Source organism: Rufibacter ruber (assembly GCF_014138425.1).
GTDB classification, from domain to species: domain Bacteria; phylum Bacteroidota; class Bacteroidia; order Cytophagales; family Hymenobacteraceae; genus Nibribacter; species Nibribacter ruber_C.
Genome location: NZ_JACJIQ010000007.1, coordinates 172,549 through 271,320 on the forward strand (window position 1 = coordinate 172,549; position 98,772 = coordinate 271,320).

At 53.0% G+C, this 98,772-nt stretch carries 90 protein-coding genes and 3 tRNA genes (1 of these 93 only partly in view); 46 read left to right on the forward strand and 47 right to left on the reverse strand.

Going from position 1 to position 98,772, the window contains the following annotated elements; all coding sequences use genetic code 11:
• From kdpB to FHS90_RS10270, 5 genes are all read right to left on the reverse strand, one after another.
• A protein-coding gene (kdpB, locus tag FHS90_RS10250; RefSeq protein WP_220483037.1) for a potassium-transporting ATPase subunit KdpB crosses the window boundary here: on the reverse strand, positions 1–943 show its 5' portion. It extends 1,115 nt beyond the left edge of the window; only the first 943 of its 2,058 coding nucleotides appear in the window; the start codon lies at positions 941–943; the stop codon falls past the left edge of the window.
• A gap of 112 nt (positions 944–1,055) precedes the next feature.
• The gene (gene kdpA / locus FHS90_RS10255; protein ID WP_182512978.1) at positions 1,056–2,771 is read right to left on the reverse strand and encodes a potassium-transporting ATPase subunit KdpA; all 1,716 of its coding nucleotides are present in this window, start codon (positions 2,769–2,771) and stop codon (positions 1,056–1,058) included.
• 49 nt (positions 2,772–2,820) lie between these two features.
• The gene (gene kdpF / locus FHS90_RS22865) at positions 2,821–2,901 is read right to left on the reverse strand and encodes a K(+)-transporting ATPase subunit F (RefSeq protein WP_182513048.1); all 81 of its coding nucleotides are present in this window, start codon (positions 2,899–2,901) and stop codon (positions 2,821–2,823) included.
• Positions 2,902–2,928: 27 nt separating this feature from the next.
• Complete coding sequence (locus tag FHS90_RS10265) at positions 2,929–3,306, reverse strand: DUF7674 family protein (RefSeq protein WP_182512979.1); 378 nt, start codon at positions 3,304–3,306, stop codon at positions 2,929–2,931.
• A 994-nt stretch (positions 3,307–4,300) separates the two neighbouring features.
• Positions 4,301–5,668 carry a sigma-54-dependent transcriptional regulator gene (locus FHS90_RS10270; RefSeq protein WP_182512980.1) on the reverse strand — a complete coding sequence of 456 codons (1,368 nt, stop codon included), beginning with the start codon at positions 5,666–5,668 and terminating at the stop codon, positions 4,301–4,303.
• Positions 5,669–5,925: 257 nt separating this feature from the next.
• Here FHS90_RS10270 and FHS90_RS10275 point away from each other — a divergent pair, with 257 nt between their 5' ends.
• Positions 5,926–6,729: a hypothetical protein gene (locus FHS90_RS10275; RefSeq protein WP_182512981.1), complete on the forward strand. Its 804-nt coding sequence runs from the start codon at positions 5,926–5,928 to the stop codon at positions 6,727–6,729.
• A gap of 123 nt (positions 6,730–6,852) precedes the next feature.
• Here FHS90_RS10275 and FHS90_RS10280 read toward each other — a convergent pair whose 3' ends face one another.
• Positions 6,853–7,845: a hypothetical protein gene (locus FHS90_RS10280; protein WP_182512982.1), complete on the reverse strand. Its 993-nt coding sequence runs from the start codon at positions 7,843–7,845 to the stop codon at positions 6,853–6,855.
• 109 nt (positions 7,846–7,954) lie between these two features.
• Here FHS90_RS10280 and FHS90_RS10285 point away from each other — a divergent pair, with 109 nt between their 5' ends.
• The 6 genes from FHS90_RS10285 to FHS90_RS10310 all read left to right on the forward strand — a co-directional run bounded on the left by FHS90_RS10285 (position 7,955) and on the right by FHS90_RS10310 (position 13,314).
• A complete protein-coding gene (locus FHS90_RS10285; protein ID WP_182512983.1) occupies positions 7,955–8,728 on the forward strand; it encodes a hypothetical protein in 774 nt (257 codons plus the stop codon).
• A gap of 718 nt (positions 8,729–9,446) precedes the next feature.
• On the forward strand, positions 9,447–9,863 hold the full coding sequence (locus FHS90_RS10290) for a hypothetical protein (protein ID WP_182512984.1): 417 nt from the start codon (positions 9,447–9,449) through the stop codon (positions 9,861–9,863).
• Between the two features lie 54 nt (positions 9,864–9,917).
• Positions 9,918–10,589, forward strand: a complete 672-nt coding sequence (locus FHS90_RS10295; protein ID WP_182512985.1) for a hypothetical protein — start codon at positions 9,918–9,920, stop codon at positions 10,587–10,589.
• Between the two features lie 4 nt (positions 10,590–10,593).
• Positions 10,594–11,379, forward strand: coding sequence for a sensor histidine kinase (locus FHS90_RS10300; RefSeq protein ID WP_182512986.1), 786 nt, complete (start codon positions 10,594–10,596; stop codon positions 11,377–11,379).
• 5 nt (positions 11,380–11,384) lie between these two features.
• Positions 11,385–12,035 carry a response regulator transcription factor gene (locus tag FHS90_RS10305; protein ID WP_066835871.1) on the forward strand — a complete coding sequence of 217 codons (651 nt, stop codon included), beginning with the start codon at positions 11,385–11,387 and terminating at the stop codon, positions 12,033–12,035.
• Between the two features lie 907 nt (positions 12,036–12,942).
• Complete coding sequence (locus FHS90_RS10310) at positions 12,943–13,314, forward strand: lipoprotein TP_1001-related protein (RefSeq protein ID WP_066835873.1); 372 nt, start codon at positions 12,943–12,945, stop codon at positions 13,312–13,314.
• Between the two features lie 193 nt (positions 13,315–13,507).
• Here FHS90_RS10310 and FHS90_RS10315 read toward each other — a convergent pair whose 3' ends face one another.
• Both FHS90_RS10315 and FHS90_RS10320 read right to left on the reverse strand, forming a co-directional pair.
• Positions 13,508–13,891, reverse strand: a complete 384-nt coding sequence (locus FHS90_RS10315; protein ID WP_066837955.1) for a DUF3037 domain-containing protein — start codon at positions 13,889–13,891, stop codon at positions 13,508–13,510.
• Positions 13,869–14,669 carry a HipA family kinase gene (locus FHS90_RS10320; protein ID WP_182512987.1) on the reverse strand — a complete coding sequence of 267 codons (801 nt, stop codon included), beginning with the start codon at positions 14,667–14,669 and terminating at the stop codon, positions 13,869–13,871. Before FHS90_RS10320 ends, FHS90_RS10315 begins: the two co-directional genes overlap by 23 nt.
• Before the next feature lie 202 nt (positions 14,670–14,871).
• Here FHS90_RS10320 and FHS90_RS10325 point away from each other — a divergent pair, with 202 nt between their 5' ends.
• Both FHS90_RS10325 and smc read left to right on the forward strand, forming a co-directional pair.
• Entirely contained in the window at positions 14,872–15,264 is a 393-nt protein-coding gene (locus FHS90_RS10325; RefSeq protein ID WP_281367893.1) for an SDR family oxidoreductase, read from the forward strand.
• Positions 15,265–15,440: 176 nt separating this feature from the next.
• Positions 15,441–19,001, forward strand: coding sequence for a chromosome segregation protein SMC (gene smc / locus FHS90_RS10330; RefSeq protein ID WP_182512989.1), 3,561 nt, complete (start codon positions 15,441–15,443; stop codon positions 18,999–19,001).
• Positions 19,002–19,193: 192 nt separating this feature from the next.
• Here the strand turns inward: smc and FHS90_RS10335 are convergent, their stop codons facing one another.
• The 5 genes from FHS90_RS10335 to FHS90_RS10355 form a co-directional block, all read right to left on the reverse strand.
• Complete coding sequence (locus FHS90_RS10335; protein WP_066837961.1) at positions 19,194–19,742, reverse strand: lysophospholipid acyltransferase family protein; 549 nt, start codon at positions 19,740–19,742, stop codon at positions 19,194–19,196.
• Positions 19,743–19,820: 78 nt separating this feature from the next.
• Complete coding sequence (locus FHS90_RS10340) at positions 19,821–20,390, reverse strand: hypothetical protein (RefSeq protein ID WP_161947791.1); 570 nt, start codon at positions 20,388–20,390, stop codon at positions 19,821–19,823.
• A gap of 166 nt (positions 20,391–20,556) precedes the next feature.
• Entirely contained in the window at positions 20,557–21,318 is a 762-nt protein-coding gene (locus FHS90_RS10345) for a patatin-like phospholipase family protein (protein WP_182512990.1), read from the reverse strand.
• Positions 21,319–21,321: 3 nt separating this feature from the next.
• Positions 21,322–22,167, reverse strand: coding sequence for an MBL fold metallo-hydrolase (locus FHS90_RS10350; RefSeq protein WP_182512991.1), 846 nt, complete (start codon positions 22,165–22,167; stop codon positions 21,322–21,324).
• A 49-nt stretch (positions 22,168–22,216) separates the two neighbouring features.
• Positions 22,217–23,164 (reverse strand): acetyl-CoA carboxylase carboxyltransferase subunit alpha, encoded by a 948-nt coding sequence (locus FHS90_RS10355; RefSeq protein ID WP_066837973.1) that lies wholly within the window; start codon positions 23,162–23,164, stop codon positions 22,217–22,219.
• A 235-nt stretch (positions 23,165–23,399) separates the two neighbouring features.
• Here FHS90_RS10355 and FHS90_RS10360 point away from each other — a divergent pair.
• Positions 23,400–23,473 (forward strand) — tRNA-Asp (locus tag FHS90_RS10360).
• An 876-nt stretch (positions 23,474–24,349) separates the two neighbouring features.
• Positions 24,350–24,423, forward strand: a tRNA-Asp gene (locus FHS90_RS10365).
• A gap of 627 nt (positions 24,424–25,050) precedes the next feature.
• Here FHS90_RS10365 and FHS90_RS10370 read toward each other — a convergent pair.
• Together FHS90_RS10370 and FHS90_RS10375 are read right to left on the reverse strand one after the other, a co-directional pair.
• Positions 25,051–25,491, reverse strand: a complete 441-nt coding sequence (locus tag FHS90_RS10370) for a helix-turn-helix domain-containing protein (RefSeq protein ID WP_182512992.1) — start codon at positions 25,489–25,491, stop codon at positions 25,051–25,053.
• Between the two features lie 669 nt (positions 25,492–26,160).
• Complete coding sequence (locus FHS90_RS10375) at positions 26,161–27,852, reverse strand: L,D-transpeptidase family protein (protein WP_246386872.1); 1,692 nt, start codon at positions 27,850–27,852, stop codon at positions 26,161–26,163.
• Positions 27,853–28,107: 255 nt separating this feature from the next.
• Between FHS90_RS10375 and FHS90_RS10380 the strand changes: the two genes are divergently transcribed.
• Complete coding sequence (locus tag FHS90_RS10380; RefSeq protein ID WP_182512993.1) at positions 28,108–29,901, forward strand: M1 family metallopeptidase; 1,794 nt, start codon at positions 28,108–28,110, stop codon at positions 29,899–29,901.
• 110 nt (positions 29,902–30,011) lie between these two features.
• Here FHS90_RS10380 and FHS90_RS10385 read toward each other — a convergent pair whose 3' ends face one another.
• Positions 30,012–30,506 (reverse strand): YciE/YciF ferroxidase family protein, encoded by a 495-nt coding sequence (locus tag FHS90_RS10385; protein ID WP_066837979.1) that lies wholly within the window; start codon positions 30,504–30,506, stop codon positions 30,012–30,014.
• A 162-nt stretch (positions 30,507–30,668) separates the two neighbouring features.
• On the opposite strand from FHS90_RS10385, the gene FHS90_RS10390 reads away from it, so the two are divergent.
• The 4 genes from FHS90_RS10390 (at position 30,669) to FHS90_RS10405 (ending at position 34,915) form a co-directional block, all read left to right on the forward strand.
• Positions 30,669–31,538, forward strand: coding sequence for a cyanophycinase (locus FHS90_RS10390; protein WP_182512994.1), 870 nt, complete (start codon positions 30,669–30,671; stop codon positions 31,536–31,538).
• Positions 31,539–31,675: 137 nt separating this feature from the next.
• Positions 31,676–32,770 (forward strand): aminotransferase class I/II-fold pyridoxal phosphate-dependent enzyme, encoded by a 1,095-nt coding sequence (locus tag FHS90_RS10395; protein ID WP_182512995.1) that lies wholly within the window; start codon positions 31,676–31,678, stop codon positions 32,768–32,770.
• 178 nt (positions 32,771–32,948) lie between these two features.
• Positions 32,949–34,286 (forward strand): MATE family efflux transporter, encoded by a 1,338-nt coding sequence (locus FHS90_RS10400; protein ID WP_343049662.1) that lies wholly within the window; start codon positions 32,949–32,951, stop codon positions 34,284–34,286.
• Positions 34,287–34,348: 62 nt separating this feature from the next.
• Positions 34,349–34,915, forward strand: coding sequence for a DUF922 domain-containing protein (locus FHS90_RS10405; RefSeq protein WP_182512996.1), 567 nt, complete (start codon positions 34,349–34,351; stop codon positions 34,913–34,915).
• A gap of 88 nt (positions 34,916–35,003) precedes the next feature.
• Here FHS90_RS10405 and FHS90_RS10410 read toward each other — a convergent pair whose 3' ends face one another.
• Positions 35,004–36,542 carry an FAD-dependent oxidoreductase gene (locus FHS90_RS10410; RefSeq protein ID WP_182512997.1) on the reverse strand — a complete coding sequence of 513 codons (1,539 nt, stop codon included), beginning with the start codon at positions 36,540–36,542 and terminating at the stop codon, positions 35,004–35,006.
• Between the two features lie 130 nt (positions 36,543–36,672).
• Between FHS90_RS10410 and FHS90_RS10415 the strand changes: the two genes are divergently transcribed.
• Entirely contained in the window at positions 36,673–37,011 is a 339-nt protein-coding gene (locus tag FHS90_RS10415; RefSeq protein WP_182512998.1) for a tRNA-binding protein, read from the forward strand.
• Positions 37,012–37,024: 13 nt separating this feature from the next.
• Here the strand turns inward: FHS90_RS10415 and FHS90_RS10420 are convergent, their stop codons facing one another.
• Positions 37,025–37,405: a DUF4296 domain-containing protein gene (locus FHS90_RS10420; RefSeq protein ID WP_182512999.1), complete on the reverse strand. Its 381-nt coding sequence runs from the start codon at positions 37,403–37,405 to the stop codon at positions 37,025–37,027.
• 54 nt (positions 37,406–37,459) lie between these two features.
• Here FHS90_RS10420 and FHS90_RS10425 point away from each other — a divergent pair, with 54 nt between their 5' ends.
• The 5 genes from FHS90_RS10425 to FHS90_RS10445 all read left to right on the forward strand — a co-directional run bounded on the left by FHS90_RS10425 (position 37,460) and on the right by FHS90_RS10445 (position 41,528).
• A complete protein-coding gene (locus tag FHS90_RS10425) occupies positions 37,460–38,341 on the forward strand; it encodes a DUF58 domain-containing protein (RefSeq protein WP_066837997.1) in 882 nt (293 codons plus the stop codon).
• Between the two features lie 118 nt (positions 38,342–38,459).
• Positions 38,460–39,383: a hypothetical protein gene (locus FHS90_RS10430; RefSeq protein WP_182513000.1), complete on the forward strand. Its 924-nt coding sequence runs from the start codon at positions 38,460–38,462 to the stop codon at positions 39,381–39,383.
• Positions 39,364–40,413 carry a vWA domain-containing protein gene (locus tag FHS90_RS10435; RefSeq protein WP_182513001.1) on the forward strand — a complete coding sequence of 350 codons (1,050 nt, stop codon included), beginning with the start codon at positions 39,364–39,366 and terminating at the stop codon, positions 40,411–40,413. The genes FHS90_RS10430 and FHS90_RS10435 overlap by 20 nt, the downstream gene beginning before the upstream one ends.
• Positions 40,414–40,451: 38 nt before the next feature.
• Positions 40,452–41,141 (forward strand): YggS family pyridoxal phosphate-dependent enzyme, encoded by a 690-nt coding sequence (locus FHS90_RS10440; RefSeq protein WP_182513002.1) that lies wholly within the window; start codon positions 40,452–40,454, stop codon positions 41,139–41,141.
• 9 nt (positions 41,142–41,150) lie between these two features.
• Positions 41,151–41,528, forward strand: coding sequence for a DUF423 domain-containing protein (locus FHS90_RS10445; protein ID WP_066838026.1), 378 nt, complete (start codon positions 41,151–41,153; stop codon positions 41,526–41,528).
• A 94-nt stretch (positions 41,529–41,622) separates the two neighbouring features.
• Here FHS90_RS10445 and FHS90_RS10450 read toward each other — a convergent pair whose 3' ends face one another.
• The 3 genes from FHS90_RS10450 to FHS90_RS10460 form a co-directional block, all read right to left on the reverse strand.
• A complete protein-coding gene (locus FHS90_RS10450; protein WP_246386874.1) occupies positions 41,623–42,075 on the reverse strand; it encodes a DUF1573 domain-containing protein in 453 nt (150 codons plus the stop codon).
• Between the two features lie 170 nt (positions 42,076–42,245).
• On the reverse strand, positions 42,246–43,673 hold the full coding sequence (locus tag FHS90_RS10455; protein ID WP_182513003.1) for an ATP-dependent DNA helicase: 1,428 nt from the start codon (positions 43,671–43,673) through the stop codon (positions 42,246–42,248).
• A gap of 9 nt (positions 43,674–43,682) precedes the next feature.
• Positions 43,683–44,132: a PaaI family thioesterase gene (locus FHS90_RS10460; RefSeq protein ID WP_066838007.1), complete on the reverse strand. Its 450-nt coding sequence runs from the start codon at positions 44,130–44,132 to the stop codon at positions 43,683–43,685.
• 38 nt (positions 44,133–44,170) lie between these two features.
• Between FHS90_RS10460 and FHS90_RS10465 the strand changes: the two genes are divergently transcribed.
• Both FHS90_RS10465 and FHS90_RS10470 read left to right on the forward strand, forming a co-directional pair.
• Positions 44,171–44,656 (forward strand): NUDIX domain-containing protein, encoded by a 486-nt coding sequence (locus FHS90_RS10465; protein ID WP_182513004.1) that lies wholly within the window; start codon positions 44,171–44,173, stop codon positions 44,654–44,656.
• 544 nt (positions 44,657–45,200) lie between these two features.
• Positions 45,201–46,088 carry a DUF3822 family protein gene (locus FHS90_RS10470; RefSeq protein ID WP_182513005.1) on the forward strand — a complete coding sequence of 296 codons (888 nt, stop codon included), beginning with the start codon at positions 45,201–45,203 and terminating at the stop codon, positions 46,086–46,088.
• Between the two features lie 377 nt (positions 46,089–46,465).
• Here FHS90_RS10470 and FHS90_RS10475 read toward each other — a convergent pair whose 3' ends face one another.
• The 3 genes from FHS90_RS10475 to FHS90_RS10485 all read right to left on the reverse strand — a co-directional run bounded on the left by FHS90_RS10475 (position 46,466) and on the right by FHS90_RS10485 (position 47,861).
• Positions 46,466–47,098 (reverse strand): cytochrome c oxidase subunit 3, encoded by a 633-nt coding sequence (locus tag FHS90_RS10475; protein WP_182513006.1) that lies wholly within the window; start codon positions 47,096–47,098, stop codon positions 46,466–46,468.
• A gap of 206 nt (positions 47,099–47,304) precedes the next feature.
• A complete protein-coding gene (locus FHS90_RS10480; protein ID WP_182513007.1) occupies positions 47,305–47,652 on the reverse strand; it encodes a hypothetical protein in 348 nt (115 codons plus the stop codon).
• Positions 47,653–47,654: 2 nt separating this feature from the next.
• On the reverse strand, positions 47,655–47,861 hold the full coding sequence (locus FHS90_RS10485; RefSeq protein ID WP_066839116.1) for a hypothetical protein: 207 nt from the start codon (positions 47,859–47,861) through the stop codon (positions 47,655–47,657).
• Positions 47,862–48,006: 145 nt separating this feature from the next.
• Between FHS90_RS10485 and FHS90_RS10490 the strand changes: the two genes are divergently transcribed.
• Positions 48,007–48,738: a TapB family protein gene (locus FHS90_RS10490; protein WP_182513008.1), complete on the forward strand. Its 732-nt coding sequence runs from the start codon at positions 48,007–48,009 to the stop codon at positions 48,736–48,738.
• 325 nt (positions 48,739–49,063) lie between these two features.
• Entirely contained in the window at positions 49,064–49,780 is a 717-nt protein-coding gene (locus tag FHS90_RS10495; RefSeq protein ID WP_066839121.1) for a 3-ketoacyl-ACP reductase, read from the forward strand.
• Between the two features lie 88 nt (positions 49,781–49,868).
• Here FHS90_RS10495 and FHS90_RS10500 read toward each other — a convergent pair whose 3' ends face one another.
• Both FHS90_RS10500 and gndA read right to left on the reverse strand, forming a co-directional pair.
• Positions 49,869–51,014 (reverse strand): DEAD/DEAH box helicase, encoded by a 1,146-nt coding sequence (locus tag FHS90_RS10500; protein ID WP_066839125.1) that lies wholly within the window; start codon positions 51,012–51,014, stop codon positions 49,869–49,871.
• 577 nt (positions 51,015–51,591) lie between these two features.
• The gene (gndA, locus tag FHS90_RS10505) at positions 51,592–53,514 is read right to left on the reverse strand and encodes an NADP-dependent phosphogluconate dehydrogenase (protein ID WP_182513009.1); all 1,923 of its coding nucleotides are present in this window, start codon (positions 53,512–53,514) and stop codon (positions 51,592–51,594) included.
• A gap of 391 nt (positions 53,515–53,905) precedes the next feature.
• Here gndA and ligA point away from each other — a divergent pair, with 391 nt between their 5' ends.
• A complete protein-coding gene (gene ligA, locus FHS90_RS10510) occupies positions 53,906–55,957 on the forward strand; it encodes an NAD-dependent DNA ligase LigA (RefSeq protein WP_182513010.1) in 2,052 nt (683 codons plus the stop codon).
• 497 nt (positions 55,958–56,454) lie between these two features.
• Here the strand turns inward: ligA and FHS90_RS10515 are convergent, their stop codons facing one another.
• Genes FHS90_RS10515 through FHS90_RS10525 form a run of 3 tightly spaced genes read right to left on the reverse strand, consistent with a single transcriptional unit; the run spans position 56,455 to position 58,499 of the window.
• A complete protein-coding gene (locus FHS90_RS10515) occupies positions 56,455–56,649 on the reverse strand; it encodes a hypothetical protein (protein ID WP_182513011.1) in 195 nt (64 codons plus the stop codon).
• A gap of 41 nt (positions 56,650–56,690) precedes the next feature.
• A complete protein-coding gene (locus FHS90_RS10520; RefSeq protein WP_182513012.1) occupies positions 56,691–57,467 on the reverse strand; it encodes an ABC transporter permease in 777 nt (258 codons plus the stop codon).
• A gap of 3 nt (positions 57,468–57,470) precedes the next feature.
• Positions 57,471–58,499 (reverse strand): ABC transporter ATP-binding protein, encoded by a 1,029-nt coding sequence (locus FHS90_RS10525; protein WP_246386876.1) that lies wholly within the window; start codon positions 58,497–58,499, stop codon positions 57,471–57,473.
• A 133-nt stretch (positions 58,500–58,632) separates the two neighbouring features.
• Between FHS90_RS10525 and FHS90_RS10530 the strand changes: the two genes are divergently transcribed.
• The 4 genes from FHS90_RS10530 (at position 58,633) to FHS90_RS10545 (ending at position 62,460) form a co-directional block, all read left to right on the forward strand.
• Positions 58,633–59,682, forward strand: a complete 1,050-nt coding sequence (locus tag FHS90_RS10530) for a sensor histidine kinase (RefSeq protein WP_182513013.1) — start codon at positions 58,633–58,635, stop codon at positions 59,680–59,682.
• A gap of 14 nt (positions 59,683–59,696) precedes the next feature.
• Positions 59,697–60,428, forward strand: coding sequence for a LytR/AlgR family response regulator transcription factor (locus FHS90_RS10535; protein ID WP_182513014.1), 732 nt, complete (start codon positions 59,697–59,699; stop codon positions 60,426–60,428).
• Between the two features lie 158 nt (positions 60,429–60,586).
• Positions 60,587–61,465 (forward strand): 4-hydroxy-tetrahydrodipicolinate synthase, encoded by an 879-nt coding sequence (gene dapA / locus FHS90_RS10540; protein WP_182513015.1) that lies wholly within the window; start codon positions 60,587–60,589, stop codon positions 61,463–61,465.
• 38 nt (positions 61,466–61,503) lie between these two features.
• Positions 61,504–62,460, forward strand: coding sequence for an alpha/beta hydrolase (locus FHS90_RS10545; protein ID WP_182513016.1), 957 nt, complete (start codon positions 61,504–61,506; stop codon positions 62,458–62,460).
• 106 nt (positions 62,461–62,566) lie between these two features.
• Here the strand turns inward: FHS90_RS10545 and FHS90_RS10550 are convergent, their stop codons facing one another.
• Positions 62,567–63,304: a (Fe-S)-binding protein gene (locus FHS90_RS10550; RefSeq protein ID WP_182513017.1), complete on the reverse strand. Its 738-nt coding sequence runs from the start codon at positions 63,302–63,304 to the stop codon at positions 62,567–62,569.
• 4 nt (positions 63,305–63,308) lie between these two features.
• Positions 63,309–64,160: a hydroxymethylglutaryl-CoA lyase gene (locus FHS90_RS10555; RefSeq protein ID WP_182513018.1), complete on the reverse strand. Its 852-nt coding sequence runs from the start codon at positions 64,158–64,160 to the stop codon at positions 63,309–63,311.
• Positions 64,161–64,283: 123 nt separating this feature from the next.
• Between FHS90_RS10555 and FHS90_RS10560 the strand changes: the two genes are divergently transcribed.
• Complete coding sequence (locus FHS90_RS10560) at positions 64,284–64,892, forward strand: DNA-3-methyladenine glycosylase family protein (protein WP_182513019.1); 609 nt, start codon at positions 64,284–64,286, stop codon at positions 64,890–64,892.
• Positions 64,893–65,457: 565 nt separating this feature from the next.
• On the opposite strand, the gene FHS90_RS10565 is transcribed toward FHS90_RS10560, so the two are convergent.
• Positions 65,458–66,393 carry an isoaspartyl peptidase/L-asparaginase family protein gene (locus FHS90_RS10565; RefSeq protein ID WP_182513020.1) on the reverse strand — a complete coding sequence of 312 codons (936 nt, stop codon included), beginning with the start codon at positions 66,391–66,393 and terminating at the stop codon, positions 65,458–65,460.
• Between the two features lie 189 nt (positions 66,394–66,582).
• On the opposite strand from FHS90_RS10565, the gene FHS90_RS10570 reads away from it, so the two are divergent.
• The 3 genes from FHS90_RS10570 to FHS90_RS10580 all read left to right on the forward strand — a co-directional run bounded on the left by FHS90_RS10570 (position 66,583) and on the right by FHS90_RS10580 (position 68,586).
• Entirely contained in the window at positions 66,583–66,963 is a 381-nt protein-coding gene (locus tag FHS90_RS10570) for a DUF3127 domain-containing protein (protein WP_066836654.1), read from the forward strand.
• A gap of 131 nt (positions 66,964–67,094) precedes the next feature.
• Positions 67,095–67,949, forward strand: a complete 855-nt coding sequence (locus FHS90_RS10575) for an SDR family oxidoreductase (RefSeq protein WP_182513021.1) — start codon at positions 67,095–67,097, stop codon at positions 67,947–67,949.
• Positions 67,950–67,962: 13 nt separating this feature from the next.
• The gene (locus FHS90_RS10580) at positions 67,963–68,586 is read left to right on the forward strand and encodes an AlbA family DNA-binding domain-containing protein (RefSeq protein ID WP_182513022.1); all 624 of its coding nucleotides are present in this window, start codon (positions 67,963–67,965) and stop codon (positions 68,584–68,586) included.
• Positions 68,587–68,654: 68 nt separating this feature from the next.
• Here the strand turns inward: FHS90_RS10580 and FHS90_RS10585 are convergent, their stop codons facing one another.
• The gene (locus FHS90_RS10585) at positions 68,655–69,143 is read right to left on the reverse strand and encodes a toxin-antitoxin system YwqK family antitoxin (protein ID WP_182513023.1); all 489 of its coding nucleotides are present in this window, start codon (positions 69,141–69,143) and stop codon (positions 68,655–68,657) included.
• A gap of 233 nt (positions 69,144–69,376) precedes the next feature.
• Between FHS90_RS10585 and FHS90_RS10590 the strand changes: the two genes are divergently transcribed.
• Entirely contained in the window at positions 69,377–70,753 is a 1,377-nt protein-coding gene (locus tag FHS90_RS10590) for a PhoH family protein (protein ID WP_182513024.1), read from the forward strand.
• Positions 70,754–70,874: 121 nt separating this feature from the next.
• Here FHS90_RS10590 and FHS90_RS10595 read toward each other — a convergent pair whose 3' ends face one another.
• The 4 genes from FHS90_RS10595 to FHS90_RS10610 all read right to left on the reverse strand — a co-directional run bounded on the left by FHS90_RS10595 (position 70,875) and on the right by FHS90_RS10610 (position 75,074).
• A complete protein-coding gene (locus FHS90_RS10595) occupies positions 70,875–71,399 on the reverse strand; it encodes a DinB family protein (RefSeq protein WP_066836662.1) in 525 nt (174 codons plus the stop codon).
• A 70-nt stretch (positions 71,400–71,469) separates the two neighbouring features.
• Positions 71,470–72,699, reverse strand: a complete 1,230-nt coding sequence (locus FHS90_RS10600) for a hypothetical protein (RefSeq protein WP_153042788.1) — start codon at positions 72,697–72,699, stop codon at positions 71,470–71,472.
• Between the two features lie 309 nt (positions 72,700–73,008).
• A complete protein-coding gene (locus FHS90_RS10605; RefSeq protein WP_182513025.1) occupies positions 73,009–74,394 on the reverse strand; it encodes a HAMP domain-containing sensor histidine kinase in 1,386 nt (461 codons plus the stop codon).
• Entirely contained in the window at positions 74,391–75,074 is a 684-nt protein-coding gene (locus tag FHS90_RS10610; RefSeq protein WP_066836668.1) for a response regulator, read from the reverse strand. The genes FHS90_RS10605 and FHS90_RS10610 overlap by 4 nt, the downstream gene beginning before the upstream one ends.
• 312 nt (positions 75,075–75,386) lie before the next feature.
• On the opposite strand from FHS90_RS10610, the gene FHS90_RS10615 reads away from it, so the two are divergent.
• The 4 genes from FHS90_RS10615 (at position 75,387) to xrtN (ending at position 80,321) form a co-directional block, all read left to right on the forward strand.
• Positions 75,387–76,016, forward strand: coding sequence for a hypothetical protein (locus tag FHS90_RS10615; protein ID WP_182513026.1), 630 nt, complete (start codon positions 75,387–75,389; stop codon positions 76,014–76,016).
• A gap of 68 nt (positions 76,017–76,084) precedes the next feature.
• Complete coding sequence (locus FHS90_RS10620) at positions 76,085–76,333, forward strand: winged helix-turn-helix domain-containing protein (protein WP_220483045.1); 249 nt, start codon at positions 76,085–76,087, stop codon at positions 76,331–76,333.
• A gap of 14 nt (positions 76,334–76,347) precedes the next feature.
• Complete coding sequence (locus FHS90_RS10625; RefSeq protein WP_182513028.1) at positions 76,348–78,906, forward strand: XrtN-dependent VIT domain-containing protein; 2,559 nt, start codon at positions 76,348–76,350, stop codon at positions 78,904–78,906.
• The gene (gene xrtN / locus FHS90_RS10630) at positions 78,903–80,321 is read left to right on the forward strand and encodes an exosortase N (protein ID WP_182513029.1); all 1,419 of its coding nucleotides are present in this window, start codon (positions 78,903–78,905) and stop codon (positions 80,319–80,321) included. Before FHS90_RS10625 ends, xrtN begins: the two co-directional genes overlap by 4 nt.
• Positions 80,322–80,463: 142 nt before the next feature.
• Here the strand turns inward: xrtN and FHS90_RS10635 are convergent, their stop codons facing one another.
• Positions 80,464–81,678, reverse strand: coding sequence for a multidrug effflux MFS transporter (locus FHS90_RS10635; RefSeq protein ID WP_182513030.1), 1,215 nt, complete (start codon positions 81,676–81,678; stop codon positions 80,464–80,466).
• Between the two features lie 803 nt (positions 81,679–82,481).
• Complete coding sequence (gene glgP / locus FHS90_RS10640; RefSeq protein ID WP_343049665.1) at positions 82,482–84,230, reverse strand: alpha-glucan family phosphorylase; 1,749 nt, start codon at positions 84,228–84,230, stop codon at positions 82,482–82,484.
• A gap of 226 nt (positions 84,231–84,456) precedes the next feature.
• On the opposite strand from glgP, the gene FHS90_RS10645 reads away from it, so the two are divergent.
• Both FHS90_RS10645 and FHS90_RS10650 read left to right on the forward strand, forming a co-directional pair.
• Complete coding sequence (locus FHS90_RS10645) at positions 84,457–85,338, forward strand: universal stress protein (RefSeq protein WP_182513031.1); 882 nt, start codon at positions 84,457–84,459, stop codon at positions 85,336–85,338.
• Between the two features lie 48 nt (positions 85,339–85,386).
• Positions 85,387–86,382 carry a 2-hydroxyacid dehydrogenase gene (locus FHS90_RS10650; protein WP_182513032.1) on the forward strand — a complete coding sequence of 332 codons (996 nt, stop codon included), beginning with the start codon at positions 85,387–85,389 and terminating at the stop codon, positions 86,380–86,382.
• Between the two features lie 87 nt (positions 86,383–86,469).
• Here FHS90_RS10650 and FHS90_RS10655 read toward each other — a convergent pair whose 3' ends face one another.
• The 4 genes from FHS90_RS10655 to FHS90_RS10670 form a co-directional block, all read right to left on the reverse strand.
• The gene (locus FHS90_RS10655; protein ID WP_066836688.1) at positions 86,470–86,973 is read right to left on the reverse strand and encodes a cupin domain-containing protein; all 504 of its coding nucleotides are present in this window, start codon (positions 86,971–86,973) and stop codon (positions 86,470–86,472) included.
• A 207-nt stretch (positions 86,974–87,180) separates the two neighbouring features.
• Complete coding sequence (locus FHS90_RS10660) at positions 87,181–87,495, reverse strand: hypothetical protein (RefSeq protein WP_182513033.1); 315 nt, start codon at positions 87,493–87,495, stop codon at positions 87,181–87,183.
• A gap of 274 nt (positions 87,496–87,769) precedes the next feature.
• Positions 87,770–88,891, reverse strand: coding sequence for a site-2 protease family protein (locus FHS90_RS10665; protein ID WP_182513034.1), 1,122 nt, complete (start codon positions 88,889–88,891; stop codon positions 87,770–87,772).
• Entirely contained in the window at positions 88,884–89,528 is a 645-nt protein-coding gene (locus tag FHS90_RS10670) for an HAD family hydrolase (protein ID WP_066836694.1), read from the reverse strand. Before FHS90_RS10670 ends, FHS90_RS10665 begins: the two co-directional genes overlap by 8 nt.
• Before the next feature lie 77 nt (positions 89,529–89,605).
• Here FHS90_RS10670 and FHS90_RS10675 point away from each other — a divergent pair.
• The 3 genes from FHS90_RS10675 to FHS90_RS10685 all read left to right on the forward strand — a co-directional run bounded on the left by FHS90_RS10675 (position 89,606) and on the right by FHS90_RS10685 (position 91,120).
• Positions 89,606–89,679: transfer RNA gene (locus FHS90_RS10675), tRNA-Ile, on the forward strand.
• Positions 89,680–90,199: 520 nt separating this feature from the next.
• Complete coding sequence (locus tag FHS90_RS10680; protein ID WP_182513035.1) at positions 90,200–90,625, forward strand: hypothetical protein; 426 nt, start codon at positions 90,200–90,202, stop codon at positions 90,623–90,625.
• 48 nt (positions 90,626–90,673) lie between these two features.
• Positions 90,674–91,120, forward strand: coding sequence for a GNAT family N-acetyltransferase (locus FHS90_RS10685; protein WP_182513036.1), 447 nt, complete (start codon positions 90,674–90,676; stop codon positions 91,118–91,120).
• A 144-nt stretch (positions 91,121–91,264) separates the two neighbouring features.
• Here FHS90_RS10685 and FHS90_RS10690 read toward each other — a convergent pair whose 3' ends face one another.
• The 4 genes from FHS90_RS10690 to FHS90_RS10705 form a co-directional block, all read right to left on the reverse strand.
• The gene (locus FHS90_RS10690) at positions 91,265–91,573 is read right to left on the reverse strand and encodes a rhodanese-like domain-containing protein (RefSeq protein WP_182513037.1); all 309 of its coding nucleotides are present in this window, start codon (positions 91,571–91,573) and stop codon (positions 91,265–91,267) included.
• Complete coding sequence (locus FHS90_RS10695) at positions 91,570–93,294, reverse strand: T9SS type A sorting domain-containing protein (protein ID WP_182513038.1); 1,725 nt, start codon at positions 93,292–93,294, stop codon at positions 91,570–91,572. Before FHS90_RS10695 ends, FHS90_RS10690 begins: the two co-directional genes overlap by 4 nt.
• Before the next feature lie 115 nt (positions 93,295–93,409).
• Positions 93,410–94,198, reverse strand: coding sequence for a PASTA domain-containing protein (locus FHS90_RS10700; protein WP_066836702.1), 789 nt, complete (start codon positions 94,196–94,198; stop codon positions 93,410–93,412).
• Positions 94,199–94,205: 7 nt separating this feature from the next.
• The gene (locus tag FHS90_RS10705; protein WP_182513039.1) at positions 94,206–96,905 is read right to left on the reverse strand and encodes a D-alanine--D-alanine ligase family protein; all 2,700 of its coding nucleotides are present in this window, start codon (positions 96,903–96,905) and stop codon (positions 94,206–94,208) included.
• A gap of 424 nt (positions 96,906–97,329) precedes the next feature.
• On the opposite strand from FHS90_RS10705, the gene FHS90_RS10710 reads away from it, so the two are divergent.
• Positions 97,330–98,139, forward strand: a complete 810-nt coding sequence (locus FHS90_RS10710) for a hypothetical protein (protein WP_182513040.1) — start codon at positions 97,330–97,332, stop codon at positions 98,137–98,139.
• Positions 98,140–98,772 lie beyond the last annotated feature (633 nt).

Consider the following 98,772-nt stretch of genomic DNA (forward strand, 5'->3'; position numbering starts at 1 on the left):
CCGTTTTGTCCAGCAAAAGCGTGTCAATGTCACCGGCGGTTTCCACGGCCTTCCCCGATTTGGTAATCACGTTCGCCCGCAGGGCCCGGTCCATACCCGCAATCCCGATGGCTGAGAGCAAGCCCCCGATGGTGGTGGGAATCAGGCACACGAACAGCGCAATCAGCGAGGCGATAGTAATGGGCGTGTTGGCGTACTCCGCGAAGGGCTGCAAGGTCACGCATACAATGATGAACACCAGCGTAAAGCCCGCCAGCAGAATGGTGAGGGCAATCTCGTTGGGCGTTTTTTGGCGACTCGCGCCTTCCACCAGCGCAATCATTTTGTCCAGGAACGACTCGCCGGGGGCGGTGGTCACGCGCACCAAAATGCGGTGTGAGAGCACCTTGGTCCCACCCGTCACCGACGATTTATCGCCGCCCGCCTCTCTGATTACCGGCGCGGATTCACCCGTGATGGCCGACTCGTCAATGGAGGCCAGGCCTTCTATGATTTCACCATCCGTAGGAATGATATCGCCGGGCTCGGCCAGGAAAAAATCGCCTTTCTGGAGCGCGGCCGAACTGACGGTTTCAATGACCTCAGATTGGTCTCCGCCGCTTTTGGTGAGTTTTTTGGCGGGCGTGTCCTGGCGCGTTTTCCGCAGCGATTCGGCCTGGGCCTTGCCCCGCGCCTCGGCGATGGCTTCGGCGAAGTTGGCGAACAGCAGCGTGAGCAGCAGAATGAGAAACACCAGGAAATTGTAGCCCAGACTGCCCTGGTTCTGACTGCCCATGGCCACGCTCACCGTCACCAGCAGCATGATTACGGTGCCAATCTCCACGGTGAACATCACCGGGTTCTTGATGAGGTAGCGGGGATTGAGTTTTATCACCGACTGCTTGAGCGCCTCGCGTACCAGCGGACCTTCCAGCAGCCCCATTTGTCTTTTTTGCACAGACATGTTTTCTAGGATTGAATAAGTGAAGAGGATGCCTGCCCGGGAGTTTGCGTTTTTGGCCTGTTTAGGGAAAAAGAGCCGCTAAACGCAAACCTCCGCCGGGGCACCGAAGGGTTTAGTAAATAGTGAAGTATTCGGCCAACGGTCCCAGCACCAGGGCGGGGAAAAACGCCAGCGCGGCGATGATGAGAATAACCGCCAACGTCATAAACCCGAAGGTCGCGGTATCGGTGCGCAGCGTACCCGCTGATTCCGGCACGTAGCATTTGCGCGCCAGCAGACCCGCAATGGCCACCGGCCCGATGATGGGCAGAAAGCGCCCCAGCAGCAGCACAAAGCCCGTGCTCACGTTCCAGAACACGTTGTTGTCGCCCAGCCCCTCAAAGCCGGAACCGTTGTTGGCCGCCGAGGACGTGAACTCATACAGCATCTCGGAGAAGCCGTGGAAACCCGGGTTGTTGAGCCAAGCCGATGGTTTGACGGCCCAATCGGCCTCTGGATAACTGGTGAGCGTGAAGCAGGCCAGCGCGGTGCCCGCCAGAATGAGCAGCGGGTGCAGCAGCGCAATAATGGTCGCGATTTTCATTTCGCGGGCCTCCACTTTCTTGCCCAGGAATTCGGGCGTGCGGCCCACCATTAAGCCCGAGATGAACACGGCAATGACGAGGAAGATGAAGTAGTTGAGGATGCCCACGCCGCAGCCGCCGTAGAAGCAGTTGATAAACATGCCCAGCAGTTGCATGGCCCCGCTCAGCGGCATGGTGCTGTCATGCATGGCGTTCACCGAGCCCGTGGAGATGATGGTAGTCACCGTACTCCAGTACGCCGAGATGGCCGGCCCGAACCGCACTTCCTTGCCTTCCATGGCACCCGTGGGTTGCAGCAGGTGCAGCTGGGCCAGGGTGGGACTGCCGCCCGTTTCGCTCAACAGCATGGGCACCAGCAGAAGCAGCATGCCCACCGTCATCACCCCGAAGATGGTCCAGGCCAGTTTCTTTCGCCGGATGTACACGCCAAAGGCTATAACCAGGGCAATGGGAATGAGCACCTGCGCCACCAGTTCGGTCATGTTGGTGAGGTAATTGGGGTTTTCCAGCGGGTGCGCAGAGTTCACCCCGAACCAGCCGCCGCCGTTGGTGCCCAAATGCTTGATGGCAATCATGCCCGCCGCCGGACCTCTGGACACCTGCACCGAGTCGCCTTGCAGCGTCACGATCTCGGCTTTGCCGTCAAAATTGGTGGGCGTGCCGTTGAAGGCCAGAATAGCGGCAATGACCAAACAAATGGGAAGCAGAATGCGGGTGCAGCTCAAGACCAGGTACCGGAAGAAGTTGCCCAGTTTCTCGGAGCTTTTCTCCTTAAAGGCGTTGAACAGCACCACCACGGCCGCCATGCCCGTCGCCGCCGACACGAACTGCAGGAACGTGATGACGGTAAGCTGGGAAAAGTACGTGAGGCCAGACTCGCCGGAGTAGTGCTGTAAATTGCAGTTCACCAGAAAGGAAATGGCGGTGTTGAAGGCCAAATCTGGGGACATGGAAGGATTGCCGTCGGGGTTGAGCGGCAGGCTGCCTTGCGTGAGCAGAATCACAAACGCGATGAAAAACCACACCAGGTTGATGGTGAGCAAAGCCAGCAGGTGCTGTTTCCAGTTCATTTCGCGGTTGGGGTCAATGCCCGAGATACGGTACAGCAGGCGCTCCAGCGGCGCCAGAAAGTCCAGCAGGGTTTTCTGGCCCTGGTACACGCGGGCAATGTATTTCCCCAGCGGAATGGCCAGCGCCAGGGTGAGCAGGTACGTCACCAGGACGCCTAGTAGTTCAGTTGACATGAATTGATTTGTCTTTTTATTTCAGTGGATAAGGAAAGGACCAGTACGGTTAGAATTTCTCTGGCCGCAGGAGCACGTAGCACAGATACCCGAAGGTGGCCAGGCTCAAAAGGATAAGAAGGAGCATCATAGCGTTGAATTAGATAGATAGAAATGGTTAAGGCAGCTGGGCATAGGTAAGCTGCTGGGCACAACGCGTTAAGGCCGGCCCCAGCAAAATCCTGAGCTGCATGGAAAGTTGGCTATTCTGGTACATGTGCAGCGCGAAGAGGTAGCTGTTCTGCAAAGCGGCCTGCACTCGCTGGTCGCCGTGTTGCCACAGGTGGTTGGCATGCTGGAAACACCGCCGCACCTGCGCCAGGTCCTGTTGGTCAATAAACCGGTTGGTGAACCGCGCGAAGCAGGACAGTTGCCGGTACATGTTGCGTTTGCATTGGGTGTCTTCCAGCTCCGGCGTGAGCTCAGGGAACTCCCGCTCCAGCTCGGCCAGTACTTGGTAATGCTCAATCATGGCCGCCGGATTAGACGTGGTCAAAAAAGTCAACCGCCCTGAAGAAGAGCCAGAAGCACAGCAGCCCGGAGGCCAGCAAAAGAGAGATAAGCAGTAAAGGGTCCATAGAAATTTTTAAATGGTTCTGCTCCCCTATTGCCAAGCCGTGTGCCAAAACCAACTGTTGCACTGGTATTCTCTGTAAGCCCTTGATTTACAATCCTGTTTTTAGCCTGATTTCCAAAAAGGAGCCGCAAAACGGCAAGGGCACCCTACCAAAATGGTAGGGTGCCCTTGCCGTTTTGAAAAGAAATGGTGCGGTTGAGGATGATTTCAGATTAAGGATGGAACGCAGCGGAACCCACCCCTACCCCTCCCAGGAGGGGAGTTATAAGTTAAAGAAGGAAACGTTGCATTCTTTTAAAGGAGCATACTCATTCTTTTGCACGCATTCCGTCCCCCTTTGAAGGGGGTAGGGGATGATGACAAAGGCAGTTGAAATTAGAACTGCTTCAGCTATATAAAATGAAAAGATGATTCTCGGGAATGCGTAATTCTGAATGCGTACTCTGCACGAGTCATCATCCCCCCCCCCCCTTCAAAGGGGGACGGAATGCGTATCACTCGGCTGTTCGGGATTTGCAATTCCGAACTTCAGTATCTGGGGATTTGTAATCCCCGATGTAGTTCAAACAGTCCCGAATCGGGGATTACAAATCCCCGATTCATTTGCTTCCGGATTGCAAATCCGGAAGAGCTTGCTTTTTGGTAAGCTTACCAGACTTGCCTTCCAAGGGGGACGGAATGCGTGATTAAAACTGGACATTGCTTCCTTCTGCCAACTTTCCCTTTTCTGCTACCGATGCCGGAAACTCCCCTCCTGGGAGGGGTAGGGGTGGGTTAATCGGCATTAGACTTGTACCGCAAGCGTGGAAGAAATCAAAGACGAATCATTTTACTGTTTTTGCCCTGATTTCAGAAAAACAGCCGCTAAACGGAAGCCCCTACAGATACTAGCACCAAATACACCAAGCGAGTTTTAGTGAACCTCTCCCAAGCCGTACTCCTGAATCTTGCGGTATAGGGTGGTGAGGCCGATGTGGAGCAGGCGAGCGGTCTCGGTTTTGTTGCCGCCGGTCTGGGCCAGGATCTTGCGGATGTGGTTTTTCTCAACCGTGCTCAGGGCGGTGTCGCTCTCCACTGTGCCTGCAGCGGTGTTCAAGGACCAGAACTCAGAGGGCAGGAAGTCGGGGGTGAGGGTATCGCCCTCGGCGAGGATGACGGCGCGCTCCAGCACGTTCTTCAGTTCCCGGATGTTGCCTTTCCAGGGATAGGCCTGCAGCTTCTGCACGAACTCGGGACTGAGGTGCTGCAGCCGTGGGTTGAGCTTGGCGGCGAAAACTTGCAGGAAATATTTGGCCAGCGTGGGAATGTCTTCTTTGCGTTCGCGCAGCGTGGGCACCCGCACCTTGAACACCGAGAGGCGGTAGTACAAATCCGGACGAAAATGCCCGGCCTCGGCTTCGGCGGCCATGTCGCGGTTGGTGGCGGCTACCAGCCGGAAGTTGACCTGGATGGGTTTGGTGTCGCCAAGTTTGGTGAAAGTCTGGGTTTCCAGCACGCGCAGGAATTTGGCCTGCAGTTCGGCGGGCATTTCGCCTACCTCGTCCAGAAACAGGGTGCCGGTGTGGGCTTCCTCCAGCAGGCCTTTTTTATCTTGCATGGCTCCCGTGAATGCACCTTTCTTGTACCCGAATAGCTCCGATTCCAGCAAATCTTTGGGAAAAGCGCTACAGTTAAGCGCCATAAACGGTTTGCCGCGCCGGCTGCTGGCCTGGTGAATGGCCTGCGCGAAGAGTTCCTTGCCCGTGCCCGTCTCCCCTTCCAGCAATACCGTGGAATCTGTAGGTGCTACTTTTGCCGTCAAGTCCTTGGCCTGCCGCAACGCGGGCGAGGTACCCAAAATACTATCCAGGCTGTACTTCACGCCCACCTGTTTCTCCAGCTCCCGGATGCGCCGCTGCAAGCTGGCTTTCTCCATGGCCCGTTCCACCACCACCAGCAGTTGGTCGTCTGAGTCGCCTTTGGTGAGGTAGTCAAACGCGCCCATCTTCATGGCCGTCACCCCGTCCTGGATGGTGCCGTAGGCGGTCATGAGAATCACCTCGGCTTGCGGGTACTTCTGCTTTACTTTCTGGAGTACGTTGAGGCCGTGGTCATCGGGGAGCTTCACATCAGAGAGCACCACCCATACATCTTGGGCGTGCTGTTGCAGCATTTCCAGCGCTGCGTGGGCCGTGGCCGCTTGCCGCACGTGGTAGCCTTCCAGTTCCAGCACCCGCCCCAACACGTGGCGCAGGCGCTCTTCATCGTCAATCAGCAATAGTTCTCCCGGGTATTTTGCCATGAGCATGGGTTTGTGGGTGCGAAGCTAAGGAGTTGGAGGGAGAAAAGGAGAAGTTGAAGAATACTATTTACCCCAACATCAATAGGAGCACAAAAATAGGCCCCAAGATTCCTGTTCAATTTCAGATCTATTTATAGTTTTCAATTAGCTTTGAAATTCAAAAGTTTATTTGATGCGTCTCGGCAAAATGGCAGTAAAATTCTATATATTAATTTCTTAACTTGCCCTTTATATAGTATTGATTAATCCGCTGTCTTATGAAATTAAAACTCTACCTGTTCAGATTACTTCCATTTATGCTGTTCAGTTGCGATAAGGAAGAGGAGGTAGCCCCTTCCCCAATTATTGACAGCTATGAAAGAAGTTTTATGGTATCTTCTAATGGAGATGGTCAGGACCAAATTTATCATTCTTACTCTCTCCAACATGATAATAGCGGTAGGGTAACCCGGCGCGGCTGGAAGATCAGATGCCAATTAAGTGTATGCGACCCCTATGAGTCTGGCATTTATGATACGATAGTATACCATGGCAACACCGTTAGACTGACAAGCTTAAGCCGCCACCCTGAACTTACTGTAAGAGAAACTGAAACTCTAATAAAACTTAACAAGGCAAACCAACCAGATTATAAAGTACTGTGGGTACAAGACATAGACCGTATAGATTCTGTGAGGTATTTCTACAGTGGTAAAGGTCAATTAGACAGTTTAACCCAATATGTGGTCTTTTCTTCAGGCAATTACCGCAAAGAAAATACTAAGAAGTTCACCTTTGACGCCCAGGGGAACCTTTCTGAGATAGAAACCAGAAATTACCGCAGCAACGGCAAAATTGCCTCCATTTACACAAATATATTCGGGGACTATGACACGACACCCAACCCGCTTCGGCAGTTATATATGTTTGATGACACCTTTTACCGCTCCCTTTCTAAAAATAATTTCCGCAGTCATCAAACCAAACTATTAGATGTAGATGATAATACCACCTATCTCTCTCACAAGAACACGTGGCAGCTTAAATATGATGAGAGAGGGATACCACTGTTTAAACGCTAATTTCATTAATTTCTAAACTTAATTAGGCGCATTTCTTCTGGTCACCTCCTCGAGTTATATCAAAAGATACAGTTTAAAGAAAGACAATCTAAATCTCCTTAAAATTCCTATCCTCCTTTTAAACTACCCCACTTTCCGCACCAGATACAACCCATTATTCTCACTGGCTTGTTCATTTGAGGGGAAGCTGTATTTCAGGAAGCTGACGTGCGTGCGCGGCAGAAATTCCCGGGGCACCGAGTACCAGCGGAGAAACGTGTCTACGTCATTGAACAGGCCCAACTTCTTGATTCCCCCGCACCTGAATTTGAGTTCCTCTCCACCAATTGTAAGACTGTTTCCCACCTCGCAAGTCCAGGCAATGGGAATGGGCGTATAAGCTAACTCTGAATAAACGCGCTGCTTCTCATAAGACAATATCTTGATGTTCCGGTCAGTGGGATACGCTACCTGTTTCTCCTTCAGAGTAATATCTTGGTACGTCTGCAGGTAGCGGTCGCTGGTGCCCTCAAAATCTGAATACGCTTGCGTTTGGGTGTCTTTGAGCAGGGAGAGGTGGTTGTGCTTGGCGGGGTAGCCCTCAAACCGGATTCCAGCGCGGTATTCTATCTCCTGCAGGCGCGTTTCCTGCGGGGTGGTTATCAAAAGAACCCATTCCCCGTTTATCCGCAGAAAGATAGGGTCATCTTCATGGTAGAGATCAGTGTAGCCGCCAAAGAGAACCACATCGGCATGTTGGTACAGGTCATCAAAGGTTTTCTGCCACTCCTCCTTGTCCAGGCTCTGGTCCAGGTTCAGGACTCGGTTAAAAAGCTGCTTCTCTATTTTCTGCGATGAGAAATCGTAGACCCCGGTGCTGTCAAACACGTATGAGGTGAACCGCGGCAGGTACATCTGGGAGTTTTCCAGCTGGAAGACCTCGTTACCGGCCGCGTCTAGTTTCCTGATGGTAAAATTATCTATGATGAGAAAATAGTTGCCCACGGGATCATAGGTGATGTTGGCGTAGGCTTCTTTGCTTATGCGTTTGATTTCATAGTTTCTTGAACGGACATCATCCTTTAAACTGGGTAAATCTTTCAGTCCAGATTCCTTAAATGTAGAAAGAACATTCATGCTGGTACATTTATCTAAGAACAGAATGAAAAACAGTACAGTCAAACCCAAGATGACAAGGCGTTTCATAGGCGGTAGCAATGGTTTCAGAAACAGGCAGTTCCCCCTGATGAACTCTATATACTCCAATCAGGCGGTAAAGATATTCCTGGTGGCGGCTGGCCTTACGTTCACCGCTGCCTGCACCAGCCAGGAAAGCCAGGAGACGGCAAGCCAGGCCCCCCAGGAAGCAGCCAGCACCCAAGACCAACCGGCCGCTACCTCTCCTCCTTCCGCCGAAAAATATGTAACCAGCTGCGCCGCCACAGAGCCGCTTCTGTACCAAACCGACACCTTCAGTTCGTTCACCGAGGATAAAATGCGCGGCGCAGGCGTGGTTTCCATTCAGCTGGACCTCAACGACCGCCTGGACATTTATTATCTGGATGACGCCCCCTATACCAACCTGGTCTATAACGAAGACAACACCTTCTACACCACAGATCTGCCCCGGAAGGTGGTGGCCCGCGGCCTGGTGCCCGAGGCAGATGTCGCCCAGTTTGACTTTGACGCCGAAGCCCCCAGCACTGACCCGGAGTACCTGATCATTTACCTAAACAAAGAGAAACGGAAAGTGGCCAAGGCCGACGTTAAGTACACCTTCTCCACCTGGGAAAAATATCTCAAAAATCAGAACATCCGGCTCAAAGACTGCAACCTGCTGCCCCACGCCCCCCAGAGCAAAAACCAGGTGTTTGAGGTAACCGCCATCAAAAACGACAGCATCCAAATCAAGTCCTCCAAAGACTGCCAGGGCGACCTAGCTGATTATAAACCCTTTGAAGGTTGGGTGCAATGGAAAAAGGCCGATGTGCTGACCGTGGAGTTTGCGCCATGTAGCTAGAACAAGCTTGTACCGAAAGACAGCATAACTGTTGGGTTGAATATTGATTTTTGCAGGAGATCACGCGTCTGTTTATATCTTCAGGATAAGAAAACGTCTGTTTTCGGGCTGTTTTTGGGAAAGTAGCCCCAAAACACGCTGGCACCATGACATGGCCAGACACAGTCCAGCACATTTGAGGAAGGGAAAACGCTAAACCGTTTCATGCTCTAAGCACGCCCTCATGATAGCTTCTCCCTCTAATGAACTGCGTATTTCCCAACACCTTCTCTTTCTTCATCCCTGGAAAACACTAGCTGGAAAGCAGGCCTTTGATTAGCTGTTGTGTCGGCAGTCTGCGATTGACGGTTTGGTATATTCTCAGCAGATTCCCGTTTTCGGCCTGTTTTCCGGAAAACAGGCCGAAAACGGGAATTCCTCCGCAGGCTATCCCCACCGCCCCATGGCTTTGAAGGGGGACGTGCGGCAACGAATTAACGTATTGCGTTCACCTGCCAAAGCCCTCACGTTTAGTATGTGATTTTTCACAAATCATGTAAAAAAATAATTCGGCTTCCTATCTTCACACACCCCTAAGGAAGGTGGTTGTCAACTTCGTTCGGCGCAAAGCTGTTCACTGTATTTCTTTATTCTATTTTCCTTAAAAAAACGCCACCTGAAAGAATACTATAGATTCTTTTCTTCTGTAAAGCATACTAATCCCAATCTATCTAAACCCATGCCCAAATTATTAACGGCCAGCGCCACAGAGACTCAGTCCCCACTTTGCCAGTTCACGCAGCCAACCCAAAATGAGTCAGAGGGACAGCAGGTCCCGGTAGCGGAACTCAAGGCCAGATGTGACCGCTATTACCACTACCTGGCAGCCTTACAGCCGCCTCAGGAGAACACCATGCTGCGGGCAGCCAATTTCACGGTAGCCTCTATTCTGGAAATGCTTCAGGAGAGCCCGCAAAGCAACTTTATCAGGGTGTACTACGGGATTAAAGAAAACGGGGAGCATGAGCTCTTTATGGCACCCATCACGGCAGACGGTACCCCAGACACCTCAGAAGAGGCCGTGTACGCAGATGACTGCTGCGCCTGCCCTCCTATGTCAAACTGCTCCAATGACGAGTTCCTGTCTACTCTTTAACCCCTTCTCCTCTGGCGGCACGGGTCTGTTGACCGTGCCGCCAGACATTTTTTTATGTGGTCTGTTTATATCTATTTTGCTTTCTTAGCCCTGAGCGTTGTGGTATGGGGCCTCCGGTTCAAGCACCTGGACACCCCGCAGAAGATCTTGGGTCTCTGCCTGGCCATCACGCTGTTGGTAGAGGCCTATGCCGCGCACCTGATGTTTCAAAAAATCAACAATTCCTTTCTCTATCACCTGCTCATCCCGTTGCAGTACCTGTTTCTTTCCGGGGTTTTCTACGTGGCCCTAAGTGGGAAAAGAATCCGCAGGGCTATTCTTCTCACGTTGCCCGTGTATGTGGTGGCGGTGTTGATCTTCTTCCTAACGGTGCAGACAATTCTGGAATACAACTCTTACGCCCGTGTCCTGAAGAATGTGCTGGTGGTGGCCTGGGTGCTCTTCTACTACAGAGAAGTCTTTATTGGGGTAAAAGTCTCTAGTCTGGAACGGGAACCCATGTTCTGGATCAGTACGGGTCTGCTGTTCTATTCCCTGGGCAACGTGTTTGTAGACGGGCTCATGTATTACCTCATCCATCAGTCCTATAGTTGGGCACGTCCTATTTATTTGATCAATGTCTTCCTCGGGATTTTATTGAATCTCACTTTCTTGATATCTTTCCTGGTGAAGAGAGAGCCCCCTAAGGTGGCCACCCCGCTAAAACCGTACCCCAGACCTTTGTAACGGCATGCCCGATGTAGTTTTAATTGTAGCCGTAGGCACCGCCCTGTTTGTGCTGCTGGCTTTGTTTATTGCGTTCATGGTCTTCTATTACCAGAAGAGAAGGCTGGAATACCAGGACGAGGTGAAGGGCTTAGCGGAAACCTACCAGAAAGAGATATTGAAGGCGCAGCTGGAGATGCAGGAGCAGACCTTCCATTCTATTGCGCAGGAAATCCATGACAACGTGGGGCAGATCCTCTCCCTGGCCCGGCTCAACATGAATTCGCTGGAGAACGCCCTGCAGGACCACCACCGGCAGAAAATCACCACCAGCAAAGAACTGGTAGACCAGGCCCTCAGTGATTTACGGGACCTCTCCAAGCGCCTCAACAGCAAATATGCGTCGCAGCAGCCGTTGGCCTCACTCCTTAAAACCCAGCTAGATCTAATCAAAAAGACGGGGGCCGTTGAGACTTCGTTTGACATAATTGGCCAGGAGGCCGGGCTGCTCCCCGAGAAGAAGCTCATCCTTTTCAGGATTGCCCAGGAAGCCCTGAACAACAGCCTCAAACACGCAGACGCCTCTTGCATCTCGGCCCAGCTGGAATTCACCCCCCGGCAAATGACCTTGCGCGTGCTGGATGATGGAAGAGGTCTGGCAAAAAACACGGAGGGTTCTCCTGAGCCGCCTCTCAACGGCACCGGGCTTCAGAACATGAATTTCAGGGCGGGCCTGATTGGCGCTTCCTTTTCCATTACGGGCCAAACAGGCTCCGGCACGCTGGTACAAATAGACTTACCTTTAGAATAGAACGCATGCACGCTCCCCAAACCACCAAAGTGGCCCTGGTAGATGACCACCAACTCTTCCGGAAAGGAATGGCCGAAATCATCAACGGATTCAGTGGCTATTCCATAACGCTGGAGGCCGAGAACGGCAAAGACTTCATTCAGAAGCTCTCCCCAGACAACCTGCCGTCTATTGCAGTGCTGGATATCAGCATGCCCGTGATGGATGGTTTTGAAACCGCCCGCTGGCTCCAGGAGCACTACCCGGACATGAAAATACTGGCGCTCTCCATGAGCAACGAGGAGGAGACCGTACTCAGGATGCTCAAGTGCGGCGTAGATGGGTACGTCCTGAAGAATGCAGATACGTCAGAGCTGCGCATGGCCCTGGAGGCGCTGGAGGGCAACGGGAGCTACTACTCCAACAGCGTCACTGAGATCCTGAAACAGGGGCTTACCTCAAATACCCCGTCTGAACCGGAGCTCTCTGAACGGGAAATAGGATTTCTGAAACTGGCGTGCACTGAACTCCCGTACAAATCCTTTGCACCGCTCCTGAACGTAACCCCCAGAGCGGTAGAGGCTTTACGGGAAACGCTGTTCAAAAAGCTGGAGGTTGCCTCAAGGGTGGGGCTGGCCATGTACGCCATCAAGAAAGGCTATTTCAAGGTAGTTTAACTTTTTGCTTCAACGTCTAACTTAGCAAAGAGTACGTTCATCTAACGGTGGTGGAAACGAGTGCGCAAGTGCCCTAAGCTATAACCCCTTTTCTCTCTGTTTTCGGCCTGATTTTCAAAAAACAGCCCGGAAACAGAAACCTCTTCTCCTCTCCCAATCACAGCTTGTCAAAGCGTACGTTTCCCCCTCTCTGGAAAATTCACACGCACCTTATGTGATTTTTCACACCCTCAGTTAATAGCTCGTTGCCACTGCTTGCGGTACCTTTACCACATCAAACAGACACAGCAACTTCTCTCTCTGAAAGTTCCTGTGAAGAATGACCCTCTTTCTTTTAGCCGAAAGCTGAAAGTGCACCAGCGTTGAAATTATACTAAAACCCATTAAAATATTTCTGCCTGAATGGCCCCAAGAAAATAAACTCCCTTCCCGTCAATATCTGGCACTAGGTACGCTGCCATATTGAACAAGTCCGGGCATTTGCTCCTGAACAGCAAATCCGGTCCTTACAGGCCCCTGGTTGTATCTACTATCTCTCAAACAAATCACAAATTCTATCTTCAAATTTCATTCAACACTACACCTCCCGTTGGCCAGGAGACTTCTCGCAATAGGCGGGTCTTCTAAACCAACCCAAGATACCACCAGGGGCCTTTTACCTAAGCTTTATTACTGGAAATGAATATGACACCGACTCTCATATATTGCAAAATCTAACAAGTACTGCCACAGCCCCAGGCGTCTTCTTTTAACCCGCCCCGGAGAGAGAAAAACCTACAGACAAGAACAGCACTTGGCACGTGTGGGCTTGGCAGTTCTGTTTTCGGCTTACTTTCTTAAAAACAGCCCGAAAACAGAATTCCCCTTCAGTGAGAACCCGTGACTTACCGTTTAACAGCTCTACCCCATGAAATTGAACCTGATCAGAATACACGAAGGAGATGGTCAACACCCCAACAGTGAATACATTTTTCTGCAGGCGCTCACAGCCGGGAACCTGAAAAATTTGGCATTTCACGTTTCCTCTGCGCACAGCGCTTACTTTCCTTTCCCTTCGTTACCAGAGGTTGAAGTGGAAAAAGGAGACTATCTGGTGCTGTACACGGGCTCAGGCAAATATGTGCGGGCTTTTATCAACACGGGGGAACCCCTGCACAAGGTATTTCTAGGAAAGACGGATTGCCTCTGGACCAACCGTGGTATTTCACCGCAGCAGCTGTGCCTCCTGCCCTTAGAAGGGGTTATGGCCTCATCCAGATCGCATAATCAATTGGGTTGAAAGAAAGGGCAGGAACCATACAACGAACCAATTGTTGCTCCTTACATGCGTTTTCGGCCTGTTTTTCCCAAAACAGGCCGAAAACGCATGTAAGTTATAAGTGGCTACAGGATATAATGGCCAGTCTCTCAGATACAGCCCCGTAAGCTCCCCAAATTAGCACGTTCAGGTGTCTGTTAAGGAACGCAGCCAACTACCGCACCAGCTGGGAGAACAACCGCTGCAGGGTTGCCTGAGGATCTTCACACAGCCCCGGGTGAATGGCGGAAAGCTGCACCACTGTACTGCGCGCCGAGGTCAGCCACCGGAACCTGGAGGCAATGGCCTGTTGCCCAATCACCCCGCCCTCTCTCCTGCCGGCGCAAATTTTCACAAACGCCTGTAACCGCTGCTCCAGCTCCTGCACATCCAATTCTCCGGAGAAGACCCGCAGTCTCTCCTCGTTCAGTTTATAGGCCGTCTGCAGGAAGCCCTGTGATGCGCAGAACAGAATCACCCCTACATTGAGAAATTCCTCGCGCGCCACACACGGCACCACCCGTATTACGGCATACTCAAATAAGTGCTTTTCTTGCATGTTGCGCGGCGTTAATAAATACCTCTGAATGAGCCAGTCTGGTCTCCAGAAAAGTGACGTAAGCAGCCCGGTTTTCCTCTGGCGTAGTGAACGGGGAGTCTTCCCCCGCCAGCCATTCATCTGGCACCAGCGCCACAATGGCTTGGAGCCGCTCAGGGGTCAGGATCTGTTTGAATGCCTGGTCTACCGCCTCCAGCTCACTGGCTTTGGGAAGGAGCACATGGTCTTTGATCTGCACAAATGGCTTTTTGGCCTGCTCTTCCACGTTTGGCCAGGAGTGGTGAAAATAAAAGGCGGCCCCGTGGTCAATCAGCCACAGTTCTTTGTGCCACATGAGCATATTGGTGTTGCGGGCGGTTCGGTCTACATTGACCACCAGACAGTCAAGCCAGACTATCTGTGAGGCCAGCAGCGGGGTCACAGTATTCACCAGGGCGTCATAGGTGATGGCCCCGGAGAGATAGTGGAGGCCCAGGTTAAGCCCCTCGCTAAACCGGAGCAGGTCCTGAATCTCCTCATCTGGCTCGGTGCGGCCAAAAGCCTCATCCAGGTGGGCAAACACCAGTTCAGGCACGCGCAACCCCAGCAGGCGGGCTATCTCGCCAGAGATCAGCTCCGCTATCAGAGCTTTGATCCCCTGCCCGGCGCCTCTGAATTTGAGCACGTAGAGAAAGTCATCATCTGCCTCAACAATGGCGGGCAGGGAGCCGCCCTCCCGCAGCGGGGTGACGTAGCGGGTCACCTGCACGGTCCTAATTTCCGGTGGAGAATCTTTCATAGGCTTGGTCTGTTGGCGGCACCCAATGAAGGAGCCGCCTGCAAAGGTGCCTATTTTCCGCAGAACTTTCAGCTATCTGACATAACCAATCCAGAGACAAACGCCATCCTCATTTAAAAATGCACTACTGCCCTCTTCATCATTAGAGAGGTAAGCGTTATTGTTTAGGTCTTCCCTATCCCATCAGCCTCGTTTGCCGTTTTTGGCCTGTTTTCTTAAAAACAGGCCAAAAACATACTTCCAAAAAAATAGCCTTTCTGTCTCATCTACAGCTGTATCTGTTTTATCTCAACACATGGCAGTTGGGCAAACCAATTACTCCGCGGCCAAAGCGGGTATTCAAACTTTTACCAGTTCGCTGGAGTTGGCCAAGTACGGCATCATGGTGAACACTATCTTGCCGGGCTATATTGAACCCGAAATGGTCACGGCCGTTCCGCAGAACATACGGGAGCAGATTGTGGCGCAATTTCCGGTGGGCCGGTTGGGGTATATTGAGGAAGTGGCCAAAGCCGTGACTTACCTCATCTCAGACAAATCTGGGTTCATTACGGGTTCTAACCTCAGCATAAACGGCGGACAGCACATGAATTAAAGTAAAGCTGCGGCTCTTTGTAAATTGGTTTTCCGTTTTCGGCCTGTTTTTGGAAAAACAGGCCGAAAACAGCCGGCTTTTTTACTTTTACCCACAATTGAATTTTCCATTCGGCCACACTACCTGCACTTTTTTTGTAAATTTGAGGTTAGAGCCAAATACCTTGGCCGAGAAGCATGGAATTAGCAAGATTAGAGATTAAAGGCTTTAAGAGCTTCGGCGATAAAGTCACCATCAATTTTGACAGCGGCATTACGGGCATTGTGGGGCCCAACGGCTGCGGGAAGTCTAACATTGTAGACGCCATCAGGTGGGTGCTGGGCGAGCAGAAAACCCGCAACCTGCGCTCTGACAAGATGGAGAGCGTGATTTTCAACGGCACCAAAAACCGGAAGCCCCAGCAGCTGGCTGAGGTGAGCCTCACCTTCAACAACAACAAAGGCATTCTGCCCACTGAGTATTCGCAGGTGACCATCACCCGCCGCTATTACCGTTCCGGCGAGAGCGAATACCTGCTCAACAACGTCACCTGCCGCCTCAAAGACATCAATGACCTGTTCCTGGACACGGGTATCGGGTCAGATTCCTACGCCATCATTGAGCTCAAGATGGTGGATGATATCCTCACCGACAAGGACAACTCCCGCCGGAACCTGTTTGAGGAAGCCGCCGGTATCTCCAAGTTCAAGGTGCGCAAGAAGCAGACCCTCCGTAAGTTAGAGGAAACGGATGCCGATTTGGAGCGCGTGGAAGACGTCTTATTTGAGATTGGAAAGAATTTAAAAAGCCTGGAACGCCAAGCCAAAACTGCCGAGCGATACATTGGGCTGAAAGACGAATACAAGAAACTGAGTTTGGAGTACGCCCGCCGCAACATTGGCCACCATCAGGAGGCGTTGGAGCGGCTGGAAAACGAACTCAAAAAAGAAACCGACCGCAAGGGCGAATATTCTGAGGAACTGGCCGCGCTGGAAGATGCCGTGCAGGAGCAGAAAACGCTGGTAGACCGTACCCAACTGCAACTCCAGAACACCCAGAAAGAGGTACACGAGCATACCAGCCAGCTAAGGCAGTTAGAAAATGAGATTAAGCTGAAGAGCGAGCGGAATCTTTATTTGAAAGAGCGTGCCCGCACCTTGCACCAGCAGATTAACCAGGACACCGCCAATATCGGGCAGACCGAGGCCAGTTTGGGCCAGCTGCAGAATGATTTGGAGCAGGTGCAGGAGGAATTGCTCATTTCTGAGGAGCAGCTGAACATGACCAAGAAGGAACTGGAGCATGTGAACCAGCAGAAAAATGACCTTCAGAAGGAAATGCAGGAGAAAACCCTGGCCCAGCGCCAACTGCAGAACGAGGTCTTCTCTCTGAACAAAAGCATAGAGATTACGCAGGTCCAAATCCAGACGCACCGCGCCGAACTGGAGCGCATGCAGCAGATGGAAGGCTCTGAAAATCAGCTGGCCGAGCAATACCAATCGGCGCTCGCCGAAACCCAGGAGCAGTTGGAGGAAGCGCAAGCGAAGCTGACAGCCTTGCAGGAAGCCGAGCGGCAGTTGCAGGAGGAAATGACCAAGACGGAGACAACGCTGCAGGAATACCGCCAGCAACTGATTGACATCAACCGTCAGCTGGACTCCAAGAAAAACCAGTACACGCTTACCAAATCTCTGGTTGACAACCTGGAAGGCTTCCCAGATGCCATCAAGTTCCTGTACAAGTCCAAGACCTGGCAGAAGCCGGCCCCGCTCCTCTCAGACATCATCTCCTGCGACCAGGAATACAAGGCGGTGATTGAGACGTACCTGGAGCCGTACATGAACTTCTTCGTGGTAGACACGCCCACAGATGCGGTAGAAGCCATTCACCTGCTCAACAACCAGAACAAGGGCCGCGCCAACTTCATCATTCTTTCTGAGGTGGAAGACCTGGAAATGCCCGCCACCTTGAGCACGCCCAAGTACAAAGCCGCGCTGGAAGTGGTGCAGGCCGAGGAAAAATACCACTCGCTGCTGCGCTACATGCTCAACGAGGTCTACATCAGCAGCACTTCTGATACGGAGTTGTTCCTGAGCGACGGACGCACGTACATTTTGAAAGACGGCTCGGTGATTAAAAAGCCGTTGAGTTTATCGGGCGGTTCGGTGGGCCTGTTTGACGGCAACCGGTTGGGCCGAAAACAAAATCTGGAGAAGCTGGCCGAAGAACTGGAGGCGCTGAAAGAAGAGCAGGAGCTGATGAAAAGCAAAATCAGCACGCTGCAGCACGTCTTGCAAAACCAGAAAGAATCTACCCAGGCCGAAGCCATACGTTTGCAGGAGCGCGAAATCAATGCGCTGCAACAGGAACTGGTGAGCCACAAGGTACGGTATGAGCAGTTCCAGCTCAACCTGCAGAACCAGGCCAGCAAAAAAGACGAGCTCTTCGAGAAAATCCAGGAGCTGGGCGAAACCCTGGCGGACCTCCTCCCCGACTCTGAAAGCAAGAACCTCACCCTGAAAGGCTATGAAAATGAGCTGCAGGGGCTGGCGCAGTTGCTTGAGAAGCAGAATGAAATCATCACGGAGGTTGGCGGCATCTTTAACCAGGAGAACATCAAGTTCCACCAGTTGAAGAACCGCCTGCAAAGCATTCAGCAGGAACTGGCCTACAAGCAGAAAACGGTGATGAACCACCAGGAGCGCCTGGTGCAGCTGCAAGATGAACTGGCCAAAGCCGAAGATGAAACCGTGGCCCTGGAGCAGTTCGTGGAAGATCAGACCGCCCTCTTAGAGGAAGGCATGGTGGCTCGCAAAGACATGGCCCGCGAACTGGACGAGGTGGAGAAAGCCTATTTCCAGCTGCGCGGTGAGGTAGATGAGAAAGAGAAAACCATACGCGAGCTGCAGCGCAAGAAGCAGAACACAGATGAGGTGTTCCAGAGCATGAACCAAGCCATCACCGACACCCGCATCAAGCTGGTGGCCGTGATTGAGCGCCTCTCGGCGGAATTCAACATGAGCCCGGAAGAACTGGCCGAGGCCCCGTCAGAGAAGCTGGACATCAGCAACGAGGAACTGAGCCAGCAGGTAAGCACCATCAAGCAGAAGCTGGACAACGTGGGCCCGGTGAACCCCATGGCCGCCGAGGCGTACCAGGAGATTGAAACCCGCCACCAGTTCATCTTGTCTCAGAAGAATGACCTGGTAGATGCCAAGCAGCAGCTGCTGGATACCATTGCCGAGATTGACACCGTGGCCAAGGAGAAGTACCTGACCGCCTTTGACCAGATCAAGGAGAATTTCATCCGGGTGTTCCGCTCGCTGTTCACCGAGGAAGATACCTGTGATTTGTACATCGCAGACCCTAGCAACCCGCTGGAATCAAAGATTGAAATCATGGCCCGCCCGAAGGGCAAACGTCCGTTGACCATTAACCAGCTGTCTGGCGGTGAGAAAACCTTGACGGCCATCTCCCTGCTGTTTGCTATCTATCTCTTGAAACCGGCTCCTTTCTGTATCTTTGATGAGGTAGACGCGCCCCTAGATGATGCCAACATTGACAAGTTCAACAACATTGTCAAGAAGTTCTCTGGTGAATCTCAGTTCATTGTGGTGACCCATAACAAACGCACCATGGTGTCTACTGATGTGATTTACGGCATTACCATGCTGGAGGCAGGTGTGTCACGGGTGATCCCAGTAGATTTACGTGAACTAGCCCCAGAACCAGACCAGGTTGAGGCAATGTCGGCGTAAATTTTTGGCGTTTCCGGGCTGTTTTTCTTAAAACAGCCCGGAAACGCATTCAATTCCTAATCACGCAAATGAGAATTGAGTATGAAACGAGGCGGTGCCTAGTCTCTACATCTTCTAAAATAAAAGAGCGTTTTTGGCCTGCTTTTCTGAAAACAGGTCAAAAACGCTCTTTTTGTTTACTATAATACTTTCTTAGCGTACGCCTTGCGCCGGGTACTTAGGGGTAACGGTGCGGTAGAAAGCTTTGATTTTCTCCAGGTCAGCCTCATAATCGCCGGTAGGGTAAATGATAGGACCTATCCCTGCCTCTTTTTTAGCATAGTCCAGAAATCCCAGAACAATAGGCACCCCGGCTCCCATGGCGGCATGATAAAACCCTTTTTTCCAGCGGGGCTGGTATTTACGGGTCCCTTCGGGGGTTACCATCATGATCATCTGCTCATGGTCTTTGAACAGGTCTACCATGAAACTGACCAGGTTGTTGTTCTTCTTCCGGTCAACGGGAATGGCACCCATAGAACTGATCAGGTTCCCAATAGGGAAGAAAAACGCCTCTTTCTTGATGGTCATCCTCACGGGAATATCCATCAGGTAAAAAGCGGCTCTGGAGTATACAAAATCCCAGTTGCTGGTATGGGGTGCCGCAATCATAACGGCTTTTTTAAGGTCAGGGGGAATGTTGCCTTTTAGCTTCCAGCCGGCAACTTTAAATATGATCTTGGATAACAGTTTCCCGAACATTTTCTTTTAATAGCAGAACAGGCTACAATATTACGAAAAAAACCAGCCGGTTTGGCTGGTTTTCTTTAAGAAGCCCTACTATCTGAGCAGCGCCAGTTTGCGCTCCCTGAAAAGATAAATTTGCAGGCCCAGGTTCAGCGACGGGCCAAACTTGGTGAGGTAGCTGTTCTCTCCTCCAGACGCTCGCTTCTCTTTATACCGGGCCACCATGATGGCCGGTTCAATGGCCACCTTCGGGTTAATAAACATGGCATACCCTATCCCTCCCTTCAGTTCTGAGATATTGGTTTTACGTGAGTTAGCCTCGTTGTTTTTTCCAACAGAATAACTGGCTTCCCCAAAAATACCATTGTTCAGGTAATACCGCACAAACGGGCCTACCAGCAGATACGTCTGGCGCGTGTCACTGCCGCCGTCTGTAGAAGTGCGGGTATGGTTGAGGGTGGCTCGCCCCCCTATGGCCACATCATGCAGAATGAAATAGCCCGCCTTTACATCAAAGTCAAACTGCTGCTCTGAGCTGGAGATTTCCTGACTGCCAAAGTTGTTGTTTACATCCCGGTAGGCACCGGTTATGCTCCCGCCTACCATGACAGATCGTTGAATGATCTTAGCGGGAATTAAGGTACCTCTGTTTTCTTGCGCCATAGCCTTTGAAAAACTCAGAAGTACCAGGAGAGAGTATATTGCTTTTTTCATATAACCAATGTTAAGATGACCCTGATCTTTTTTTTGGTTTATACGAAGCAACACTTCTAATATTTATACCTTATTCAAAGTATATAATAGCACTATATCTTGATTTTAATCTTTATTACTCTTCCTTTACCAGCGCTTGAATCTCTTTGTAAAGCAACAGGGTGTACTCATACCCAATCTCAAAAATCTCCTGTGCTTTGTTAAGGGCGTAGATGTGGTACTCCTTCAGTTTAGGCGGCTCCAGAAAAAGATCACAGTAAGCAATGCGGGGCCTGACATTGGCATTTAGGGCGAGGTGGAAAATGCGCTCTGTCACCTGCCGTATGCCGGGTATTTCTGAATTATGGGGTGTGGGGTTGGCATGTACCCCTATAATTTTGTCACATTCACCCGTAAGGCATTCCACGGGCAGGTTGTTGGCTATACCGCCGTCTACCAGCTGCTTCCCTTGCCAGGAGACTGGTTTAAACAACACCGGCACCGCCGAAGACGCCATTAATGCCTGCACCAAAGACCCCTCTGTGAAATAGACGGTGGTGCCCTCCACCAGGTCTAACGCTGATACAATGACTTTGCAGGAAAGGTCAGCGAAGGTTTTGCCTTGCAGGTGCTGTTCAAAGATTTTCTGCAGGGCCAGGTTGTGCAGCACACCCTTGTTCAGGGCTGGCTTGATCAGTTTAGGGACATTCAGCTCCTGTACCAGCCGCAGCACCTCCTCCGGGGAGTACCCCGCCGAAAGGAAAACAGCGGTAATGGCCCCTGAACTCACCCCAGAGATGACATTGATGGGAACATTTAATTCCCGCAGCGCTTTCATCACCCCCAAATGAACCACCCCGCGGGCAGCGCCACCAGAGAGACACAGCCCCAACCGCATAGGTTACAGCTCTGAGAACTTAAAGATCTGGTCTACCCGCACCCCCTTCTCTGTATGCTTTACGGTACAGCACTCATTGGAGGCATCATGCTCAAAGAACAGCACCCACTGCTCATCGGCGGCCTTGTTCAGAAAGATCTCCTTCTCCCGGAGGGTGAGCAACGGACGGGTATCATACCCCATCACGTACGGCAACGGCAGGTGCCCCACTGAAGGCAGCAGATCAGCCATGTAGCAAAGTGTATGTCCTTTGTACTGAAGCCGCGGCACCATCATCTTATCTGTGTGCCCATCTACGTACGTTAACCCGAAGCCTGGCAAAAACTCCTCCTGCCCTACCGGTATAAACTTGAGTTGCCCGCTCTCCTGCATTGGAAGAATATTCTCTTTGAGGAAACTGGCCTTCTCCCGCGGGTTAGGCTGGGTGGCCCACTGCCAATGGTCTTCATTGGTCCAGTAGGTGGCGTTTGGGAAAACCGTTTCCAGTTTTCCGCCGGCACCATATTTCACGGAACCGCCGCAATGGTCAAAGTGCAGGTGGGTGAGAAACACATCGGTGATATCGGCAAAGCCGAAACCTGCCTGCCGGAGAGATTTCTCCAGGGAGGCATCACCGTGCAGGTAGTAGTGGCTGAAGAATTTGGCGTCTTGCTTGTCACCAATGCCGTTGTCAATGAGCACCAGCCGGTCCTGGGTTTGGACCAGCAGGCAGCGCATGGCCCAGGTGCAGAGGTTGTTCTCATCTGCGGGGTTGGTACGCTGCCAGATGGTTTTGGGCACCACCCCAAACATGGCACCCCCATCCAGTTTAAAATTTCCGGTTTCTATTGGGTAAAGCGTGAACGACATAGGCTTGCGTTTTGCGTCTGTTTTAAGAAAAAGAGGCCAAAAACAGAAACTACTCTGTCACCACCCCCATCTCACTGAATTTCTCAATGCGGGACATGATACGGTCTTCTGGCGACTGGGCCTCTAACTCAGCAATGGTCTCCAGAATCTTTTTCTTGAGGGTTTTCACCATTTTCTCCGGGTTAACGTGCGCCCCCCCCAGCGGCTCTTTGATGATGCCATCTACCAGCTTGTTGCCTAACATGTCTTTGGCGGTGAGTTTGAGGGCCTCAGCCGACTGCTCTTTGTAGTTCCAGCTTCGCCAAAGGATAGTGGAGCAGTTCTCTGGCGAGATAACTGAATACCAGGAGTTCTCCAGCATGTACACGCGGTCGCCAATGCCAATACCCAACGCTCCACCGGAGGCGCCTTCCCCAATAATGATACAGATTACCGGCACCTTGAGCATGAACATCTCCTTGAGGTTGCGGGCAATGGCCTCGCCCTGGCCGCGCTCTTCGGCCTCCAGCCCCGGGAACGCGCCGGGGGTGTCAATGAGGGTCACAATGGGCTTGTTGAACTTCTCAGCCAGCTTCATGAGGCGCAACGCCTTGCGGTACCCCTCAGGGTTGGCCATCCCGAAGTTGCGGTACTGGCGCTCCTTGGTGTTGCGGCCTTTCTGCTGACCAATGAACATGATGGTCTTGCCGTCTACTTCGCCAAAACCGCCTACCATGGCTTTGTCATCCCGCACGTTGCGGTCGCCGTGCAGCTCTATAAAAGAAGTGGTGAGCTGGTTGATATAGTCTAACGTATAGGGGCGCTCCACGTGGCGGGAGAGCTGCACCCGCTGCCAACGGGTGAGGTTGGCGTAGGTTTCCTTCTTGAGTATCTTGATCTTTTCTTCTAACGCCTGCACCGCCTCGGTTACGTCTACCTGACTTTCAGCGGCCAATTTCTTCATCTCAGCTAGCTTTCCTTCTAACGAGGCGATAGGTTGTTCAAAATCTAACAGCATAGTGTTGCGTCTTGAGTCTTGCTTTTGTGTGACTACAAAGGTAAACGAAACTTACGATCTTTAGTACAAGGTATTTTAAGGGGACAGACGCAAATTTTTTCGGTTTGAAAATGAACAGGTTAGTCCTGTTTCAGTTTTTCTTTCACACTTTTTCGCCCCTTGTTGTTGCGTGGTAATATTTCACCCGCCATATTTGCACCATCAAAACGGAGATAGTTGGTCTCCGGAAGATGTTGGTCCGGTAGTTCAGTTGGTTAGAATGCCGCCCTGTCACGGCGGAGGTCGCGGGTTCGAGTCCCGTCCGGACCGCTAGAAGCCCCTCAGGAAATTGAGGGGCTTTTTTTACGCCCTCCTTTCCCTGCGTTTCCCTTACCTGCCCCGTGCTCATTGTTCCTGGCACTGTGTATTTATAAGCTGTTATCAATTTCTTTTTGGTTTCAATTTAACTGGCTCTTACTCGCATCCCTCCTGCATCAGTTTTTTTTATTACCCGCCATCCTGAATTAATTCAGGGGTAAGCCCCACCTATGACATCGTTTTGGGGCTGTTTTCAGAAAATCAGCACCAAAAAAGAAGCTGATTTCTTTGACAGGCACAGCCTGTGATTTGTAGCCCCATTGACGAAAAAAAATACGGTAGCCCGTTTGAGTTTACCCACCTCTGCTTTGAGGCTTTCTCCTCTATGGCTGATCCAGGTTGAGGTTTTGCACAGTTAGGAGTTGCTTCTGTTTTTGGCCTGTTTTCCTGAAAGTAGGCCAAAAACAGAACAGAATATCAGTGATTCTTTACAGGCAACAGCTTAATAGAGGCTATTTCCTAAGGGCGTGCCAGAACCTGATCAGAGTACCTCCTCTTGCTCTCAGAAAGGGTCAGCATGACACAACCAGTTACTTTCACCAGACAAGACGCTTTAATGGAAGAAAAAAAAATCAACCAGCTTCTGAGTTAGAAGCAATCCCCTGCTACTTTGTCCCATTGGCAAAACAGGCTTGTAACTTACTAATTATTACCCTACTAGTGCTTGTAGCTGTTTTAGGGCTGTTTTACAGAAAAGAGTTCTAAAACAGAAATGAGTGCTGGCGCTGCATTTTTTTTCTCTTTTAACTCCCCTGCTCTTGCATCATAATATTAAACTCCCCATATTTGCACCATCAAAACGGAGATAGTTGGTCTCCGGAAGATGTTGGTCCGGTAGTTCAGTTGGTTAGAATGCCGCCCTGTCACGGCGGAGGTCGCGGGTTCGAGTCCCGTCCGGACCGCTAGAAGCCCCTCAAGAAATCGAGGGGCTTTTTTATGCCCTCCTTTCCGCATCACGCCTTTTCTCATTAGAGAAAAGGCCAAAGAAACTCCAGCCCCAGGAGCTTCTATCTACGGTCCATCACTGTTCCAGAAGAAACCACGGCATTAAAAACCTCTTGTACCCACCCAAGCCATGCGTGCTGTATTCAAGCCTGAAAGCCGCCACTCCCATGCCACCTGGCCAAGCAGAATCACTGTTTCCAGGCTTCGCCTTACTGAATGCTCCTATTACTTTAGAAAGGGTTAGTAGCCATACAGGTTTTAACTTCAGAGTTGGCGGGAAAAAGCAAGGTTCTGCTTAAGCTAAATGGTAGTAGCTTTCACACCCTACCTATGACAAATTTCAGCCACTCCTCATGAACAGGAAACAGCTTCTGCAAGGCAAGCGGATAGGTTAAATTGTGAGGTAGAAACTAGTAAGCAGCAACAGGGGAGTTCCTGAAAAGACCAGCCCTAATACCCAACAATGATGTTTGATTCTTTTAAAATACTCCTATTTTCAGGCGCAAAGCCAGGTAATACTTGGGACCTGACCATCCAGCCGCAGCCTGCTCCTTCCAGAAAGGCCCACCTAAGATATATTCAAATTATAGTTGGTTGAAAGTTTCAAACGTGCCGTCAGAGAAGCATACAATGACTTTCACAGGAACCCTCCCGTTACCCGCAGGCCCAGATGACACTTGTGCTTGTGACTCTTCTCCCCCTTGTACTTTTTCCTGTAGCTCTACCTTTTTCTGAAGATGTGGGGCTGAGTCTTCCGGAGAAAGCGCAGCAGGAATTTGCTGCTGGATCAAAGAGGGCTTAGCTACTTCTCTTAGCATTTCGCCATTTCCTAACAGGAGCCACAAGGGGTTCACTTCCTCAAAGCGGGCCAGCAATTTTTGCACAACCTCCAGACTCACCTTATTCCGGGCAGAGAGTATGTGGCTCATTACCGGGCGCGCCACTCCTATTTCATCGGCAAAGGCGGCGGGGCCCAACCTGCTCCAGTCCATTAACTCCTTTATCTTAGGTAAGAGATCACTCATGTGTACATTGTATTACAACTGTGGCAAAAGAGATGGCCTAAACTCCGCTAAAACAATAAACGGTTGGTCCTTCTGTTGACAAGTAGCTTATTTCACCCAAACGGCAGGCTGAAGACAAACCACATATTTACCTTATTTACAGATTAATATAACAGACATCACCTCTCTGATTTATGGGAGCAGTATTTACTGTTTACATAAACAAGAGACTGTTTACAAATGTAAAACATTTGTAAACAGGTTTTCCTATTCACTTTGAATTACTTTTAAGAGACATAGGTAAAGTATATTCCATTGAAATCCGGATTTGATATATCAGGAAGCATACTGAAGATGAGGCTGAGGTGTGGTGACACAATGACACTGGTCTCAACTATTCCTTTTTCAAGGGAGAAGGAAGGCGCAAGTGCTTGTCATTTTCAAAATGGGTGGGCAGAAGCTTCAGCTTCTTTCCTTCCGCAGATTAGCCAGAGTTGTAGATGGAAATGAGGTTCAACAGCTTTGGCCTAAGGAGAACCTTTTTTAGGCAGAGGCCGGCATTTTGTACACTTCCGCTGCTTATCAAATTTCACCTACAAAAAAGAGACCGTAAGAATGCTGCTCAAAACATGAGCAGCATTCTTACGGTCTCTTTTTCAAGAAGACCTTCTAGCTGGAGAGATCTTAGAATTATTTAAAATAAGCCAATTCCAGATCCCGGTCATGGCCATACAGGTCATCCCGGAAATGGATAGCACCGTTGTCATCTACCCAAGAGGTAAAGTACACAATGTATACCGGCACCTTAGCAGATAGATTCACGTATTTTTCTTCCCCCCCGTGCATGGCGGCATTGATGGCAGAAGACGTCCATTTCTTCTGGTCTTTGAGCAGGTACTGGGCCAGTTCAAAAGGTTTTTCAATTCTGATACAGCCGTGGCTAAACCCTCTCTCTGTCTGGTTGAACAAGTGGTCTGACGGGGTATCATGCAGGTACACGTTGTGCTCATTGGGGAAGATGAACTTAACAAACCCCAGCGGGTTCTTTTTTCCTGGCCGCTGCCGTACGCGGTATTTGAAATTCTCATCTACGGTAGTCCAGTCAACAGAAGAGGCAGGCAAAACCTCCACCTGGTTATTACCAATATCTTTCACCAGCTCCATATCATTGCTGGCTAAATAATTGGGGTTACGCGCCTGGGCGGGGGCAATCTCCTCACGCAAGATCTGTGGGGTGATGTTCCAGAATGGGTAGAACACTATATACTCCAGTTTATCACTAAAGACAGGGGTGGCATGCATTTCTTTCCCTACCACCACTTTCATGGTCAGCACCTCCTTGCCCTTCTCCCGCACATGCAGGGCATACTCCGGTATGTTTACTAAGATATATTTGTCTTCAAACCGCTTGGGTACCCAACGCCAGCGCTCCATGTTAATAATAATCTGGTCAATACGTTCCTCAATGGGCACGTTCATAACCCGCAGGGTCTCCCCGCCCACAACGCCGTCTGGTTTCAGGCCGTGGCGTATCTGGAAGTGTTTGACCGCGTCGGCCAGCTCTTTGTCATAAAGGGTAGATTTATTGGCTTGGGCAGCGGCTTTCCCCAAAATGCGGTGCCGCAGTGCCAGCACCGCTTGTGAAGAGTCATTTGGCTTGAGCGTTTTAGCAATGCCCTCAATTTTAGGCCATCCGCCCTCCTGCTTGGCCAGACGGTAGTTCTTCAGGGCTTCCCGTAGTCTGATGTACCCGGGGTGCAACGCCTCAAACTCATAGTAGGGATAGCGGCTCTCCCGCTCCTTCAGAATGGTTTGCAGGGCCTTGTGCAGCTTGATCTTGTTCTTCTTCACCTCCCACTCAATGTTGTCCATGCTTCTGGGGTCAACCGTTCCGCGGTAAAAATCAGAGGCATAGTTAAAATAGGAGGCCGTGAGTGCCACGTCAATCTCCTCCTGGAGCTTATGGCGGCTGGAGTCATTCTTGGCCTGCTCCAGTGACTGGAACATGGCTGGCAAGTCTTTCACCAGATAATCACGGGGGTTAAGCCCTTCTTTATGTGACTGCTTAATGACCTCCACAAATTTAAAGGCCTGCGGCACCAGCGCACCTTCCTTAAACCAGGCAAACTTATAGCCCCGTTCCCGGTAGAACAGTTTCATCAGAGACAGGTGTTCTTTAAACTCAGGCTCCTGCTTCACATAGTTCACTACAAACACACTGTCTGTGGCTTGCGGAAAATTCTGGGCGGCGGCCCGGGCAATCTTCTTCTGTTGTTTTTCCCCAGATTTGGCACAGGCGCTTAGCAGCAGCAGTACCATGGTCAACATCAGCAGAACTCTCGTATAGGGTGTATTTGCATTCATATAGGTGGTAGCATTCATATAGATAGGGGTTTATACTGATTCACAGAAATTAAGTTAGGCGCAAAACCTATCAAAAATTAGACAAAACAAATAAGCTTATATCCAGATATAGCGTAATTAAAATAAAGCAACCCAAAGGCGCTATCTCTATGACATTCAATTTCCATGCCTTTCTTTTTACACCATCCGGTATATTGCATGTAAAATCTACAACTAAACACATACCCATCTGCTCAGATGTGATAGCACACTTCATGCTTAACATAAAAAAGAATGGACTTAACCAATATACCCCACCCCATAGACCCCCACAGCTTTTCCCAACCGGCTCAGGCCCGCATCACCCACGTTGACTGGGAGTTAACCGTTGATTTTGACAATCAGAAGATTACGGGAAAAGGAAACTACACCCTCGCCCACCATGCTGCCTCAGAAGTAATTCTAGACGTGCACGGGCTAACGGTGCAGAAAGTGGTTACTAGTGCCGGGCAGGAGGTGGTGTTCACCCTCACCCCTGCAAAACCTTTTCTGGGCCAGGGACTGGTGATACCGTTACCGGAAAACACCTGCCGCCTCACCATCTTCTTTGAGACCACCCCGGCCTCAGCGGCGCTGCAATGGCTGGCGCCCAGCCAGACTGCCGGCAAGCTGCACCCGTTCCTGTTCACCCAGTCGCAGGCGATTCTGGCCAGAACCTGGCTGCCCTGCCAGGACAGCCCCAGCGTCCGGTTCACTTACACCGCGCGGGTGAAAGTACCGGTGCACCTGCTGCCCCTGATGAGTGCCGAGAATCCGGAGCAGAAAAACGCCACGGGGGAGTATTTCTTCCAGATGGAGCAGCCCATTCCCTCGTATTTGCTGTCATTAGCCGTGGGTGATCTGGCGTTTGCCCCGGTGGGGGAAAGATGCGGCGTATACGCCGAACCCGTCTCCTTACCCCAGGCGGCCCATGAATTTGCCCAGGCGGAAGAAATGCTCCTGGCCGCCGAAGCCTTGTACGGCCCCTACCTCTGGGGCAGGTACGACCTGCTGGTGCTGCCGCCCAGCTTTCCGTTTGGCGGTATGGAGAACCCCCGGCTCACCTTTGTCACCCCTACCATCATAGCCGGCGACCGCTCCCTCACCAGCCTCATTGCCCATGAACTGGCCCACTCCTGGTCCGGGAACCTGGTGACCAACGCCACCTGGAATGATTTCTGGCTCAATGAAGGGTTTACGGTCTACTTTGAACGCCGCATCATGGAGAAACTGGAGGGACCGGCTTACGCTGAAATGCTGCACACGCTGGGCTATCAGGACCTGCTGCACACATTTGAGGAAATGAAGGGCACCCCCGGTGATACCCGTCTCCGGCTGTCTCTGGAAAACCGTGACCCGGACGAAGGCTTAACCGAGATTGCCTATGAAAAGGGAAACCTGTTCCTCTGCCACCTGGAGCAGCTGGTGGGCCGGAAGAAGTTTGACGCCTTTGTGTCCTACTACTTCCGTACGTTCCAGTTCCAATCTATGGATACCGCGCGTTTTGTCCTGTTTTTGGAAAAGGAGCTCCTAAACGGAAACCAAGAGCTGCAGGAGAAGGCGAATACCCAGGCCTGGATCTACCAGCCCGGCCTGCCACCCGGCGCCCCTGCCCCGCGCGCGGCCCTGTTTGAGAAAGTGGAGGCGCAGCTCCGGCTTTGGCAGGCGGGCACCCCCACCGCTGAACTGCAGACCGGCACCTGGAGCAGCCATGAGTGGCTCCATTTCCTTCGGGCTTTGCCCGAAAACATTTCTGCGAACCAACTGGAGGCGCTGGACCAGGCATGTGGGTTCACTGAATCTGGCAATGCTGAACTGTTGGCGCAGTGGCTCCTGCTGGCTGTGAAAGCAGATTACCCGCCTGCCGCCCCCGCCCTGGAGGAATTCCTTACCCACGTGGGTAGACGCAAGTTCCTGGTGCCGCTGTACACGGCGCTGCTCCAGACCCCTGCCGGGACTCAGAAAGCCCAACAGATTTTCCAGCGTGCCCGCCCCAACTACCATGCCGTTACAGCGGGCACGCTTGCCGGCCTGCTGAAAGGCCGCTAATTGGCGTTTTTCTGTTTTGGGGCTGTTTTGGCCAAATCAGCCCCAAAACAGAAAACAAAAAGGCCGATGTCTCCATCGGCCTTTTTTTATAGGTGGGCAGGGCCCGGTTATTATTCTGCCTTCTTGTTGATGGTAGACTCAGCCAGGAACGTCAGTTTCTCGTCGGTCTTCTTTTCCTCGCTCAGGGTCTCCTGCAGCAGGTTCAGCACTTCGGTCTCCCCTAAGAACTTGGCGTAGGTGCAAACGGTACCGTACCCGGCAATCTCATAGTGCTCCACACGCTGGGCGCAGGCAATGAGACCGGCATCCATCACAGAGGCCTCTGCGTCTTCTTCCATAAAGGAGTTGGCCTCTTTGATCAGGCCCTCCATGGCTTTGCATTTCTCGCCACCGGCTTTCTCTCCCAGAATTTCAAAGCATTTGTCCAGACGCTGGATCTGCTCTTCGGTTTCTTTGATATGTGCCTTGAAGGCGGCTTTTAATTTTGAGTCAGAGGCTTTCTCCATCACCAGTGGCAGCGCTTTCTCCAATTGTTTCTCAGCGCTGTACAGGTCCTGGAGTTCGTGAATAAACAGGTCTTTTAATGATGATAATTTACTAGCCATAGTTTTATGTGTTATCTGGTTTAGTTTAGAAGTCTATACGCAGGCCGGGCCTGGTAGTTTGAAGAAAATCCAAAGGAGCATATTAATTTTGGGTAAACTTTTAGCCGCCAGACCGGGTACATGTACCCGCAGCAGCCACTGTTTCACCCTTACCCTAAACGCATGGCTACACCCGAAATCGCTCCCAAAGGAACCCTCATCGCAATAGGCGGAAGCGAAGACAAAGGCACTTTCCCAAGGTCTAAGAAACGTTTTCACCTGAATTTTTTTGAACTGGGAATCCTGAAGCGGGTGATTGATGCCATGGGGGGCGTGCAGGCCAGGATAGAGGTCATCACCACCGCCTCTATGATCCCAGAGGAGGTGGGGGCCATGTACCTGAGCGCCTTTGGGGTGCTGGGCTGCCAGCAGGTAAACGTGCTGGACATACGGGAAGAGGAAGACGCCTTGAAACCCGAAAACCTGGAGCGGCTCCGGCAGGCCAGCGGCGTCATGTTCTCGGGCGGCGACCAGTCCCGCCTGTCCCGCATCTTCAACGGCAATGCCTTTCACCAGATTCTGCTGGACCGCTACAAACAGGAGCCGGGGTTTGTGATTGCCGGCACCAGCGCCGGGGCCATGGCCATGTCTGACATCATGATCAAGGGCGGCAGCAGCACCCGCTCCTTATTAAAGGGTGCCGTGAAGCTGGACCGGGGCCTGGGGTTTCAGCAGAACGTGATCTTTGACTCGCACTTTGTCAAGCGCGGCAGGTTTGGCAGGCTCATGGAGGCGGTGGCCACCCATCCGTTTAAAATAGGCATAGGCCTGGGCGAAGACACCGGCGTCCTGATCAGAGAGGGCAACATCATTGAAACCATTGGCTCCAATCTGGTCATTGTGGTTGACGGGCACCACATCAGGCACAACAACACCTCATACGCCTCTGTTGGCACGCCGCTCTCCATTGAGAACCTGCTGGTACACGTGCTGGCCTACGGCAATTACTATAACATAAAAGAGCGCAAGTTCTGTCATAAAAACCAGGAGTAAACCACGCACTCAGCCTTAGCTTTCTGTTTTGGGCCTGTTTTTGGGAAAACAGCCCCAAAACGCATTCCCCGGGTTGGTGTTCTTGTTTGGAAAAGACCGGCGCTTGTCTCATCTTGTCTGGTCAACTGCCCAAATATATGGAGGTACTTTCACTGCACTTAGGGGTCTCCCATTTCGCAACGCCCCCGGCGGCCACCCAGGCCCTGCAGGCGGCCCTGTCACAGCCCAACCAATACGGACCCACAGAGGGCATTGCCGCCTTGCGGGAAGCCATAGCCCAACGGTATCAGGAAGATGAAGGCATTTCTGTTACGGCAGAGCAGATTCTCATCACCCACGGCACCAAACACGCCCTGCACCTGTACCTCAGCTGCCTGCTCACCCCCGGGGCCGAAGTCATTGCCCCCGCCCCCTACTGGTTTGCTTTTCCGGAGATTGTGCGGTTGGCGGGCGGACAGCTGGTCTCCCTCCCGGCCAACCCGGCAAAGCATTATGCGCTGGACGTGCAGGCGCTACGGGAGAGAATTACACCCCAGACCCGCCTGCTCCTTCTCACCAACCCCGGCAACCCCACCGGCAAAGTCTATTCCCCAGAAGAGCTACACGCGGTGGCGCAGCTGCTGGAGGAGTACCCGCAGCTGCACGTGCTTTCAGACGAAATTTATGACGGGCTGGTGTTCCCGCCTGCTAAGATGCGGAGCCTTTTACAGTTTGAGCCCCTGCGCAACAGGATAGCGGTGGTCAACGGGTTCTCCAAATCGTTTGCCATGGCGAACTGGCGCGTGGGTTACCTCATTGCCCCCGCCCCCCTCCTGCAACAGTCAACGCACCTGCAGCACCAGCTGATTGGGGGCGTCTCCCCCCTGAACCAGCTGGGGGCGGCCGCGGCCATGCACAACCGGCACGCCCTCTGGCAGAGTTACCGGCAGGACCTGCTCCCAAAGCGGCAGAAGGTTTTAGAGGCGATTGGGCAGCTACCCAACCTGCGGGCCAACGTGCCAGATGCCGGCTATTATGTTACCTTAGAGATAGAGAACTGCCTACAGGCGGCCAACCCCCGCTCCCCGTTTCAGTTGGTGGAAGAATGGGCCGCCGCCCTGAAAGACCAGCAGGGGCTGGAGGTACTGCCTGCCACCAACATGGGCATGCCTTCCGCCGTGCGTATGTCCTATGCCCTCCCTGCCCCTGAATTAGACGAGGCGCTGTCGCGGCTCAGAGCGTTTGTCTCCTAACCCATACTTTCTGTTTTAGGGCTGATTTTCTGAAAACAGCCCCAAAACAGAAAAACACTCCTCTCCTGCCTATCACGCCCCACTTCTTCCGGCAAATGCTGTTCTTTGTTTCCCAGGACAAATGTCTGCGGGAAGAGCGGGAAAATACCCGTAGCTTTGCGGCCTTATTTCTAAAGCTGTGATTTTCTCTCCTCTTTACCGTAAAGAATATAAAAGTATTTTCTGGCTCGCCTACCCCGTGGTGCTGAGCCAGCTGGGCCACATTCTGGTGAGCGTGGCAGACAGCGTCATGGCCGGCCGTATTGGAACGGTACAGTTGGCGGCGGCGTCACTGGGGAACAGCATCTTCACCATTGTGCTGGTGTTTGGGCTGGGTATTTCCTTCAGCATCACCCCGCTGGTGGCCCGCGCCGATGGCCGTAAAAACCACACCCGCATTGCCCTGGTGCTCCTGAACGGCATCTTCCTGAACACCCTGGTGGGCATTGTACTGTTCCTCGCTTTCTGGGCGCTCTCCCCGTACATTGCCTACCTGAACCAGCCGGAGGCGGTGGTGCGGCTGGCCATCCCGTACGTGAACGTGCTGTTCTTCTCAATGGTGCCGCTCATGGTATTCCAGGCGTTTAAACAGTTTGCAGAGGGTCTCTCCCTGACCAAGCAGTCTATGTTCATCTCCATCTTTGCCAACGTGCTGAACGTGGGGCTGAACTATGTGCTCATTTATGGCAAATTAGGGCTGCCGGCCATGGGGCTGCTGGGCGCGGCCTGGGCCACCTTTATCTCCCGCGTCCTGATGGCGCTGATGATGGGCGGCTATGTATTGCTTTTCCCCAGGTTTGCCCGCTACCTGCATTTCATGCGGCGGCAGAACCTCTCCTGGGCGCACATGTTCACCATGGTGAAACTGGGGCTGCCCATCTCCCTGCAGATGATCTTTGAAATGGGGGCGTTCAGTTTTTCGGCGGTGATGATTGGCTGGATTGGCGCCCGTGACCTGGCCTCCCACCAGATTGCGTTGAACGTGGCCTCGGTAACCTACATGATGGCCAGCGGTATTTCAGCGGCGGCAACTATTAGGGTGGGAAAACTACGGGGAGCCGGAGATATGAAAGGGGTACACGTGGCCGGGTACAGCAGCCTGGTCATGGGTGCCCTGTTCATGGCCGCCAGTGCTACGCTCATCATTCTCTGCAAAGACCTTATTCCGCTGTTCTATGTGAAAGATGATGCGGCGGTGCACGCGCTGGCGGCCCAGCTTCTCATCATAGCGGCTATTTTTCAGCTCTCAGACGGTGTGCAGGTGGTAGGGCTGGGGGCGCTGCGGGGCCTGGAAGACGTGAAAGTTCCCAGCATGATCTCGCTGTTCTCCTACTGGCTCATTGCCCTGCCGCTGGGCTATGGCCTGGGCTTCTGGCTTGATTTAGGGGCGAAGGGGATTTGGCTGGGGCTGTTTACCGGGCTCACGTTTGCGGCAGTCTTACTTTTCTTCCGGTTCAGGCGGTTCAGCCCAAGATAATTTTGTAACTTAGGGATAATCAGGAAACTCATTTTAAGTTTGATTGTGTTACCGAGGCAGCTATGTCATTATCCTTTATTTCGCTGTGGCTAAGCACGCTGCTGTTTAGTCCTTCGCCCGCCGCTAAACCCGAACCTAAACCCGCCGCTGTGGAGGCCTCTGTGAGCATGATTCCCTGGTCTGGCCAGAAGCGCCTGACCTGGGATGATTTTGCCGGAAGCCCCGCCTCTGAGAACCAGCACCATGCCCTCACCTCTACCAACATGGAAATGAAGGTAAAGTGTGAAAAAAATCAGTTGAAGTTCAGGGTGGAGGCCGTGTTCAACCCGCGGGAGTCCTGGACCAAGAACCGGAAATCTGCGGCCTTACTGGCCCATGAGCAGCTGCACTTTGACCTGACTGAACTGCATGCCCGTATGCTGCGCAAGCGCCTGGCAGAGCTGCCCAATGCCTGCTCCCGCGGCGCCGCAGACTTGAACCGCTACGCCAACGAAGCCTTCACCAACTGGCATAAGGAACAGGATCTTTATGATTCACAGTGCCACCACGGGCTGGACAAAGCCAGGCAGCAGGAATGGGTGGAGAATGTGGCGGCCCGCCTGCTTGAGCTGGAGCAGTACGCCAGTTAAACCGCCTGCCCCACTACAAATACACCAATGCGTTTTGGGGCTGTTTTTGTAAAAACAGCCCCAAAACGCATTTCCCATCTATTCTGCCTTACAGTTTCTCCAGATCTTTTGACGCTGGGCCTGCCACCACTTTCCCAAAAGGATCAAACCGGGAGCCGTGGCAAGGGCAGTCCCAGGAGTTCTCGGCATGGTTCCACTGCACCACGCACCCTAAGTGGGTGCAGGTAGCAGAGCATTCATGACGAGCACCCTGGGCGTCACAGTACACCGCTACCTTTGCCAGCCCGCGTTGTACAATGGCCCCAGTTCCCGGGGCAATCACCTCTTCTTCTTTGCCAGCTGGTTTCACCCAATCCAGGTATTGCCCGGCCACATTGAGGTTTTCCTTTAAAAATTCTTTGGCTGAGTCTGCTGATAAAGTAACCCTGCCCGGATCATAGAGGGCTTCCCAGGGGTTTGTGCGCTCGCAGATTAAATCAGTGATCAGGATACCGGCAATGGTGCCGTGGGTCATCCCGTGCCCAGAATCGCCGGTGGCGATGTAGACATTTTTGCTGTCACCGGGGTTGCGGCCAATGTAGCCCAGATAGTCCACCGGTTCCATCACCTGCCCAGACCATTGAAAGGCTACCTCCTGGGTCATGGGGAACCGTTCCCGGGTCCATTCCTCCAGACAGGCAAACCGCTCTGTTTCCTCGCCGGTGGCCTGGCCTGTTTTATGGTCTTCTCCCCCCACAATCAGGATCTCTGAATCAAATTCCTCCTCGCCGGCCACTGTTCCCAGCCGTACGTAATGGTAAGGGTCTGAGTCATCCCAGTACAAGGCGGTAGGAATACTTCCCTTGGGCACCCTCACCCCAACCACATAGGTGCGGTAAGGGGCTTGTTTGGTATGCATGGTCAAAAAATCATTCACCGGGGTATTAGTACACACCACCAGCTGGTTGGCCGTTACCCTGAACCCGGCGTCTGTGACGGCGTGGTTGACCAAACCGGTGGTGAACTCGTTGACGTGGCTGTTGGTGTAAATCTGCCCCCCGTGGTCCAGAATATACCGCGTGAGAGCCGCTAAATACTTGATGGGGTGAAACTGCCCCTGGTCTGGGAACACCAGGCAGGGCCCCTTACTCACGCTTTCTACAGGGAGGTGCTTTAATTTCACTACCTCCTGCAACCCAAGCGCATGGCAGGCCGCCAGCTCCTCGTCCAGCTGGTCTTCTGTATCAGTGGCGCCTAGAAAGAGATACCCCGGGAGCCGCTGGAAATCACAGTCAATTTTCTCGTCGCTGATGATCTTTTCAATGCGGTTAATGGCCTCCCGGTGGCTGTGATAGGCCAGCAGCGTCTGGGCCTTGCCGTACATTTTGATCAGCTTGCTGAACCGGTCATCCAGCGCCCAGGAAAGGTGGGCGGTGGTACGGCTCGTTTCTCCGCCGCAGACCTCCCCCGCCTCCAGCACCACTACCTTTTTGCCTTCCCTGGTTAAAAGATATGCCGTTGTTAAGCCAGCTATTCCAGCCCCTACCACACAGACATCGGTTGTGAGGTTATCTGAGAGCGTGGGGGTGGCAGGCATGGCAATACCTGACTGCCAAAGAGAAAGGGTGGTTCCAGTGTTGTTTTTCATAGCTTCAGGAAGTACGTTGCTTGATACGAAGGGTACCTACAGCCCTTTGTTACGAAGACATGAATGGTGGGTTGTGCTTCCCCAGATTTGTCTGGTACCGCTCCAACCTCTAACTTGGGCGCCAAAAACCATGGAGAATACCATTACGTGGCAACAATTTGAAGCCGTAGACCTGCGGGTTGGCACCATTGTACAGGCAGAACCGTTTCCTGAGGCGCGCAAACCTGCCTATAAGCTTTGGGTTGACCTGGGGGAACTGGGCATTAAAAAATCCAGTGCGCAGATCACCAAGAGGTACCAATTAGAAGAACTGGTGGGGCAACAGGTTATCTGTGTCACCAACTTCCCGCCCAAGAAGATTGGGCCCTGGCGGTCAGAGATTCTGGTAACCGGCTTTGAAGACGAAGAGAAGAATATTGTGTTAGCCCAGCCGCAGGCAGCGGTGCCCAACGGGAAAAAGCTAATCTAGCCCTGTACCCGGGTCAGATGGCAGTTACCGGCTCAACTTTAAGGGGTTTCCCTTGCGGGGTGAGTTTGGCCTCCCGGGCACTCAAGCTGTCAATTACCTTCTCATACAATTTATCCATGGCTGCCGGGTTAGTAAGATAAAAGTCATAGCTGTGCTTAAAGGCGCTGTCAGAGACGCCGTGCTTTTTAAGAATTCCCTTTTTCAGGAGCTTAAAGACTTTGCGGGCGGTGTCTGGATGGTGCACCTGGTTGTTTACCCGCGCCTCTGCCAGATGAATGTCAATCATCACGCTGGTCATCTTCTCTTCTGGAAGCATGTCAGCGGGCTTCTCTGGCGAAGGGGTACACCCCAGCAGGAAAATGGAAAGCAAAAAGACACTAAGACGTTTTTTCACGCGGTTGTCGGTAAGATTAGGTAATTTTAGACGCTGCACAAAACTTCGCAAAGCATGAAAGACTTGGTCAGGAAGCTACGAAAATACGAGATACAGATCAGAAAGGCAATTGACTCCCAGATGCAGGGAGACTTCAAATCTGTGTTCAAGAGCTCCGGCCTGGAATTTGATGACGTTCGGGCGTACCAGTACGGGGATGACGTGCGCTCCATTGACTGGAACGTGACGGCCAAGGGCCATGGCACCTTTGTGAAGACCTACCGCGAAGAAAAAGAGCAGAACGTGTTCCTGCTGCTGGACGTGAGCGGCTCGCAGGCCCTGGGCATTCCCGGCGGACAGAAGATTGACATTGGCAAAGAGATCAGCGGCATTCTGGCTCTGGCGGCCCTCAAGCAGGGAAGCCAGCTGGGCATGATCTGCTTCAGTGATGTGAAAGAGCGGTACATTAAACCCGGCAAAGGCAATGAACATGCGTACTCGCTCATCAAAGCCCTGGCCGAACTGCAGCCCCAGTCTACCAAAACAGACATAGGGGCGGGCATTAGGCTGGCGTTAAACGTTGTCAAGCGCAAGAGCATCATCATTCTGATCTCAGATTTCATAGACAACAACTATGACCGCGAATTGACCATGCTGGCCAAAAAACACGACCTGGTGGTGCTGCAACTCATGGACAAGCGCGAAACCTCTTTCCCCGGCCTGGGCATTGTGCCCCTACTGGACAAGGAAACCGGCAAAACCATCTGGATCAATACCTCCTCCAAAGCGTTCCGGGAAAAATACCTGGTGCCGTACGCCCAAAACCAGGAGAAACTGGCCAGGCTCTGCCGCCAGTACCAGGCAGACTTTCTCCCCATTTATGTAGACCAGGAGTATACCCTGCAGCTTGTACAGCTGTTCAGGGCCAGAAACAAGATTATGAAACGAAGTGCCTAAAACATTTTAATGCAGGTAGATTTTTCTGTTTTCGGCCTGTTTTTTGAAAAACAGGCCGAAAACAGCCGACAATAATTAGGGGTGGCGTCTGAACCAGTAGTGAAAGGAACAACCATTGTTGACCAAAAATAAACATTACATATTTCTTCTTCTCTTCCTCCTGCCTTTGATCAGTCAGGCGCAGCTGCCCAGAATCAACGTAGAGGGGTTCTTTCTGCGGGATTCAGTGGAGCTGGGCAAGACGCTCAAATACATCCTGCTCTCAAAGCATGACCCGCAGGCCGAGGTGGTGTTTCCAGACTCCACGTTCACGTTCACGCCCTTTGAACTGGTCAGGAAGGAATTCTACCCCACCAGAACCGTCAACGGCCGCAGCACAGACAGCACCGTGTATGTGCTGCGCACCTTTCAGTTGCAGCCCGTGCAGCGGTTGCAGCTGCAGGCCCGGCTTTTCTTTCAGGGAGACACCTTGCTCCTTACCGCCCACGCTGACTCGGTATTTCTCATCCAGCACGTAAAATCATTACCTGAGCCGCTCCCCCTGCGGTCTGCAACCCAACTGCTGCCCGTTGCCGAAGAATTCAACTACCTGTATTGGGGGCTGGGGCTGGTAGCGGCCGGCGTGTTGTTTGGCGGAATCTGGGGCCTCTTTGGGAAGAGCATCAGGACCAGGTACAGATTATATGTGCTTCAGAAAGACCAGAGCCAATTCCAGTACCGGTTCCAGACTGCCACAGACCGCTTCAAGAGACTTAAAACCCTAGAACCGCTGGAGCGGGCTATCACCCTATGGAAGAACTACTTAACCAAGCTGGAAGACGAGGAAATCAGCTCTTTCACCACCAAAGAGATCACTACCTTCTACGCCGATGATGAACGGGTGGCCAATACCTTGAAGGTCTGTGACCGGGCCATATACGGGAACATTATTTCTGATGACGAGTCAGAGGTGGTCAATGCCCTCTCCCAGCTGGCCGCCTTTGCCGCCTACCGTTACGTAACCATTAGAGACTCCATTAGAAATGTGGCAAACACCCGCTGATTTTTCCTGGCTCAGCCCCGGCTGGTTTGCCTGGGGCGCCTGGCAGGCTTATGACTGGGCCAACCCTGTCTACCTGTATGCCCTGCCGGCTGTACCCCTACTGTTTCTGATGCGGTGGCTGCTGCACCTGAGGTTCAGGAAAAAACTGGACGTAGCCCTTTTTGAAGGCAAAGCCACGTGGCACTGGACTAGTACCCTGCGCTACATCCCAGACCTTATCTTCGGGCTTTTCCTGGTGCTGATTCTGGTGGCGCTGGCCCGTCCACAGAAATCAGATGAGACAGTAGAACTTACCTCTGAGGGCATTGACATCATGCTGGTGCTGGACGTCTCCGGCTCCATGGAACTGACAGACTTCTCCCCCAACCGGCTAGAGTCGGCTAAGGAGGTGGCGCTGCAGTTTGTCAACGGCCGCGTGCAGGACAGAATTGGGATTGTGGTCTTTGCCGGCAGGGCCTATTCCCTGGTACCATTGACCACTGACTACGGCCTGGTGAAAGAGAGTATCAAAGACATCAAACTGAACATGATCTCAGAAGACGGAACCGCCATTGGCAGTGCGCTGGCCGTGGCTATTAACCGGCTGCGGGAGTCAACAGCCAAATCAAAGGTCTGCATCCTGATCAGTGACGGCGAAAACACCGCGGGCAGCCTTGACCCGGAACTGGCGGCGCAGCTGGCGCATGCGTATCAACTGAAGCTCTACACGGTGGGCATTGGCCGCGACGGCTCCGTGCAGATGGGCACAGATTCCACAGGAGCCCCTATCACTGTGCATACCGGGCTGGAAGAGAAAACGCTTCGGCAGCTGGCCTCTCTGGCAGAGGGGCAGTTCTTCAGGGCTCAGGATGCCAACGCCCTTTCAAAGATCTTCCAGAGAATTAACGCTTTAGAAAAAACAGAGGTAAAAGAAACCCGCTACCGTGACACCCGTGACTATTATCAAATATATTTGCGCTGGGCCATTCTGCTGCTTTTGCTGTGGCTTCTGCTCAAGAACACCTTCCTGACCAACGCGTTGGAAGACTAATTTTGATTTGCCCATTGTTCATTGCTGATTGTTGTTACATGTCTATAAAAGAGAACCTACTTGATTTCCAGGAAAAGCTGAAAGGTAGCCATTGCCAGCTCATTGCCGTCTCCAAAACCCACCCGGTGGAGCTGATAAAGGAGGCGTACGAGGCGGGGCAGCGTGCCTTTGGCGAAAACAAAGCGCAGGAGATGAAGGCCAAGCAGCCTGAGCTTCCGGCAGATGTGGAATGGCACATGATTGGGCACCTGCAAACCAACAAGGTGAAATATATTGCCCCTTATGTGCATCTCATACAGTCAGTTGACAGCCTGAAGCTCCTGCAGGAGATTAACCGGCAGGCCCAGAAACATGACCGGGTTATCAATTGCCTGCTACAGTTTTTCATTGCCGAAGAGGAAAGCAAATTTGGGCTGGATGTACAGGAGGCACAGGCACTGCTGCGGTCAGACGAGTATCAGGCTCTGGCCCATGTCAGGATCTGCGGCGTGATGGGTGTGGCCACCAATACCCAGGACCAGGCACAGCTTCAGCGAGAGTTCAAATCATTGAAAAACATTTTTGAGACACTTAAGCAGGAATTCTTTCCCCAGGCCCACCACTTCAGGGAGATTTCAATGGGCATGAGCTCAGATTACCAACTGGCTATTGCCGAAGGCAGCACCATGATCAGAGTAGGTAGCGCCATCTTTGGGTACAGAGAGTATTCAGCAACCGTAACTTTATAACGCATGAGCATCAAAACCATCTTACTTCTTGGCGCCCTCATCAGCGGATTGGGTGTAATGATTGGCGCCTTTGGGGCGCACGGCCTGGCCAAAATGCTAACAGAAAGCGGCCGTACCGCCACGTTTGAAACCGCGGTCAAATACCAGATGTACCACGCCCTGGGCCTGTTGCTGGTAGGCATACTGATGACGCAGTTCCCTGGAGCCACAGGGTTAAAGTTATCGGGCCTCTGCTTTTTAATCGGGATCCTGATATTCTCAGGTTCGCTTTATATTCTCTGCCTCACGGGCATAAAATGGATGGGGGCCATCACCCCTATTGGCGGCCTGTTCATGATTGGTGGCTGGCTCAACCTGGTATGGGTCCTGGCGAAGAATCTGCCGTAATTGAAGTTGCGCCTTTCCAAACACCAAAAACGCCTCTCCTGCTTTGGCAAGAGGGGCGTTTTTGGCTTGTTTTCAAAAAAACAGCCCAGAAACGCTAATTTGCGGCGGTTACTTTGGTAATGATCAGCACCTGGGTAGATCCTTGCAAAGCGTTAGAATCAATGGTAATGACTTTGTTCTGCTGCCCGCGTTTACCGGCACTGTTGAACCTGGCGGTGATGGAGGCCGTTTCTCCCGGCATCACCGGCTTCTTAGGGTAATCAGTGGCGGTGCAGCCGCAGGTGGTACGTACGTTTGAAATGACCAGGGGCTGGCTCCCGTTGTTGGTGAACCTGAAGGTATGCTGCACCACCTCGCCCTGCCTGATGTCTCCAAAGTCAAATTTCTGTTCCTCAAAGACAATGGAAGGTCCGGCGGGAACCACGGGCGTGGAAACGGTGGAGCTGTCTGAGCGACTGGGCACGGCGGCTGACGGCGGGGGGGTGCTTTGCGCCATCGTGCTCCCGGCCCCAAACAAAAACAAGGCGGCACCAATGAACTTTTTCATCTTTCTTTTCTTGAACTGGTAAGCATATCTGTAAGAGACTGCACTCTATTTCATTTCATCAAAACGGGAAGACACTCAGTAAAGTATTTCCAGGTTTTGCGTTTATGACCTGTTTTTCAGAAAACAGACCTAAAACAAGCTTCTTTCATTGAACTGGAAGCTATCCCTGTTTACTCCTCCTCTACGGCCACCACATCTTCCAGCAGCTTCTTGTTGAAATTCACCAGAAACAGCTGGTCTGAGGCGCGGGTGGCGGCGGTGTACAGCCAACGGGCAAACTCCTGGTTGGTGGTATCATCTTTCAGGAAGCCATGGTCTACAAAAACCGCCTGCCATTGGCCGCCCTGCGCTTTGTGGCAGGTAAGGGCGTAGGCGAATTTCACCTGCAGGGCGTTCAGGTATTTGTCTTGCCGCATCTCCAGGGTGCGCTGCCGTTTGCTGGTGATGTGCTGGTAATCCTGCAGCACCTGCTGGTACAGCTCCTTGTTCTTGTCTGCGGGCAGGGCGGGCGCCTCTGAGTAAAGGGTGTCCAGCATGATCTTAGTCTCCAGCTCCTCCTCGTCTGGGTAGTCAACAAACCGTATCCTCACATCTGCGAAGCGCAGGCCGTACATCTCTTCAAACCTGATGATCTTGGTGATTTCCACAAAGTCGCCGTTGGCCATGAACCCTATGCTGCTTTCTTTGGGCAGCCACATGTAGTTGTTGCGCACAATCATGAGGTAGTCGCCCACGCCAATCTCATCTTCGGCGAAGAAGATCTGACGCCTGATGTGCTGGTTATACAGGTTGGCGTTCTTGTTGGAGCGGCAGATGACGGTGGTGTTCTCAATCCCGAACTTGTCATAGGCATACCGCAGCCCGTCTTCCAGCTTGTCCCCTTTCATGTGGAAGATGTCTTTGAAGCCGCGGGTTCTGAAGGCCGGTTCCGGCTGCTCCTTCACCAGCTCGTTACGCAGGCGGGTGGCGTTCATAAGAATACCAGATTCCTCGGCTTGCCGCATAACCTGCCGCATCTCCATCTGGTGCACCTGGCACTTGAAGTTGCTGGCCATGTAGGCGGCATCTAACGAGGGGCTGAGGGTTTGGTTGACCGGGGGCAGCTGGGCCGTGTCTCCAATTAACAGCAATTTATTGCTGGCATTCTCAAAGATGTAGTTGATGAGATCCTGCAACAGCCCGTTATCGCCAAAGGCTTTGTCATCTGAGATCATAGACGCCTCATCTACAATATAGACCACGTTCTCCTGCTTGTTGGGCTGGCGGGCAAAAGACAACCCCTCTGCGTACGGATTGGCCGTTTGCTTGTAAATCTTCTTATGAATGGTAGAGGCCGGCTTCTTAGAATACGTTGACATGACCTTGGCGGCCCGCCCGGTGGGGGCCAGCAGCACATACTTGTACCCAAACCGGTTCAGGATCTTCACCAGCGCACTTACCACCGTGGTTTTACCGGTACCGGCAAACCCCTTGAGCAGGAAAACCTCTTTCAGACCGGTTTTACGTAGAATGAACTGCTCCAGCTTATGAAAAAGCTGGCTCTGGTCTGCGGTGGGTTCAAACGGGAAATTGGCTTTAAGCGCTTCGGCTGGACTCATGGGTTTGTGCTATGCGGGCTGGGAAGACGGCTCTATGGTGGCCATGGTGGCAGACGCCTTGGCAATGAGGGTTTCCTGCCCCTGCCCATCTATACTAAAGATTTCTGCCTCACAAAAGTTCAACTTTCTGCCCTGTTTCAAGACCCAGCCTTTGGCTACCAGCTCCTCTCCCACGCCCGGGTTCAGGTAAGAGACGCGCAAATCAGCGGTGACCACGTGGTAATCTGCGGGCACCAGGCTCACGGCGGCAAAGCCCATCACAATATCAGCCAGCGTGGCCGTAACCCCGCCGTGCACAAAGCCTTTGTGCTGTTTATGCTTTTCCTCAAGCCGTAAACGGCCTTCAATTCTGCCTACTTCTATGGTTTCTATTTCAAAACCCAGCAATTGCATGTAAAATTGTCGCCGGAGTTTCTCTTTTATCGTATTCGAGAACTCAGGATTATACGTTTTAAGCATGTGGCAAAAGTACGGCGCGGCCGTCTGCCTTACAACTTATGGAGAACCTACATCCGTTTGCGGAAGCTTATTCTTTTAAAACCAGAATCAGGGTCTGCGGACTCTTAGTAGTTGAAGATAAATTACTGTTGGCCCGTCACAAGGCCGCCTTTGGCGATGGTGTCTTCTGGATTCCGCCGGGCGGCGGCTTGGAATACGGGGAAAAGGTGAAAGACTGCCTGATCAGGGAGTTCAGGGAGGAGACCGGCCTGGAGGTGGAAGTTGGCCGTTTCCTGTACCTCAATGAGTTCCTGAAGCCCCCGCTGCACGCCATGGAGCTCTTTTTTGAGGTGAAACTGGTGCAGGGGGAACTGGCCCTGGGTACTGACCCGGAGCTGGCGTTAGATGCGCAGTTGCTCCAGGAGGTGCGGCTCCTCACCATCAGGGAGATGTTCCAGTTGCAGCGCGAGGAGCTGCACCCCCTCCTGCACGCCCTGGTCAACCTGGATGACCTGTTTATCCCCAGGCACTCGTTCCTGAATTGATGCAACGGCTGTTTTCGGGCTGTTTTCTGAAAAACAGCCCCAAAACAGGATTTCTTAAGGCAGGGGGGCCTGAAAGATGTTCTTTAGCTGCCACCCGTATTCAGTGCGCTCAAACTCTACCTCAAAGTCTCCCATTCTGGACTCAGGGGTGTAGCCTAGGTCAATGTCTACCTAAATGCCATCATTGTCAAAGGTGGCTTTTTTTATCTGGCCCATGTCGGCGTCTAAGGGAAGCTCCTCTTTGAGCGCCTCAAGTTTATCTGATAGTTTCATGATGGTGCGTACGCAGTTGCCGGCAGATTTGATGCACACGGCTGGCAACGTACCTCCCCGCTGCGGCCGGGCCGAAATTTGCCCCAGACATTGAATTCAAATTTCAGCTTCACGCGCTTCATTTCCAGAGGCTTTGCCCGGTAGTTAACCGCAACCGGGTAAGAAAACAGCGGGAAAAGACGTGGGCGGTAGGTCAAAAATCTGTATTATTGCAGATGTTGGGCGGTTTCCTGCCCCCTTTTCCTTTGTACCACCAGATGATCCCCAGCTATTGGACACGCACGTCTCGGCCTTTAAACAGACCCAACGCGTAGTAGATGACGCCTTTGATGCCTCCGCAAGTGCGGGAGCCCACTTATACCTGTGCTTTGGAGCGCACAGGATAAGGATAGGCGTGCTAGATGCCCAACGCAACAAGTTTGTGGCGCTGGAAGACTATGAGCCGTCCGGTTTAACAACGGTTGACGCCGCCATAGCCACCCTGCAGGAATTAAGCACCACCCACCCCCTTCTGCAGCAGCCCCACTGGAAACAGGTGCGCCTCTGCATCAAAAACCAGCAGTTCACCCTGATTCCGGAGACCCTCTTTGAATTAAAGGCCCGGGAGGAGTATTTGCAGCTAAATGCGGTGGTAGAGCTGGAGCAGGAAGTGGTGCATCATTATGACCACCAGCGGCTGGAACTGGTAAACGTGTTTACGGTACCGGCCAAGCTGGAGGCGTGGGCCAGAAGTCATTTCAAAGGTTCAGCGGTGGAATATGTACACCAGACCTCTGCCCTGATGGAGGGCTTCCTGCACATGGCCGAACGAACCACCCGCCCCGTGCTGTACATATATGTTGACCGGAATTATGTGACGCTGGTGGTGTTACAGGGCATGCGGCTGGAGTTCTGCAACTCCTTTTACTTTGCCTCTTATGAGGACTTCATTTACTTTGTGCTCTTTGTACTGGAAGAGAAAAAAATGAACCCAGACCAGGACCAGGTGGTGGTCTGGGGGGAGCTTCTCCTGAACTCAGAGCTGCACGACGTACTCCGGAAGTACATCAGGAATGTGCAGTTCGGTAAAAAGCCTAACGGGGTTGGCTACAGCTACCGCTTTGACACCCTTTTTGCCCACCGCAACTTTGACCTCTACAGCCTCCATTTCTGCGAGTAAGGCGGCACCCATACCAAGAGCCTCCTGCTGTCTGTTTTTGGCCTGTTTTTCAAAAAACAAGCCAAAAACAGACAGCAGGAGGTTCGCTAATCAGAAGCTATAACTGATTGTTTAGGAAAGGATTGAAGGTTGGGCCGCTATAAACGGCTCCTCCTTTACCTCAGGGTCAGGTACTTGCGCCCGCTACCATGTACTTGATTCTTTCTACCAGTCTGCCTCTCCCAGCCGTAACTTTTATTCCAGACAGAATCACAGACATAATCCCAAGCGCGAGACGAAAGTCTTTTACCATAAGATGATGCACGCCTTCAGACTAGACACGAGGGATAGCCCCAGGTTTAGAAACATCTTACCAGAAATTAAAACCGGTTCTTCCGTTAAATGGCGAATAGGAAGGTGAAGAACAAAGCCACCCAAACCACATCCAGAAAATGCCAATAGCTGCGCAGCATCTCCAGCTGCATACGTCTATACGGATCTCTGATGAACACCAGGGTTCTAATAGGATCTGCAGACGCGCGGCTGGTCTTAATAAATAGAAACGCAGAAAATGCCAGGCCACCCGCTATGTGTAGCAGGTGTAACGCAGAGAGCAGGTACAGAAACGTACCGGTGGTGTGGCCGTTGAACAGAACATTTTTTGAATCCAGCTCAAACCAAGCCACCACCTGGGCAGTGGCAAACACAAAACCCAATACTAAAGCCCAGCCCAGCTGTCGCTTCAGCTGCACCAGGTTATCCTGTTGATACTGGTCAGGCACCTGTTGCATGAAGAAACTGCTCACCAAAATCACCACGGTACTCACCGTGAATAGTTTGGGTAACAGGATTTCTTTCTGGTTGGTCACCTGCCCTGCTTTCATTAGAAAGATGACGGTCAGGATGAAGAACAGCACGCCCATACCGGCCATACTCACATACAAGATCATTTTGAGAGGCGGCACCTTCTCAATTTGTTCAAAGCTGGGGAGTTTGCCAGCGCCTATTTTGTTTTGGTTCTCAGATTTCATGTCTGTTAATACGTTCAACCCACCGTGCCTGCCTTCTGTTCAGACGGCGCATTCATACTGTAATACCATGTCAATCAGCAGAATGTTTGCCAGTTAATGCTAAAAAGATGCTTTTCTTTCCAAAGGGGTTGCACCTGCTTTCCTTAAATTGTATAGCGGCGGCAACTCTTGGCTTAAGCACCTCCCGCCTCTTAGAAAACCACTGCTTACCCCCGTTTAAACCAGGAGCCCACTTTGCCAATGACGGCATTGGCGGTGATCTTAGGTGAAGCCGAGGTACCAAACTCTATATAGGTTTTATTGTTCACCCGCACGTCTACCACCAGCCCGGCCGCTAAGAGTTTTGCGTTCAGATCCCGCGCCTTGTCCAGGCTGCCGCTAATGCCGCCCCCGCCTTTTCCAGAAGAGGGCGGTAAAATATTCTGCATCACCCGTTCCAGGGCCGCGTGGTCCTGAAAATTCACAATAATGTAGTTTTCCTCAGCCACCAGAAACACATGGTCCTCTTGCACCGTGAACACCACCTGGGCAGAAATATCAAAGGGGAATTCCATTCCTATGCTCCTTTCTGCCCGTTTGACTTGCTGGTCAAGGAGACTTTCCCGTTCAGTCGCCACTGCCCCGGCTGCCCCTGCGGACCCGGCCCCTGTAGCTGAACGTCATCAAACTCTAAAGTGATATCTGTCTGGGTGGCTTTTAATTTCTGGAGCAGGACCTCTGCCAGTTCTGAAAGCTGCTGAATGGGGTGGGTTGAATTTTCCATAAGGCATACGTTAATCAGACGTAAATACGGGTAGAGGGGGCATCAGTTTTCAATTCTTACAGGAGTACAACTTCTGCACATCCCGCCTCCGTAGTTTTACGTATACCCCTCAACCTCATTTGTGGCTTGCCAGCCCTTCTTTTATATGAAAACAATTACTAAACTAGTCATTCTTACCTTGCTCGCCTTCTTGCCTGAGTACCTCTTCGCCCAGGACTGCACGCAACCGCTGGGCTTATCTAAAAATACTGAATTCATCTACCAGGTCACAGACAAAGGCCGGGAAAACGGGATTCTGCACAACAAGGTGGTGCAGCAGATGAACAACCAGGACGGCGTCTTTACCACCACCTTCAAGAGCGCGCGCATGGACAAGAACAAACGCACCAAAACCATAGAAGAATTCCGGATCAGGTGCAACGGGGACAGTATTTACCTGGATGCCAAGCTTCTGCTGCGTGAACAGGCCCTCAAAGCCTTTGACGGCAAAGACTTTGACTTCACCCCCAAAGACATAGCCTACCCTAAGGTGCTGGCGGTGGGGCAACAGCTCCCCACCGGAAAGCTGGGGGTGCGGGTACGCTCTTCCAATGTAGACATCAGCACCATTAGCATGGTGGCCAGCAACAGAAAGGTAGTGGCCCAGGAGAAACTCACCACCCCGGCCGGCACCTTTGACTGCTTCAAGATCACCTACCAGTATGAAGTGGAGCTAGACGCCAGAGGCATTGCCCTGCGGGATGTTTACCAGGTTGAGGAGTTTTTCTCGCCTGAGCACGGGATCATCAAATGCCAGTTCACGAACAAACGCGGCAAAAAAGCCAAAGGCCTGGAGCTGATCTCCAAGCGCGCCCCGGTACAGGCGTTGCAGAACTAACAAGGTGCTACTACAGCTGGGGTGGCACCAGTCTGGGCAGCCTCAGGGCCTCCTCTGGGTAAATATGCACAACTGTTTCCTATTTTTCCCCGGTTCGGTTGTGTTCCGCCTGCCTGTTAATTTTTGAGTGGCTTTCTGACCAAACGGAAAGAACGTGTGGGTAAAAAAAGTACCGGCGGCAACAGACCTTAACACACCACTTAACACACTAAAAGAATTTCCGTTAGTAAAAGAGACTGAAGCATGTATCCTGTAGGATACCGTGGCTGGCTATTCTAGAGAAGCCTGCATGTGCTAGTTTTGATCTAAAACAGACTGACAAACTATGGAATCACTGAAAGGGAAAACCGCTCTGGTTACCGGAGCCGGAAAAGGAATAGGAAGAGCCGTGGCCATTGCCCTCGCAAAACAAGGTGTAAACGTGGGGCTCCTGGCGCGCACTGAAAAAGACCTGCAGAAAGTTGCCGCCGAACTGGAGGAACTGGGGGTGGAAACCTCTGTGGTTACTGCTGATGTGGCCAATATTCACAGCGTGAACGAAGCAGTTGAACAGGTGCAGCAGGAATTGGGGTTCATTGACATCCTGATCAACAATGCCGGTACCGCCTCGTTTGGCAAGTTCATGGATCTGGAGCCCGAGCAGTGGGAGCAGATCATCAAAGTAAACCTGCTGGGGGCCTATTATGTGACCAGAGCCGTACTCCCGGCCATGATCTCCAACAAAACCGGTGACATTGTAAACATCTCCTCTACCGCCGGCCAGCGCGGCGCGGCGGTCACCAGTGCCTACAGTGCCTCCAAGTTCGGGTTGATTGGCATGAGCGAGTCCCTGATGCAGGAGGTAAGAAAGCACAACATCAGGGTCACCACCCTCACCCCCAGCACCGTGGCCACAGATCTGGCCGTTGAACTGAAACTCACAGACGGGAACCCTGACAAAGTCATGCAACCCGAGGATTTCGCCGAGTTTCTGGTGTGCCAGCTCACCCTCAACCGCAGGGTCTTCATCAAGGAAGCGGGCATCTGGTCTACCAATCCATAGTCGGCGGTGCCGAAAAATAAAAAATGCGTTTTAGGGCTGTTTTCAGAAAAACAGCCCTAAAACGCATTTGTCTTTCTAACTACTCAGATTAGAAGCCCTTCAGGTCAATCTCGGTTGTCTCTTGCGCAGGAATGATGCGTTTGGTTTGTTTCTGCACAATTTTAAAGTGGTGGGCATCTTCTGGGGTCACCAGGGTAATGGCCTCACCGGTGGCGGCGGCCCTGCCGGTACGGCCAATGCGGTGGATATAATCTTTGGAGGAGCGGGGCAGGTCATAGTTGATCACGTGCGGAAGAGACACAATGTCAATGCCGCGGGCCGCCAGGTCTGTGGCCACCAGTACCGGCACCTTTCCTTTCCTGAACAAGTCCAGCGCTTCTGTGCGGGCTCCCTGGCTTTTACCGCTGTGCAGCGCCACTGCTTTAATGCCGTTGTTGCTCAATTTGGTCACCAGGTGATCTGCCCGCTTGGTTGCTGACACAAATACCAGTACCTGCTGCATCTTCTGCTCCTTGATAAGATAGCGCAGAAAAGGGCCCTTCCGCTCGGTGTCCACCAGATAGGCGATCTCTTTGATAGCCGCCGGTACCAGACGTTGCTCGTCCTTTACCTCCACCACCTCTGGGGCATGAAGCAGTGTCTCCTGAATGGCCCGCACCTGGTTGTCCAGGGTGGCAGAAAAAAGCAGGTTCTGCCGCTTTTTGGGCAACAGCGCCAGGATCTGCCGCATCTCCTCTTCAAAGCCCAGGTTCAGCATTTTATCAGCCTCATCCAGCACCAGCGTCTCCACATCTGCCAGGTGTACCGCTTTTGACTCAACCAGGTCCAGCAGTCTCCCCGGGGTTGCCACCAGAATGTCGGTGCCTGACAGCCGCTTCATCTGCGGATTGATGGACACGCCCCCAAACACGGCTAACGTCTTGATCTGAATTGGTATATGGCGGCTGAACGAAAGAAACACTTCACCCACCTGCAGCGCCAGCTCCCGGGTAGGCACCAGCACCAGCACCTTCACATACCGGTTTCTGAACGCACGGTTGGTCTGTGCCCGGTCCAGCAGCGGCAAGGCATACGCGGCGGTTTTCCCGGAACCCGTCTGCGCAATGCCCAGCACATCCTTCCCTTTGAGCACCGCCGGAATGGCGCCCATCTGTACGGGGGTGGGTTGATCATACTGCTGGGCCGCCGCGGCGTTCACCAGGGGCTTTGTTAAACCTAATTCTGCAAAAGACATAGTGACATGTATGGAAAGTCACAAAGATACAGGTCTTTCCCGCAGGAAGATGTCAAAAGTTGGAGGTGAGGTTCTTTTCGGGATAAGATGTTTTCTGAAGAACCTGTTCAGACTTTCTTCTTCTTCTTTCTGAATAGTTTTACCCATGCCGCAAGGTCTGCTTGTGCCGCCGTTTTAGGGCTACTTTTCAGAAAATAGCCCTGAAACAGGAAGCTCTTCCACGCTAGCCCTAAATACACTAGCGCACACTTTCGCCTTTGATACTCCAGAAACCCTTAACCCCTTAAACAACAACATGCAAACGCAATTCCCATGGCAAGCCACTGCAGAAGCCTATGCCACTTAAGATTACAGGACAATTTCTAAAACAGAGGTAAAGCGGGTGCTCTCTTCAGATATTAACCACTTGGTCAATTACCTTTAAAACACCTCCTGCAGTCGCTCAAACTATTATAAGGCAGAACCCACTCCTGTTTTGGCCTGTTTTTAGAAAATCAGCCCAAAAACAGGAATTCTTGTGAGCAGCCTCTAACCAATCCTGCCAAGAAATTCAGGTTGAGAACTTCCGCTTCAATTGTTACCAAGCCACGTGAAAATACTGGTCTAAAGGCTGATCAACTCTTCTAAAGGTGTGGGCTCCAAAGTAATCACGTTGCGCTTGAATGAGGTTGGCGGGTGATTGCTGGCTCACGTACCCCAAAACGTAATTCAAAGCAGATGAGAAGACGGGCAAAGCCGCGTTGGCTTTCAAACCAGAGGCCACTACGTCTTTCCAGGAAGGCAGTAGCGTCGTCATTTTCTCTACCACCCGCGCCTGCTGGAGAAGGGGGCCTTCTGTTTTTAAAACATCTGCCAGCTCCTCCATGAGGAGGGAACGAATAATGCAGCCGTTGGTCCAGATGCGGGCAATGCTGCTCAAGTCCAGCTGCCAGTGGTACTCTTCAGATGCCCGCCGCATCAGTTCAAAACCAACGGCATGGTTCACCAGCCGCACCGCCTCATAGGCGCTTTTCACCTGTTGCACCAGCAGCAGCGGCACGCCCACCAGCTGTTCCGGCTCTACGGCATACACCTTTGCCGCCTGCACCCGCTGCGCCTTCTGCGCCGAAAGGTATCTGGCCATCACCGCCGCCGCAATGGGGTCTAGGGAAGCACCCACCTCCAGGGCGGCAGTTGTGCTCCAGCCGCCCGTTCCTTTTTGTTCGGCGGCGTCTAAAATTTTATCCAGCAGCGGTTCCCCGTCTTCCTGCTTCTGCAAAATGGCCACGGTGATCTCCAGCAGGTAACTGTCTAAACCGCTGTTTTGCCAGTTCTGGAATTCTTCGGCCACGGCCGATGGGGAAAAGCCCAGGTGAAACCGCATGAGTTGGTACGCCTCTGCCAGCGCCTGCATTTCAGCGTATTCAATGCCGTTGTGAACCATCTTCACAAAATGCCCGGCGCCCTCGGGGCCTATGTACGCGCAGCAGGCATTGCCTTTCCTGTCTTTGGCTGCCAGCCGCTCCAGCAGGTGAGCCACGCTGTCATAGCCCGCCCGTTCGCCGCCCGGCATCAGAGACGGCCCTTTCAACGCGCCTTCTTCGCCCCCAGAAATGCCCACGCCCAGAAAATGGAGATGCAGGCTTTTCATTTCCTGGGTCCGGCGGCGGGTGTCCAGGTAGTGGGAGTTTCCTCCGTCCATGACCAGATCCCCTTCTTGCAGCAACGGCCTGAGCTCTTTCAGGACGGCATCTACGGCCCCGCCTGCTTTCACCATCACCAGAATTCTTCTTGGCCGCTCCAGCGACTGCACAAAGGCCTCCATCTTAGAAAACGGCTGCAGGGGCTGGTCAGGGTGGGCCTGCACAAAATCCTCAGCCACCCGTTCTTCCACCCCTGCCACCGTACGGTTGTACACGGCCACCGGCACCCCTTTGCCCGCAAGGTTGAGGGCAAGGCTTTTGCCCATCACCCCCATGCCAATCACCCCAAATTGTGCCAGCGTTTTATCAGAGTTTTCTTCAGTGGCGGCCATAACGTGATAATGGTTTATGATTTGTTGTACAAGCAGCGCAGGTGAATGCACAATGTGAAGGTGCAAGGCAGTTTGCGGCACCTCCAGGGTCTCCAGCTGCGACTCCAGCAGAATCCTGGGCATGAAATGACCCGCCCGGTTGCCAATGCGCTCCTGCAGCACCTCCCTCTCCCCGTGCAGGTAGATCACCTTCAACGGGGAGGCCAGATCCTGCTGCAGCGCCTGACGGTACTGTTCTTTTAAAGCCGAACAAGCCATGACTAGCTCCTGCCCCGCCTTTTCAGCTTCCCGCAGCAGCTGGTTCAGCCGCAGGAGCCAGTCCTTCCGGTCATCATCTGTCAGCGGAATGCCCTTGCTCATTTTCTGCACACTCGCTGGCAGATGGTAGTCATCGGCATCAATAAAGTGAAGATGCAGCTGCTGGGCCAACAGATAGCCCACGGTGCTTTTGCCACTCCCTGACACACCCATTACAAGGTAAGACATAGGGTAAGGTTTGGATTCTTACCAGGAGGTACGCATAGATGTAGTTTCCGTTCCCTTGTACCTGATTTTTCCCTTTAAGGTCATGGCAAGTAGAGAGGGCACAAAAAGAGGTTCATGCCAATTGTTTACTAAATGGACGCCCTCCCCACCTGGGCTCATAATCTAGCCTATCTAAAGGAATAGAGAGACTACGTTATGGTTTTTCCTTGTTTTCGGCCTGTTTTCTCAAAAAGAGGCCAAAAACAAACGCCTGCTGTAAATCAAGTGCTTGCTATAACAAAGGGATTTCTTTTTTGCCGGGGCAGGAGTCCCCCTCTAATTTAGGAGAGGCTGGGGGTGGTGAAACCTCCTTTTCCCTATCTTTACCGGGTAAACTTTACCACCACCCGCCATGCCTGAGCAGAACCCGCAAGCCCGTATTCTGGAGCTGACCAACCGTCTGAACTACCTCAACTACCAGTACTACCAGAACAGTGTCTCAGAAGTGTCTGATTACGAGTTTGACCAGATGTTGAAAGAGCTACAGGAGCTGGAAGAGGCGCATCCGCAGTATAGGTCAGACAACTCCCCCACCCAACGCGTTGGCGGTACCATCACCAAGAATTTCCCTACGGTGAAGCACAAGTACCCTATGCTTTCCCTGGGCAATACCTACTCTGAGGCAGAGGTGCGGGAATTTGACAAGCGGGTACGCAAAGTGACCGGCGACGAGGTGGAGTATGTCTGCGAGCTTAAATTTGACGGTGTGGCCCTCAGCCTCACCTACACCAATGGCGCCCTCAGCCTGGGCGTGACCCGCGGTGACGGTACCCGTGGCGATGACATCACCCCCAACGTGCGCACCATTAGAACCATTCCGCTGCACCTGCACGGCGAAGATGTACCGGCAGAGGTAGAAGTGCGGGGCGAGGTCTTTATGCCGTTCAACGTGTTTGAGGAACTGAACAAGGAGCGCGAGGAGATAGGCGAAGCCTTGATGGCCAACCCGCGTAACGCCACGTCTGGAACCCTGAAACTGCAGGACTCCAAAGAAGTGGCCCGCCGCCGGTTGAGCATGTTCGCTTACGGTTTGTTGAGTACGCCAACTTTATTTGACAGCCATTCTCAAAGTCTGGAGGCGCTGCAGCGGTGGGGGCTGAATGTGTCGCCTACCTGGCGCGTGTGCCAGAACATTGACCAGGTGCTGGACTTCATACACGAATGGGAAACCAAACGGTTTGAGCTGCCCATAGCCACAGACGGCATTGTGGTGAAAGTGAATTCCTACGCGCAGCAGGAGGAACTTGGGTACACCGCCAAAAGTCCCAGATGGGCCATGGCATACAAGTACAAAGCCATGGAAGCCGTGACCGAGCTGCTGGAGATTGAATACAACGTGGGCAGAACCGGCGCCGTGACCCCGGTGGCCATCATGAAACCGGTGCTGCTGGCGGGTACCACGGTGAAGCGGGCCTCGCTGCACAACGCCAATGAGATAGAGCGCCTGGGGCTCATGCTGCACGACCAGGTAATGGTGGAGAAAGGCGGCGAGATCATACCCAAGGTAACGGCCGTAAAAACAGAACTCAGGCCAGAAAACGCAGAACCCATTGTCTACCCCACCACCTGCCCCGCCTGCAACACCCCCCTTATTCGTACCGAAGGGGAAGCCAACCACTACTGCCCCAATGAGAAAGGCTGTCCGCCGCAGGTGAAGGGCAAGCTGGAACACTTCATCAGCCGAAAAGCCATGAACATCATGAGCCTGGGCGAAGGCAAAATAGAACTCCTCGCCGAGCGCGGCCTGGTCACCAGCCCAGAGCACCTCTATGATCTCACCTATGACACGCTTTTTGGGCTGGAGAAAGTGTACCAAGACGAGGAAACCGGCAAAACCCGCACCGTCAAGTTCCAGAAGAAGACAGTAGACAACATCTTGAGCGCCATAGAGAAATCAAAAGAGGTGCCGTTTGACCGGGTGCTGTTTGCGTTGGGCATCCGGTTTGTAGGTGCCACTGTGGCACAAAAGCTGGCCCAGCATTTCCGGAACATAGATGCCCTGCGGGCCGCCTCTGAGGAGGAACTCATTGCCGTGCCGGAGATTGGGGGACGCATTGCCGCCTCAGTGCGCGAATATTTTCAGGACCTGGCCCATGTGCACGTGGTGGAGCGCCTGAAGGAGCACGGCCTGCTGCTGGACCTGGGCGAACTGGAAGTAGTAGCGCCTCAGAGCAACAAGCTGGAAGGGCTCACGTTTGTGGTCTCCGGTGTCTTCTCCGGCTATTCCCGTGATGCACTGCAAGAGACCATTGCCGCCCACGGCGGAAAAGTGGTCAGCTCCATCTCCAAAAAACTTTCTTTTTTAGTGGCCGGTGATAAAATGGGGCCCAGCAAATTAGAGAAAGCCACCGCACTGGGGGTGAAAATTGTGAGCGAAGAGGAGTTCAACCAGATGATTTCCTAATCATTCCAGCCCCCTGGCACAGGATAAGTGGACCGGCACCCCACTGCCTTGCCTGGCAGCCAGCCGCCTGCTTTTCTGTTTTCGGGCTGTTTTCCCAAAAACAGCCCGAAAACAGAAAAGCGGCAGGAACCCCGGCCGCTTTTCTACCACTTATTACAACTAAAACAATCTTACTCTTTAACAACTACAGACAAAACCAACTTCTAAGGAAAAGGTTTACCACCAGAGAACATTCTCCCTTATTACCTTACATTTCATAGTTACAAGCGCACAAATCTGCTATTTCCCTGCCACCCAGCTTTCCGCCTGGCGGTAGGGTCAACCCCGACCTTTCTTTTGGCAGCCCTCCCTACATGGCCGTTGACCGCTCCCTCACCAGCCTTGTCATAAAGGGCCCGGGGTGAATTTCTGTTTTCGGCCTGTTTTTCAGAAAACAGCTCCAAAACGCAAGAGCAGACACTTTCTGGAAGTCTTTAACTAGAACTGGGGAAGCAGGGTTACCGCCACCGCAAAAGCTCTGAGGGGAACTGGAGCTTCTCCTCCACCTCGCCCACTGCTGCTTTGAAGACAGTGTCTTTTTTCATTTCCAGTTGTTGCTGGTACTGCTCCAGGGCCAGTTGCCCCTGTACGTCCCACTGCGCATTTACCCAGCCCAGGGCGGCACCAACTACTAAAGTGAAGAGAATTTTCATGGTTTCTGTTTATGACCTGTTTTAGTGAAAAGAGGGGAAAACTAAAGAATCTGTCTTCGGGCCGAAGCCCAGAGGGCCAGCAGCAGCAAACTGAGGCTGGCCAAAACACTGTACCACATCTGCGGCACAAACACCCCGGCGCCTTTGGTAAAGAAACCCATTGCTGAAAAATAGGGCCAGCTGTACGGGTAATAGCCAATGTGCTCCCACCGTGACCCAATCAGGAATGCCAGTGTGAACAGAATGCCCAAACCTATGCTCATGGCAATGCTCTTATACCTATAACTGATGCAGAACTGCAAGGTGAAGATGAACAGCGAGCCAATGAAGATCCGGAAGGCCCCCAAACTGATGCTTCCCACGTGGTGGTAGTGCTGAAATCCTAGTTCCGGCCGCAGCCATCCCAGCACATAGCCCGCCGCCAGCATTGCAGCCAGAAATGTAAAGTAGGTGGCCAACACCAGACCCAATTGAAGGAGGTATTTGTTCAAGAAAACGCTCCATTTAGGCACTGGCAAGGCGTACAGCTGCTTCCACCCGTGGGAGGTATGCTCGGTGCCGTTCACCAGTGCGGTGATAAGCGCCAGGTACATGGGCACCAGCAGTTGGGCGGTGGCATTGAGGTTATTACCCGCCCAGAGAAACCAAGGATCCTCGCCCGGCTTGATTAATTTTTCGCCTCTAAAGAAGAAGACTAGAAACGTCATGCTCACCACAGCTAGTGGAGCCAGCAGCGCCAGCCAGAAGGCCCAGGTGCGTTTAATTTTCAACGCTTCGGCCGAAAGGCCACGGCGGAGATAGATGCCAATTGCTTCCATGGCTTAAACGAGGGCTAGAGGTTGGGGAATAGAGGTTTCAACAGAAGGAACCTCAGTCATGGAGAGGAACAGCTCCTCCAGGCTTTGCTGCGCGAAGACCAGTCCGGTGACCGGCACCCCCTGCTCCACCAGCAGTTGGTTCAGAACGGCAGCTTCGGCTTTCTCCTGCACGGCCACCCGCAGCCAGTTCCCGCCCATGGTTTCTACCGCCAGGCCGTGCGCCAGCAATACATCTCTGGCCAGCAGGGTATTGGCCACCTCCAGCTCCAACACGTTGGCTTGTATGGCTACCTGCTGAAGCTCCTGCACGCTGCCTTCAAAAGAGAGTTTCCCCTGATGCAGAATAGACAGGTGCGTCACCGTTTTCTCTATCTCACTGAGCAGGTGGCTGGAGACGAAAATGGTTTTGCCGTGCTGCTGGTTCAGGTCTTTGAGCAGTTGCCGCATTTCCCTGATGCCGCTGGGGTCAAGCCCGTTGGTGGGTTCATCCAGGACCAGCAGTTCAGGGTCTGAGAGCAGGGCCAGGGCAATTCCCAGCCGCTGGCACATACCCAGTGAGTACTGCCTGACGGGCCGGTGGGCATCTGCCGAAAGACGTACCATTTCCAGCACCGCAGCAACCCGTTTCTTCTCCACCCCCAGGAGGCGGCGCATCACCTCCAGATTTTCGGTACCGGTGAGGTGCCTGTAGAGGCTGGGCGTTTCAATGAGCGCGCCCACCTTCTGCAGCACCTCTGCTCTATGCTGCCTCAGTTCGCGCCCAAAAAGCTGTACTTCTCCTGCTGTTGGGTGCAGTAGGCCCAGCAGCAACCGGATGGTGGTGGTCTTTCCTGCACCGTTGGGTCCCAGAAAACCATAGATGCTCCCTTTGGGAATGTGCAGATCCAGCCCTTTCAATATATTCTGGCGGCCATAGCGGTAGCAGAGGTTCTGGGTGTGAATGAGCAGGTCTTTCATGGCGTGGTGACGAAGTGATGTCCAAAAGAAGTCCATTACCCAGCCGTCTGCAACTAAACTATACCAACCCGCCATTCCTTTAGACGAATCACCGGTTCATCCCCTTCAACCTGTTCATCTATACATTTGGGGCGTTGGTCTAAATGTCCCTCCATCTTAACGCAAACCTGTTTTGAATGTGTAGTTTTGGATAGCTTTACCAAGAGAAATGAAGAAACACATTCCGCTGCTGTTGCATGTGCTGCTCTGGGTGACCCTGCTGGCATTGACCCTGTTGGTGCACTTCAACATGGGCGAACCCAACTGGATTCCCATACCCTGGCTGGCGCTGGACGTGACGCAGACCATTCTTTTTCACCTGTTGCTGTTTTACTTCAACTGGTTTGTGCTGGTGCCCAAGATCCTGGCCAAAGACCGGGTGGTATGGTACGCCCTGGCGGTTATTGCCACGCTGGCGGTTTACGCGGCGGTGCGGGCGCCCATTGAGATCTGGGAGAAAAAAGCCATAGCCCAGGAAGTAGCCAGAATGGCCCAACAACTACAGAAACACCCTTCCCTCCTGAATTTTGGGCACAACATGCTCCAGATTGCCGTGACGGGGGTGATGAGCATCTTCCTGAGTTCGGCTTTAAAAGTAACGGGGGACTTTCTGCGCAACGAGCGCCGCCGGAAGGAACTGGAGCTTCAGCACACCCATACAGAACTGGAATTGCTCAAGTCACAGGTGAACCCGCATTTCCTGTTCAACACGCTCAATAATATCTATTCGCTCGCCTACCAGAACGCCCCCAGTACGCCAGATGCCATCATGAAGCTCTCGCTGCTGCTGCGGTACCAGCTCTATGAAACCCAGACGGCGCAGGTTCCCCTGGAAAAAGAGCTGGAGCACCTGCAGCACCTGCTGGACCTGCACCGCCTGCGCCTGCCCAACCCGGCGCTCCTGACCCTGGAGGTGTACGGTGATGTCTCCCGCGTGCAGTTGCCGCCCATGCTCCTCATGCCCCTGGTGGAAAACCTCTTCAAGCACGGCCTCACCACCGCCCCCATGCAACTGAGGCTGGCAGTGGAGCAACATAGACTGACTTTCACCACAGACAACACCCTCAAGCCCAACGCCCCCAAAGACGCCTACGGCGGAATTGGTCTACAAAACCTGCGCCGCCGGCTTGAATTGCTGTACCCCAGCTCCTTCTCCCTTCAAGCAGAGGCGCAAGGGTCTCAATTTGAAACCACCCTGGTGCTCACCCTGCTATCCTAACCGTACCTTGTTCTATGCAACTCACCTGTCTTGCCGTTGATGATGAGCCCCTTGCGCTGGATCTGATGCGCTCCTACATCAGCAAAATCCCGTTCCTGCAACTGGTGCAATCCTGTTCCAGCGCCCTGGAAGCCATGGCAGTGATGCAGCAACAGCCCATTGACCTGCTTTTTCTGGACATAGAAATGCCAGAACTGACGGGCGTGCAGTTTGTACAGTCACTCTCCCACCGCCCCGCCGTCATTTTCACCACCGCCTATCCGCAGTACGCCCTGGAGGGGTTCAGCTTAGACGCGGTAGACTACCTGCTCAAGCCCATTCCGTTTGACCGTTTCCTGCGGGCCGTGAACAAAGTGCATGAGCGGGCGCAGCTGCAGCAGCAACTTGTAGCCCCGGCCCCGGTTATGCCTTCGGCCCCGGCCGAAAACGAGGATTTCATTTTTGTAAAGGCTGACTACAAGACGCTGCGGGTGAACCTGAAAGACATTTTATTCATTGAAGGCCTGAAGGACTACGTGATCCTGCACACCATAAACCGCAAGATTATCACGCTGTTATCAATGAACAAGCTCATGGAGAAACTGCCGGAACATGACTTCGCGCGGGTGCACCGGTCATACATTGTCTCCCTCCCGCACATTGAGGCCATAGAGAAAAGCCGCATTAAAATAAAAGAGCAGGAGATCCCTATTGGAGACAGCTACCGCGAGGAGTTTATGCGCTGGGTGGAGAGTAAGAATCTTTAGCTCCTCTCAAACCTGATTTTCTGTTTTGGGGCTGTTTTCTGAAAATCAGCCCCAAAACAGAACTGAGGCAAAGGGCTTTCCAAAACAAGCGTTAGTAACGTTTCACATATTACCTTGTGAATCATTATCTTTGACCACACAACCCATAGAAAACAAACATGCAAGCATTAAGAGGAACGGGCGTGGCGCTGGTAACTCCCTTCAACCAAGACCTGAGCGTTGATTTTGAAGGATTTGGCCGCCTGATTGACTATACCATAGAGAACGGCGTAGATTACCTGATTGTGAACGGCACCACCGGCGAGTCTGTGACCACCACCCCCGCTGAGAGAAAAGAGCTGCTGGCCTTTGCCAAAGAGCGCATTGCCGGCCGCAAGCCCTTGGTGTACGGCCTAGGGGCCAATGATACCCACTATGTACTGGACCTGATCAAAGGCCTTGACTTTGAAGGCATTGCCGCCATCCTTTCAGTATGCCCCTACTACAACAAGCCCTCACAGGAGGGCGTCTTTCTGCACTATACCGCCATTGCTGACGCTTCTCCGGTGCCGGTGCTGCTGTACAACGTGCCGGGCAGGACAGGCATTAACATGAGTGCCGCCACTACGCTCAGGCTGGCCCAGCACCCCAACATCATTGGCACCAAAGACGCCTGCGGAAACCTGGAGCAGTACATGGCCATTATTGAAGGAAAACCGGAAGGCTTTCTGGTGATCAGCGGTGATGACATGACCACCGTTCCCCTTATCTCAGTGGGTGGAGACGGCATTATTACCGTTCTGGGCAATGCCTTTCCGGAGAAGTTCAGCCGGATGACGCGCCTGGCGCTGGAAGGGAATTTTACCGAAGCCGGCCCGCTGCAACGTTCCTTCGGGAAGATCAACCCGCTGATGTATGAAGAAGCCAACCCCGTGGGTATAAAGCTGGTGCTGCAGCAGGCGGGCATCTGTGAGCCGTACGTTCGCCTTCCGCTGGCGCCGGCTTCAGAGAGCCTGAAACAGCGCATCAAAGAAGCCGCCGCTCCTTTACTGGCCTAGCCTTCTCGGGCGTTTATCGGCTCTTTTTCTGAAAACAGATGAAAAACAGATTATTCCCTCTCCTCCTGCTTGTGTTGGCAGTGTGCACCCGCGTTCTTGGGCAAGGCAGTTCTGCTGCCGGAGAACCCGTTGAACTGGCTACGCCGAAGGGCATGGTAAAAGGGACCCTGCTGGTGCCGGTGTCTTCTAAACCCCTGCCGGTGGTGCTGATCATTGCCGGCTCCGGCCCCACAGACCGCAACGGGAACAGCGTAGCCACCCAGAACAACAGCCTGAAATTGCTGGCTGAAGGGCTGCATCAGCAGGGTATTGCCACCCTGCGCTATGACAAACGCGGCTCAGGGGAGAGTATCTCCGCCTTAGGCGAAGAAAAAGACCTCCGGTTTGATGACTACGTGACCGATGCCACCCATTGGGTGCAGAAGCTGAAGAAGGACAAGCGTTTCAACCGGGTGGTGGTCATGGGGCACAGTGAAGGCTCTTTGATTGGCATGCTGGCCACCCAGCAAGCCAAAGCAGACGCCTTTGTTTCCCTTGCTGGCCCGGGCCAACCGGCAGATAAAATCATCAGGAACCAGTTGCTGTTGCAGCCTAAAGCGGTGACAGACATCGCCTATCCGGCCTTAGACTCTCTGAAGCTGGGCAAAACCGTGGCCAATGTCAATCCTATGCTGGGCGCCCTTCTCCGCCCCAGCGTGCAACCGTACCTCATCTCCTGGTTCAAATATGACCCGCAGGTTGAGTTGAAGAAGTTGACAGTACCCGTTCTGCTGGTACAGGGTGATCAGGACTTGCAGGTACCCAAAAAAGAGGCCGACCTGTTGCTGGCAGCGGCGCCTAAAAGTAAGCTGGTGGTCCTCTCAGGCATGAACCACGTCTTGAAAGAGGTAGGGACAGACTATAATGCCAATGTTGCTTCCTATAAGAATCCAGAACTTCCCTTAGCGTCTTCTTTGGTACCAGAGGTAAGTGCTTTTGTGAAGGGGTTGAAGTAGCGTCAAGAAAAATAGTATAGGTTCAGTAAAAGCAACGTCTCCCGTTTTTGGCCTGTTTTCTGAAAAACAGGCCAAAAACGGGAGACGTTACTTTTATTATTTTATTCTACCACCCCTGCGTCAGCACATCGGCAATGTGCAGAACCTTGATGGGTTTGTTGTTCTTTTTGATGTAGGCCTCCAGGTGCATAAGGCAGCTGGTGTCAGTAGAGACAATGTATTCGGCGCCGGTGCTGAGGGCATTCTCCACTTTCTGCTCGCCCATGGCGGTGGAGATGGCCTCAAATTTGGCGGCAAACGTGCCCCCGAAGCCGCAGCAGGTCTCGGTTTCCCGCATTTCTATCAGCTGCAGACCTTCTACCATGCCTAGCAGTTTGCGGGGACCTTCTTTAATGCCGCACTCGCGCAGGGCGCTGCAGGAGTCATGGTAGGTGACCTTGGCCGGCAGCTTGGCCCCCGGTATACTCTTCACCTGCAGCACATCCACCAGAAACTCTGTCAGTTCCAGCACCTTCCGCTCCACGGTGCGGTATTTTACCAGCTGGGACGAGGCCACGTACAGATCAGCGTAGGCATTGCGCACCATGCCCACGCATGACGCAGAGGGCGCCACAATATAATCAGCGCCCTCGCGGGAAAAATCCTCTAAAAATTTATCTGAGATCTGGCGGCACTCCTTCTGGAAACCTGCGTTGAAAGCGGGCTGTCCGCAGCAGGTCTGGTTGGCGTTGTAGCGCACGGTGCAGCCCAGCGCTTCCAGCAGTTTCACCATGTTCCAGGCGGTGTTGGGAAACAGCTGGTCTACAAAGCAGGGAATAAATATATCTACTACCGGTTGTGGCATGTATCTAAAGCGAATGGAAGACGCTGGAAGCCAGCGCAAGCGACTTCTGCAGTGCGTCTTGGTTTAACCCCAAAGGTACGCCTTTCTCCTGTAAATACGCCAGCATTTTCTCTGTGGGCATATTCCCCACCAGCTCGTCTTTGGCCATGGGGCAGCCGCCGTAGCCCAACAGGGCGCCATCCATTCGGCGGCAGCCGCTGGCGTAGGCCGCCTCCACCTTTTCCTGCCACGTAGACGGCGTGGTATGCAGATGCGCCCCAAACTCCACCTGCGGGAATTCTGGGATGAGGGTAGAGAACAGGTGGGAAATGGTGGCAGGGGTAGAAACGCCAATGGTGTCTGACAGGGAAATGATCTTCACCCCCAGCGCGTCCAGTTTCTGCGTCATCTCGGCGGCCAGTTCCGGTGCCCACGGTTCCCCGTACGGGTTCCCGAAGCCCATGGACAGGTACAGCACCAGCTCCTTCCCCGCCTTTATACACAGTTCCTGCATCTGCGCCACCTCGGTCATGGCTTCGGCAATGGTTTTGTTGGTGTTGCGTTTCTGAAACTCCTCAGACAGTGACAGCGGAAACCCCAGGTACTTGATCACCTCCTGCGCCACCGCCTGCTCCGCCCCCCGCACATTGGCCACAATGGCCAGCAGCTTGGTTTTTGCCCCGGAAGTGTCCAGCTGCGCCAGTACCTGGGCCGTGTCCCGCATCTGCGGAATGGCCTTGGGCGAGACAAAGCTCCCGAAGTCCAGGGTATCAAACCCCACTTCCAGCAGCGTCTGCAGGTATTCTACTTTCAGCGCGGTGGGCACAAAATCCGGAAGGCCTTGCATGGCATCACGGGGGCATTCAATTATTTTCATGCAACTAAGGTTCGTTTGGTACGAAGATAAAAATTTATGGCGTCTGCACCACCTTTGCTTGTCTCTGCTACTTTTCCGGCCGCTAAACTTGACTAAAGTGTCAGGAAAGCGGCATCTTTAGGCATGAATCCGCACGCAGCTCTCTTTTCACAGGACCCGGTTCTGTTCCACCTCGTCAAAGACCAGCCTCCCCTGCCGGAGCGCCTTCCGGCGAAATCAATCTATGACGCGTTGCTCAGCTCGGTTATTTCGCAGCAGCTGTCGGTGAAGGCGGCCGCCACCATCAAAGCGCGTTTCCTGGCCCTTTTTCCCGAAACAGACCCAAAACCGGAATGGGTGCAGGCTACGCCCGATGAGGTTCTACGCAGCGTGGGCCTCTCCGGGCAAAAAGCCAAGTACCTCAAAAGCATAGCCGCGTTCAAGGCAGCGGGAAACTTAGAGGATGACACCATTGCCCACCTCCCCGACGAGGAATTGATCCTGCACCTGACCCAGATCAAGGGCGTTGGCCGCTGGACCAGCGAAATGGTGCTCATGTTCACCCTCCACCGCCCCGACGTGATGCCGCTGGATGATCTGGGCATCTACAAAGCCATGAAAAAGCTCTACGGGTTCACCGCCCCCCTGAAAGAAGCCAAAGCCACCCTGCTGGAACTCTCCCAACCCTGGCGCCCCCACCGCACCCTCGCCTGCCGCTACCTCTGGAAGTCTCTGGACAATGCGCCGGTGTAGTAGGATACCCTGGATGCGAGCAGCGGTCAAACCCACTCCAACAACTCCCATAAGGAGAATTCCCGTTTTCGGGCTGTTTTCAGAAAAACAGCCCGAAAACGCAAAAGACGAACCCCTTTATGCTCTTGGCAATACGCAATCCCCAACTTGTGTACCTCTCCGGATTTGCAATCCGCAGCTTTTGCGGCTCAAGATGAAGTAGCGGGTGATACTAATTTTTTAATAAATGCTTCCTGATTGCAAATCAGAAAAAGCAGGACGTGAACATAATTCTGCTGATCGGGACTTCCACTCCCTAATTTGATCACTGCTGATTTTCAATCTCTCGCTTTTGCTATCCAAAAATTTATTTCTCTTCCTTGCCCTTGCTCTTCCCTAGCTCTTCCGGAGTTCTACTCCGGAAGCTTCCTGCCGGGGAGTTCCACTCCCCTACTTTGGCCTTGTTCCCCAGCGGAGTTGCACTCCCAAATTGCCTTTACCACGTGCCTACCCCAGGAGGAGGCAAAGGAGAAATTTCTGTTTTTGGCTTATTTTCCAGAAAACAGCCTGAAAACAGAAAGTCAAATCAATCATTATAAATAGCCACTAGTGGTTCCTGCCCTGCTACCCAACTCCCCCGGTACATGCCTTCAGAATTAAACGGCATGGCCACCTCCCCTGTAGCAGACACCGCCACCAACCCGCCTTCCCCGCCTAGTTTCACCAGCTTTTCTTTTACCACCAGATCTGCCGCTTGGGTCAAGGAAAGGCCTTTGTATTCCATAAGGCAGGAAATGTCATACGCCACCACGTTCCTGATGAAGAATTCCCCGTGGCCGGTGCAGGAGACGGCGCAGGTGTGGTTGTTGGCATAGGTGCCTGCCCCAATGACCGGGCTGTCGCCAATACGGTTGAAGTTTTTGTTGGTCATGCCGCCGGTAGAAGTAGCCGCGGCCAGGTTGCCGGCCTGGTCTAAGGCCACGGCCCCCACGGTACCAAACTTTTTCTCCACTGAATGGTCCAGCATGTAGGTATCAGAATCCCGCAGGGCTTGCCATTGCTCATAGCGGTGCGGGGTGTAAAAATAGTCGTCGGGCTCAAAGGGTAAGCCTTGGTTGCGGGCAAATTCTTCGGCGCCCGCCATGCAGAGAAACACGTGGTCTGACTGCTGCAGGACCGCTTTCGCCAATTGAACGGGGTTGCGCACATTCTTTACGCCCGCCACGGCCCCGGCTCCCAAGGTTTTACCGCACATGATGGCCGCGTCCATTTCGTGTTTGCCCTGTTTGTTGAAGACAGATCCCCGTCCCGCGTTGAACAAGGGGCAGTCTTCTAAGGACACCACCACTGCCTCTACCGCCGCTAACGCCGTGTCGCCGCCCTGCAGAATAGCATGCCCCACCTCCAGCGCCTGCCGCAGGGCAGACCGGTAGTCAGCATCCATTTGGGGGGTGAGGGTACTGCGGGTGATGGTGCCGGCGCCGCCGTGCAGGGCAAGGGAGAAAGGAACAGTTCTTGGCATATGGTTCAGGTTCTAAGGGGTGCTACAGAAAGTGCTTACGCAAAAAAAAGGATCTTTCTCATGGGCAGAGGAGATTTTTCTTGCCCCCGCGGGAACAAAATTAAAGTGCCGGGGCGGGAATCTTACCCCTGAAATCTTTGTATCTTTGTAGAGTTTACTTTACTAATTATTCATATTAATTCTACATCTATGTCTTTTGATGTTCAGGGAAGATTGCACGAAATCTTTGACGAAACCCAAGTGAGCGAAAAATTCCGCAAGCGCGAATTCGTACTGGAGATTCCGGACGGCTCTTATACGCAGTATGCCAAATTTCAGCTTACCCAAGACAAGTGCGGCCTTCTAGACAGCTACAAAACAGGCGATGAGGTGAAGGTGGCGTTCAACCTGAGCGGCAAGCCTTTCACCAAGAACGGCACCACCATGTACTTCACCAACCTGCAGGCCTGGAGAATTGAGCACGCCGGTGCTGCCCAGCCGCAAGGCGGCGGAAACGGGGGGTACGCCCAGCAGCAGCCTGCCAAGCCAAGCTTTATCAGTGATGACCTTGACAACGACCTTCCTTTCTAAGGAATTTTAACTTCATACTCCTGGAAATGCGACCCCTACCGGTCGCATTTTTTGTGTACCCTCCCCCTCACAGCTAAATTGGCACAATTTGCGTAGGGAGTAAAACCAACGCGAATGGTAATAGTTTCTACATGAACAGACAGTTAGCAGGGAAAGTAATGGTGGTCACGGGGGCAAGCGCCGGCATTGGCAAAGCCACTGCTGAAGCCTTGGCCTATGCCGGCGCCACGGTGGCCATGGTGTGCCGAAGCCGGGAACGGGGCCAGAAAGCCATGCAGGATATACAAAAGAAGGTTCCTGGCGCAGACCTGCACCTGCATCTGGCAGACCTCTCCCTGATGGGCAATGTGCGGGAGCTGGCGCAGGAATTATCCTCTACCTACCCCGTCATTGATGTGCTGGTGAACAATGCGGGCATGATGCCGGGGTTGCAGCAACTCACAGTAGAAGGCTGGGAAGTCAGCTGGGCCACCAACCATCTGGCTCCTTTTCTGCTCACCAACCTGCTAATGGACAGCCTGCTGGCGGCCCCGCAGGGCAGAATCATCAATGTAACGTCAGAGGCGCACCGGCTGGGGCAGATTGACTTTGAGCACGCGGGCATGGCCAAGAAATACAGCGCCGTGACCGCCTACGCAGACTCAAAGCTGGCTAACATCTATTTTACCTATGAGCTGGCCAGAAGAACAGAGTTCACTCCTCTCACGGTGAACTGCCTGCACCCGGGGGTGGTGGCCACCAATTTCGGGAAGACCAGCAACTTTTTTATCAGAACCACTATGATGCTGGGGCGGTTGTTTATGAAATCTGCCGCCGGTGGGGCGCAAACGTCTGTCTATCTGGCAACATCGCCGGAGGTGGAGCAAATCAGCGGCAAATATTTCAAAGACAAAAAACAGAAACGGTCAGCCAACGACTCCTACAACAGCCACATTGCCCGCCGGTTGTGGGACCTGAGTGCGGAACAAACCCAATTCACCTCTTAACCCCATTGCTCCCATGCAAGAAATGCTGCTCCTGATCCTGAAGGGCGAAAGCGACACGCTGGAGTTCAAGAAGACCATTACGAACCCTGACCGCATTGCCCGCACCCTGGTCTCCTTCGCCAATACGCGGGGCGGTCAGATTCTGGTGGGCGTGCAGGACAACGGCACCATCTGCGGCGTAGACCCAGAGGAGGAGAAGCACACGCTGGAGCAGGCCATCTCCTTTTTCTGCGACCCGCCCGTGAGGGTGGTGTACAAGGAGGTGGAGATGGACGAAGGCACTATTCTCAAAGTCATTGTTCCCGAAAGCGCCACCAAACCGCACCTGGCCAAAGTAAAGGAAGGCGACTGGCGAAGCTATGTGCGGGTAAAGGACGAGAGTGTGCAGACAAGCAAGCTGGTGGAGAAATCCCTCATACTGGAACCAGCCGAGGAAGCAGAGGAGGCGCCCCTAAACCACCAGCACCAACGCCTCCTGCTCCTCTTGCAGAAGCACCGCAAGCTTACCCTCAAACAGGTCATGCACCACGCCAACCTCTCCAGACGGCGCGCCCAGCGGCTTCTGGTAGAACTGGTGCTGCAAGGCAAAGTGCGGCTGCATGACAAGGAGAAGGAACCATATTTCACGCTGAGTTAGCTTTATAAAAGACCTTTGTTGAGGACTTCTGTTTTAGGCCTGTTTTTCAGAAAACAGGCCTAAAACAGCTATTCCTGCCCTTCTTCCTTCGGTTTTATAGGATGTTCAGAGGAAGGTTTCCCCCGGGTAAAGGTTTTCCAGCCTAACCAGGTACCCGTGGAGTCATAGTACTGCCAGTCACCGTGCCACTGGTATTTCAGCAGGTTCTTCTCTTCAAACAGATAGGCCATGCCCGTTTTCTCTATCTTTCCGTTAGGATAGTAAAAAATGGTTCTGATACGCTTTTTCTTGGGCTCAAAGAATTCCAGCCGCTCCAGTTTCCCCGTTTCTGTATAGGTTTTCCAGCGGCCTTTGGCCTGACCGCGTTTGTAACGGCCCTTGTACATGAGCTGTTCGGGCTTATGGCTATAGAACTCCCGCCAACGGCCCTGCCGGTACCCTTCTTTGTTGTCCTGGTTCCATTTCCAGGGCCATACCTGCCCTTCGGCAGGAGACAGAATAAGAAGGGAGCTGACAACGAGTACAGTAACTGCTTTTATTGTAAAAGAAGTCCTCATGGTGGTAGTGGTTTACTTAAATGCCGCTTATTAAATGCTACTCCCAGCAATGGCAACCTGACCTTTTTAAGTAGAGCAGTTTACCAGTGGCTGATGTACAACGAAAACTTTAGTTGAAAATAACTAAACATTTAGTTAAAAAGCAAAACATTTTCCTAACCCAGAAAATTAGGGGGAAATGAAAATTACCGGTACCTTCTTTCGTAGAGAACAAAACAGCAACACTACCACCTGTGAAGAAACCCACCACTCCCCGTAAACGGGCATCAGCGAAGGAGGCTGACCCGCAGAAAGTGAAAAAAGCCTTTGTGCTAGACACTTCTGTCATTCTGTATGACCACAGTGCCGTAGAGCATTTTGGCGAACATGATGTGGCCATCCCCATCACCGTGCTGGAGGAGCTGGACAACTTCAAGAAAGGCAATGACATCAAGAATTTTGAGGCGCGGGAGTTTATCCGGTTCATTGACAACCTTTCAAACGAGCACATGCTGCAAACCTGGCTTCCGCTGGAGGGCAGCAACAAAGGCAGGTTTAAGGTGCTCATGAGTCATACAGCGCCCGTAGACGCTGAGAAAATCTTCAGCGACAACAAAGCCGACCATAAGATTCTGAACGCCACCCTGGCGCTGCAGCAAGAGATGCCAGACCATAAGGTGGTGCTGGTGACCAAAGACATCAACCTCAGGCTGAAGGCAAGGGCGCTCAATCTTTCAGCGGAAGATTATGAGACGGGCAAGATCCAGAACGTGACCAACCTGTACCGCGGCAATGACCTGGTGGAAGACATACCGCACCCGGTGATCACCAAGTTGTATGACGAAGGCGAATGCCCGGTAGAGGAAGCACTTCCCAACCCGCCGTCAGACAATCATTATTTTATCCTGCGCAGCACCAAATCATCTGCCCTGGCTTATTACAACCCGGAGCAGCGGGTGCTGGAGCGGGTAGATAAACTGACGGCCGTGGGCATCAAACCCAGAAACGCCGAGCAGACCTTTGCCCTGCACGCCATTCTGCACCCGGAGATCAAGCTGGTTTCTATTCAGGGCGTGGCCGGAACGGGAAAGACGCTGCTGGCCCTGGCGGGCGCGCTGGAGCAGCGGGATACCTACAATCAGATTTACCTGGCCCGGCCCATTGTGCCGTTGAGCAACCGTGACCTGGGGTTTCTGCCGGGAGATGCCAACTCTAAAATTGGCCCGTACATGGAGCCGCTCTGGGATAACCTCAAGTTCATCCAGAACCAGTTCACCCCCCACAGCAAGGAAAGCAACAAAATCAAGGAGATGGTGGAGGAAGAGCGGTTGGTGATCACGCCGCTGGCCTACATACGCGGCCGAAGCCTTTCCAACATCATCTTTATTGTAGACGAGGCGCAGAACCTGACGCCCCACGAGGTCAAAACCATTATCTCCCGCGCCGGCCAGAATACCAAAATCATCTTCACCGGTGATATTTACCAGATAGACACGCCGTACCTGGACTCCCAGAGTAACGGCCTCTCCTACCTCATTGACAAAGCCAAGAACCACAAGCTGTACGCGCACGTGACCCTGCAAAAAGGCGAACGCTCAGAACTGGCCAACTTGGCCAATGACCTGCTGTAAAAATTGCTGATTGTTCTCCTGCTTTCCGTTTTGGGGCTGTTTTCTGAAAAACAGCCCCAAAACGGAAAAATTGCTGCTGCTGCTGCTGCTGCCCGGCCTCTTAAAACCAAGAGTGAACAGTTTACAGTTTAACCAGATAGCGCTCTTTCAGGATATTGAAATGGTGCCGCTCATGACCCGCTATGATGAAGGCCAAAGCCCTGGCGGTAGCAGGGCCCCCGTTGGCGTTTCCCACGCGGGTGAGGGCTTGGGCGGGCATGTTCTGGAACAGGGCCAGCGTACCCTCTCTCACCACCTGGTGCTCCGCTAGAAGACTCTGCAGCGTCCTCTCCTGGAAATGGCCGTTCTGCACGTATAGATTTTCCTCAAAGCCGGGCAAGGGGGCCTGCTCCCCCCTGGCCACACACAACGCCCGGTAGGCCATGATGCGCTCTGTATCAACCATGTGGCCCAACAGTTCCTTCACCGTCCATTTTCCGGGGGCATAGGCAAAATCGGCTTCGCCCTCACTTACCCGGCCAAACAATTGCACCACCTCCTGCTGCTGCTTTTGCAGGAGCTCCAGAACATCTGCGTGCTCAGGCACCAGCTGTAGGTAGTTTTCAAAATAAGGATTGTATTCTTCGGGCGAGGGTCTCTGAATCATAGTGGTCACTGGTGTGGGTTCAAATCTAGCCGGTCTACAGACCGGCAATGCAAAGCAAGTAATTTAAAGGCTAATATTCCCGCCGGAGCGGTTTTCCGCCCCCGCCTATACCTACGGTGAAACTGTGAATGTAACCCGTGTACCCGGTAGGCCACTGCGGAAGGTTGAATGAGTACCTGAACCGGAGAAACCAATAACTCCGCTCCTGCTGCACAGAAACAATGGCTGTCTTAGGTTTCCCAAGTTTTAAATCAAGGTTGAGGCCGGCGGCATAGGTGATATGGGCCCCAATGTCGGCTTCTTCCAGATCGGGCTCTTTTTCTGTGTCATGCTGCGTAGGCCCAAAGTTGGAGGCCGCCACCCCGGCAAAAGGACTTACCTTCCAGCGTTTGGTGTCTGCCACCACGTAGCCAATAGAGGCCTCCGGAATGAAAATCCTGACCTGCGAGTCATTCTCCCACACGGCATTGCCATACGGTATATCTCGCCGGGTAAACCCGAACCCAATGTAGTTGCGCAGGAACAGCACCCAGTCTTTATAATATACATCAAAGGCAATACCCATGGGTACCATGTTGGAGAAGCTCTGCCGCATATTTCCGGTGAGATGCCCATACCCGGTGAAAAACTCAAAGGCCCCGCCCCATTTTGCCGGCACCATCTTGTACCTGATGTTGCTCCTGATAAAGGGCTCATACTGGCTGTAGGGGTAACCCGAAAGAAAAGCGTCTGCTTTCTGGTTGAGCGAGTCCTGCTCCTGCTCCGTTTTCTGACGGGGCTGGAGCAGGTAGTCCAGCTGCAACAGCAGAAACTCCTTGTCCATCTTTCTCAGGTCTGCCTGCAGCACCTGCTGCGTGAGCAGGTCTTTTGACGCTCTGGAACGGTCAATCACCACCTGGAAAAGCTTATCAGGCAGAGGGGGAATAGCGTGCTCCCGGCGGAAAGGGGCCAGTGTATCAGGCTGGGCAATACTGTTGAGGAGGTCTGCATAGTCCTGGGTCCAGTAAGAGAGGGCCCACAACTCCACCGGGTAAAAGGCAAGGTAGTCCTTGGTGGCCACCTCCTGCTGCAGATACGCTTTCACCTCCTTCACCTTCTGGTAATCACCTTCCATGAACCTGTCCAGGAGCAGCCTTCGGCCTTTAGAGATGAGGTCAGCCTGAGACTCTTTGTAACCTAGAATCTCCTTTCTCAGGTTTTCGTTCTGCTGGGCAGCGGCGTCTGCTGGGCTGCCCCACCAGCAGATCAGCAACAGAGGGAGGTGGCAAAGTCTGTCCGTTATGATTCTCTTTATCTTCATCTGGAACAAAAAGGTTGGTTTTACAGCAAGTGTACATACTGACTCCTTTACTAGTGGGCCCGCCCCTACGGTATAAAGTTCTAACCAGAAAACAGGTAGATGCTTTCGTCTTTGCCGCCAACAGAAAGATCAGGTTGAAAGATAGGAATTTCTAATATTTCACCCGCCCAAGGGGTATCACTATTTATTCTGTTTTTGATGCCTCTTCCCGCCAGTCATGGGGGCAGATACTGATAGGCTGCGTTTTAGGGCTGTTTTTCTAAAAACAGCCCTAAAACAGGAAAAAGCGGAATGGCCTGTGAACAGCAGTTACAGCTTGTAGACCTCATATAATTTGGGCAGAGTAATGGTTACCACAGTACCCTGGTGAAGCTGCGAATCAACCACAATTGACCCCCGGTGCAGTTTTATGATTTTCTCGGCCAGCGGCAGCCCAATCCCGTGGCCCGAGATATCGCGCACATTCTCAGCCCGGAAGAAGGGCACAAACACCTTCCGGACATCATCTGGGGTCATGCCTATGCCCTGGTCCCGCACCTGCAGAATCAGAAAACGCGTCTGTACCTCAATGGTGGCAGAGATAACGGGTGATTCCCCAGAGAATTTGGCCGCGTTCTCCAGTACATTCACCATGGCAATGAGCAGCAGCGCCTCATTGCCGCGCACTATCAGTTCCCTCTCCTCTTCCGGCAGGTCTGAGAACTGCACATCCAGAACCATCTTCGGCTGCCGTTTTCTGGCCTCGGCACTGGCCTGCCACACCAGCTCATCCATCCTGAGGGGTTCCATGGGCACTTTGGTGGTATCTGTGCTGGCTTGCACCATCTGCAGCAGCCCGTTGGAGAGCTGGGTCAGCAACTGGGCATCTTCCAGAATTGACTGCAGCACCCGCTCGTACTCCTCTGGCTGACGCCGGTTCAGCAGGGCTACCTGCAGTTCGCCAATCATGGCGGTGAGGGGGGTGCGCAGCTCATGGGAGGCGCTGTGCACAAAAGTCCGCTGGGCTTCAAAGGCGGTCTCCAGCCGGTCCAGCATGCTGTTGAAGGTTTGCGCCAGCTGGCCCACCTCATCTGCGCCATCTGCCTGGGTGAGCCGGCGGTGCAGGTCAGAGGCGTTGATCTTCTCCACCTCTGACACCACCTTCTGGAACGGCCGGAGCGCCGCCCTGGAAAAGACGATGCCGCAGAGGACCACAATCACCACCGCCCCCACAAAGCCGGTAATCAGGAGCGTTCGCAGGTGCTGCAGCTTCATGAGGTTGTACAGATCAACCGAAGAGGCCAGCACCAGGTAAATTTTGCCGCGGTGCAGGTACCTGATCCCCACCAGCTGCCGGTCTTTTCGGAGCACCCTCACCTCCCCCAGCCGCCTTATCTGCTGCTTGAGGGCGGGGGTCACCTCAATCCCGTCTTCACCCTCACTAAAGATCAGCCTGTCCTGCGGGTCATACACATGTACCACCTCTTTGGGCAGCATCTGGTAGTAGAGGCGCTGGTCCAGGGCGTGCTGCTGAGGGCTTACCGTGTCAGCGTCCAGCACGTAGTGCGCCGTGGCGTAGGCCCGGTTCAGAATGCGGCCGTAATAGTCATTGGTGCGGTACAGGGAGCTGAAATAGTAAACAGAGACCGAAAACAGCAGGAGAATCCCGGTGAAGATAGCGGTGAACTGGAGGGTAAGCTTGGTCTTGATTTTCATTTCTCTTCCATCTCTTTCAGCACATAGCCCATGCCCACCAGCGTGTGGATCAACTTGGGGGTAAAGTCCCGGTCAATTTTCTTCCGGAGGAAATTGATGTACACGTCAATCACGTTGCTGCCGGTGTCAAATGAAGTTTCCCAGACCTGCTCAATAATGTCTACCCGTGACACCACCCGCTCCTTGTTGCGCAACAGGTACTGCAAGAGGGCAAACTCCCGGGCGGTTAACGAAATAGGGACCCCGCTGCGGTGTACAGTTTTCTTCTGCACGTCCAGCTCCAGGTCAGCCATCTTCAGCACCTCGGTCCCCACACTCTCCTGGCTTCTGCGGGTGAGCGCCCTGATGCGGGCCAGCAGCTCCTGAAACTCAAACGGCTTCACCAGGTAATCATCGGCCCCGGAGTCCAGGCCCAGTATCTTATCATCTGTGCTGCCCAGCGCGGTGAGCATGAGAATGGGCAGGGTAAGGTTATGCTGCCTGATGGTTTTGCAGACCTCCACCCCGTTCATGCGCGGCAGGATCACATCCAGAATCACCAGGGCGTACTCTTTCTCCAGCGCCAGCTTGGCCCCGTAGAAACCGTCATAGGCCTGGTCAACCTCATACGTATGCTCTTCTAATCCTTTCTTGATGAAGGCACTTACCTTGGGCTCATCTTCAATCAGGAGGATTTTCATGTGGCGGTGTGGCTAAGGGTGAGACAGTAAAGGTAAGCAGAAACCAGAAGTTTGCACGCCTGCGGCGGAAGGCAAGACAGAAGAACAGCCCCTCTTTTTCTGTTTTCGGCCTGTTTTTAAGAAAACAGGCCGAAAACAGAAATCTCAGGAGTACGGCAGGAACATCAGGTGACGGCAACCGGTTTTCTGTTTCCGGGCTACTTTTTCTAATTCAGCCCTAAACCAGCCAGTGCGCCGCACGGGCTGGTTTTTTTAAAAACTTCTTGCCCCAAAAGAAAGTATTGATAACTTTGAGCTACAAAGTACTTCACTATGAGCCAGCACCTAGAACATCTGGAAACATTGAAGGAGATCCGGAGCATCATGGATCGGTCTTCCCGCTTTATGTCTTTGAGCGGACTTGCCGGCATCTTTGCCGGGGTGTATGCCTTTGCAGGGGCGGGCGCGGTGAAGTGGTACCTGGAGAAGCACAACATCCTGGCCCGTACGGTGTACACGGTACGCCCCAACTGGGACACCATCCTGTTTCTGTCAGCAGTGGCGGTAACGGTTATGGCCGCCACCATTATCACGGGCATCTACCTCACCACCAGAAAAGCGCGCAAGGCCAACCAGTCACTCTGGGACAAGCAGGCGCAGCTCATGCTGATCAACCTCTTCATTCCGTTGGCGGCAGGCGGCTTCTTCTGCCTGGTGCTGCTGTACCACAAGGTGTACTTCCTTATTGCCCCCTGCATGCTGATTTTCTACGGGTTGGCCCTGCTCAACGGAAGCAAATATACCGTGCGTGACATCCATTACCTGGGGCTGCTGGAAATTGCCCTGGGGCTGCTGGCCAGTTTTTTCATTGGGTACGGCCTTCTGGCCTGGACCATAGGGTTTGGGGTGCTGCACATTCTGTACGGGAGCATCATGTACTTCAAATATGAGCGGGGCGCCTAAGCTACACAGTGAAAAACTACCTGGAAAATATAAACAAGGCGTTTGAGAGTAAAGCGCGGCTGGGCATCATGTCAGTTCTCATGGTGCAGGAGCGCGTAGACTTCTCCACCCTGAAAGAAACCCTGCAACTGACAGACGGCAACCTGGCCAGCCATCTGCGTGCCCTGGAAGAAGCCCAGTACCTGCAGGTAGAGAAACAGTTCATAGGCCGGAAACCAAATACCACCTACGCCGCCACCAATCTGGGGAAGCAAGCGTTCAAAGATCACCTGAATGCCCTGGAACAACTCATTTTAAATAACAGACCCAATCTCTAATTATTTTTTTATCCATGAACTTTGAAATACAAAGTACTTTAAAAGCAACAACTGCTGAATCTCCCCGGCAGCTGCTTCGCCGCAAACCCCTGCTGGTGGCAGGAATGGTTTTGATCATTATCTCGTTTGGAGTGTTTCTGGGGCAGGAATGGTCCCTGCAACACCAGGGCCAGGGCCATGAAGGCATCTTCATGCTGAATTACGTGATCGCCGCTGGGTTTCTGCTCACCCTGCTGTTCCACAAGATGTTCCGGTTCAGGCAGCCGCTGGCGTATCTGGACTACCTCATGCTGTTTTTGGTAATGGGCCTCATCAGTGACTTCGCCCTGAACCGGGAAATCACCATCTTCCTGCCCTCGGTGGGCTGGTTCTCCGGGTGGCTCGTGCTGGTGGCAGTGGCTATGGTCGGGTATTCGTTCCGGTTTCTACTGCCCAGGGTGGTGCAGCTGGTGGTGCTGTTCCTGCTGGGCACCGGTCTGGTGCTGTTCAGCTATTTCGCCCTGTACCTGATTCCCTTCTACCCCCTTGGGCTGCTGGGGGCCATTGCTCTGGGCCTGGGGCTCCACGTGTTCATACCGTTGTGTGCGGTGATCTGCCTGGCCGTGGCAGCCCGGCGCATGTACCGTGGGGATGTAGCCTTGAAGCGCACCTTTCTGGCGGGGATCATTCTGCCCGTTCTGCTGTCCCTGGTGTTTCTGGTGCTCTGGCAACGGGCCAACCGGCACATTCACCAGATTTTAAACGCTTACCAGCTGCAAGACCGCCAGGACCTGCCCAGGTGGGTGGTGCTGAGCCAGCAGCTACCGGTAAGCCCGCTGTATGCGCGTATGCTGCAGACTGATCTGGTGTACCAGGCCGCTTCTGAACATTTTTCCCCCTTCAGCTTGCCAGACCAACGCTTTAACGAGCTGCTGCGGCATGACCCGCTGGTGGTGGTGGCCACCCGCTTCTTTGACAAGCCTGACCTGACGGTAGCAGAACGCATCAAGATTCTGGAGAGCATGTATGACGCGCGGCACCCCGCGCAGGAGCGGCTGTGGTCTGGGCAGCACCTCACCACCGACCATGTGATCACGCAGGCCCAGATTTTTCCGGAGTACCGCCTGAGTTACACAGAGAAGATTCTGAGCGTGCGCAACCACCACCCGTCTACTTGGGGGCAGGAAGAGGCTATTTACACCTTCCACCTGCCGGAGGGCAGCGTGGTCACATCGCTCTCCCTCTGGATCAACGGCAAAGAGGAAAAAGGCTACCTCACCACCAAAAGCAAGGCTGACAGTGCCTATACCACCATTGTGGGCGTAGAGGTGCGAGACCCTTCCGTGGTGCACTGGCAGGAAGGCAACACCGTGAGCGTGCGCGTGTTCCCCTGCACCCCGCAGGAAAACCGGCGGTTCAAACTGGGCGTGACCTCTCCTCTCAGGCAGAAAGGGGAGCAACTGGTGTATCAGAACATTTACTTTGACGGTCCCGCTGCGGCTGCGGCCACTGAAACCACCGAGATCAGAATGGCAGACGCAACCGCCGCCCACCATTTGCCCGCAGACTTCAAACCCCAGGGCAGCGGGAGGTTTGCACGCTTCGGCAGCTATGTTCCTGACTGGCACCTGGCTTTCCCGGCCCCCGCCCTCTCCCCCGCCACCTTTACCTTTGCCGGACACACCTACCAGATGCAGGCCCGCCCCCACGAGTTTGAGGCTTTCTCTCCCACCCGCATTTACCTGGACCTCAACAAAGCCTGGTCTGCAGAAGAGGTGGCGCTGGTGTGGGCGCAGGTAAAAGAACAGAAAGTGTACACGTCCCTTCACGGCACCATGGTTCGGCTTACCGCCGAAAACAAAGACGACGTGGTAGCGCAACTGCGGAACTATAACTTCACGCTCTTCCCCTTCCACCACATCAAAGAACCGGACAGGGCCCTGGTCATCAGCAAAAGCAACGGGCTTTCCCCCAACCTGCAGGACCTTCAGGAAAGCCGTTTTGCAGCTGATTTTAAAAAAATAGCCTATAAACAGCAGCCTCTCCGGTTTTACAACTTGGGTTCAGAAGTGACGCCATATGTTAAAACATTGAAAGAACTCCAGCTCCTGCAGTACCACGAAGGATCTGCCCGCGACTTAGCGAAGCTGTTGACGGCAAAACGGTTTGTTCGGCGGAGCAGGCGGAGCATGGGGGAGAACACGGTGGTTCTGGGGGAAGCTGGCACCGAGATCATCAGAACCCCTGCCACCGGAACGGCCGCAGGTTCGGGGACAGACCACCTGATGCGGCTCTTCGCTTATAACCATCTCTTACAACAGATTGGGGGGCGTTACTTCCAAAAAGACTTTCTGGAGGAAAGCCTGATCAACGAAGCCGCGCAGGCCAACGTGGTGAGTCCGCTGTCCAGCCTGGTGGTGCTGGAGACGAAGCAGGACTACGAGCGGTTTGGCATTGAGGAAAGCAAGAACAGCCTGGGCAACGCGAGTGTGGCATCAGCGGGGGCCGTGCCGGAACCCCATGAGTGGCTGCTGATCTTTCTGGTGGTGGCCGTGGTGGCCTGGTCTGTACTGAAACCGAAGCTGCTCCCATGAAAGCGGAGGCCATCTGGCACACGCTGCCGCAAAAGCAGGCAAGGGTAGTCCTCCTGTGTGGGGCAGGTTACCTGGTGGTGGCAGGGGTGTTTCTGCGCCATTACCTGCTCTGGAATACGCAATGGCTCCTGGGCCTGGCACTCCTGCCCCTGGTGGCATTGCCCAGCCCCAGGAGAACCGTTTCTCCCCTGCTCCTGGCGCTGGCATTCCTGCTGCTTCTGCTGGCGGGCCTCTACCAGATCACCACCCTCTTCTTTCTGGGGTTTCTGGTGGCGGCCTGGTGTGGCCTGCAGGGCACCATAGGGTTTACAGGCGTGTACCCGTTTCTGTTGCTGGGCATAGTCTCCCCTATTTTCTCTTACATGGCCCAGGTGTGGAGCTTTCCGGTGCGATTGCAGTTAACCAAAGCGGCGGTGGGGCTCCTGAACTGGGTGTACCCGGCCGTGGAGGTGGCCGGAAACCTCATTCTGCTGAATGGGAAAGAATTTTCAGTTGACCCCGCCTGCGCCGGTCTCAACATGCTGTCCTTCTCACTGATGCTGGCGGTCTTCCTGATGGCCCACCTGCACCGCTCCACCCGGAAGCCCTGGCCTCTCCCCGCCATTGGCCTGCTCCTCCTCCTGATGTTGGCCTTGAACGTAGCTAGTAACCTGTTGCGTATCCTGCTCCTGGTCCTTTTCCAGATCGGCCCCGCCAAATGGATGCATGACGGGCTGGGTATTCTGTGCCTGGTTCTGTACGCCGTGGTTCCTTTCTATTTTCTGGCCAAGCACTGGAGCCGCAGGCTGAGCAAACTTGCCTCCTGGCAGGAACACGGGCGGGCATTCTCCTGGAAAAAGCCATTGCTCCTGAACAGCGTCCTGCTGGTCTCTCTGGTGGGGGCGGGTCTCCAGGTTCTGCAGAAAAAAGCACCAGCCAAACCCGCGCCCATCCCCATGGCCGGATTTGAGCAAGAGAAGCTGAAAGACGGAATTGTCAAGTTGACCAGAGACAACGGCCTGGTGTACCTTAAACCGCTTCAGGGATTTTATTCGGCAGAGCACAACCCCATGATCTGCTGGGAAGGCAGCGGCTTTCAGTTTCAGAACATAACCGAAGAGACCGTTGGGGATACCAGGGTCTACACCGGTACCTTGCAGAAACAGAAGGAACAGCTCTATACCGCCTGGTGGATGGACAACGGCCACCACCAGACCATTGCCCAGACAGACTGGCGCTGGCGCATGTTCAAAGGGGAGCCGCCCTTTCACCTGGTGAATGTGACCGCCGCCACAGAAGCAGAACTACAGGAACTGGTGCGGGAAATGCTGCGACGACCAACCGTTGCGCGAACACAATCACTGCCATGGGTTTCCTGTTTTGGGGCTACTTTTCTGAAAACAGCCCCAAAACAGAAACTCTACCCTGGCTTTTAGCTATAGTCCTGTCAATTTCAAGTCTCTGTGCGCGTCTCCCTACCCCAACGCATGAGGCCCCACCAGATCTTAGAACCGGTGGGGCCTCATGCGTTTTCAGCCTGTTTTTCAGAAAACAGCCCCAAAACAGAAAATAGACTTGTTACAAAGCCACCGCTGCATCTCCCGCATAACCGGCCGCCGACTTTCTGCCCAGGAAAAAAATAAGGATACCGGTGAATGTGCATACGGTCATCACGCCCACCATGGGCAGGGCCGTACCGTTATGGAAGATACTCACCGTACCAGAAACCAACGCGCCAATCCCCATTCTGAAACTACCAGACAAGGCAGAGGCACTTCCGGCGAAGCGGGAGAAAGGAGCCAGTGAAAGCGCCGAGGCATTAGGCGCCGTCAGCCCCTGGCCAATCAGGAACAGGAAGATAACGGCTATCAGGCCCGTCTTGCCAAACAACCCCAAATACACGCCCGCCACCATGATCACCCCCACCGTAAGCTGGTACACCAGGGCAATGTTAATGATCTGCTCGCTTTTGAGCTTCCGGAGGAGAATATGGTTCAGTTGCGGCGAACCCACCATGGCAATAGACAGAAACGCGAAAATCCAGCCGTACTCCTGCTCACTTACGCCATAAATATTCATGAAGACATCTGGCGAACCCGCTATGTAGGCAAACGGCGCCGCCGAAGCAATGCCGCCCACCAGGGTGAACACCAGGAACTGCGGGTGGCGCAGTACGGTCCAGAAGTTCCCCAACACCGCCGCCGGTTTCAGGGACATAGAAGGGTCTGCCCGTTTCCCTTCTGGCAGACCAATGTACACCCCCACCAGAATCAGAAATGTGATAACCGCCAGGGCAATGAACACCGCATGCCAGCCAAACGCCGCCGTTACGTACCCGCCCACCGTTGGGGCAATCATGGGCGAAACGGCTATCACCAGAATAAGCCAGGAAAACACCTTAGCCGTTTCTGTCACCGGAAAAAGGTCCCGCACCAGCGCCTGGGCCGCCACCATGCCCGCGCACCCGCCTATGGCCTGGATAAAGCGCATCAGAATCAACCCGTCAGCAGAAGTGGTGAACGCACAGCCCACAGAGGCCGCCACATAAACCAGGAGCCCGGCGTACAAAGGCAGTTTGCGCCCAAACCGGTCCAGCAACGGACCGTACAGCAGCTGCCCCACCGAGATCCCGATCAGGTAGGCGGTAAGGGAAAGCTGGATTTTGGCAATGGTGGTGTTCAGGTCCTGGGCTATGGCCGGGAAACCCGGCAAATACATGTCAATGGAGAAGGGACTGATAGTGGAGAGGGAACCCAGAATCAGGATAATCAGGATATATTTTCTACGCGTCATTTCAACCTAAAAAATGCAAAGGTACGCTTATGGCCGCTTTAAACTGCTATGGTGGCAAAAAGCGCTCTGGTACCTTTTATGAAACTAAGGGTATACTCTATCGCCTCTCCCCAAGTTCCAGATCTTTTGCTTTACAGACATTTTAAAAGTCTCCCCTTTTTCATTTTCTGTGGCAAGGGCTTCCTTTCCTGTTTTTGGCTGTTATTCAGAAAACAGCCCAAAAACAGGAAAGGAAAAAACTACCGTGAATCTGTGATCATAACCACTCTGCGTATGGCTGCCCGCCGCAGAATTAGCATAACAGGCCGCCCAGCCTGCCAGGAGACCAAAATTTGTATTTCTCCTGAGATTGCATGACCCGGAGGAAAGAAGTTTTTTTTAAAATTTATTTATTCTCTGAAGAAAGGGACAGCTTGTGCCAGCAGGGCTTCTGTTTTAAGGCTGTTTTAAGAAAAGTAGCCTTAAAACAGAAGTAGCCGCCACCACCCTTGTGAGAGGCATGGAATAACAGCAGGAGAAGGAAAGGCTGCAACCGTGTTCAGGATGAAAGAGTTGATGGTTCTGAAACAGGGAGAGAACGTGCCTGAGTTACTGCGGGCCTGCGTAACCTTCTACAAATAGGGTGCGTGAGATTAGAGTGATGGGCTATTTTTCCGCCCCTGCGGAAAGCCATGTTTGTTTGGCGTACATGAGCAGGTATGAACCCGGCCGGGTACAGCCGCAACGGCTTGAACCTGGAAGAGAAGCGGCAACCACTTCTGTTTTGGGGCTGTTTTTGGAAAAACAGCCCCAAAACAGAAAGCTTAGCTTTTCCCTTCCTGGTACATGAGTTTGTAATACTCGTCGGCCATGCGTTCTGAGCTGAAATAGCCTGCCACCTCTGTCATGCTTTGTTTCATGACCTGTACCCATTTCTTCCGGTCCTGGTAATAGGCGGGAATGATCTCCTGCTCCAGAATGGTCATGAGGTTCTGGTAATCCTGCTCGTCTTGCTGGGCATCTGGCAACGCGGTGTCTACAATGGGCAGCAGGAAGCTGTTTTGGGCGTGGCGGCCAAACTCTGGGAGCCAGCCGTCCTGGATGGAGAAATTGATGGCGCCGTTCATGGCCGCTGTCATGCCGCTGGTACCTGAGGCTTCGCGCGGACGGCGGGGCGTGTTGAGCCAGATATCAGCGCCTTGTTTCAACTTGGCTGAAAGGCTCATCTCATACCCGGTCAGGACCGCTACGTTAGGCAGTTTGTAAGACAGGTGCACCAGCCGGTTAAACACGTCTATGGCCCCAAAGTCAAACGGATAAGGTTTTCCCGCCCAGATGACCTGTATAGGCTGCCCCGCCTTGTTGATCAGGTCAAAGAAGCGGTGCAGGTCATGCAACAGCAGATCTGCCCGTTTATAGGCCGCAAAGCGGCGCGCCCAGACCACGGTCAGCACATCTGTGCGGAAGATCTTCCCGGTCTGGTCAGCCACCACCTCAAAGAGCGGCTTCTTCATTTCGGCTTTGATCTGCACCAACTGCTCATCATCACCGGCATCTAGCGCTTGGCGTAGGTCAGGGTTCTGCCAATAGTTGACGTTTTGGGCGTTGGTGATTGATTTGATCTCACAAATACCCTCATACCCGCTCCACATCTGGCGGGAGACGTCGCCGTGCAGTTTAGAGACGCCGTTGGCTTTTTTAGACATCCGCAGGGCGGCCAGGGTATAGTTTAGCACGGGGCCAGTGGTGCCGGTGATGCGGCAGGCCTCAGCAGTAGACAGCGCCCCAAAGAAGGACATTTTCTCAAGGATATCTAACCCGTGCTCCTCGTTACCCGCCTTCTCAGGGGTGTGGGTGGTGAAAACCAGGCGCTTTTTCACCTCGTGCAGGTCACGGTACTTATCATAGAGATGGAACGCCAGGGGCAGGGCGTGCGCCTCGTTCAGGTGGTAAATGGCGGCCCCGCCCAGCGTCTCCACCACCTTGGCCCCTCCTATGCCCAGAACAATGCTTTGCGCAATGCGGGTGGGCATTTCAGGGTCATAGAGGCGGTGTGTGATGGTGCGGCTGAGGTAGTCATTCTCCGGGATATCAGTGGTGAGCAGGTACATGGGCACCGTGCCAAACACCTCAGGCTTCAGCACCAAGGCTTTTACCCAGACCAGGTTCCCATGAATACTCACCTGCACCATGATGCCGGTGTCTTCCAGGAACGGGTAGTATTTCTTCTGGAACTGCGCCCGCATGCTCTGGTCATCATTGCGCACCTGGTCATAGTACCCAAACTTCCAGAGAATGCCAATGCCAATCAGGTTCTGTTTCAACTCATAGGCGCTGCGCATGTGCGAACCGGCCAGGTAGCCCAATCCGCCGGAGTAAATTTTTAACGGGTGGTCCACACCAATCTCCATTGAGTAATAGGCCACGCGCTCACTGTATTTTTCACTTATGGCATACGGATGATACCACTTGCTGTACTCGCTCATTGTAATCGCTTTAAACTGGAAGCAGGGGCCGGTTTTCTGGCGTTGGTCCTGTACCACCTCCCCTGCCGGTATTTTAATTTTTTTCAAGATACCACCTAAACGTATTTATACAACTGTGGGGGGTATAAATTTTGAGTGGCCCCTCCCATTCCCCGCCATCACCCGGCTCTCTATATAGGAACTGACGAATATCAACGGGCAAGGCAACCAAGGTCATTCTCTCTGGGAAAGACACGTGTTACTTTTGTACAGGTCAAAGATGCATCTTCAGCCTTTGCCCAACCAAGTGTTCAACCACCAACCAAAGCCCGCCATGAAAACCATTCTCGTTCCCACAGATTTCTCGGCCAACGCGGCCAACGCCATCAACTACGCAGTGAAGCTAGCCGATCAGGTGAAAGGCAAACTGATCCTGTGCCACGCCCTGCAGTCCCAGATTCTGGGCCTCCCGGAAGAAGGTGTCACCATCAGCCCGGAGAAACTTCTGAAGGCGAGCTATCTGGAGGAGCTGAATAAACTGGGCAGGTCAATCCAGCTGGAGAACGGCTTCCGGTTTGAGCTGGAGACCGTGTGTGAAGACGGGCCGCTGTACCAGCTGCTGGCAGATGTGGCGGTGACCCGGAACGTGGACCTGATTGTGATGGGTACCCGCGGCGCCAGCACGTTTTTAGACAAACTGATTGGCACCAATACTCTCAACATTATAGAAAACGCCCTTTGCCCCGTGCTGGCCATTCCGGCCAAGGCCACCTTTACCGGATTCCAGAAACTAGTATATGCCTCTGATTTTGAGAAAGAAGAGCACGTATATTTACAGCAGCTGTTCCAGTTAACTGAACCGTTTGATACCCAGGTGCACGTGCTGAACGTAAAGGCAGAAGACCAGCTGGACATGGTGGCAGACGGCCAGATAGTGGCTGAAATTGCCAAAGAATTCACCCGTAAGCCGTACCAGATCAGCCAGCTGAAAGCGGGCCACGTGGTGGAGGGAATTAACGCCTTCACCAGAGAAAACCCGGTAGACGTGGTGGCCGTGGCCATTGAAAAGCGTGGTTTCCTGGAAACCCTGTTCCATAAAAGCGTTTCTACCCAGCTAGCCTTTGAAAGCAACCTTCCGCTGTTAGCCCTGCCTGAAACCCCTTTTAAAAAGCCCAAACCCTTAACTCAGAAAAAAGAGGCAGCGTTTAATATTTAAAAGAAAAAGCCGAGATTGCCGGCTCCTCTTCCAATAAAACCCATTAGTATGCACGTTAACGTCTTTAGCGCCCACGCCTTTGAGCAGGAATTTCTCTTGCAGGCAAACCAGGGCCGCCATCAGCTCCAGTTTATCCCGGAAACCCTTTCCCTGAAAAATGCCGCCAAGGCCATGGGGAGTAAGGCGGTGGCTTTGTTCACCTCAGACGACGCCAGTTTACATGTGCTGGAAAAACTGCATGTGTTGGGGGTGCACTACGTGGCGCTGCGTTCTGCGGGGTTTGACCACGTAAACCTGCCCAAAGCCACGGAACTGAAGATGCGGGTGGCCAGTGTGCCGGCCTATTCACCGTACGCCATTGCCGAGCACGCGGTGGCCCTGCTGCTGGCCCTGAACCGGAAACTGGTGCTGGCGCATACCCAGATTGAACAGAACAACTTCAGCCTGGACAACCTCATTGGGTTTGACCTGCACGGTAAAACAGTGGGCATTATTGGCATGGGCAAGATTGGCGGCATTGTGGCAAGGATCATGCACGGCTTTGGCTGCAGAGTGCTGGTGTATGACGTGGTGCCGGTCACAGCGGCCGCTGCTCCCGTTGAGCAGGTTTCTATGGAGAGACTGCTCCATGAGTCTGACATCATCTCCCTGCACGCGCCCCTCAATGAAGCCACCCATTACCTGATCAACCGGGCAACCATAGCCCAGATGAAAGACGGGGTGTACCTCATCAATACCAGCCGCGGCGGCCTGATCAATACCGAAGACCTGGTGGAAGCCCTGAAAAGCGGCAAAGTGGGGGCAGCCGGCTTAGATGTGTATGAGAAAGAGAAGCCTCTGTTTTTCAAAGACCTCTCTGGCCAGCCCCTCCATGACGACCTTTTTGAGACGCTGAGGGCCTTGCCCAACGTGCTCATCACCGGCCACCAGGGTTTCCTTACCCAAACCGCACTCCGCAACATTGCAGACACCACCCTGTACAACCTCAACCAGTGGGATCAAGGCGAAGCGTCTGTGAATGAACTGAACCACGTACCGCTTTAAGGAGCCGGATATGCAAAATGCGTTTTCGGGCTGTTTTACCAAAAACAGCCCGAAAACGCATTTTATATTGTAAGGACCTATGGGTTCTTACCGCCCAAAATCGTCCTGCACGCGTACAATATCCTCTTCGTTTGAAGGGTTACCGGCATCTGTGTGTTGCCAGATTTCGGCGAGTACCCCCCAGTCCTGCAATCCCACCAACCGGTGCCGCTCTGACTGTTGCAGCGTGATCAGGGAACCTTCCTGGTGCTCCTGCAACACCCCCTCCTCATCTGTGGGGCTAACCACTACGCCCACAGTTCCTCTGATAACTTTCCAAACTTCTGCGCGGCGGTGGTGGTACTGCCAGGAAAGACGCTTGTTAGGGGCCACCACTAAAATTTTGGGGCTCAGTTTTCCAGAGATTTTTAGGTCTTCTACAGACATGCCGTCAAAGTAGGTGTTGGCGAACTCCTGCGCCTGGCTTTCGTCCATCACAAAAAAACCTCCCCACGGGCGGGTTTGGTCCTGAGAGGCTATTTTGAAACCTTTCTGCGTAAGTTCCTGCTCTATTTCCTGAAACAAGGCTTGTTTTTCGTTTTCAGTTGCCATTCTCTTCCTTTTTAGTGAAGCCTTAAAAGTACTAGGGTTTTTCTAAATACCCACACCTTTTTCTTTCTGCCGCCCGCCCTGTTCAAAAAATGATAAATCAGTGCAAGTGGCCTCAGAGCAAAACAGGCCAGTGATTTCTGTTTTCAGGCTGTTTTTCTTAAAACAGGCCAAAAACAGGAGGCGGCCCTTTCGCCCATCACAGGCGCCTCAATGACTTCTGATTTCTCCCAGCAGAATCTGCAGGATTTTGTTCACCTGGTCTGTTGTGAAGTCTGTAAAACAATCAATGGCCCTGATGGTCCGGTCCAGGCTCAGTCTGTACCTGTAATGAAAGGTGATGATTTGATTGGCCTCATTCAGGTAGAAATCAATCTGGACCGGGTTGGCCGAAGAGGCAAATTTCTCCAGCGTTCTGCAGGGAAGGGGGAACTCATTGGTGACATACCCGCCGGTCAGAACCATCACATCCTGCATGGCAGGCTCTAATTCGGCCACAGCCATATTGGGTTTTATAATTTTCATACGCACCAGATTAGTTTATAAAGGTACTTCTAATCTGGCTGAGGCGCAGTTAACAAATTGTTAAGGATGCCCGCTCCATTCCTCCTGCCCTCGTCAACTGTCAATTTGCCTTTGGCCAGGAGCGGTGGCCCCCCTGTGCTTTCTACGCAAAATGCCCGGCGGAACAAAATGGGGCGTTCTGCGGGGCCTTCTGGTGCCGTTAGTTTTCCGGCTTTCAAAGCTTTTTCTGTTTTGGGCCTGTTTTTGAGAAAACAGGCCCAAAACAGAAGGGGGGCTAATCAATAAGAAAGGGGGCGGGACTGAAGCAGAGCATAAACACCACCATGGCCAGGCAGCCCAGCCACACGCGGCCTTTGCTCAGGGGCTCCTCATTGGGGCAAGGCGGATGGAAAATTCCCATGAACCGGGCGAGCAGCAGCCCGAACACTAGCCAGCCGTTATACCCCTGCACCTGGGGCCAGAGCAGGCCGCAGGCCGCCTGGGCACACAGCACCCCGGCCGCTACCAGAAAACCGCGCCTCGCCTCTGGGAACAGCGGCCGGAAGACCACCAGCAGGTACACCACATACCCCCCGTACAGCCACCCGTTCGCGGCCCAGTTGCCGTCAAGGGGCAGCAGCCCCAGACCGGCATAGAAGATAAAAAGGGTGAAGAGCAGCGGCGACAGGCGGTTGAACCGTTCATAGCCCAGCAGTCCGTAGAGAATGTGCCCCCCGTCTAACTGCCCAATTGGGAGCAGGTTCAGGGCGGTAAAGAACAAGGCAAGGAAGCCCGCAAACAAGACGGGGTAGTGCATGACCTCGTAGCGGTTGGGCAGCAGGGTGGGATCAGCCACGGTCTGCTCAAACAGCCAGAACAGAAGGTTCTTGCCCAGAGAAATGTCTTCGGCGCTGCGGTAGGCGTAGGCAGCGTAGTTTTCGCCCCACAACCGGTACTGCGGGTGAATCTCATACAGGTACTCTAACGGGGGTAAATGGGTGAACCCGTACCAGAGCAGCCCCACCGCCACCACAAAACCCGCCAGCGGCCCGGCAATGCCAATGTCAAAGAATTCCTTTCGGGAGAAGATACGCTCCCTGATCCTGATAAAGGCGCCCATGGTCCCAATCCCGAAGGTAAAGCCCAGCCACACCGGGATGTAGTACGGCAGCGTAACCCGTACCCGGTAGTACCGCGCCGTGACATAATGCCCAAACTCATGCACCGTGAGAAAGCCCAGAAATGCCAGGGAGAACACCAGCCCGCCCCCTATTTCCTCCCAGGAGATCAACGGGATCCAGGAGAAACCGTCAGGGCCGTAGGAGAAGGATTTGCCGTACCGCCACTCGGCCCCCGCCATGGTGGTGGTGACCAGCGTGAGCAGAAACAGCACACCGTGCAGGGCGGCCTTACGCATCCTGGGCGGGAAGTGCGTCTTTTAACGCCTGGTTGATGGTGAGCGGCGGTGCCAGGTGAAGGGTCTGCAACCCTACCATCTTTGCCCCCTCTATGTGCTGAATGCTGTCATCAATGAAGAGGGTTTCTTCTGCCTGGAGGCCATTCTCAGCCAGGATTTGCTCAAACACCTCTGCCCCGGGCTTGCGCCTGCGCACCAGGTGCGAATAGTAGGGTTTGTCAAAGAGGCTGTCTAGGCTGGGCATGCCAAAGCAGTCTTGCACGGTTTGGTTGAACGCCTTCATGTGTATGGCGTTGGTGTTACTGAGCAGAAATAGCTTGTAATGTTTCTTAAGGGATCGCAGCAGTTCAATGCGCTCAGCCGGAATGTCCAGCAGCATGGTGTTCCAGGCCATATCAATCTGTTCGTCAGTGGCTTCAATGTCATATTCCCTCCGGAGGCCATCGCGGAACTCAGCGCAGGTGATATCTCCCCGCTCATAGAGGTCAAACAGCTCAGACTGAGCCTTCTGGCTGAAATCTACCTGGTCTGCGGTTTTGCTGTAAGCTTTAAGGGCATCTGTGCTCAGGGCATAGTCAATGTTGATAATCACGCCGCCCAGGTCAAAGATGATATTCTTGATGGAAGAAAAATTCACAGTTTAAAAGGTTTTGTTTTGTGTTTTGCGGTACAAATTTGTAAAATTGCACCACCAAATCAAAGAACGGTTTGGACGGGCCTATAGCTCATTCGGTTAGAGCAACTGACTCATAATCAGTAGGTGCTTGGTTCGATTCCAAGTGGGCCCACTTCAGCATCAAGGACTTACGTAAAACGTAAGTCCTTTTTTATTCTCTTATATAAATGTATGTTTAACAAGAGAACCGCCTTTACCCGTTGTCATTTCCCCCGCCTGATCAACGGTTTGTCTACAGTGAACATGTGAAAAGTGAGCCTTTTCTGCTGCCATTGGCTGGAAGAAAAGGTTGAAATCACCCAGTAATTGTTTAATGGCGCTGCTGCTGAATTGAAAATCTGCTTAGAGCATTAGTACATTTTGATCTACCGGCGAATAGTGCCAGAGAAAGGTTCTCCGGAAGCAGTTTTGGAACCGCGTAACAGTGCTACAGGTCCAAAAAACGGGGAACGAAGGTTCTTTCTTGGCGTTTTCAAGACTAATAAAGATATTTTAAACTTGCCCCTACGCAGTACGCTTACTTTATCGCTTACCAGTTTTAAAAGTTATACAGGCTCAAAAAGCTTAGCGTGCAATTTTCGTTTGCGCTGCAAAACAGAATGCTAGGCAGGCTCAATGAAAACTCCAGACGTATGCAGTCGCCAGACAGAGAAACAATTCAAACGGGGAATGACTTCAAAATTGAATATGAGCCTCTGACTGATATTCTGTTTGTGCACTGCCCCCCTTCCCAGACGCTCACGTTAGAAAATATCAACGAGGGTTTCCGGTTGGTGGTGAAAACCATCATTACCCGCAACATCTCCTACCTGCTGGTGAATCCCAGCCAGGCCACCACCCAGGTAACCATAGAGCAGCACCAGGCTGTAAGTAACGTCTTTTTGCTCAACCTGTTCCCCACCAAACTTAAGAAGCTTGCCCGCATTGTCAGCACAGATGAAGCGCGCGAGGAGCGGGTACACGCCATAGTCAGAGATTCCCATTTGGCCTTTGAGTTCAGGAATTTCAAAGATGAAGCCGCAGCCGTGCAGTGGTTAAAAGGCACCCGTGCTTCATGAAGTCAAAATGCCTTCTTACGTTTGTCTTTTACCCGTTACCACCCGCCCATGGAATTAAATATTGTCTGCAGGAAGTTTGCTGCGCTTACCCCTCATGAACTATATGAGAACCTTCGCCTCAGGAGTGATGTGTTTGTGGTAGAGCAGCAGTGTATTTTTCTGGATCTGGATAACAAAGACCAGCACTGCTACCATCTGCTCCTGTATGGGCGGGACGAACTAGTGGCATCTTCCAGACTGGTACCGGCAGGCGTGAGCTACGCAGAGATGTCTATAGGCCGGGTAGTCACCAGCAAGATGGTGCGGGGCACGGGCGTGGGCCGGAAACTCATGCAAGCATCCATTGACCAGATGTATGCGCTCTTCGGCCAGGGGCCGATTAAAATTGGGGCTCAGCTGTACGCTAAAAAGTTCTATGAAAGCCTGGGCTTTGTGCAGACGGGTGAGGTGTATGTTGAAGACGGCATTGACCACATTCACATGGTAAAACCGTAAACAGCGCCTAACTGTGCAGGACTACTGCAGTTCCCTTCTCCCGCTTTAACTCAGAAGGCCAGGCGGTTCAGCTTTTACCACAAATCCCGTTTCGGGGCTGTTTCTGGAAAAACAGCCCCGAAACGGGAAAGCAGCAGGCAGAAGTTACTGTGCCTCGTTAAACGCCAGCATGCCGCCTTCTACATTGCGCACATGTTTAAAGCCCTGTTGCTGCATCATGGCCTGGGCCGTGGCAGAACGTTTGCCTGACCGGCAGTGCACCAGTACTTCCTGCTCTTTGTAGTCTTCCAGCTCAGACATGCGCTCTGGCAGCGAGCCAAGGGGAATAAGGATGCTCCCGGGAATGCTTTGCTCCTCATGTTCCCATGGTTCGCGCACATCAAGAATAACCGGGGTCTCGTGGTTGGCCAGGCGCTGCTTCAGTTCTGCGGCAGTGATATCAGAAGTGATCATCTTTGTAGAATTAGTTTAGAGGTTCTTACTTGGGTTCCGTTGATTGCCTTGACAAGGTACAAACCAGCAGGCAGATGTACCAAAGAAAGTTGCTGCCCCGCCCGTACCTGCTGCCAGACCTGCACTAGCTGCCCGGTTAAGGAATATACCTCCAGCCGCTCAGCCTTCTGCCCCACCTTGAGCCAGTCACTGGCAGGGTTTGGAAAAAGGAAAGGCGCCGCACTGGCAATTTCTTCTGCGGCAGAGGTTATGGTACCGGCCATGACCGGCCTGATCATTAAGGCTCCCCCCAGGCCAGTCAGGGTTTCCCAGGAGGTGGTGGTGCCTCTGAGCAAAAGCATTTTCCCTTCTGCGTCTTCACTTAAATCAAACCCGATGTTGACGAAGGTGGCCCCCGCCGGTTGGCGGTAGCCCACGTAGAAGCGCCCCTGCACCGCTATGGGTTGCGTGAGCTCTATATCCAACCAGTTGTTGAACTGGTCTGCCGGGGGCACTGAAAACGGCTGCTCTACCAAAGGCTGGTCTGCTGGTCTCCCGTTTTGGTCTCCCCAGATACGCAGGTAAAGGGTTGTGCCGGGAGTATTGGCACCGGTAAAGAAAAGCCGCACCCGTTTCACCCGGTCGGGTTTAGTCAGGTCAAACTGATAGGCTACATTCACTGCGCTGGAGGAGGGGAAGCTTAATGTCCCCTCGGCCGAGCCGTCATCATAGGCAAAATAATCATGCAGATCAGTTTGCCGGGTGAGCGTGTCATTGTAAAGCGTGTGCAGGAGCGGCTCTTTGGTGTTGAGGAATTGCGTGGTCTGAACAGAAAACGGGGTGCTCTGGGTGCCTAAAAAAGCGGCAGACGGTACGCCGGCAATGGTTTGTTGTGCGTTCCCGGCTACGGGGGCGCTACCGCGAAGGAAGGTGTCTACAGCCCCTGTGGTCAGATTCCGGGCAAAGGCCCGCCAGCTGATGGCCGCCGGCACACCGCTGTAATTCACAAACTGGGCCCCCACCTGCTGCCGTAGCTCACCGCCGGGGTTGTCTGAGAAATGCCAGACGGGCATGGCGGTGTAGCGGTTGAGCAAAGACGGCAGCTGGGAGGTGAAGGCTACATCTGCCACCTGCAGCTGGCCTTTTCTGCGGTTCTTGTCCAGAAACACATAATCTACGTGCCATACATCCCGCAAACCGTTCTGGCCGCCGCCGCTCACCCACCTGAATTGAAAGCCGTCATACAGGAACCCGTTTTCTTTCAACACCACCATCACCGCCGCAAATTCTGTGCTTCTGCCGGTGCCCCGCTGCTCCCACACCTGCTGCCAGCCACCAGTGGCCTCTTTGAACTCCAGCCGAAGGTAATAATTGCCCCCCCCAGAATAATTGGGAGCATCTAAAAGCCCGCCCGCCTGCCAGTAAAAGCTGAGGTAGAGAGAATCCTGGGGCTGAAAGCGGCCCAGGAGCAACGGCTTACTGGTAAGCGTGTCATTTAGCCCTACTGCCGACAACCCGCCCCGGGGAACACCGTTGGCATCAAAACCGTCAAAAGTAGCGGCAAAGACAGTAGGCGGCTTTTTAGCGTACCGGTCACTCACATAGGCCCCGCCCCGGTTTACCCACCGGGCCGGGTCAGGGCTGCCTTCCCCCTTCGCAAAGTCATCAAAAAAAGGAAGCCCCAGCGTATCACCGTCCGCGAGGGGAAGGGGATCTGCCGTGGGCTTCCTTTTGTGTGGCAACTGCCGGGCCCGGGAAGGGTCCTGGGTGAGAGGTGAAAAAACCTGGGCCTGGGCTGACCATCCCCAGCATAGTGCTATTAAAAAGAGTGTCAGCCGTTGGCGCATGAGGTTTAGTTTATTGTACGGGTGCTACCGGTTGCGGACCGGCCACCCAAAGGTCAATGAGTTCTCCCGCCCTGATCATGGCGCCTTCACCCGCCACCGGTCGTTGCTTTAATACGGTTCCATCGGCTTCGCCGTTGGGGGCACCCATGTAAATCACGGCCCCAATTTTAAGGCCCTGACCGGTCACCACCATGGTAGCCTCATCTATGGGCATTCCTACTAACGAAGGAACCTCCAGCTGCGTATTCCCCAGCCCGTCTCCCACCTCTAAATCTACACGTGACCCTTTGGCCACAGGATCTCCCGGCTGTATCTCCCGACCGTTCACGTACTGCCGCAGCACTGAGTTCTGGGCCAGGTCTGGCACATATTTGATTTCGCCAAGATTCAGGTCATAGCTCTTCAGAATCATCTCAGCATTTTGCACTGAGCCGCCAATGAGCTTAGGCATCTTGATCAGCGGCGGGTTTTTCATGTTGATGCTCACGTAGATCTTGCGGCCCTGCTTCACCTTCTCCCCCGGCTTGGGATCCTGGGTGATGACCGTGAAGGGCGCCATGCCCTGCTGGTAGGTAGAGTCATTCACGTAGAAGTTCAGGTCTTTGTCGCCCAGGAAGTCTTCCAGTTCTTCTACGCTCATGCCGGTGATCTTGGGTACCGTGATGGTCTCGCCGTGGTTAGTGGTGCTGGGCAGGTACACAAAAAAGAACAGGAACATCAGGAGCAGCACAATGGCCAGCATGATGGCCAGGTGCTTAAACAAATCACCCGCGGTTTGGGCTTTCAGGAGCTTACTCATCTACGTATTATGAAATAACTTTTTTAGTGCGTTCCATACCGAATTGCAGTATGCGGTCTATGAAATCATAAGGTTTGTAGCCGTTGATGGCGGTCTGGTGGAAGATACAGGTGGCCGGTGTCATGCCGGGCAGCGAGTTCACCTCAATGATGATAGTCTCCACTTTGCCGTCTTCAAACACGCGCACAAAAGCGTCAATGCGGGCATAGCCTTCTATCCGGAGAATTTCTGCCACCCGTTTCAAATCCTGCTTCACGTGGTCTGAGATGCGCTGGCGCTCCTCAGGGTCCCGGGCGTAGCGGGCCGGGGTGATGTTCTGCCCCTCCCCTGCCAGGAACTTCTCCTCCAGGCTCAGCACCTCCCCTTCGGCCAACGCCTCAGAGGCCTCAAATATTTCATAGTGGGTTTTCCCGTCTGGCCCATAGCTGGTGAGCAGCCCGCCCGTGATCTCCAGAAAATGCCTGGCGCCTTCTTTGGAGATAAGGTTCTCAATGAGGAAATACCCCTTCAACGGTACTTCTTCCTTGAAGCTTAGTTTGAGCACCCGCGCCGGCGTCTCTGGTATCTCCACTGAATTTCTGAAGATCAGCTCTGCAAACGCCTCCAGTTCCTCCCGGGTCTTGATCTTCTTCACCGCAGAGGAGCAGCCGTCATCTGCCGGTTTGGCAATGAACGGGTACTTGAAATTCGCCTCTATGCGCCGGAAGAAAGCGTTACGGTCTTCTTGCCAGTCTTTTTTGAACGCCAGCATGTGCTCAGCCACGTGCACCCCGTTTTCCCGCAGAATCTTATTGGTCTCAAACTTATTGATGGTGATCTGAGAGCTTTGTATACCGGAGCCGTTGTACGGGATATGGAATTTCTCCAGCTCTGTCTGCAGCACCCCGTCTTCACCGGGGCGGCCGTGCAAGGCAATGAACACGGCGTCTACCAGGCCCCTCAGCTGCTCATACGACAGGCGTTGCGGCTTCTGCAGGGAATTGCCCGCATACAGCTTGGTGATGCCCTGGGCCTCTTCTTTGATCTGCGCCAGCACCGGGTGGGTAGGAACGCCCGCCTCAGAGGCCTCAATCTTCTCCTTGATGTCATCAGCGTTGTCCTTCAGCATGATGTTGATAGGAATCTGGTACAGTTGGTGCGTGTGGTCATCTCCGGTCAGGAAGATAGGGATGGGCTCATACTTGGTAGACGACGCCAGTTTCTCATAGATGTTGCGGCCGCTCTCTACTGAAATGTGACGCTCAGAGGAGTAACCGCCCATAATCACCCCTACCCGCAGTTTGTCATGGCGGTGGGCGCGCTCATCGGCCATGGCCGCATCTAGTTTTTTCAGGAGCGACATCAGGTGCGCGGTGTTCTTGCCAGATTTCACCCGCTCTGCCATAGAGGTTCTGATGATGTAGGTCAGGAACTGTGACGGGTTCAGGCCAATCTCAGCGGCCTGGTGGAAGAAGAACGAAGACGGCAGCATGCCGCTGGTGGTGTTGGGGTCGTTGAGGAAAATCTGGCCGGCCTCGGTGATAAAGCCATCCAGGCGGGCGTACACGTTAAAGCCCAGGCTGGTGTACAGGCGCTCACACTCCTGCCGTATCTGCTGGATCTGCTCAGTGGGCAAATCAATGGGTGTGATTTTGCGGCTAAGGCCAGGCAGGTATTTGGAGCGGTAGTCAAAGACCTCGCCGCCTTTTCTGATTTCGGTGGGCGGCAACGCTATGGGCTGCCCCTGCTGGTCCTGCACCACAATGCAGGAGAACTCACGGCCGTTGATAAAGGCCTCTATGAGCACCTGCGTCTCGCTCTCCACACTGGTGAGGGTGAGCGTTTCCGGGCCGTTTTCGCCAAAACTGGCCGAAAGTAGCGTGAGCAGTTCTTCAGGGGCATACACCAGTTCGCCCGTCTGGGTCTGTACCGGCAAGCCAATGCCCTCCCGGATATCAGTGAGCGTCTTGACAAAGTTCAGCTGCTGCGCGGGGCTCTTGCTGCTCCACTCGTCCCGCTGCAGGGTGATGGAGAACAGGCTGCGCGCCACCGCCTCCTCAAACAGCTGGAGGTCTTTTTCCTTGATGATGGACACGCCAATGGACGAGCCCTGGTGCGGCGCTTTCAACACCAGCGGCAACCCCAGGTCTGCCACTAACCCATCTAGCAAGGCGGCGCGGTCCTGGGAGCGGTGCCACTCCTGCGAGCTCAGAATACGGTAGTCTGGTGTAGCAAACCCGTGCTGCTGGAGCAAGGCCTTCTGCGCTATCTTGTCAATGCCTATGGCCGAAGGCAAAATACCAGAACCGGAATACGGAATGCCGTACCATTCCAGCAAGCCCTGGATGCTGCCATCTTCGCCGTACGGGCCGTGCAGAGTCAAAAAGGCGAAGTCGAAGAGCTGCCGGAACTGGTGCGGGAAGATGCGCAGGCCCACTTTGGCGGCTATTTCCTCCAGCTCCTGCTCGCTCAGCTGCCCCAGCGACTCCAGGTACATCTGCAGCCCATGCTCTGTAGGTGGCACAACCTCTACCGGCGGGTAAAAATCCCGGATGGTGCCTTTGTAGATGTAGTGCCAGTCCAGCAGAATGAAGTTCCCCAGGCTGTCAGCGAACACCGGTACGGCCTCAAACAGGGATTTATCTAAATTATCGAAGACGGTTCGGCCACCGGCGAAAGAGATTTCGCGCTCCCGGGATGGCCCCCCGAAGATGATTCCAATTTTCATTAGGGCAAAGATACTGGTTTTTGCTTGTTCAGCGCTAGTGGTTCAACGCGGTTCTTTCTACTAGCTTCTCACAAGCGAAAGTACCCCTTCAAAACCCGTTTTGGAGCTGTTTTCAGAAAAATAGCGCCAAAACGGGAATCAGCCGCCCCTGCCGTAGCCGTAATTTATCCGGATAACTTACGGCTACGGTCCCCTCCCCTGCATTTTCCTGCCCCCGCAGTCATAGGAATTGGAAGGGGAAAGTGCTTAAAATTAGTCTGAGGAGTAGTTTTTTCTTGAACTTGCAGAAGTTGCGCGTATTCTGTACCTTGATGCTGGATACCCGCCACAGACGCAACGAAGGCGGAAACGGTCAATCTTCGCCTATAGTGGTAATAAACGTAATAGGTACGGTTATACGGTAGTTATGCAACATTAAATTTATATGATTATATCTACGAGTGAATTTTTTAATGAAATAACCATTAACACTGGTAAACAAATTCTACGTTCCCTTTGCCAATTTTATAAAACTGGAGAAAAGGGTATCCCCAAAGGTTTCGGGACTGGTTTTTTTATTAAGATAAGCAATAAACATTTTTTGATTACTGCAGCTCATGTTTCAGATGATAAGGATATTTACATTCTGAAGGATGGTTCTGAGCTTAGATTTGCAGGAAAACTCACATCGGTCATCAATGAAAAGAGGGAAAATGACAAATTCGATTTTTCATTTTTAGAATTAGATGAACAATCCATAATAATTGCCAATGAACATTTTGTTTTCCTGGAAGAGAATATTTTGTTATTAAATCATTCCATTACTGACAACATAGGAAAGCCCCAATACTTTTTATGCGGATTTCCATCCTCAAAAACTACTTGGAAATACAAAACCGATAAAATAATAACTGACCCTTTTTTATTTACCACAAAAACTAAGGAACTTACTAAGCCTATTCAAGATAAAGGATTTGTTCCAGAAGCAAACATTGTGTTAGATTATGACAAAGAAAAAATCCTAACATTTGGGTCAAATATGATTCTAACAGGTCCTGACCCTTATGGTATTAGTGGTTGCCCATTGTGGTTTTTCCCCAGAATCTTAACAGATAATTATATTCCTGACAGCAACAATCTAGTCTTGCCAGTAAAATTAATTGGGATTATGATTGAGTATCATAAAGATGAGAAAATCATGGTAGGAACGAGAATTGATTATGTTATTAACCTGATAAATAATAACGTTGCATAACAATGTATATACAAAACCCTTGCTCCGCTGCGGGCTTTGCATATACTAACCGTTGGGCGTAAGCGAAGAAATGATTTAGCGGCTTGAAAGGCAAAAAAATCAGATGTGTGCGTAAATGAAACCGACTTTCCTCGCAGATAAAATCTGCAAAAGTCGCAGAAGAAATTCGGCAAAAGTTCTTAGATTACCTTGGCAAAAGAAAAGGAACGCCGCCCGACTTTGACCAGAAAGTGTTGCAAAAGTAGCAGAAGTCGCAAAAGAGGAATTGACGCAAAATGCTTTTAAAGAATTTATCGGTAACACGCGCAAACCGACGGACTTGATTGCGTTTCCGGCCTGTTTTCCGGAAATCAAACCAAAAACGGATGGATAAAGAATTCGTCTAACGCTTCGTTTTTGCGTTTTCGGGCTGTTTTTCAAAAAGTAGGTCAAAAACAGAAAAGAGAAACGCGGGTGGCAGCTTAAAAGAACGCCTCCGCCCAACAACGCATAAACTTCAGCCTTCGGCCGACGGCCAAGGCCGTCGTTTATACCAGCCGTTAATCCGTCATTGGATTATTTTCTGCTTTTATAATGGCGAAGCCTCCAGGCAAGGGAGGGGAAAGGAACCAAAGGTCATTAAAGCCTCAAAAT

Coding starts and splice junctions, on each gene's coding strand:
- kdpA (WP_182512978.1), bottom strand. CDS start 2,771: ATGTCAACTGAACTACTAGGCGTCCTGGTGACGTACCTGCTCACCCTG.
- kdpF (WP_182513048.1), bottom strand. CDS start 2,901: ATGATGCTCCTTCTTATCCTTTTGAGCCTGGCCACCTTCGGGTATCTG.
- FHS90_RS10270 (WP_182512980.1), bottom strand. CDS start 5,668: ATGGCAAAATACCCGGGAGAACTATTGCTGATTGACGATGAAGAGCGC.
- FHS90_RS10275 (WP_182512981.1), top strand. CDS start 5,926: ATGAAATTAAAACTCTACCTGTTCAGATTACTTCCATTTATGCTGTTC.
- FHS90_RS10280 (WP_182512982.1), bottom strand. CDS start 7,845: ATGAATGTTCTTTCTACATTTAAGGAATCTGGACTGAAAGATTTACCC.
- FHS90_RS10285 (WP_182512983.1), top strand. CDS start 7,955: ATGAACTCTATATACTCCAATCAGGCGGTAAAGATATTCCTGGTGGCG.
- FHS90_RS10290 (WP_182512984.1), top strand. CDS start 9,447: ATGCCCAAATTATTAACGGCCAGCGCCACAGAGACTCAGTCCCCACTT.
- FHS90_RS10295 (WP_182512985.1), top strand. CDS start 9,918: ATGTGGTCTGTTTATATCTATTTTGCTTTCTTAGCCCTGAGCGTTGTG.
- FHS90_RS10300 (WP_182512986.1), top strand. CDS start 10,594: ATGCCCGATGTAGTTTTAATTGTAGCCGTAGGCACCGCCCTGTTTGTG.
- FHS90_RS10305 (WP_066835871.1), top strand. CDS start 11,385: ATGCACGCTCCCCAAACCACCAAAGTGGCCCTGGTAGATGACCACCAA.
- FHS90_RS10310 (WP_066835873.1), top strand. CDS start 12,943: ATGAAATTGAACCTGATCAGAATACACGAAGGAGATGGTCAACACCCC.
- FHS90_RS10315 (WP_066837955.1), bottom strand. CDS start 13,891: ATGCAAGAAAAGCACTTATTTGAGTATGCCGTAATACGGGTGGTGCCG.
- FHS90_RS10320 (WP_182512987.1), bottom strand. CDS start 14,669: ATGAAAGATTCTCCACCGGAAATTAGGACCGTGCAGGTGACCCGCTAC.
- smc (WP_182512989.1), top strand. CDS start 15,441: ATGGAATTAGCAAGATTAGAGATTAAAGGCTTTAAGAGCTTCGGCGAT.
- FHS90_RS10335 (WP_066837961.1), bottom strand. CDS start 19,742: ATGTTCGGGAAACTGTTATCCAAGATCATATTTAAAGTTGCCGGCTGG.
- FHS90_RS10340 (WP_161947791.1), bottom strand. CDS start 20,390: ATGGCGCAAGAAAACAGAGGTACCTTAATTCCCGCTAAGATCATTCAA.
- FHS90_RS10345 (WP_182512990.1), bottom strand. CDS start 21,318: ATGCGGTTGGGGCTGTGTCTCTCTGGTGGCGCTGCCCGCGGGGTGGTT.
- FHS90_RS10350 (WP_182512991.1), bottom strand. CDS start 22,167: ATGTCGTTCACGCTTTACCCAATAGAAACCGGAAATTTTAAACTGGAT.
- FHS90_RS10355 (WP_066837973.1), bottom strand. CDS start 23,164: ATGCTGTTAGATTTTGAACAACCTATCGCCTCGTTAGAAGGAAAGCTA.
- FHS90_RS10370 (WP_182512992.1), bottom strand. CDS start 25,491: ATGAGTGATCTCTTACCTAAGATAAAGGAGTTAATGGACTGGAGCAGG.
- FHS90_RS10375 (WP_246386872.1), bottom strand. CDS start 27,852: ATGAATGCTACCACCTATATGAATGCAAATACACCCTATACGAGAGTT.
- FHS90_RS10380 (WP_182512993.1), top strand. CDS start 28,108: ATGGACTTAACCAATATACCCCACCCCATAGACCCCCACAGCTTTTCC.
- FHS90_RS10385 (WP_066837979.1), bottom strand. CDS start 30,506: ATGGCTAGTAAATTATCATCATTAAAAGACCTGTTTATTCACGAACTC.
- FHS90_RS10390 (WP_182512994.1), top strand. CDS start 30,669: ATGGCTACACCCGAAATCGCTCCCAAAGGAACCCTCATCGCAATAGGC.
- FHS90_RS10395 (WP_182512995.1), top strand. CDS start 31,676: ATGGAGGTACTTTCACTGCACTTAGGGGTCTCCCATTTCGCAACGCCC.
- FHS90_RS10405 (WP_182512996.1), top strand. CDS start 34,349: ATGTCATTATCCTTTATTTCGCTGTGGCTAAGCACGCTGCTGTTTAGT.
- FHS90_RS10410 (WP_182512997.1), bottom strand. CDS start 36,542: ATGAAAAACAACACTGGAACCACCCTTTCTCTTTGGCAGTCAGGTATT.
- FHS90_RS10415 (WP_182512998.1), top strand. CDS start 36,673: ATGGAGAATACCATTACGTGGCAACAATTTGAAGCCGTAGACCTGCGG.
- FHS90_RS10425 (WP_066837997.1), top strand. CDS start 37,460: ATGAAAGACTTGGTCAGGAAGCTACGAAAATACGAGATACAGATCAGA.
- FHS90_RS10435 (WP_182513001.1), top strand. CDS start 39,364: ATGTGGCAAACACCCGCTGATTTTTCCTGGCTCAGCCCCGGCTGGTTT.
- FHS90_RS10440 (WP_182513002.1), top strand. CDS start 40,452: ATGTCTATAAAAGAGAACCTACTTGATTTCCAGGAAAAGCTGAAAGGT.
- FHS90_RS10450 (WP_246386874.1), bottom strand. CDS start 42,075: ATGAAAAAGTTCATTGGTGCCGCCTTGTTTTTGTTTGGGGCCGGGAGC.
- FHS90_RS10455 (WP_182513003.1), bottom strand. CDS start 43,673: ATGAGTCCAGCCGAAGCGCTTAAAGCCAATTTCCCGTTTGAACCCACC.
- FHS90_RS10460 (WP_066838007.1), bottom strand. CDS start 44,132: ATGCTTAAAACGTATAATCCTGAGTTCTCGAATACGATAAAAGAGAAA.
- FHS90_RS10465 (WP_182513004.1), top strand. CDS start 44,171: ATGGAGAACCTACATCCGTTTGCGGAAGCTTATTCTTTTAAAACCAGA.
- FHS90_RS10475 (WP_182513006.1), bottom strand. CDS start 47,098: ATGAAATCTGAGAACCAAAACAAAATAGGCGCTGGCAAACTCCCCAGC.
- FHS90_RS10480 (WP_182513007.1), bottom strand. CDS start 47,652: ATGGAATTCCCCTTTGATATTTCTGCCCAGGTGGTGTTCACGGTGCAA.
- FHS90_RS10485 (WP_066839116.1), bottom strand. CDS start 47,861: ATGGAAAATTCAACCCACCCCATTCAGCAGCTTTCAGAACTGGCAGAG.
- FHS90_RS10490 (WP_182513008.1), top strand. CDS start 48,007: ATGAAAACAATTACTAAACTAGTCATTCTTACCTTGCTCGCCTTCTTG.
- FHS90_RS10495 (WP_066839121.1), top strand. CDS start 49,064: ATGGAATCACTGAAAGGGAAAACCGCTCTGGTTACCGGAGCCGGAAAA.
- FHS90_RS10500 (WP_066839125.1), bottom strand. CDS start 51,014: ATGTCTTTTGCAGAATTAGGTTTAACAAAGCCCCTGGTGAACGCCGCG.
- gndA (WP_182513009.1), bottom strand. CDS start 53,514: ATGTCTTACCTTGTAATGGGTGTGTCAGGGAGTGGCAAAAGCACCGTG.
- ligA (WP_182513010.1), top strand. CDS start 53,906: ATGCCTGAGCAGAACCCGCAAGCCCGTATTCTGGAGCTGACCAACCGT.
- FHS90_RS10515 (WP_182513011.1), bottom strand. CDS start 56,649: ATGAAAATTCTCTTCACTTTAGTAGTTGGTGCCGCCCTGGGCTGGGTA.
- FHS90_RS10520 (WP_182513012.1), bottom strand. CDS start 57,467: ATGGAAGCAATTGGCATCTATCTCCGCCGTGGCCTTTCGGCCGAAGCG.
- FHS90_RS10525 (WP_246386876.1), bottom strand. CDS start 58,499: ATGGCGGGTTGGTATAGTTTAGTTGCAGACGGCTGGGTAATGGACTTC.
- FHS90_RS10530 (WP_182513013.1), top strand. CDS start 58,633: ATGAAGAAACACATTCCGCTGCTGTTGCATGTGCTGCTCTGGGTGACC.
- FHS90_RS10535 (WP_182513014.1), top strand. CDS start 59,697: ATGCAACTCACCTGTCTTGCCGTTGATGATGAGCCCCTTGCGCTGGAT.
- dapA (WP_182513015.1), top strand. CDS start 60,587: ATGCAAGCATTAAGAGGAACGGGCGTGGCGCTGGTAACTCCCTTCAAC.
- FHS90_RS10545 (WP_182513016.1), top strand. CDS start 61,504: ATGAAAAACAGATTATTCCCTCTCCTCCTGCTTGTGTTGGCAGTGTGC.
- FHS90_RS10550 (WP_182513017.1), bottom strand. CDS start 63,304: ATGCCACAACCGGTAGTAGATATATTTATTCCCTGCTTTGTAGACCAG.
- FHS90_RS10555 (WP_182513018.1), bottom strand. CDS start 64,160: ATGAAAATAATTGAATGCCCCCGTGATGCCATGCAAGGCCTTCCGGAT.
- FHS90_RS10560 (WP_182513019.1), top strand. CDS start 64,284: ATGAATCCGCACGCAGCTCTCTTTTCACAGGACCCGGTTCTGTTCCAC.
- FHS90_RS10565 (WP_182513020.1), bottom strand. CDS start 66,393: ATGCCAAGAACTGTTCCTTTCTCCCTTGCCCTGCACGGCGGCGCCGGC.
- FHS90_RS10570 (WP_066836654.1), top strand. CDS start 66,583: ATGTCTTTTGATGTTCAGGGAAGATTGCACGAAATCTTTGACGAAACC.
- FHS90_RS10575 (WP_182513021.1), top strand. CDS start 67,095: ATGAACAGACAGTTAGCAGGGAAAGTAATGGTGGTCACGGGGGCAAGC.
- FHS90_RS10580 (WP_182513022.1), top strand. CDS start 67,963: ATGCAAGAAATGCTGCTCCTGATCCTGAAGGGCGAAAGCGACACGCTG.
- FHS90_RS10585 (WP_182513023.1), bottom strand. CDS start 69,143: ATGAGGACTTCTTTTACAATAAAAGCAGTTACTGTACTCGTTGTCAGC.
- FHS90_RS10595 (WP_066836662.1), bottom strand. CDS start 71,399: ATGATTCAGAGACCCTCGCCCGAAGAATACAATCCTTATTTTGAAAAC.
- FHS90_RS10600 (WP_153042788.1), bottom strand. CDS start 72,699: ATGAAGATAAAGAGAATCATAACGGACAGACTTTGCCACCTCCCTCTG.
- FHS90_RS10605 (WP_182513025.1), bottom strand. CDS start 74,394: ATGAAAATCAAGACCAAGCTTACCCTCCAGTTCACCGCTATCTTCACC.
- FHS90_RS10610 (WP_066836668.1), bottom strand. CDS start 75,074: ATGAAAATCCTCCTGATTGAAGATGAGCCCAAGGTAAGTGCCTTCATC.
- FHS90_RS10615 (WP_182513026.1), top strand. CDS start 75,387: ATGAGCCAGCACCTAGAACATCTGGAAACATTGAAGGAGATCCGGAGC.
- FHS90_RS10620 (WP_220483045.1), top strand. CDS start 76,085: ATGTCAGTTCTCATGGTGCAGGAGCGCGTAGACTTCTCCACCCTGAAA.
- FHS90_RS10625 (WP_182513028.1), top strand. CDS start 76,348: ATGAACTTTGAAATACAAAGTACTTTAAAAGCAACAACTGCTGAATCT.
- xrtN (WP_182513029.1), top strand. CDS start 78,903: ATGAAAGCGGAGGCCATCTGGCACACGCTGCCGCAAAAGCAGGCAAGG.
- FHS90_RS10635 (WP_182513030.1), bottom strand. CDS start 81,678: ATGACGCGTAGAAAATATATCCTGATTATCCTGATTCTGGGTTCCCTC.
- FHS90_RS10645 (WP_182513031.1), top strand. CDS start 84,457: ATGAAAACCATTCTCGTTCCCACAGATTTCTCGGCCAACGCGGCCAAC.
- FHS90_RS10650 (WP_182513032.1), top strand. CDS start 85,387: ATGCACGTTAACGTCTTTAGCGCCCACGCCTTTGAGCAGGAATTTCTC.
- FHS90_RS10655 (WP_066836688.1), bottom strand. CDS start 86,973: ATGGCAACTGAAAACGAAAAACAAGCCTTGTTTCAGGAAATAGAGCAG.
- FHS90_RS10660 (WP_182513033.1), bottom strand. CDS start 87,495: ATGAAAATTATAAAACCCAATATGGCTGTGGCCGAATTAGAGCCTGCC.
- FHS90_RS10665 (WP_182513034.1), bottom strand. CDS start 88,891: ATGCGTAAGGCCGCCCTGCACGGTGTGCTGTTTCTGCTCACGCTGGTC.
- FHS90_RS10680 (WP_182513035.1), top strand. CDS start 90,200: ATGCAGTCGCCAGACAGAGAAACAATTCAAACGGGGAATGACTTCAAA.
- FHS90_RS10685 (WP_182513036.1), top strand. CDS start 90,674: ATGGAATTAAATATTGTCTGCAGGAAGTTTGCTGCGCTTACCCCTCAT.
- FHS90_RS10690 (WP_182513037.1), bottom strand. CDS start 91,573: ATGATCACTTCTGATATCACTGCCGCAGAACTGAAGCAGCGCCTGGCC.
- FHS90_RS10700 (WP_066836702.1), bottom strand. CDS start 94,198: ATGAGTAAGCTCCTGAAAGCCCAAACCGCGGGTGATTTGTTTAAGCAC.
- FHS90_RS10705 (WP_182513039.1), bottom strand. CDS start 96,905: ATGAAAATTGGAATCATCTTCGGGGGGCCATCCCGGGAGCGCGAAATC.
- FHS90_RS10710 (WP_182513040.1), top strand. CDS start 97,330: ATGATTATATCTACGAGTGAATTTTTTAATGAAATAACCATTAACACT.